This is a genomic window from Bradyrhizobium lablabi, assembly GCF_018129385.1.
GTDB lineage: Bacteria > Pseudomonadota > Alphaproteobacteria > Rhizobiales > Xanthobacteraceae > Bradyrhizobium > Bradyrhizobium lablabi_C.
The window spans coordinates 390,140-501,625 of sequence record NZ_JAFCLN010000003.1; the positions used below are offsets into that span (position 1 = coordinate 390,140).

Below are 111,486 nucleotides of genomic sequence, written 5' to 3' on the forward strand. Positions count from 1 at the left end.
ACCGATGTCGCTCTGGGATACGATGCAGCGGGTCGGCCTGCGTTCGCATCTCGTCGCAAGCCGGCTGGCGGTTCCGCTCATGCTGCCGCAGGGACGAGGGCTGATCGTCAACACCTCTTCGGGCGGCGGCATCCGCTACACCTTCAACGTTGCCTTTGGCGTGCAAAAGGCCGGCGTCGACAGAATGGCGCGCGACATGGCGCACGAATTGCGGGGATACGGCATCGCCGCGGTTTCGATCTGGCCGGGATACATCAGAAGCGAAAAGCTCGCGGCGCAGCCCGATCGCGTGCCGCCGGCGCTGGCAAAACTGATCGCCGAGCGAGGCGAAACGCCCCAGTTCGCCGGACGCGCCGTTGCCGCGCTCGCCGCCGACCCTGACGTCATGAACAAGACGGGCCAGATCCTGCTGGCCTCCGAGCTCGCCCTTGAATACGGGTTCACCGATATCGACGGAAAAATCCCGCCACCGCCAAGCCGCGATCCTGCGCCGCTTTCTGTTTTCAACCCTGCCACGTCAAACCAGGCGTAAAGCCCCGCACAACAGGAGGTATCGATGAACATCGCATTGGGAAGAAGTCCCGCGCTGAACCACGACTGGCGTCAGCTCGCGCTGGCTGCCGCCGCCGGACTGATGTGCGCGCTGGCCATCGCCAGGACATTGCCGTTGACGGTCAACGCGGCCATCGCCGTTACCGACACGCTTTGTTCCGACAGCCGTGCGGCGGGTTCGCCGCTCGACAAGGTCGAGCTGATTTCGTCTCACGCCTTGCCGAACGTAGCGGGCAAGCGCGTGACCATCGTGCGGGTGACGTACGGACCGGGCGGCTTCACCCGGCCGCATCGTCACGCGGGCTCGGTAACCGCCTATATCACCAAGGGCCAGGTACGTTCCCAGCTTGCCGGCGGCCCGGTCGAAACCTTCGCCGTGGGGCAGTCGTTCTTCGAGCCGCCGGGCGCCGTCCACCTCGTTTCGGCCAATGCCAGCACCACCGAGATGGCGGAGATGATCGCCGTTTTCGTCGCCGACGAGGGTGCGCAGCTCACCACGTTCATTGATTGATCGGACGCCCTGCGCCGGCGGCGTCAGCCCGCCGCCCGGCGCGGCATCTCGTTCGATGTGCCATCGGCCACCGCCGGCGCCGGAACGTGCATCAGAATGGTCTGGCCGGCGGAAGCGATCTCGATGCCGCATTCCTGAAAGCGCCGCTTCATGCGGCGGTTGAATTCGCGCTGCACCGGCCAGCGCCCGTTGTCGGTGCAGCGGATCTGGCCGACGATCGTCGCCATGGCGCCATCGACCTTGTCGACGCCCCACAGTTCGAGATCGCCGCGGATCGACATCCGGTACTCCGCTTCCTTGCGCATCTCCGCGACGATGTCCTTGAGGATCTGGCCGGCGCGGTCGGTGTCTTCCTTGTAGGCGATACTGACGCTGACGGCGGCATTGCCGGCGCCTCGGCTCGCATTGGTGACGGTCGTCACCGCGCTGAAGGGAATGATGTGCACCGAGCCGTCGCCGGCGCGCAGGCGAATGGTGCGGATCGACACGTTCTCGACCGTGCCCGTCAGGCCCGCGACGCTGACATTGTCGCCGACCTGGACGCCGTTCTCGAGCAGCAGGAACAGTCCGGTGATCAGGTCCTGCACCAGCTTCTGCGAACCGAAGCCGATCGCGATGCCGACGATGCCGGCGCCGGCCAGCAACGGCGCGACATTGACGCCGATCTCACTGAGCGCGGTTAGGCCGACCACGGCGACGATCAGGCACAGCAGCGCCGTGCGGAGCATGGGCTGGAACGTGCGCAGCCGCGCAGCGCGCGCATAATGCCCGTCGCGCGACAGTGCGTTGATCTGGCGATCCATCAGCGCGTTGCTGATCTCCCAGATTGCGGCGGCAACCAGTGCGGCAATCGCAACGGTGGCGAGCGCGGACAACAGGCGGCTGCCGATCTGGCCGCCATAGAACCAGACAACGGCGTCGACGCCCCAGACCTCGAGCACCGCCACGAAGCCGATGAAGCCGATGATCGATGCGACGATCCTGCGCAGCAGCGGCAGATAGCGGTTGGCGCGGGTCTCCAGCCCGGGGAAGCGTTGCAAAATCTCGGGGCGGATCGAGAAGCCGCGGTCGATCAGGCTCAACACCACGATGGTGGCAAGGCGCGCGATCAGGACGACGGCCACGGTGCCGACGAAATATTGCAGCATCAGTGAATAGCCGTTGCGGATATTGAGCGCCCAGACGGCCCAGAGCGCGATATCGAGCGTGATGGCGAGATAATGCCACACCGCCGCGAGACCGTTGCGCGCCCTCGCCGCAACGCCTTCGCGGCCATCGGGGGCGCGGATAAGATCGGCCACCGGCTTACGGCATTGCAGGATGATAACGACGATGAAGAGATGCACGACCAGCATCACCAACCGCAACAGCCCGGCATAGCCGCCGCGATGCAGGCCGAGCAGCAGCGCCACGTTTGCGAACGCGATGCCCGAAACGGCGACGGCGACGATGCGCCGGGCCCAGATCTCGATATAGGCGGCGGTTTCGGCGGGCACGCGCAGCAGCCCGAATGGCCCAACCAGCGCCCGCACGGCGCAGATCAAGGCGCGCGACAGCGCATAGGCGTTCACCACAGCAAGGATCACGAGCCGCACGGTCGGCATGGCGCCGATCTCGGTGCCGACCAGCATGGCGGCCATGCCGACGAACACGGCCACGGGCAGCAATTCGAGCAGCAGGCGTGCGAGCACGAACGGCAACCGGAGCACTGACTGCCACGCGCGCGCCAGGCTGAGACGGCGCCGCTGCGGCGCGGGCGCCACCAGATCGGCAGCTGACGACGGCGGATCGGCGATCGGAAGCGGCGCACTTGCGGCCTGCGGAATGCGCGCTTCGAGCAGCGCCACCGGCCGCTTGATCAGGCGGAACACCAGCCATTCGGCAGCGAAGGCGCAGCAGAACACCAGCGCCAATTTCCAGGCGATGTCGAGCAACAGGCCGTAGGCGTTGGGATCGTTGGCGGTGCGAACGAACCACCAGTAGAACGCCTTGTAGCGCGTGAGCGAGCGCGCGACATCGGCGATCTGGCGCGAAATCTCGCCGATCTGGTCGGAAACCGTTTCCAGCAGTTGCGCACCGAGGCTGTCTGCGGTGAGCGGGATCGCGGACTGCTTTTCCGGCGCTGGCGGCGCCGCCTGCGGCGAAGCGCCGGCAATCGCCCGCAGCGTCTCGATGACCTGCGCGCGCTTCTGGTCGTCCTGGAGCGTGTCGAGGGCGCGCCGCGCCTGATCCGGCGTCAGCACGTCGGGCTTGTTCGCGGCAGGCGCAGGCGCATCATGGGCCGGCGGCGCGCCGCCCTGGGCGAAGGCCGGCATGGTGAGGAGCGCAAAGGCGAGCAGGATCGCGGAGAGGGTTTTTTGCGGCACGAAGACCCCTTCGAATGTGTTGCGCGCAAGCCGGAAGCGGAATTGCGCGTGCGCGTCACGTCGAAGGGTGCCGTTCTCCGCCATCATGTGTCGGAAATTTGCCGACGTAACGGCTTTGTTTTGGCATTTGCCGACACCCGCTATCGAAGCAGGCGGGGTGGTTGGAACCAACTTACTGAATTGTGAAACGATCGAGGTAATCGCGCCTTCGTGATCATCTTTCCGCAATCCAACGCGGACATCCATCGATGTCCGCGTTCTTGTTCCTTAACGCTGGCCGATTGCCTAGCGGACGAAATCCGCCTAGCCCGCCGCCCGCTTGCCGCCGCGGACGTTCCACTCGAAGCCGTTGGGCACCTCGATGTCGACCTCCAGCGTCGAGACGTTCTTGCCACGGTCGAGCTTGACCGTGACCTTGTCCGGGTCGAGCTGGACGTGGCGCGACACCACGGCAAGGATCTCCTCGCGAAGCGTGACGAGGAGGTCCGGCTGGCCGAGCAGGCCGCGCTCATGTGCCAGCAGGATCTGCAGCCGCTCCCGTGCGACCGGTGCGGTCGCGGGCGCGTCAGCAGGGCGGCTGCGGAACAGCCGCAGCAGGTTCATGCTCATGCCGCCCTCCGTCCGAGCAGCCGGTTCATAAAGCCCTTGCGCACGGCCGGGACGGTCATTTCGACTTCCTCTCCCTTGAGGCGGCGCATCGCATCGAAATAGGCGCGGGCCGGCGCGCTGCTTGCGTCGTTGAGGGTCACGGGCGAGCCAACATTGGAGGCGCGCAGCACATCCTGGCTCTCCGGGATGATGCCGATCAGCGGCGTGGCGAGGATTTCCAGGATATCGTCGATGCCGAGCATCTCGCCGCGCGCTGCGCGCGCCGGATCGTAACGGGTGATCAGCACGTGCTTTTCGACCCGCTCGCCCTTCTCGGCCTTGACGGTCTTGGAATCCAGCATGCCGATGATGCGGTCGGAGTCGCGCACGGAAGAAACTTCGGGATTGGTGACGATCACGGCCTCGTCCGCATAGCGCATCGCGAGCGTGGCGCCGCGCTCGATGCCGGCCGGGCTGTCGCACAACACCCAGTCGAATTTTTCGCGCAGTTCGCCGATAACCTTGCCGACACCTTCTTCGGTGAGCGCGTCCTTGTCGCGGGTTTGCGAGGCCGGCAGCAGCCACAGGCTCTCCAGCCGCTTGTCGCGGATCAGCGCCTGCGGCAGTTTTGCGACGCCCTGCACGACATTGATCAGGTCGAACACCACGCGTCGTTCGGCGCCCATCACGAGGTCGAGGTTGCGCAGGCCGACATCAAAGTCGACGACGACCACGCTTTCTCCGGAATGCGCGAGCGCGGCGCCGAGCGCCGCCGTGGACGTGGTTTTGCCAACACCACCCTTGCCTGACGTCACGACCAGGACCTTGGCCATCGTAATATCTCCTTAGCCGGTTAATTCAGCGGGGTAATCTTCATGACGCCGCCCTCGAGCCAGGCCTGGGCCGGGCGGTTGCGAAGCGAGGCATCGATTTCTTCTGCCGTCTGGTAATAGCCATCGATGGCGAGCAGCTCCGCCTCGATCTTCTGGCAATAGATCCGCGCGGACGAATTGCCGTTGACGCCGGCCATCGCCCGTCCGCGCAGCGTTCCGTAGATGTGGATCGAGCCGCCGGCGACGATCTCGGCGCCGGATCCGACCGAACCCAGCACGGTGACGTCGCCGTCGGGGAAGATGATCGACTGGCCCGAGCGCACCGGGCTGTCGAGCAGAAGCGAGGTGGACTTCGGCTTTGTCTCACGCTTGGGCTGCGTATCGGTGCGCGTGATCACGCAGGGACGTCCGCCGGTGAGCATCGGCGGCATGCTCGATGTCAGGCGATCGGCCGCCACGCCCTCGATGCCGAGGACGCGGATGTTGCGCTGTTCGAGGCTGGTGACGAGATGGGCGATCGCGCCCTGGCTGAGATCGACGCCGGACAGATCGAGCACGACGGGCTTGCCGACAAAGAAGCCCGGCGAAGACGCCAGCGTCGCGTCGATCTCGGCGAGCCATTCCACGATCGGCACGACCGGGGCGAACACGTATGCGACGTAGGAGCGGCCGCGGAGCCGCACCTGTTGACGGGTGGCATCCGCCCTGCTGTCCGCTCTGCCGTGCATGATGTTCGACTCGCTTTCTTATCGAATAGTTAAAAATCAACGGACTTGGTTAACGGATGATTAACGTTCGTTCGGTTTCGCCGCGTCTGTGCACAGGCTGTCGCGAGCGAATCAGACGCGGTGCCGTTAACCAAACATGTCAGTGATTTTGTTCACCTGATGGCCGCGCGTCATCGACGCGTCACAGTCCCGGGCGGCTTGGCTGGCGCCATCAAGGGCTTACGCGGCTTGCGGACAAGTTGTTCCTTGCCAAAAACACAACGAGGTTTGGACATGTTTTCGGCCTAATAATGTCCGTTCGCTGTTCCATCACGTACCGGTGACGTGCCGGCTTGGGCGCCGGGGGTCGCTTCCGCAAAGCAGCTTGCGGACACTTGCCGAAGGGGATGAGGCAATGGGGATGGGATGGAGCGGAGCGGTTGCGGGATGCGTCCCGCAGGCCGGTGCGGTGTGCCGCACGCTGCCGATTCTGTCTCCACTTGGATTCAAACTTTCCGATCAAGCTTTGCAACTTTTTTGGGCGGGCCGCGCATTGTGCGCGACACGGCGCATCGGGTTGCGGCCCTGGTCATCCTCGTTTCGGAACAACCTGCCACAATCAGAAAAGCCGTGAGGAGTAGGCGTATGAGTAGCGTTAGCGAGCAAGACCATCTCGATCCCAAGGATCCCCTGTCCTACGCGCCGCGCTGGTTGCGGGAAAAGCGCGAGGCAGCTCCGACGCTTTCGCCGGAGCCCATCGATACGCAGCTCGAAAAGGCCGTGTCCAACGCGCTGCGCCACCCGCTCGATCCGCAAGTGATCGAGGAGCCGGAAGAGCTGACGCGCGAGTTGCGTCGGATGGCCATCCTCGGCGTTGCCGGCCGCTTCGCCGCCGCCGTCGGCGTATCAGCGCTGGTAGCGTTGTTTTTCGTGGTGATGATCCCCGCGTCGCGGTCGCCAGAAGGCATCAACCTGTCCGCCTCCGCCGTCATCGATCAGATCAAGACCGCGCTGGCTTCGCAGCCGGCGCCGGAAAATGCCGGCGCGCCGCCGGCGTCTTCCGAATTGCAGACCCTTCTTGCCACCACCCCCCCTTCTTCAGAGCCTGTAACGCGCGAGCAGTCCGAGCAGTTGCTGAACCAGTTCGTTCAATGGCAACACAAGCCCGCGCCGAACCAGGCATCTCAACCCTGATTGCCTAGGAGATTGACGATGTCCGACCACAGAGTTGGCAAGGCCCGGACCCTCGAGGTCTTGCGGCGCATAACGCATCGCCCGCGCTGGACGATGATCCTGCTTGGCACGCTGATCGCGAGCGCCGCCACGGCGGCGCCCAGCAATGTGGATGTCGTTCGCGACCTCGCCACGCGCGTCGGACCGATCATCGGCTCGGCGCTGGCGTGCACGGACATCGCCCGCCCGCGCATCCAGACGGTTGTCGACAAGTTCGTGGCCGTCATCCGCGAGACCGCGCCCAACGAAGCCATCCGCGTCGACCTCACGCAGGTGCTCGACCGCAGCGTCGCCGACGGCCGCGCAGCCATCTCGTCGGGACGGGCCGATTGCAGGAGCACCGACCGGCAGCTCGCCGAACTTGAACGCTCGATCGCTGCGCCCGCACCGAGTTTGTCGGGCATGATCGGACCGTCGGCGGCGGTGGCGGCCACCACCCCGACGGCACAGGTCAACACTGCGCCCCCGGTGCGCGGCATGACCGACCGCGAAATCCGCTTCGGCATCGCAGCCCCCTTCTCCGGCCCCAACAAGGAGCTCGGGCGCCAGATGAAGCTCGGAATCGATGCCGCCTTCAACCGCATCAACGACGCCGGCGGCGTCGACGGCCGAATGCTCCGGCTGGTTGCGGCCGATGACGGCTACGAGCCGACGCGCACCGTCGAGGCGATGCGCCAGCTCTATGAAAAGGACCAGGTGTTCGGCATTGTCGGCAATGTCGGCACGCCGACCGCCGCCGTTGCCGTGCCGTTCGCACTGGAGCGCAGAATGCTGTTCTTCGGGGCATTCACCGGCTCGGGCATTTTGCGCCGCGATCCCCCGGATCGCTACGTTTTCAACTATCGGGCCAGCTATGCCGAGGAAACCGACGCAACGGTACGCTATCTCGTGAAAATCAGGCGGCTGAAGCCGCAGCAGATCGCGGTGTTCGCGCAGCAGGATTCGTATGGCGATTCCGGATTCCAGGGCGTGGCGAAAGCGTTCCGCGCGATGGGCGTCAACGACAACACCATCGTTCGCCTCAACTATCAGCGTAATACCGTCGACGTCGACGACGCCATCAACCAGCTCAAGCTTCAGAAGAACATCAAGGCCATCGTCATGGTCCCGGGCTACCGGGCCGCGGCGAAGTTCATCGAAAAGACGAAGGATCTATTCCCGGGCCTGATCTACACGAGCGTGTCGTTCGTCGGCTCCACGGCGCTTGCGGAAGAACTGAAACTGCTCGGGCCGCGCTACGCCAACGGCGTGATCGTAACCCAGGTGGTTCCGGCCGTCTCCGGCTATTCGTCGATCGTGCTCGAATACAAGAACGCGCTCGCCAAGTATTTCCCGGGTGAGGCATCGGACTACGTTTCGCTCGAGGGCTATGTGGCGGCCAATGTGCTGATCCAGGGCATCAAGCGGGCTGGACCGCAGTTCGACACCGAAAAGCTGATCGACGTGCTGGAAAATACCCGCAACTTCGACCTCGGCCTCGGTGCCCAGCTCAGTTTTGGCCGCGCCGAACATCAGGCGTCGCACAAGGTCTGGGGCACGGCGATGGACGAGACCGGCACGTATCAGCCGATCGAGCTGGAATGATCGAGCTGCGTTTTATGCGCTAGCGTGGCAGGAAGAATTCCGGCCACAGCGCGCGCTATTTGGCGCCCGGCGCATGATAGTCCTTCGGCGTGGTGTCGTGGCACTCGGCGCCGGCAGCGGGCATGATCCAGCCCTGCGCGCTTCGCGTGAACATGTGCGCGACCGGGATTAGCCAGTTTGTGTCATCGAGCGATCCGGCGCGGGCATTGATCGAATCCGGTCAGTTGATGTCCGCTTTGCTACTAAAGCAGCGCGGTTGCTGCGTGGCAGCGAAATGACGCGATGACCAATAGACGAACTGGGACGCCCGCGAATTGGGGCCCTTGTCGGTACAGACTGGTTCGCCTATCTACCCCATAGTGATGGGGATGGGGTTCCCCCGAGAACCGCCGTTTTGGCTGATGACTCCTACTGAGCGCGAGAGCGCAGGTAGGAGCATGTGTAAATGGCCCCTCAATTCATTCTTGCTGTAGCCGCCGGTGGCGCACTCGGATCGGTCGCGCGATATTTGGTCGGCGTCGGATCGGGAAGGCTCTTCGGAACCGACTTTCCTTGGGGCACGCTCATGATTAATGTGACCGGCTCATTTCTGATTGGTGCATTCGTCGGCCTTTTCGCAGCCAAATGGGATTTGTCGCAGGCAATGCGGATATTCCTGACGGTTGGCATTTGTGGCGGCTTCACGACATTCTCCACATTCTCTCTGGACGCCTACTACTTGATTGAACGTGGACAGACGTTGGCATCATGGGCCTACATGATGGCTTCGGTAGCGCTGTCCGTTGGTGCCTTGATCACGGCGCTGCAGCTTGTTCGGGCAGCCCTATGAAGAATCTTTTTCTGTCCTGGGTACCGTGGGCGGTGCTCTCTGCCGGATTCGCAGCTTTAACTGCAATCTTTGCAAAGGTCGGTATCGAGAACATCAATTCGGACTTTGCAACGTTTATTCGCACCGTCGTCATCTTGTTGGTGGCTGGAATGATCGCTTACGCCTCCGGCAACTGGCAGGGGCCGTCCAGCGTGTCCGCGAAGACGTGGCTGTTCCTCATCCTATCGGGCGCGGCGACCGGCGCCTCTTGGATTTGCTACTTCCGCGCTTTGAAGCTGGGAGATGCCGCGCGCGTTGCTCCGGTGGATAAGCTCAGCGTCGTCTTCGTGTCGCTTTTTGCGGTACTCTTCTTGGGCGAGCGGCTTTCGCTGCCGAATTGGCTTGGCGTGATACTGATCGCTTGCGGTGCTGTTCTCGTTGCCTACCGAGCGTAAGAAACGCGCACCCGATCAGCACGAACGGTTGCCCAAAACCCAACGACCGCCATCAAGCTCTGGATATTGTCTTCATCGGCTTTTTGGACACGAGCTTTCGCAGATCACGTAGCAAGTCGTCGGCCAATTCCGAAAGGCAGTTGATTTCCTTTTGCGCGTCAATAGCGTGCTGTTTGCACAACTCCCTCGATTCGTTTTTCGTCGATGCGAGCGCATGGAGGTGCCCGGCAAGGCCACCGGCACGCGTGAAAAAATAAGCGATCTTTCGCTGAAGCGCAGCGTCGAAAAAGTCGAGTCGATCCGCATTGGATTCATAAACGGAGAACTTTGGCAATGTGAAAGCGGTGAGTTCGTCAAGATGCTCCTCGGCCTCGAACTCCATATCCTCAAGCTTCCGAACTTCTTCAAAGCCCTCCATGCTATCTATAACAGCTGCTATTTCTCCAATGAGCGCTGACGAAAGGCCTCGTCTGGCGCGGCAACGTCCAAAATGCAGCATGGCCTCCTCCCGGTTATTCGACGACCGGATCGTGCGCGAGAACAAGCCTGAAGGTATCTTACAGCAGACTGCGGGTTGATGCCATTAACCCACGGCGTCAGGCGGCGTCACCCCAAGACGGCTTGTTTCAACCGCTGCCCTGGATGGGGAAGCCATACTTACACATGAAGCGGCAGCCTGCGCCAAATGTCCGTTTAGGACCGCAGAGCAGCCGCCGGGCAGGGGAAGCGCGGGCCGCGCACCGATCATCAATAGCTCCGAATCGAAACGCGCGTCAGCCCACCGGAAAACTGCGGCCGCCTCCACGTCGCAAGAAAGCGCTTCAGCGCTTTTCGATCACGAGGCTCTGGATCGCGCGGCCGAAATAACCTCTCACGTCGGCGAGCCTTGCCATCGCAAGCCCCGCGCCATCGGGCCCGATCCAGGATTCGGCGTCGAGCAAGATCCATTCGCCGACCGGCTGGCGCGCCATGCTGACGGTGAGATCGGCATTGAGAAAGGTCCATTGCCGGAAATCCAGCACGGCCGAGGTGCCGTTGCAGAAATCGGCGGCGACCACCGCGCGCATCGCCTGCGATATCGCAAAACCTTCGACCAGCGGCCGGTCGGCGCGATACCAGATCGCGCCGGGGCCGGGCACGCCGAAGCTGCCGCGCGCGGCGCGCAGCGACATGCCGGTCAGGAAAGGGCTGGAGGAAAACTCTGCGTCCTCGATGCGCGATTGATCGGGGCCAGGCAGCTCGAGCGCGGGCTCGGCCGCTTCAGGCGGCAATTGATGGACCTGCGACTTGATCTTCAGCACAGTGGCGCCAACGGTCAGCACGCCGTCGGCGAGCAGCCGGACCGCGCAGAGCTGGATCTTGCGTCCCTCGCGCAGGACTTCCGTCTCCAGCGTCAACGGCGCCACCGGCACCGGGCGCATCAGGTCGATGGTGACGCGCGCGACCTGCATCGGCACCGGCGTTGCGATCCGCTCGGCCGCCCACACCACCAGCGAAGCCGGCGCGGAGCCGTGCTGCATCCCGGGGTCCCAGGGACCGGCGGCGTGCGGGCTGGTCGTGACGCGATTGCCGTCGACGCGGAAGATGGCGTCCATTGGTCGATTCTCTTGCGACGTTCCCCGGATGCTGCGCAGCGCGAAGCGGTGCGCTGCTGATCCGGGGTCCATGGATGGTGGCTGGCATGGGTTCCGGCTCTGCGGAGCAGCGTTGCACGCTGCACCGCGTCCGGGACACGAATTCAGGCAAGCGCGGGATCGACGGCTTCGGCGTATTCCTTTTTGAAGCGCGCGATCAGCTCTGCGGCGGGGACGATCTTGCCGACGCTGCCGACGCCCTGGCCGCTGCCCCAGATTTCCTTCCAGGCTTTTGGCTTGGCGCGTTCTCCTGACGCATCCGTGCCAAAGCTCATCTTGGAGGGATCGGAGGTCGGCAGGTTGTCGGGGTCCATGCCGGCCGCAACGATCGAGGGCTTGAGGTAATTGCCGTGCACGCCGGTGAACAAATTGGAATAGACGATGTCCTCGGCCGATGAGGTCGTGATCATCTGCTTGTAGCCTTCGACCGCATTGGCTTCCGCGGTGGCGATGAAGGCCGAGCCGATATAGGCGAAATCAGCGCCCAGCATGCGCGCGGCACGGATGGCGCGGCCGTTGCCCATCGCGCCCGACAGCGCGATCGGGCCGTCGAACCACGCACGCGTCTCCGCCACGAAGGCAAAGGGCGAAATCTCGCCGGCATGGCCGCCGGCGCCGGCGGCGACCAGGATCAGCCCGTCGGCGCCCTTCTCGATCGCCTTGTGCGCGAATTTCTGGTTGATCACGTCGTGGAAGACGATGCCGCCCCACTGGTGCGCGGCCTGGTTCAACTCCTCGCGCGCGCCGAGCGAGGTGATCATCATCGGCACCTTGTGCTTCTCGCAGACCGCAAGGTCCTGCTCGAGCCGGTTGTTGGACTTGTGCACGATCTGGTTCACCGCGAACGGCGCCGACAAGCGGTCGGGGTGCGCCTTGTCATGCGCGGCCAGCTCTTCCTTGATCCGCGCGATCCATTCGTCGAGCAACGCCGCCGGGCGGGCGTTGAGCGCCGGAAACGATCCGACCACGCCCGCCTTGCACTGGGCGATCACCAGATCGGGCACGGAGATGATGAACAGCGGCGCCCCGATCACGGGTATCGACAGACGGCCCTTGAACAGAGCAGGCATGGACATGCGAATGATCCTTACGTTTTCTTGCCTTGCGTTTCTTTCGGCGATCCAAGAGATGGCGGCCGTCATACCAACAGCGCCATCTTTCCAGTGTCAAGTATTGCGTTTTGGCGCTGGCGCGGCGTGATCTACTGGCACAACGCCTTGATCACGTAATTTTCCGTCTTGCAGTCGCCCGGCTGGCGCTTCCTGCCCGGAATGAACACTTTCGGAGAACATTTTTCCGCGGCGTCGATGTCGAGGCTCTTGCCTTCCTTGTAGCCCTTGGTCTGGCACAGGCGGTCGGCGCCGGCCTTGCAGTCCGGCGCGCCATTGGGCCCCGCCACGCAGGCCATGCGGCCGCTCACCATGGTCGAGGGCTTCGCCATGTTGGTCAGGCTTTCGCTCGCGCCCTTGATGTCGTCGAGCGTCTCTGACGGGCCCTTGATCCTGGGCAACTTGTCCCAGAGCTTGCCGATTTCGTTGAACAGGCCGGGATTCTCTTCCTGCGCCGGCGGCGACGGAGGCGGCGGTGCGGCTTGCTGGGGGGCCACCGGCTGCTGCGGCGGAGATTGCAGGCCAAGCGATGGGGGCGCGGCTTGCGGCCAGCCGGCGGTTGCGCCGATCAACAGCATCGACAATGCCGCGCCGGCGGTGGCGGCGCGCATCCCGAGTCGCTGGTCCATTCCATCAAGCATGCGGCGAGCGTAACCCCTGGCCGAAGCCGCGGCAAAGGCCAATGGTGCTAGACCAGCTTCACCGCGATGTAGAATCCCAGCACGAGGACGACGGCACCGATCACCACCCAGAGCGTAAGGTTCTTCTCGAGCTGGACGCGGATGAAATCGCCATAGCGGTTGAGCAGGACGGCCAGGAAGAAGAAACGGCCGCCGCGCGCCACGATCGAGCACAGAATGAACAGCCAGATATCGTAGCCCGCAAACCCTGACGTGATGGTCACGAGCTTGTAGGGGATTGGCGTCAATCCTTTCAGCAAGATGATGACGGCGCCCCACTCCGCATAGGACTGGCGGAAGGTCTCGACCTTGTCGGTGAGATTGTAGATGTGCATCAGCCACTGCCCGATCGAGTCGTAGAGCAGCGCGCCGATGGCATAGCCGACGACGCCGCCGGCAACAGAAGCAACGGTGCAGACCCCGGCGAAGAACCATGCCCGCTTCGGCCGCGCCAGCGACATCGGCAGCAGCATCACGTCGGGCGGGATCGGAAAGAACGAGCTTTCCGCGAACGACACCGCCGCCATGATCCACAGAGCGTACGGTTTGTCGGCGGCGGCGATGCACCAGTCGTAGATACGTTTCAGCATGGCCGCGATGAACCATCATGGCGCGGAAATGTCCATGCCGGGAAATGCAGGATTTGGGGGTGTTTTTCAGCGCCTTTTGCGCAGGCGGCCTTCCAGCGCGACAATTCGCCGCCGCACCTCGGGCGTTGCCGGAATCTTCGGCATTTTGACCGGCGTTTTCGGCAGCTTCTCGGCGATCCCGAGCAGACGCTCGCGCCGCTCCATCTCGCGCCAGACATCCTCGGGGCGGACGCCGGCCGCAGCCCAGAGCACGGTGAGATTGTAGAGCAGGTCGGCGCTCTCGCGGACAACGGCCGGAGCATCGCCATTGACGGCGTCGATCACGACCTCGATGGCTTCCTCGGCAAGCTTCTTGGCCATCTTGGAAGGGCCGCGTTGAAACAGCCGTGCGGTTCGCGACGTGGCCGGATCGAGATCCCTGGCCGCGATGACAGCCTGATACAGCCGCTCGAGCGAATCACTCATAGCCCGAACTTAGTCCAAAGCGGTCGACAGCGCGTTAACATATGGTGCGGCAACGAAAAATTCCGCCGGCCAGATCGGCCGGCGGAATCGTAACTTGCAGTTGTGGTTACCAGCTTGCGAGCGGATGGCCCTGATAATAGGGCGTTCCGGAACGGTAATAGCCGCCGCCGTAGTACGGACCGCCGCCATAGCCGCCATAATAGGCCGGGCCACCGTAATAGACCGGACCACCGCCATAGTAGCCGTAATTGTCGTAGTAGTAGTCCCGACGGCTGTTGGCCGCGGCGATCGCAATGCCGGTGCCGACGATGCCGGCGAAGGCCGCGGCGGCAGCAGCGCCACCACCGCCACGATAGTACCGGCGGCGGGCGCTGAAATCGGTGGCGTCGCTCGTGCCGGAGGCAGCCGTCAGTCCCTGCTTCTTCGCAGGCCCGGCGACAGCCAGCGACGGCTCTACGGCCGTCAGCGCCAGCGCCGCCACCGTCGCCAGCGCGGTGGTACGGCCGATCGATGAAAACAAACCCTTTCGCGCGAACATGTTCGCTATCCTCCGTGGAAGCCGGCCTGACTGCAGGCCTGCGATAGCTAACCACTGAGCCGATATTGGGTTCCCCAACCCGAATGCAAGCTGAATGACCGGTGTCAAAATAATGGCGGTCATCCTGCATTCAGACTAAACCGGGCAGAATACCGTTAACGCCGCGGTGTCATGATTTCATCATGGCGCCGGCGGCAACATCGGCGCCAACAGCTCTCGGTCTGTCTTCATGTGCGTAACCAGGACCAGCGCCATCCGTTTCATCCTGGCCTTGCTGATCGGCCTCGCGGGAGTGGTGTGTCCTGGCGCGGCGCGGGCGCAGTCCATCGGAATCCAGTTCTCGCTCGACCGCCCGATCGATGCCGTGGCCGCGCCGTTTGTGATGGCCGCGAGCAACGGGCTGTTCGGCGCGGAGGGCCTGAACGTCACCATCAACATCGCCAGCGGATCGCCCGATGCGATCGCAAAGGTCGCTGCCGGGACCAGCGACTTTGCGCTGGTCGATATCAACGCGCTGATCCGCTATCGCGGCGGAAAGGACAAGGCCGACCCGGCGCCCATCAAGGCGGTGTTCGTGCTGTTCAACAAGGCGCCCTACGCCATCATCGCCCGCAAGAGCCGCGGCATCAGCGCGCTGCCCGACCTCCAGGGCAAATTGCTTGGTGTCGCCGACGGCGACCTGTCGGCGAGGCTCTGGCCGGCAGTCGCCAGGCTGAACGGCATCAAGCTTTCGAGCGTCAAGCAGAGCCAGCTCAGCGCCGCCGTGCGCGAGCCGATGCTGTCGGCCGGGCAGGTCGATGCCGTCACCGGCTTCTCCTATCTGTCGGCGATCAATCTCAGGGATCGCGGCGTGCCGGCCGACGATCTCGTCGTGCTGAAATTCTCCGACTATGGCTGCGAGTCCTATGGTTTTGCCGTCATCGTCAATCCGGCTTTCGCCGCGGCCAAGCCTGAGGCGGTACGAGGGTTTGTCCGCGCGGTGATCGGCGGCACCCATCTGGCCATCAAGGAGCCGGCCAAGGCGGTGGACCAGGTGGTCAGCCGGATGGACGGCGGATCGCGCGACCTCGAGCTTGAACGGCTGCGCGCCGTGATCGACGACAACATCCTGACCGGCGAAGTCAGGCGCCACGGCCTCGGCGGCATCGATGGCGCCCGCTTCGAGCGGTCGATCGATCAGGTCGCCGAGGATTTCAAGTTCCGCAAGCGGCCGTCGGCCACGGATGTCTTCGACGACAGTTTTCTGCCGCCGATCAACGGGCGGTTGATCAATTGAACGAAGCTCCTCTCTCCTCATGGTGAGGAGGCGCGCAAGCGCGCCGATGCCGGACGATGCTTCGCATCGCCGGGAGAACCACGAGGCCCGCGGCCCATCCTTCGAGACGCGCGCGATGCGCGCTCCTCAGGATGAGGTTATAGTGTTGCGCGAAATTGGGTGGTCCTCTCTCCGAATCCCTGCTTAGAATAGCCTGCCGAAACGCCGCTGCGAGTCGCCTCCCGCATGTCCATGCTTCGCCTTTACGCCCGCGTGCTTGAATTGCTCGGCAAGGAGGCGCGGCTGGGCTGGATCCTCGCCATCGCGAACCTGGCTCTGGCCGCCGCGCAATTCGCCGAGCCCGTGCTGTTCGGCAAGATCGTCGACGTGATGTCCGGAAAGCCCGTCACCGGGCTGTTGGCGACGTCCTCGCCCTGGCCGCTGCTCGGCGCCTGGGTCGCGTTCGGCCTGTTCACGATCGTCTGCGGCGCCACGGTCGCATTGCATGCCGACCGGCTGGCGCACCGGCAGCGGCAGGCGGTGCTGACCGATTATTTCGAGCACATCATGCAGCTCCCGCTGACCTTCCACACCGGCACGCATTCCGGCACGCTGATGAAGATCATGCTCAACGGCACGGACGCGCTGTGGCGGCTGTGGCTCGGCTTCTTCCGCGAGCACTTTGCCGCGATCATGTCTGTCGTGGTGCTGCTGCCGCTGTCGCTCTACATCAACTGGCAGCTCGCGACCCTCTTGTTCGCGCTCTGCATTGTCTTCACCGTCCTGACCACGCTGGTGGTGCGCAAGACCTACGGCATGCAGAGCGAGGTCGAGGAGCACTATAACGACCTCTCCGCGCGCGCCTCCGATGCGCTCGGCAATGTCGCGCTGGTGCAGAGCTTTGTGCGCATCGATTCCGAAGTGCAAGGGCTGCGTTTTGTCGCAAGCAAGCTGTTGGCGGCGCAGATGCCCGTGCTGTCCTGGTGGGCGCTCGTCACGGTCATTACGCGGGCTTCCACCACCATCACGGTGCTGGCGATCTTCACGGTCGGTATCGCGCTGAACCAGCGCGGGCTGACCACGGTCGGCGAGATCGTGATGTTCGTGACGTTCGCGACCATGCTGATCCAGAAGCTCGAGCAGGTGGTGAGCTTCATCAACAACGTGTTCATGGAAGCCCCTCGCCTGAAGCAATTCTTCGACGTGCTCGACGCCGTGCCGGCGGTGCGCGATCGGCCCGGCGCGATGGAAGTCGGCCGGCTCTCCGGCCTCGTCGAATTCCACGATGTCTCGTTCTCCTATGACGGCAAGCGGCCGGCGATCGAGGACCTCTCGTTCACCGCGCTGCCGGGACAGACCATTGCGCTGGTCGGATCGACCGGCGCGGGCAAATCGACCGCGATCGCGCTGCTGCATCGCGCCTTCGATCCGCAGTCCGGCATCATCAAGATCGACGGCATGGACATCCGCGGGCTGAAGCTGACGGCACTGCGCCGGAACATCGGCGTGGTGTTCCAGGAAGCGCTGCTGTTCAACCGCTCGATTTCGGACAATCTGCGCGTCGGCAAGCCGGATGCCACGGAAGAGGAAATGCGCGCCGCCGCGGCGCGGGCGCAGGCGCTGGACTTCATCGAGCGCAGCGAGAAGAAATTCGAGACCCATGCCGGCGAACGCGGCCGCATGCTGTCGGGTGGCGAGCGCCAGCGCCTGTCGATCGCCCGCGCGCTGCTGAAGGACCCTCCGATCCTGATCCTGGATGAGGCCACCAGCGCGCTCGATGCGGTCACCGAGGCCAAGGTCAATGCCGCATTGGACGAGGTGATGAAGGGACGCACCACCTTTGTGATCGCGCACCGGCTCTCCACTATCCGTCACGCCACCCGCATCCTGCTGTTCGACCGGGGGCGCGTGATCGAAAGCGGAACTTTCGATGAACTGGTGGCCAAAGGCGGCCGTTTTGCGGAACTCGCGCGGGCCCAGTTCATGGTGCAGGAGCAGGCACGCCCGCCCAAGGAGAAATCAGAGCCCGATCCGAGCACGATCACCTAAGTTTGAGCACGATCTCGCCCGAAAGTCAGTGCCCACTTTTCGGGATCGTGCTCGGGACATCGTCGAAATTGTGCCTATTTCGTCCACGATTTAGCACGGCTAGCCTCTGTTCTGAGAACCCGACCCGGTATAGGTTGGCATGCGCCGCAAGCGACGGCACCGGACACGCTTGAAACCCGTACGTCACATTCAAGACCTCCTCCCGATGAGGCGGGTCTCAAAGGACCGGAAACCGGACTGTGCCATTCATTCGCCCGTTGCTTCGTCATCCCCATTTGAAACAAGCCGCGCTTGTTGCGGCTCTTGCTCTCGCCACAACTCATTTCGCCAAGGCCGAAGCGCTGCTGGTGGTCGAGGCCGACACCGGAAAGGTGCTCCAGGCCGACAACGCCACGATGCCCTGGTATCCGGCGTCCGTCACCAAGATCATGACGGCCTATGTAACGCTCAAGGCGGTCAAGGACGGCAAGCTCACGCTGGAGACGCCACTCACGGTATCGCCGGTGGCCGCCTCGCAGGCGCCGTCGAAGATGGGCTTCAAGCCGGGCACCATCGTCACCGTCGAGAACGCGCTCGCCATGATGATGGTGAAGTCGGCCAACGACATGGCCGCCGTGCTGGCCGAAGGCGTCGGCGGCTCGATCGACGGCTTTTCCGGGATGATGAACCAGACCGCGCAACGCCTCGGCATGACGCAGACGTCCTACGTCAATCCGAACGGGCTGCCGGCTGACGGCCAGATCACCTCCGCACGCGACCTTGCGATCCTCGCGCGCGCCTTCATTCGCGACCTGCCGGAATACGAATATTTCGTGCACATCCCCGCGATCCGCTTCGGGCGCCGGGTGACCAACAATTTCAACAAGCTGATGGGCCGCTATCCCGGCGCCGACGGTTTCAAGACCGGTTTCATCTGCGCCTCCGGCTATAATCTCGTGGCATCCGCCACGCGCAACGGCAAGCGGCTGATCGCGGTCGTGCTCGGCTCGACCTCGGGACAGGCCCGCGCGGTCAAAGCCGCGCAACTGCTCGAGCGCGGCTTTGCCAACAACAGCCTGGCGTGGCTGAGGCCTTCGATGGGTTCGGTGGAGGCCCTCGCGCCGATCGACGCCTCGCCGCCGAACCTGCGCGACGAAATGTGCGGCGGCAAGCGCAAGCGTCCGGCAACCGACGAAGACGAAGCCTCCATGACCGTTGCCAGCGGCAGCGCTTCCAGCGGCGAGAGCGCCGTGACCTTCTTCACCGCAGGCCTGCAAGCTCCGATGGCAAAGCCTTCCGAATTGCTGCTGGAGAGCACCGGCCCGGTGGAGCCGATGGTGGTCTATACCGGGCCGAAGAAGACCGGCGCGGCGCTGATCGCGGCCGTTGCGACCGACGCCGACAAGCAGACGGAGCGGCGCGGAAAGAAATCGCGCGCACATAAGCCGGCCGCTGCCGTGGCGGAAGCAAAGCCCGACGCCAAACCGGCAGCCAAGCCCGAGGCGAAGCAGGCGGCCAAGCCGGCCGCTGCCAAGCCGGTGCGGCACGCCACCGCGAAACCGGAAGCTGCGGTCAAACCGGAAGCTGCCGCCAAGCCTGCCACTGCCAAGCCCGTCGCCGCCAAGCCGGCGGCCGCGAAGCCTGCGGCCGCCGCCACGGCGGCACCCGCGCCGAAGCCGGCGAAGCCGAAGGCTGCAGCGCCGAAGAACGAGGCCAAGCCTGCCAGCTAGCGGCTAGCGCGTGCCGCCGATCTGAGCCGTCCTTGCGGCGGTTAACTGCATTTTCGTGATCATTGCCGATGCGTCCATAACGCGCAGCCGCTTGCCATCTTGGGCTGCATTGCCAATACTGACGAAAACAAGGCGGTCCCGGCCCAGGATGCGGGAAGCAACCAATAGATAATAGAAGATATAGAGGGGAAGACCATGGAGCGGATCTGGCTCAAGCAATACCCGGCCGGCGTGCCGTCCGATATCGACGTGACGCAATACTCTTCGCTCGTCGAACTGCTGGAAGAGAGCTTCAAGAAATTCGCCGATCGCAAGGCGTTCATCTGCATGGACAAGTCGATCAGCTACCGCGACCTCGACGAGATGTCGACGGCACTCGGCGCCTACCTGCAAAGCAAGGGTCTGCAAAAGGGCGCGCGCGTCGCGCTGATGATGCCGAACGTGCTGCAATATCCGGTCTCGACCGCGGCCGTGCTGCGCGCCGGCTTCACCGTGGTCAACGTCAACCCGCTCTACACCCCGCGCGAGCTCGAGCATCAGCTCAAGGATTCCGGCGCCGAAGCCATCATCGTGCTGGAGAACTTTGCCACCACGGTGCAGCAGGTGATCGCGAAGACCTCGGTCAAGCACGTGATCGTCGGCAGCATGGGCGACCTGCTCGGCTTCAAGGGCGTGATCGTCAATCTGGTGGTGCGGCGCGTGAAGAAGATGGTGCCGGCCTGGTCGATCCCCGGCGCGGTCGCCTTCAACGATGCGGTTTCCGCAGGGCGCGGTAAGAAGCTGAACAAGCCGCAGCTCACCCTGAACGACGTCGCCTTCCTGCAATATACCGGCGGCACCACCGGCGTCTCCAAGGGCGCGACGCTGCTCCACCGCAACATCCTCGCCAACGTCTTGCAGAACGACGCCTGGCTCCAGCCGGCGCTGAAGAAGCCGCCGCATGTCGAGCAGCTCTTCATCGTCTGCGCGCTGCCGCTCTATCACATCTTCGCACTGACCGCCTGCTTCCTGCTGGCGGTGCGCGCGGGCGGCGTCAATCTGCTGATCCCGAACCCGCGCGACATGCCGGGCTTCATCAAGGAATTGATGAAGTATCAGGTCAACAGCTTCCCTGCGGTCAACACGCTGTACAACGGGCTGTTGAACTCGCCCGGCTTCGACAAGGTCGACTTCTCCAAGCTGAAGACCTCGTTCGGCGGCGGCATGGCGACACAAAAGGCAGTCGCCGAGAAATGGCTGAAGGTGACCGGCTGCGCGCTGTCGGAAGGCTATGGCCTCTCCGAAACCTCGCCGACGCTGACCTGCAACCCCGCGGACACCGACCAGTTCTCCGGCTCGATCGGCATCCCGGTGCCCTCGACCTACATTTCGATCCGCGACGACGACGGCAACGAAGTGCCGCTCGGCGAGCGTGGCGAAATCTGCGCCAAGGGTCCGCAGGTGATGTCGGGTTACTGGAATCGGCCGGAGGAGACCGCCGCCGTGATGACAGCGGACGGCTTCTTCCGCACCGGCGACATCGGCGTGATGGATGAGCGCGGCTACACCAAGATCGTGGACCGCAAGAAGGACATGATCCTGGTCTCCGGCTTCAACGTCTTCCCGAACGAGATCGAGGACGTGATCGCGACCCATCCGGGCGTGCTGGAAGTTGCCGTGATCGGCGTGGAAGATTCCAAGTCCGGCGAGGCGGTAAAGGCCTTCATCGTCAAGAAGGACCAGAACCTCACCGCCGACGACGTCATCAAATATTGCGGCACTCAGCTGACCGCCTACAAGGTGCCCAAGCAGATCGAGTTCAGGACCGATCTTCCCAAGACCAATGTCGGAAAAATCCTGCGCCGCGAGCTGCGTGACGAGAAGAAGAAGGCGGCGGCCTGAGGGCCGCGCCGACGCCCGACAATGGTTACGTCAACCGTCGCGCCGGCCGATATTCTGGCGTTCTGGCGCGACGCCGGCCCCGACCGCTGGTACACGCCCGATGCCGCGTTCGACGCGGAAGTGCGCCGGCGCTTCCTCGACCTGTGGCAGCAGGCCGCGGCAGGCGAATTGCCTTCAGAATTGCCCTGGCAAGAGAGCGATGACGGGCTGCTTGCGCTCGTCCTCGTGCTCGACCAGTTTCCCCGCAACATGTTCCGCGGCGATGCGCAGACCTATGCCAGCGATGCGCGGGCGCGCGAGGCGGCGCGCCGCGCGATCGAGGCCGGCGTGGACGGCCGGATCGATCCGGCGCTTCGTGAATTCCTCTATCTGCCTTTAATGCATTCCGAACGGCTGGAAGACCAGCTCCGCTGTATCGAGCTGTCGCAAGCGGCCGGTCTTGCCGAGAGCGCCAAATGGGCCGCGCACCATGCCGAAATCATCCGCCGCTTCGGCCGCTTTCCCCACCGCAACCGCCTGCTGGGCCGCGCCACCACGGCCGAGGAGCAGGCATGGCTCGACGAAGGCGGCTTTTCGGGGCTGATGACAGAACGGTGAAGCCACCGGCCATTGCCGTTTTTGGCTTGCCCAATTTCCCTTGCTCAATATTGTGCCCGCCACCTGCCCGGTCTAAGACACAATCCGCATTTCAGGGAGAAACGAACGATGGCGATCCAAGTTGGCGACAAGCTGCCGGAAGCGAAATTCCGCGTCATGACCGCGGAAGGTCCGCAGGTCAAAACCACCGACGACATTTTCAAGGGCAAGAAGGTGGCGCTGTTCGCGGTGCCCGGCGCCTATACCGGCACCTGCCACAAGATGCATCTGCCAAGCATTTTCCTCAACGCCTATGCCATCAAGGACAAGGGCGTGAACACCATCGCGATCGTCTCGGTCAACGACGCCTTCGTCATGAACGCCTGGAAGCGCGACACCGACCAGCGCGATGAAGCCACCTTCCTCGCCGACGGCAATGCCGACTTTACCAAGGCGATCGGCATGGAGCTGGACGCCTCCGGCAACGGCCTCGGCATCCGCTCCAAGCGCTACTCCATGCTGGTGGAAGACGGCGTGGTGAAGAAGCTCAACCTCGAGCCGGCGCCCGGCAAGGTCGAAGTGTCAGGCGGCGACACGCTGCTGGGGCAGTTGTAAACCGCGGTCGCTTTCTTCCTTCTCCCCTTGTGGGAGAAGGTGGCGCGCGCAGCGCGCCGGATGAGGGGTTCTATCCGCGCGGAAAGAACGCCTCATGAGAGGTCTGCGTCGCGGAGACAGACCCCTCACCCGTCCGCGATGCTTTGCATCGCGTCCACCCTCTCCCACAAGGGGAGAGGGGAAGAAGTCAGCCCTTCAACCGCGCCATGGCCACGCCCTCGCGCGCCAATTGATCGGCGCGCTCGTTTTCGGCGTGGCCGGCGTGGCCCTTGATCCAGTGCCAGCGCACCTCGTGCGGCTTCAGCGCGGCATCGAGGCGTTGCCAGAGCTCGGCGTTCTTCACCGGCTTCTTGTCCGCGGTGCGCCAGCCGTTCTTTTTCCAGCCGTGAATCCAGCCCGTGATGCCCTGGCGGACATACTGGCTGTCGGTGGTCAGATCCACGACGCACGATTTTTTCAGCGCCTCCAGCGCCGAGATCGCCGCCATCAGCTCCATGCGGTTGTTGGTGGTGTGGGCCTCGCCGCCCTTCAATTCCTTCTCGACATCGCCAAAGCACAGGACCGCGCCCCAGCCGCCCGGTCCGGGATTTCCGGAGCAGGCGCCGTCGGTGAAGATCGTAACATGCGGCTTGCCGCTCACGCCGCGCATCCCGCCGGCGTCACGCCGTAGTCGCGCAGGCTTTGCACGCTCTGCTGGAAGCGCAGCTTGCGGACGTATTCCAGCGGATCCTTTGGCTTCACCAGCGCGCCCGGGGGTACGTTGAGGAAATCGACGAGACGCGTGAGCAAAAAGCGCAGCGCCGCGCCGCGCGCCAATAGCGGCATCGCCTCTTCCTCGGCGGCGGAAAGCGCGCGCCCGCGGCCATAGGCGCTCAGCAGCGCGCGCGCCTTGGTGACGTTGAAGGAGTGATCCGACTCAAAGCACCAGGCGTTGAGGCAGATCGCGACGTCATAGGCGAGGATGTCGTTGCAGGAGAACGGAAAGTCGATCAGCCCGGACAGCTTGTCGCCGAGAAAGAACACGTTGTCCGGAAACAGGTCGGCATGGATGACACCGACCGGCAAATCGATCGGCCAGCGCGTCTCGAGATAGTCGAGCTCGGCCGCGATGAAGTTGCGAAGGCCCGCCTGCACGCTGTCGGCGCGATCGGCGGCGCGCTCAACGAGCTGCCGCCAGCCGCCGACCGACAATGGATTCTTGCGGAACATCGGAAAGTCGCGGCCCGCGACATGCATCTTCGCGAGCGCTTCGCCGACGCCGCTGCAATGCGCGACATTCGGCCGGCGCGGCCACATGCCTTCGAGAAAATTGATGATCGCCGCGGGGCGGCCGGCCAGTTCGCTGTAGACCGCGCCGCTGCGGTTCCTTGCCGGCTGCGGACAGCTCACGCCTCGCTCGGCCAGATGCGCCATCAGCGACAGGAAGTACGGCAGGTCGTCGGCCGCCACGCGCTTCTCGTAGAGCGTGAGGATGTAGGCGCCCGTCGAGGTGTGCATCAGAAAATTGGAATTCTCGACGCCCTCGGCGATGCCCTTGTAGGAGAGCAATTCGCCGATGTCGTAACCTTTCAAAAATTCCGCAAGCTCTTCGGCGGCGACGTCGGTGTAGACCGCCATGGCTACGCCTATGCTGCGTCGGGGCGCACCGAGCGCGGCAGCGGGAAGAACTCGTTCTCTTCCGCGGCCGAGACCGTCTCCACATGCAGCTCGTAGCGCTCGGCAAAGGCGCCCATGATCTCCTCGACGATCACTTCCGGCGCGGAGGCGCCTGCCGTGATGCCGAGGCTCTTGATGCCTTCAAAGCGCTTCCAGTCGATGTCGCTGGCGCGCTGCGCCAGCACCGAAATCTTGCAGCCCTCGCGTTCGGCTACTTCGCGCAGCCGCTGCGAGTTCGAAGAATTCGGCGCGCCGACCACGATCAGCGCATCCACCACGGGGGCCACCTTCTTCACCGCGAGCTGGCGGTTGGTGGTGGCGTAGCAGATGTCTTCCTTGTGCGGACCGGAGATGTTCGGAAAACGCTCCTTCAGCATCGCGACGATCTCGGCGGTGTCGTCGATCGACAGCGTCGTCTGGGTGACGAAGGCGAGGTTGTCAGGGTTTTTCGGCGTGAAGGTCTTGGCGTCATCGGCGGTCTCGATCAGCGTCACCGCGCCCTGCGGCAACTGGCCGAGCGTGCCGACCACTTCCGGATGATGGGAATGCCCGATCAGCAGGATTTCGCGGCCGCGCTTGAAATGGATCGCCGCCTCGCGGTGCACTTTCGTGACCAGCGGGCAGGTCGCATCCAGCGAGAAGAAGTTGCGCGCCTTGGCCTCGGCCGGAACCGATTTCGGCACGCCATGGGCGGAGAACACCACGGGGGCGTTGGTATTGTCGGGGATCTCTTCCAGCTCCTCGACAAAGATCGCGCCCTTGGTCTTCAGGCTGTCGACCACATAGCGATTGTGGACGATCTCGTGGCGGACGTAGACCGGGGCGCCATAGATGGCGAGCGCCCGTTCCACGGTGTCGATGGCCCGCACCACCCCGGCGCAGAAGCCGCGAGGGGAACAAAGCACGATTCTGAGGTCTGGTTTGGCGTTCATGGTCGCTGACATGGGGCCATTTTGGGACCGAATCACCCCTCGCCGGCGGGCGGGGAACGGCCAGTTCGGGTAAGGACTTGGGACTCGTTGGGCGCGGTGTCAAGGCACTTTTGCTGGGCCATTGCGCGATTGGTGCCCCAGGGTCTATATACGGTTCAAATTCCGTCATCGCTGATGACTACCGGCTTCGCCTCCCAGAGATGGGCGAAGCGCAAAGGAGATTTGCCATGAGCAACGCCCCGCTGATGCCAAAGGCAACTGCCGTGTGGCTGTTGGATAATACCGCCCTCACCTTCGACCAGGTGGCGGATTTCACCAAAATGCACCCGCTGGAGATCCGCGCCATTGCCGACGGCGACGCCGCCCAGGGCATCAAGGGCATGGACCCGATCTCCAACGGGCAATTGACCCGCCAGGAGATCGAAAAGGGCGAAAACGACCCGGAGTACCGCCTCAAGCTTGAGCAGAGCAAGGTGGTGCTGCCGCCGGCCGCCAAGAAGAAGGGCCCGCGCTACACCCCGGTGTCGCGCCGCCATGAGCGGCCGAGCGCGATCCTCTGGCTGGTGCGCAACCATCCCGAACTGAAGGACGCGCAGATCATGCGCCTGGTCGGCACCACCAAGACCACGATCGCCAGCGTGCGCGACCGCACCCACTGGAACGCCTCGACCCTGACCCCGATGGACCCGGTGACGCTCGGCCTGTGCTCCCAGATCGAACTCGATTTCGAGGTGCAGCGCGCCGCCAAGGAAAAGCCGGTGCCGGCCAATTACGGCGGCGCCACCCTGCTGCCGGCCTCCGAGACCACGCGCAAGGAGGAAGAGGTCGAGCACGCGGAGAAGAGCAGCGACGATCTCAATGTCGATGCCGTGTTTGCGAAGTTGAAGAATATCGGCGGGAAGCGGAGCGAGGAGGAGTAAGGACTCCTTCGGATGCGATTTGAATTTTGAAAAGCGCGGTAGGGAAACCTGCTGCGCTTTTTTGTTGGAGACATTAGCCGTGCACTTGCCGTCATGCCCGCGAAGGCGGGCATCCAGTACGCCGCGGCCCCTCGGTTCGATCGCTGACGTCTCTGGAATACTGGGTCACCCGCCTGCGCGGGTGACGACAGCGAGGCTTAACCCAATTCGATCTCGCCCGCGATCTCGTGCGTGAGACTCACGCCGCCGATGGTCAGCACCATCTTGGCCGGCAGTGTTTCGTTGCCCTTGAGCTTGCCGGCTTCGATCGCGGTGCGGATAGCCTTTTCGATTTCGCGCTGAGAGGTGATGCCGACTTTCTTCAGGAAGCCGCGCAGGCTGGTGTTGAAAACGTCTTCGTTCATCAATGCCTCCTCAAAAATCCTCAAGGCCTCGTCGGGTTGTTCAGCATCTGCTCGGCGAGGTTTCGCTGGGCGCGATCGGCGCGGGCGTTGGCATTGCCGCGCTGGACGTCGCGGTTCTTGCGGCAGTTGACGTAGTCGTTCGAGCCCACCGCCGCATTGGAGCGGCAATAGGCGTCGTCATCGGCCGACGAGTCGACCATGACCGGCTGGCCGCGTTCGAGGCAGCCGGCGAGCAGGGGAGCTACGAGTACAAGTGCCAGATGGAAGCGCATTTTGAGCCGCCCTTTCGAGTTCGTCATTGCCGGGCTTGACCCGGCAATCCATCGAAATCAAGGCATTTTTGGAAGATTGATGGGTGCCCGAACCATGAGATAGGCCGTCATTCCGGGGCGTGCGCAGCACGAGCCCGGAATCCATACTCCCGATAGTGGTTATGGATTCCGGGCTCGCGACTTCGTCGCGCCCCGGAATGACGCGGGCGGAATAACGCTACACCCTGCCCTTCAGCGCGTCGCCGATCTCGTCCAGCACCTTCGGGTCCTCGATCGTCGCCGGCATGGTCCAGGGATCGCCGTCGGCGATCTTCTTGATGGTTCCGCGCAAAATCTTGCCGGAACGCGTCTTCGGCAGTCGGCCGACCGTGATCGCGAGCTTGAAGGCGGCGACCGGGCCGAGCTTTTCGCGCACCAGCGCGACGACTTCCTTCTCCACCTCGGCCGGGTCCTTGTTCACGCCGGCCTTCAACACCAGGAAGCCGCAGGGCACCTCGCCCTTGATCGCATCGTTGATGCCGAGCACCGCGCATTCGGCGACATCCGGATGCGAGGCCAAAATTTCTTCCATGCCGCCGGTGGAGAGGCGGTGGCCGGCGACATTGATGATGTCGTCGGTGCGGCCCATCACCCAGACGTAGCCGTCCGCATCCCGATAGCCGGCATCCGAGGTCTTGTAGTAGCCGGGGAATTCGGTGAGGTAGGCCTCCTTGAAGCGCGCATCCTGCTGCCACAGCGTCGGCAGGCAGCCCGGCGGCATCGGCAGCTTGATCACGATCGAGCCCATGGTGCCGGCGGGCAAAGGCTTTGCGGCTTCATCGACGACATCGACCTGATAGCCCGGCATCGGCACCGTGGGCGAGCCGTGTTTCACCGGCAGCATGCCAAGACCGATCGGATTGCCGGCGATGCACCAGCCGGTTTCGGTCTGCCACCAGTGATCGATCACGGGCACCTTCAAGTGCTGCTCCGCCCATTCCACCGTCGGCGGATCGGCGCGCTCGCCGGCCAGGAACAGCGTGCGGAATGCGGACAGATCATATTGCCGGATGAACTTCCCGTCCGGGTCTTCCTTCTTGATGGCGCGGAACGCGGTCGGCGCGGTGAAGAAGGCCACCGCCTTGTGCTCGCTGATCACGCGCCAGAACGCGCCGGCATCGGGCGTGCCGACCGGCTTGCCCTCATACATGATCGAGGTCGCGCCATGGATCAGCGGCCCGTAGACGATGTAGCTGTGCCCGACCACCCAGCCGATGTCGGAGCCGCACCACCAGATCTCGCCGGGCTTGACGCCATAGAGGTTGAACATCGACCATTTGACCGCAACCAGATGGCCGCCATTGTCGCGCACCACGCCCTTGGGAATGCCTGTCGTGCCCGAGGTGTAGAGGATGTAGAGCGGATCGGTGGCCTCGACCGCGACGCAATCGGCGGATTTTTTTGCCGCGATTGCGTTCGCCCGAAGCGCCGCCCAGTCATGATCGCGGCCGGAGACGAGTTCGCAGGTCTGCTGCGGCCGTTGCAGGATGATGCAGGCATCGGGTTTCGCGGTGGAAAGCTTGATCGCTTCATCGAGCAGCGGCTTGTACTGCACGATGCGGCCGGGCTCGAGCCCGCAGCTTGCCGAGAAGATCAGCTTTGGTTTGGCATCCTCGATGCGGGTGGCGAGCTCCTTGGCGGCGAAGCCACCGAACACCACAGAGTGCACCGCGCCGATGCGTGCGCAGGCGAGCATCGCGACCACCGCTTCCGGCACCATCGGCATATAGAGGATGACGCGGTCGCCTTTGGCGACGCCGAAATCCTGCATGATGGCGGCGAGCGACTTCACCTCATGCAGCAGTTCGGCATAGGTAAACTTTGTGACCCTGCCCTGGAGCGGCGAGTCGTGGATCAGCGCGAGCTGGTCGGCGCGGCCGCCGGCAACATGGCGATCGAGCGCGTTGTAGCAGGTGTTGACCTTGGCACCCGAAAACCAGCGGCCATAGAGGCCAAGGGCAGGATCAAAAACCTTCTTCGCCGGCTCGATCCAGTCGATCTCGCGCGCGGCCTCGGCCCAAAAGCCCTCGGGATCGGCGAGCGAGCGGGCATGGACGTCGCGATAGCGGCTTTTCTCGTGAATGTTCATGGCGTTCCTCCCGCGCCAGTGGCGCGTCTTTACGCCATTGTCACGGGAAGCGGAGAGAGATCAAGCCGGAACAGGCTCGATCATTTGGCCAAATCTACCTTTGGGCGATGGTATTGAGCGCAGCGAGCCGCTGCTCCATCGCCTGCCGCAGATCGTAGCCGCTGCGGCCGAACGAGGCGTTGCGCTGGCTGATGAACTCGCGCTGCTCCTTGGTCAGCGCCAGCGCCGTGCGCTGGCTGTCGGCTTGCGCACTTGCGACTGCCTTCAGGAACACGTCGTTGATGTTGCGGTCGAGCTGGGCGAGGCCGGGATCGGCACAGATCGCCTTCTCCACCGACCGCTTCGCAGTGGCACAATTGAAGCTCGCCAGGTTCTGATAGGCCAGCGCGCCAAGCCGTTCGTTCTCGAGCGCCAGCTCCCGATGGTTGGAGGCGGCGTTCTTGTCCGAGGGATCGAGCCTGACAGCCTCGGCATAATCCTGCAAGGCGCGGATGCGGTCGCCCTTCCTGCGCCAGGCGGTACCGCGGTTGTTGTATGCGCGCTGGAATTTCGAATCCAGCTTCAACGCCGCGTCGTAGTCGGCAATGGCGCGGTCGTAGTCCTTCAGCGCCTGCCAGGAATCGCCGCGATTGGTGAGGAATTTCGGTTCGGGATGAAGCTTGATCGCCTCGTCATAGTCGGCGATCGCGCTCTTGTAGTCGCCGTTGGCCGCCAGATGCAGTCCGCGATTGTCGAAGAATTCCGGCTGGCTCGGGTCGATCCGGATCGCCGCCGTGTCGTCGTCGAGCGCCTTCTGGGTGCGCCCGAGCTTGCGGTACGCCGCGCCGCGGTTGGTGTAGGTCCGCGCCCGGTCCGGATCGAGGCGGATCGCCTCATCGAAATCGGCGATAGCCTTCTGGTACTCGCCCTTGAAATACCAGGCCGCACCACGATCGGAAAAGACCTGCGCGAAATCGGGCTTGAGCCGGAGCGCTTCGTTGTAGTCTTCGATCGCTCGATCGTACTTGCCGGCATTGTTGAAGGCATTGGCGCGGTTGGCGTAGCCGTTGGCATTGTCGGGATCCAGCCGAATGGCCTGGTTCAGCGCTTCGAGCGCGGCTTCGATCTTGCCGCTGGTGCGAAAGATTTCGCCGCGGGCGCGGAAGGCGCGGGCACGGTTGGGATCCCGGGCCACGACCGCATCGATCTCGGCCAGCGCCTTGGCGGTTTGGCCATTGCCATGCAGCGCCGCGGCACGGGTGATCATCGCATCCAGACGATCAGTCTCCGACGTTGCCGGGTTGTCGATCACCATGTTGCAGCTTTCGAGCAGCGCTGCCGGTGCGGCAACCGTCAGCGGCGCGCAAACCGGCAGATCGAGGGTGGGTTGGGCGCTGGCCGGGAGGAAACAAAGCATGGTGCCGGCAAACACCGCAGTTGCGGCAACCGCTGAAACAAAGGATCGCATGATCGGCTCTTGAAATTGATGGGCGGACGGAGCGGCAATGCCGCGTTCGGACGGTTTGTCGCAGGAGCCCCCTCCAAGGTTCGAGAGCCGGGCTGTTCTTTCTATCGGATCAGGCCCTAATACCCGTCCACGCCGTTGATCTTCTGGAGCCGTTCCCGCATGGCCTTTTGCAGGTCATAGCCGGGTTTGCCGAATTGCGCGTTGCGGCGGGCGATGAACTCGTCCTGTTCGCGCTGCACGGCGCGGGCTTCGCGCGGGTCGCGGGCTTCGCGAACCACCCGGACGAAGGAGCCGTAAATCTCGCGATCGAGATCAGCCAGCTCCGGGTTGGCACAGATCGCCTTCTCGACCGCGCGCCGGGCGGTGGCACAATTGAAGCTCGGCTTGCCCTTGACCGCGATCAGCGCCCCGGCCCGTTCCAGCTCCTGTGCCAGCGCCTTGTGGTTGGCCCTGGCGGCGGCGTGATCCGGATTGAGTTTCAGCGCGGCACTGAAATCCGACAACGCCTTGCGCTGGTCGCCCTTCCTGCGCCAGAGCTCACCGCGGGTATTGAGCACGTCGGCCTGCGCGGCGTCGAGCATCAACGCAGCATCGTAATCGGCGATGGCGCTGTCGACGCTGTCCTTGCGCTGATAGGCGGCCGCGCGCGCGAGCAGCGCCTTGAGACGATCGATCTTCTCGGTCTTCGCATTGGCGATCAGCGGACCGCAGACGGCGATGATCTTGTCGTCGTCACTGGCCGCGGCCGCCGCAAGGCATGGCGCAGTATCGACCTTCAAATCCTTCTCGGGCTCCGCGCTGGTCGCGAACGTCGCTTGCGCGGCGGCCGATAGCGCCGACGCGACCAGGACCCTTGCCGTTATTCTGCACGCCATCGACATGAACCGACCGTAGCAACCAGAGCTGCATACCGACAGAAGAGTTTCCGGCAGAAGCATAACACGGGGATTACGAGGAGACTGCGGCGCGCAGCTCGTCGAACAACCAGGCAAGACCGGCATCCATCAGCGCCGCCTTCGGCACCACCGCGCGGATCGAGAATTTTCGTACCCGCAGCGGCACTTCGCGGGCAACCACGGCAAAGCGCGCCGCATGCATCGCGACGAAGCGTCGCGGCATGGCGACGATCAAGTCAGTGTCGGCTGCGGTCGCCAATGCAGAGCCGAAATCCGGAACCGTGAGCGCGACATCGCGCGTTGCATTGTGCTTCGCCAGTTCCTTGTCGAGAAAGCCGCGCGGATCGGCGGTCATGGAGACCACGATGTGCCTCGCCTCGCAGAATCGCTGCAATGTCGGCTTGACGGCGAACGGATGGCGCCTGCGCGCGACCACCACGAAGTCTTCCTCGTAAAGCACACGGGTGACGAAGCGCGGCGGCGCGCCATCGATCGGCGCCACCGCGACGTCCATTGCGCCCCGCTCGAGCTCCGACAGCGCCGGCGTCCATGCCTGCTCGACCGACTGGCCTCCGCTTGGCGGCAGCAACTGCCGGATCCCGATGTCGATGCCGGGGGCGCGGCGATCCAGCCTTGCCAGCAGCGGCGCGAGGAAGACCGGAGAAATTCCGTCCGGCGCGCCGATGATGAAGCGGCGCTTCGACGTCATGGGATCGAACGGCTCGGCGGTCGCCAGCACATTGCGCGTGCGCGCCAGCACGTCGGCGATCGGCTCGGCCAGCGCCAGGGCGCGCGCGGTCGGCATCACCCCCTTCGGCACGCGCAGGAACAACGGATCGTTGAGCAGGCGCCGCAGCCGCGACAGCCCGTGGCTGACGGCGGACGGCGTCAGGTTCAGCCGCGCCGCCGCGCGGCCGAGATGGCGCTCGCCGAGGATCACCTCGAACAAGGCCAGCAGATTGAGGTCGGCGCGCGCCAGGTTAATTTCATTCATCATATCAGATAAATCATATCATTGGATTCATCCAAATCCAACTGCCAGTCTTCCGGGCAACGCACCGACAGGCGTACCGATCAAAGGAGACCAGGATGCAGTGCTGGACGATCAGCGGCGGCGCCGCGACCCGCGAGGGATATCTGGAGCAGCAGTTTCATTCCGGCAGTATTGCCGCGAGCAGTGTTCCCGCGAGCGTTCCCATCCGCCCTTCTGGTATCATCGCCTTCTGGAGCGAAGCCGGCCCTTCGCTCTGGTTCGCCAAGGATGACGCGTTCGATCGCCGCTTCCGCGAGACGTTTATGGAGGCTCATGAGGCAGCCTGTCGCGGAGACCTCGATCACTGGCAGCGGACACCCGGCGGCGCGCTGGCGCTGATCCTTCTGCTCGACCAGTTTCCGCGCAACGCGTTTCGCGGCACGCCGCGGATGTATGCCAGCGATGCGAAGGCGCTTGCAGCCGCCGACGCCGCCATTGCCGCCGGCCGCGACCGGCATTTTGATGCCGATCTGCGCCTCTTCTTCTATCTGCCGTTCGCGCACTCCGAAGCGCTCGCGGACCAGGAGCGTTCGGTCGCGCTCTGCCGTGCACTCGATGAGAAAAGCCTCGCCCATGCCGAGGGCCATCGCGACATCGTCAAGCGGTTCGGACGCTTTCCTCACCGCAATTTGATTCTCGGACGCATGATGACCGAAGAGGAGCAGCGCTTCCTCGATGCGGGCGGATACTCCGGTTAGTGATCCAGATCACTCGAGCAGGCTGCACAATACGCTAACCATCGGCAAACGTGTTCCACGTTCGAGAGACCAGATCCCCATGACAATCCTGATCGAAGACCGCCGCGTAAGCGGAGCAGTGGCGTCGCCTGCGCGGTACTTTTACTTCAACATGGCGCTGGCCTGCGCGGCCGTCGCTTTCATCGGCTTTGCCCCAACCTATTTCGTGCCGCTGGCATCCGGAAAATTTTCGGCGCCGGCGATCATTCACCTGCACGGCATGGTGTTCTTTGCCTGGTCGATCTTTTTCGTGTTCCAGGCGTGGCTTGCATCGTCCGGACAAGTCATGCGTCACCGCTCGGTCGGCCTGATCGGCGTTTCGCTGGCAACGACGATGACGATCTTTGGCGTTCTCGCCGCCATCGCTTCGATGAAGCGTGCCGCCGCGATCGGCCAGGCCGATGCCGGCATCGCCTTCTCGATTGTGCCGCTGACCGGCATTGCGGCTTTTGCCGTCATCTTCGCGCTCGGCGTCGCGGCGGTGCGCGATCCCGAAGCGCACAAGCGGCTGATGCTGCTGGCCGGCATCTCGGTGCTGGACGCGGCAGTCGCGCGCTGGTTCCTGACCTTCCTCGCGCCTCCCGGACCGGCCGGCCCGCCACCGGTCGTGGTGACGATCCCGCCCGCGTTCGTCGCGTATCTCCTGCTGGTGGTCGCGATGGTGCATGACTGGCGCACCCGCGGCCGCCCGCACCCGGTCTATGTGATCGGCGGCATCGCGCTGATCGCGGTAAAACTGCTCAACCTGCCGATCAGCGAGACGCAGGCGTGGCACGCATTTGCCGGCGGCCTGCTGGCGATGGCGCAATGAGCCGTCACTCGCCTATCGTGCAGCACATATGACGCTGTGCTAAACACCCTGCCGGCGGCATTCTCCGCCGGCAGGGAATTTGGGTTTGCATACATTCGAATGGATCATCGGGTTGTTGCTCGGTGCGGTGGCATTGTCCGCATTGGCGCGGCGCATCAACGTGCCCTACCCTACCTTGCTCGCCATCTGCGGTGCGCTGATTCCCTTCATCCCGCACGGGCCTTCATGGGCGCTCGAACCCGATCTGGCGCTGGCGCTGTTCGTCGCACCGGTGCTGATGGATGCCGCCTACGACACCTCGCTGCGCGACCTTCGTAATAATTGGGTGCCGGTTTCGGCGCTGGTGTTTGCCGCGGTCGGCGTCACCACCGCCGCGGTCGCCGTGCTGGCGCATACGCTGCGGCCCGACATGCCGTGGTCGGCGGCAATCGCACTCGGCGCGATCGTGGCGCCGCCGGACGCCGCGGCGGCGACCGCCATCCTGCGACAGGTCAACCTGCCGCACCGCATCCTGAAGGTCCTCGAGGGCGAGAGCCTGCTCAACGACGCCAGCGCGCTGCTGATCTATCGCGTCGCCGTTGGAGCTGCAGCCGTCAATCACTTCACATGGACCGCGTTTGCACCCCCCGTGCTGCTTGCGCTTGTCGGAAGCCTGATCGCCGGATATTTGCTGGCGCGGATATGGACGCGGGTCATGGTCCGCATCACCGAGGCACCAAGCGCCATCATCACGCAATTCGCCGGCGCGTTCACGGTGTGGATACTGGCCGAGCGGCTCGGCCTCTCCGGCATCCTCACCGTCGTCGTGTTCGCCATCACCATTGCGCGCACCGCGCCCGCGAGAACACCCGCCCGCCTTCGCGTTCCGGCCTATGCGGTGTGGGACACCGCCGTGTTCGTGCTCAACGTGCTCGCCTTCATGCTGATCGGGATGCAATTGCGGCCGATCTGGGAGCGGCTCGACGAGTTCGTGCGGCTGGAATATTGCGGCTTTGCCGCGCTGATCGTCGTTGCGGTGATCCTCGCCCGCATCGCCTGGGTCATGCTGTATGGCGTCACGTTCCGCGCGCTGATCAGATCGGGCCTGGTTCGTCCTCCCACCACTTTCCCTGTCCCGACCCTCCAGAGCGGCATCGTCGTATCCTGGTGCGGAATGCGCGGCATCGTCACGCTGGCGGCGGCCTTTGCGTTGCCCGAAGCCTTTCCCGCGCGGGACATCATCCTGTTCACCGCCTTTGCGGTGGTGCTGGGAACGCTCGTTGTCCAGGGGCTGACGCTGCGGCCGTTGATCCTGGCGCTGGGTTTGAAGGATGAAGACCCCGTCGCAGCCGAAGCGTCGCACGCCCGCGCCGTCGGCTATCGCGCGGCGCTGGAGGAAATCGACGGCGATTCCTCTGATGTCGCCGAAATTTTGCGACTGGAGTACCGGACGATGCTGTTGCGCATCGAGAGTGATCCGGCCGGCGGGATCGCGCTGGCCGGGCTGCCCGCCGATCCCTTGCGCCGCCGTGCGATTGCCGCGGCGCGCCGCGCGGTCCTGCAACTACGCTTCGCCGAGGAGATCGGCGATGACGCATTCCACCTGCTGGAGGAAGAGCTCGACCGCGCCGAGCTGAGCGCGCACGGTTAGGACCCGGCCTTCACCGTGATCCCGCCGTCGACAACGAGCTCGATACCCGTCACGTATTTCGATTCATCGGAAGCCAGGAACAGCGCGGCATTCGCGACGTCCCAGGCATCGCCCATGTGGCCCATCGGCACCTGCGCATCGCGGGCGCGCCACATCGCTTCGACATTGCCGCCGGAATAGCTGGCCGCCAATCCCGCCGAATGCTCGACCATCGGCGTCTTCATCAGCCCGGGCAGGATCGTATTCACCCGCACATGGTCGCGCGCGAATTGCACCGCCGTGGTCTTGGTCATCTGGTTCATCGCGGCCTTCGAGGTGCCGTAGCTGACATAGGAAATGCCGAGATGGCGGATCGAGGCGATGGAGGAGATGTTGATGATCGAGCCGCCGCCCTGCTCCTGCATCACGGGAATGACATGCTTCATGGCGAGGAACGCGCTCTTCAGGTTGACCGCGAACACCCGGTCCCATTCGCTTTCGGCTACTTCAACCACATTGCCCATCTCGGCGATGCCGACATTGTTGTCGAGCACGTCGATGCGTCCATAGGCCTTCAGGCAGGCGGCGACCATCGCCTCGACATCGCCGGCGCGCGAGACATCGGCGGTGAAGGCGGTAGCCTTGTTGCCCTCGGATCTGATGATGTTGACCGTCTCTTCCGCGGCCGCTGCATTGCGGTCGACACAAAATACCTGCGCGCCCTCGCGCGCGAAGGTCACGGCGGTGGCCTTGCCGTTGCCCCAGCCCGGCCCGACCGAGCCCGCGCCCACCACCATCGCCACCTTGCCCTTGAGCCGGTCCATTTAGTTCTCCCTTGCCGTTTCTTTATTGATCGCAAACGCGCATGGCCGTGACATTGGCCCCGACCGGATGGCCGAGAATAGCCGAGAGTGTCCGGCATTGACCATCCGCGCACAGGCGCCATTCGCCGGCGGCGCCGGAATTGCCGAGCACCACTTCCGGCATGGGCGGCCGCTTTGGCTTCCAGACGAACCAGCCGTCGATCAGCCGCGCTTCCGGCGGCGGCTCCATACCCGCGCCAGTACCTTTGACGCGTGCCTGCGCTAGTTCGAGGCCGGCCGGCGTGACGTGCCAGTCCTCCTGCCAGTCGACCTTTTCGATGGAATGGGTCCACACCAGCGTGAACGCCGCTAGCGACAGCGCCTTGACGGCGCCGGCCGAGGCAAGGCACAGGCTCAAGCCGCCGCCACCTTGTTCTGTACGCGCTGCCGCCATTGCCACAGCACGACCGCAGCCGCGAGCGTGAAGCCGACGGTGTCGCTGAAGCGGAAGTCACCGAGCAGGCACAGCGAGGCAATGAGGGCGACCACCAGTTCCACCAGCGTCAGGCGCGTGAACAGGAAACCGATGGCGACGATGCCGAACAGGGCGATGGCCACCAGCGCCTTGAAGGTCGCGAGCGCGACCGCGCCATAGAAACCGAGCTGGGCTTCCATGGGATCGCCGGATTGCAACATCAGTGCCGGCGAATAGACGAAGATGAAGGGAATGACGTAACCGGCGAGTGCGATGCGCATCGCCTCCCAGCCGATTTTATCAGGGTTTTCCTTCGCGATCGGTGCAGCCGCCAGCGCGGCCAGCGCCACCGGCGGCGATAGGTCGGCCATAATGCCGTAGTAGAACGCGAACATGTGGCTCGCGATCAAGGGCACACCGAGCTTTGCCAGCGCCGGCGCGGCCAGCGCGGCGGTGATGATGTAGGTCGGAATCGTGGGAATGCCGGTGCCGAGCAGGATCGACAGCAGCATGGTCATGACCAGCGCCAGGAACAGGCTCTTGGCGCCGAGGCCGATGATCCAGCTGCCAAAGATGGTGCCGACGCCGGTCTGCGTCATCATGCCGATGATGGTGCCGACGATGGCGCAGGCCATGCCGACAGTCAGCGCCGATTTTGCACTGTCGGCCAGCGAGTCGCGGCAGGCGGCGAGCGTGGCGCGGCCGCCGCGCGAAATCGCCGCGATCAGGATCAGGCCGCCGACGACGGAAGCCACCGGCACGATCTCGAGTCCGTGGCGCGAGACGGCGCCGACGACGAGCGCCAGCCCGATCCAGAAGATGTAGCGGACGACGGCGCTGGAGACGCCAAGCGTGATGCTGGCGCCGAGGATCAGCGCGACGGTGAGCGCGAGCCCCATGCTGCCGGCATAGAGCGGCGTAAAGCCCTCGAACAGCATGTAGACCAGCGCCGCCAGCGGCAGCACGAGATACCAGCGCTCGACCAGCGCCTTCCAGGCGCTCGGAATTTCCGACTTCTTCATGCCCTCGAGGCCGTGCTTGCCGGCCTCTAGATGCACCATCCAGAACGCGGAGGCGAAATAGAGGACCGCAGGGATCACCGCGGCCTTGACGATCTCGGAATATTGCACGCCGAGCGTCTCGGCCATGATGAAGGCGACCGCGCCCATCACCGGCGGCATGATCTGTCCGCCCATCGAGGCGGTGGCCTCGACGCCGGCGGCAAAGGCGCGGCGGTAGCCGAACTTGATCATCAAGGGAATCGTGAACTGGCCGACGGTGACGACATTGGCGACGCCGGAGCCGGAGATGGTGCCCATCAGGCCCGAGGCGAACACCGCGACCTTGGCGGGGCCGCTGCGGGTGCGGCCGAACAGGCCGAGCGAGACGTCGGTGAAAAGCTGGATCATGCCGGCGCGTTCGAGGAACGAGCCGAACAGGATGAAGAGGAAGATGTAGGTCGCCGAGACATAGATCGGCACGCCGTAAAAGCCTTCGGTGCCGAAGGAGAGATGGCTGATGATCTGATCGAAATCATAGCCGCGATGGTTGAGCGGCGACGGCAGATACTGGCCGAAGAACCAATAGAGCAAACAGACGCCGCACATCAGCGGCAGCGCGAGCCCCATCAGCCGCCGCGTGCCCTCGAAGATCAGCACCGCCAGCAGTGTGCCGACGGCTAGATCGACACGGGTCGGATCGCCGTCGCGCGCGATCAGGTCGGCATAGAAGATCCATTGGTAGAGGCCGCAGGCAAAGCCGAGCGCTCCGATGATCCAGCCGAGCGCGCGGCCGAAATCGCTTTTGGCGGTGAAGTTGCCGATCAGGCCGAAGGTGAGCAGCAGCAGGAAGCCGACATGGACACCGCGCACCACCTGGCTCGGCAGGTAATTGAACGCGGCGACGTAGAGCTGGAACACCGCAAAGGCGAGGCCGATGGCATAGGCGAGGTAGGCCCACCCACCCGGCCCGAAGCCCGGCGGAAAGCCGTGCTCAAAGTTGTCGAATTCGACCTTGATGGGCTCCGGTGTGCCCTCGGCGAGTTGCATCTTAAGTCGTCCCCTGCCCTGCGAGGCTTATAGCTGAGTCGCTCGCTCCTGGATGGAACGCGGCGCCTCGAAAACCGCTGTCCCCGTCATTGCGAGCGAAGCGAAGCAATCCATCGGGCCACACCCAAAAAAAGCTGGATTGCTTCGTCGCTTCGCTCCTCGCAATGACGGCAGAGGCAGCGCGGTGCTCCCTACTTCAGTAGTCCCTTTTCCTTGTAATAGCGGATCGCGCCGGGATGCAGCGGGACGGGGCTGCCGCCGGCAGCCGTCTCCAGCTTGATCTCCTTGCCGGCGGCATGGGCGTTGGCAAGCTCCGGCAGCGACTCGAAGATCAGCTTTGTCATCTGGTAGGCGAGATCGTCCGACACCGCGGAGCTTGTGACCAGATAGTTCACGACGGCCGCGGTCGGGACATCCTTGTCCTGGCCCGTATAGGTGTTGGCCGGGATCGTCACGGCGACGAAGGGCGGGCCGATCTTGTCGACGATCTCCTTCGGCACCGAAACCACATTGATCTCGGTCGAGGTGGAAAGATCCTTCAGCGAGGCAACGCCGAGGCCCGCCGATTGCAAGGTCGCGTTGAGCTGGCGGTTCTTCATCAGGTCGACCGATTCCGCGAACGGCAGGTACTCGACCTTCTTCATGTCCTTGTAGCTCATGCCGGCGGCGGCAAGGATGGCGCGCGAGTTCAGCTCGGTGCCGGATTTCGGCGCGCCGACCGACAGGCTCTTGCCCTTCAGATCGGCCAGCGTCTTCACACCGCTGTCAGCGGTGGCGACGATCTGGATGTAGTTCGGATAGATCGCACCGATGGTGCGCAGCTTGTCGAGCTTGTTCTTGAAGCCGGCTTCCTCGTCGCCTTCCCAGGCGGCTTTCAAGGAGTCGCCGAGCGTGAATGCGATCTCGCCGCGGCCCTGCTGGAGCAGGATCAGGTTCTCGACCGAAGCCTTGGTGGCCTGCACCTGGGTTTTGACGTTCGGAATTTTTTCGCCGTAGATTTTGCTGATGGCGACGCCGAGCGGGTAATAGACGCCGGACGTGCCGCCGGTAAGGACGTTAATGAATTGCTGGGCCATGGCGGATGGAGCCGAAAGGACCATAGCCGAAGCGACCGCGAATGCGGTCAGTCGCGAATGAACTGGCATTAGTTTCCCCATTAAAGCGCGCCGGAAATTGGCCGGATGACCCTTCATGGTCAACGCCGCCGGGGGAAGGGCTGGCAGGCTTATTTGCAATGCACCCTGGTTCCGCCTCATCCGAAAGTCGGTGGCCCGCAGCCTCTTGCCACGCTTGCCCAAAGTAGGGTCAATGCGCCCAACAAGAGCCGGCCGAGGCTGGCGGGCAGGAGGAAGCATGACGGCAGACCAGAGATCACCGGGCAAGGACAAGGCGCCCGCCAATGACGAGGTCGTTGCCGTCTCCGACGAGGCGCTGCAAAAGGCGGAGGCCTTCATCGAGGCCGAGGAAGGCGCCACCAACCGGCTGATGGGCTGGGCGGGGAAGATCTCGACCGCGATCGCGGTCGCGATGAGCCTGTTTCATCTCTATGCAGCCTACGCGATCGTACCGACCCAGGAGCTGCGCTACACCCACGTCGCCTTTACGCTGATCCTCAGTTTCCTGCTGTTTCCGCTGGCGACGCGATTCCGCAACCGGGTGCGCTGGTGGGACGTGGTGCCCGGCATTGTCGCGGTCGCCACCATCGTCTACGCGCTGTGGGGCGGCGAGGATTTCACTGACCGCGCCACCACGCCGCTGCGGCTCGACGTCATCGTCGGCATCGTCTTCATCGTGCTGCTTCTGGAAGCAACGCGCCGCACCACCGGGCCGATCATGCCCGTGGTGTCGCTGTTCTTCATCGCCTACGCGATGCTGGGGCCGCATCTGCCGGCGCCGTGGACCCACCGCGGCTATGACGTCTCGCGTCTGGTCGGCCATCTCTTCATCACGCTGGAAGGCATTTTCGGCGTCGCGGTCGACGTCTCAGCCACGCTGATCATCCTGTTCACGATCTATGGCGCATTCCTACAGCATTCCGGCGCCGGAAAATTCTTCATCGATTTTTCGCTGGCGCTGATGGGCGGCAAGCCGAACAGCGCAGGACGCACGGTGGTGCTGTCGTCATTCCTGCTCGGCGGCCCCTCCGGCTCCGGCGTCGCGACGACAGTGATGATCGGCACGGTCGCCTATCCGATGATGGCAAAGGCGGGCTTCGAAAAGAACGCCGCCGGCGGCCTGCTCGCGGCCGGCGGCCTCGGCGCGATCCTGTCGCCGCCGGTGCTGGGCGCCGCGGCGTTCCTGATCGCCGAGTTCCTGAAGATCAGCTATCTCGACGTGATCTGGATGGCGACGATCCCGACCTGTCTCTACTACCTGTCGCTGCTGATTATGGTCGAGCTGGACGCGAAAAAGTTTCATGCACGGGATGTATCATTCAGGCCGGATCTGACGCTCGGCCAGATGACGATGCGCTACGGTTTCCACTTCATCTCGCTGCTGGCCGTGGTCTTCTTCATGATCATCGGCTACTCGGCGTCGCTGTCGGTGTTCTACGCCATCTGCGTCACCTTCGCGCTGAGCTTCCTGCGCAAGGACACCGCGCTGGTGCCGAAAAAGCTGGTCAGGGCGCTGGCCGACGGCTCGATCGGCGCGCTCAACGCCGCAACCACCTGCGCCTGCGCCGGCATCGTGGTCGGCATCGTCACGCTGACCGGGCTTGGACTGAAGTTCTCCTCGATTGTGATCAGCTATGCCGGCGGCAGCCTGCTGCTGACGGCAATCTACACCTCGCTGATCGTCTGGATCATCGGCCTCGCCGTGCCTGTCACCGCGTCCTACATCATCTGCGCGGTCATCGCCGCGCCCGCGCTGATCAAACTGGGCGTGCCTGATTACGCCGCGCACATGTTCATCTTCTACTATGCGGTGCTCTCGGAAGTGTCGCCGCCGACCGCGCTCTCTCCTTTTGCGGCTGCCGCGATCACCGGCGGCGATCCCTACCGGACCACGCTGCAATCCTGGAAATATACCCTGCCCGCCTTCCTGGTGCCGTTCGTGTTCGTGCTCGACCCGCAAGGCGTCGGCCTGTTGCTTTCGATCCCCAAGGGCGGCTCGTGGGTCGATATCGTCGAGATAACCATCAAGACGACTTTTGGCCTGTTGGCGCTGGCGGCGGTTGCCCAGAACTGGGCACTGCGACAAAATACGCCGATCGAGCGCGGCCTGCTTCTGCTATCGGGGCTGCTGCTGGTATTTCCGAGCCTGATCGAGGCGATCGTCGAATGGTTGATCGGGCGCGACATCAGCTACACCTACCTGCCTGGGCTCATCATCGGCCTCGGCGTGCTGGTGTGGCAGCTAAGAACGCGGACGCCGCCGCAAGCGGCGCCGGCAAACTGAGGGAGTAGACGACCATGAGAACAAGAATAAAAACCGCAGCGATTTTTGCGTTCGCGCTTTCCGCCGGACTGGCGCTGGCCGGCATCGCGCATGCCCAGCAGAAGGTCTATTCGATCGGCACCGGCGGCACCGGCGGCGTGTACTATCCGCTTGGCGGCGCCGTCGCGAACGTGCTGTCCAAGTCGCTGCCGAACGTGCAGGCCACCGCTGAAGTGACCGGCGGCTCGGTCGACAATCTCAAGCTGATCGGCACGGGCCAGAGCGAACTCGGCTTCACCATGGCGGACGCTGCGCTCGACGCGCTGAAGGGCCAGGACAAGTTCAAGAACAACAAGGTCGGCCTACAGGCGCTGCTGGTGGTCTACCCGAACCGCATGCATGTGGTGACGGTGGAAGGCACCGGCATCAACACCATGGCGGACCTGAAGGGCAAGCGCGTCTCGACCGGCTCTCCCGGCAGCGCCACCGAGGTGATGGCGTTCCGCGTCATCGAGGGCTCGGGCCTCGACAAGGACAAGGACATGACCCGCGAACGGCTCGGCGTCGCCGAATCCGTCAATGCCATCAAGGACCGCAAGATCGACGCCTTCTTCTGGGTCGGCGGCATCCCGACCGCCGCGGTGACCGACCTTGCCGCCACGCCCGGCCTGAAGATGAAGCTGATCGACCATTCCGACGCGGTCGAGAAGATGAACGCCAAATACGGCAAACTCTACTCGCCGAGCGTGATCAAGGCCGGCTCCTATCCCGGCTACGACAAGGACAACAAGATCGCCGAAGTGTGGAACCTGATCGTCACCGGCGACAAGATGAGCAACGACGACGCCTATACCATCGTCAAGACGCTGGTGGAGAAGAAGGCCGACATCGTCGCTGTGCACAAGGAAGCCGAAAGCTTCAACCTCGACAACCAGGTGCAGGACCGCTCGCCGATCCCGTTCCATTCCGGCGCACTGAAATACTTCAAGGAAAAGGGCGTCGGCGGCTAGCTGGACGCCGGAACTCAACAGGGACCGCCGTGCCGATGCGCCGCGGTCTTTTCTTTTGGGGGGCACGGACCGCCACGTGGTCAGCGCGGGAATAGCCTTTTTCCGGACGCAGCGCGGCGCCCGTTTCGGCGGTATATGCAGAGCCCAAATCAAAATATCGAAAACAACCCCATGCACAGTAGGCCGTGCCGCTGACCGGCGGCCGCTATTCTGTGGCGCTGACTTGCACTATCTGTTTGTATAAGCATGATCTTTTCGAGAATCAGCATCCGCTTCCCGTGCGCGAGCGACATTCAGCTTCCGTGCAAGGAACCCGGTTCAATCGGGGGCCACTTACCTTGAGCAAACCGGGGCGATTGGATTGGCGAGCATCGACAAATCCGGCCTCGGGCGCTCACTGGACGCCCTCAACTTCTTCCTCGCCGATGTCCGGGACGGCCTCGGCCCGTATCTCGCGATCTATCTGCTCACCGAGCAGAAATGGGATGAAGCCTCCATCGGCCTTGTGATGTCGATGGCCGCCATCGCCGGCATCGTCGCACAAACGCCGGCCGGCGCCCTGATCGACCGCAGCACCGCCAAGCGTGCCCTGATGGTGGCGGCCGCCATCGCCGTCACCATGGGATGCCTCGCTCTGCCCCTGACGTCGCGGTTCGAACTGATCGCCGCGACACAGGCCATCGCAGCCGCGGCGAGTGCCATCTTCGCCCCGGTCATCGCCGCGGTGACGCTCGGCATTGTCGGGCCACAAGCCTTCGCCCGGCGTACCGGCCGCAACGAAGCGTTCAACCATGCCGGCAATGCCGTGGCAGCGGCGATCGCTGGCGGTACAGCTTATTTCTTCGGAACCGTCGTCGTGTTCTGGCTGCTGGCGGCGATGGCACTGGCCAGCATATTCGCGACGCTCTCAATTCCCGCCGGCGCTATCGACAACGAGGTAGCACGCGGGCTCGACAGCGCGACGCAAACGGAAGCCGGCGTGCATCACCAGCCCTCCGGCTTCCAGGTGCTGCTGACCTGCAAGCCCCTCCTGATCTTCGCGGCCGCCACGGTAGTGTTTCATTTTGCCAACGCGGCGATGCTGCCGCTGGTCGGGCAAAAGCTCGCGCTGGTCAACCGCGAACTCGGCACCACGCTGATGTCGGCCTGCATCGTCGCGGCGCAGGTCGTGATGGTGCCGGTCGCGGCGCTGGTTGGGCACAAAGCCGATGTCTGGGGGCGCAAGCCGATCTTCGCCGTGGCGCTCGGCGTGCTGGCCGTCCGCGGCGCGCTATATCCACTCTCGGAGAATCCATATTGGCTGGTGGGCGTGCAATTGCTTGACGGCGTCGGCGCCGGAATCTTCGGCGCGCTGTTTCCGCTCGTCGTCGCCGACCTCACGCATGGCACCGGACATTTCAACGTCAGCCAGGGCGCGATCGCAACCGCCGCAGGACTCGGCGGCGCACTGAGCGCGGCGGTCTCGGGCTTCATCATCGTCAAGGCCGGGTACAGCGCGGCCTTCCTGTTCCTGGCCGCGGTAGCAGCCGCCGGGCTGATCGCGTTCTGCATTTTGATGCCGGAAACACTGCGAAATCGCGCTGGTGGTCCAGGGCGTTAGCGCATACGGTCCGGCCGAAAAAACAAGGACCTCGACATTCCATGCGTACTACCAGGAATTCTACTCGTCTCTCGCTTCCGACCCGCCGCTCCGTCCTGATCGGAGGCGCCGCGCTCGGCGCCATGCCGCTGTTGTCGCGCGGCGCCCGCGCCGACAACTGGCCGTCGCGTCCCGTGAAGATGGTCGTCCCTTTCGCGGCCGGTGGCACCACCGACATTCTGGCCCGTGTCGTTGCCCAGAAGGTATCGGAAGAATTCGGCCAGCAGTTCATCGTGGAGAACAAGACCGGCGCCGGCGGCAACATCGCCGCCGATTTCGTCGCCAAGGCGGAACCGGACGGCTACACTTTCCTGGTCGGCACGCCGGGCACGCACTCGATCAATCCGCTGGTGTTCAAGAACATGCCGTTCGATCCGGTCAAGGATCTGGCGCCGGTCATCATCATCGCTCGTGTACCGAACCTGTGTTCCGTCACCAATTCACTGCCGGTCAAATCGGTCTCGGAGCTGATCGCCTACATCAAGTCCAAGCCCGGTGAAATCTTCTACGGCACGCCGGGCCTGGGCAGCACCGCCCACGTCTCCACCGAGTTGTTCAAGTCGATGACCGGCGTGGAGATGACCCACGTGCCCTTCCGCGGCAGCGCACCGGCGCTGACCGACCTGATCGCGGGCCGCGTCCAGTTGATGATCGACAATCTGCCGGCCGCGCAGCCGTTCGCCGAAGCGAGCCAGATCCGTCCGCTGGCGGTTTCCGGCGCCACGCGCTGGCCGCTGCTGCCTGATTTGCCGACCATCGCGGAAGCCGGCGTGCCCGGCTATGAAGCCTCGTCCTGGTTCACCATCGCCGCGCCCGCCAAAACCTCCAGGGAAATCATCGCCCGCTTCAACACCAGCGTCGACAAGTTCCTCAAGACCGATGACGGCACCGCGCGCCTGCGCAAGCTCGGCGCCGAACCGGCCGGCGGCTCTCCCGACGACATGCAGCGCTACATCCTCGCTGAAATCGACAAGTGGGGTAAGGTCGCCAAATTCGCAGGCATCAAGCCGGAGTGAAGGTGAAGGCCGGGACGCGCTCCCGGCCCTTTTGCCGGGGCGTGTGCGGGCCTGTGAGCGCGGCTTAACGCGCGTGCGCTATCTGGCGCATTGCGGCCGCAAACGGGAGAAGCGGAAGTTTCAGCATCATCTCTTTGGCATGGTCGCAGAAGGCAATTGCGGACTTGAAGTTGCTCCGCAACTAGCCCCTGAAGACTGATCGACCAACACGTGCACCCTGCCGCTGTCGGACTCGACCCGCGACACACCCGTCGTCATGTCCACCTTCAAGCGGTCGCCGCGCATCACATTGCTGCACTGGGTCAGTACCACGCCGCCCTGCATGGTCATCAGGTTGGCCCTGGTATCGAAGATCGCGGTCTCGCCGGTCACGACCTGGTCCTTTTGCGTCACGACGACGTTGCCGCGCGCCTCCAGCCGCTTGATCGACGAACTGCCGCCCGGCCCGGGCTGGGCGGCCTGCATCGGCGCGCCGGGCGGGCTCTTGGCCCCGGTCTTCTGCTTAGGGGCTCCGGGCGATGCCGGCGGGGCGGCCTTTTCTTCGTAGAATACCACCAGCGTTTTCGACTGCATGGTGGTGTCGCCCTGCGTGACCTTCACGTTGCCGGCGAAGGTCGCCTCCTTGGATTTGTCGCGCACCTCCAGCGAAGCCGCCTCAATCTGAATTGGCTGGTCCCGATTCTGCGAGAATCCCTGCATCGCATTGGGGACGCTGCGGGCGGGACTCTGCGCATGCGATCCCTGAGTAACGAGAACGAGGACAATGATGATCGCTATGTGATCTGCTCGGGCGAACCTCGACATTGCTGGAAATATCCGCAAATGCTTTGACATGCGTCCATTCTTACAAGAATCGAGCTATAATCAAATGGGTTTCAGATCATCCGCTCTGAGTCATTTGCAGACATCGGACCGAGCCGAAATTCGGTCCCGTAGGGCTATGAGGCGACCATACGGCCAACCTGACCATATGCTCCCAACGCAATATCGGCAAAAACCCAAGTCGGGAAAGCGACGGACAAATGGAGCGAACAGGATCGTCAGGCCACGCTACGACTCGTTGGACCAACGGCTATACGGAATCAGAACTCGACAGGGCGCAACGTCGGTTTGGCTTGGTCTTTCCGCCCGATCTGATTGCGCTCCTGAGGCGAAGGCGGCCGGTGGAGGGATATGATTGGACGGATGACCGAGCGATAAAACGAGCGCTTGAATGGCCTTTTGAAAGTTTGCGCCTGTCTGTCGAAGATGGACGAATGTGGTGGTCGGAATGGGGAAAGTGGCCGTCTAGTGCACGAGATCGGGAAGAGAAGCTTCGAGAAGTCATTTCTCGGGCGCCGAAACTGATCCCGCTGATTGCTCACCGGTATTTGCCAGAGCAGCCGCACGAGGCGGGAAACCCCGTCTTTTCCATCTATGGCATCGATGCAATCTACTATGGTGCTAACCTGAACGACTATTTCGAAAGAGAGTTCGCCGGCTGGAACAGCAAACCGTGGCCCGCGCAAATCAAATATGTTCCGTTTTGGTCTGAGCTTGTCGAGCGATTTGCGCAGGACAGAAACAACTCATGATTCCATCAGTGCCGATATGGTTTGCCAACCCGCCTGCTTTGGATCATTCGCGTCGCGCTTAACTTATGTTCGCTGCTGCAGCATATTCGCTGTCCGGCTCATCCAAGACCTGAATTCGACGTTGCGGACATAACGATAGGCGTCTTTCGGTCCCAGGCCGCGGCCTCGTATCATGCCATACGGACTTTGAGTGACTGGTCGTTTCGAAACAGCAAAGCATCTACAATTTTATGCTTTTGCCACGCGCTTTAACCCTAACGAACTAATTACGGCCTCGTCTCAAAAACTCCATGATTTCGCACGCGCGGAGGCTGTACGAATTGATGGGGTTGCGCGGAGAGGGCAGGCATGATTCAGACCGTTCAGGGGGAGAACGTCCGATCCAAATGGTTCGGTCAACGAAGACTGACGCCTCGCGCCTGCGTCGCGGATCGCAAGAAGCACGTTCGCACCTTCATCGCCGAAGCCCTAGAGGATTTCGGCTTCATCACCGGCGAATGCGCGCAAGCCCGCGAACTCGACGACGCGCTGGATGATCAACGTCCCGACCTCGTCGTGTTCGGGGTGACGGTCGACGGGATCGAAGTCGGCAAGATCATCGAAACGCTGGCCAGAAAAGATTTCGCCGGCAAGGTTCTCGTCGTCGGGCCACCGGATTCGATCATGATGAAGGCCGTCCGGCAAATTTGCGATGAGCACGGCATCGCCATGCTGCCGCCGCTGCCGACCCCATTCGACGCCGGATCATTGCGCGCCTGCGTGGCTGCGCTCCTGCCTGCCGAGCCGTTGCCGAGCCCCCCGGTCGACGTAGCCGAGGCGTTGAAGGCCGACTGGCTTGAATTATGGTACCAGCAGAAGGTCAACCTCCGCACTCTCGCTGCCAGCGGCGCGGAGGCGCTGGTGCGGCTGCGGCATCCGGCGTGGGGCGTGGTACTCCCGGCCTATTTTATTCCGGACGAACGGGATCCGAATTTCAATGCCCTGTCCGAATTCGTGATCGGTCGCGCCACCGAGGACTGGCACTACATGCTGGAACGGAAGGGCCCCGTCGATCTGTCGATCAACCTGCCGGTTTCATTCCTCAGGGATAGCGAGACGGTGCACGAGATGTGCCGCCGGATGCCGAACCACCCGGCATTCGGGGGACTGCTGATCGAGCTCGACAGCCGTGAAGTCGTCGACAATCTCGATCTGGTGATCGACCTCGCTCACGAGGTGCGCCTGCGCAACATTGCGATATCGGTCGACAATGTCGGCGTGGAGTGGCCGTCGCTGATGGGGCTGCGAAGCTTTCCGTTCGCCGAGCTGAAAGTGGACCAGCAATTCGTCACCGGCTGCACTGACGATCGGCTGAAGCAGACCGTTTGCCGTCACATCATCGAGTTTGCGCATGAGCAAGGTGCACGCGTGCTGGCGCAGGGCATCGAGACCCGCCCCGACTTTCTCGCCGCGCATGCCCTGGGTTTCGACCTCGTGCAGGGCTTTCTGTTCGGCAAGCCGGCCGCCGTCAGGAAGTTTGCCCGGTCCAGGCTGTCGCCGGCATCGACTGCCGGCAGCGTTGCGTGAAGCTGCGAGGCGGCTCGCTCACTGGAATGTCATGTCGAGGCATTTCGAGACGTCCGAGCCAAGGCCGGAGGCGATGGTGATGCAGCCGCGCAACTTGCGTTCATTGGTGGCGCTGGCCCATACGGCAAAGCCGCCCGGACCGAAGAACGAATTGGTATTCGGCGGCTCGGTTTCCATGGCATCGAACATGTAGTCGCCGTCGGACTCGAAGATGCGCGGCCGCTTGGTGCAGCCGCCGTCAGCCTGCACGTTGATGACTTCCTTGTTGTCGCGCGTCATGACCAGCGTCATCTGGCAGCGGAAGAATTCCGACGTCTTGGTGTTGAAGAGATAGGCGTAGGTCTTGCATGTCGCGGTGTTGAGCTTGCCCGGGGAGAGACCGCGGCCGCAGGCGATCCGCTGGTTGCTGACGAGCTTGTAGTCGTCGGCCGTCGCCGCCACGGGGACCAGCGTCATGAGCGACAATGCGACGCCTAAACAAGATTTCATGACGTTGTTCATCCGAATCATCCCTATGAGGTGTTGGGCAATAAAAACTCTTGTAGACGACGGCGAACATAGTCGTGAAGTCCGGAGCGGGAAATCACAAACTCGCTGGGAGCGTGTGAGGCGGGTGCGCCCGCTGGTCGTATTGACGGAATAACGGCGTTCGTGATTTGTTCAAAAGAAATGGCGGCGCTGCAAGCAGGAGGACGACGGGACATGACGATGACGCGAATTTCGACGAAAGGTTTCTTGATCGCGGCGGCCGCGCTGGCGGCACTTTCGACCTACGCCTTTGCGCAAGAGGCGACGCCCTGGGAGCTGAAGCCCGACATGGGTTACGCTTACGGCAAGGACGGCAAAACCTTCGCCTACAAGATGGGCACCAGCAATGCCGGCACGCTCCTGAAGGGCGCCAAGAAGGTGCCGAAGGGGACGCTGTTCTTCATCGGCCAGAACGGCCAGCTCTACATGCGCACCGGCCCCTATCTCGAGGGCGACAAGTTCATGTTCGGGACGAATTGAGGCTCTTCCCTTCTCCCCTTGTGGGAGAAGGTGGCGCGCGTCAGCGCGCCGGATGAGGGGTTCTATCCGCGGGACAGAGTGCCTCGATCGGATCTCGGCGCCAGCCGAGAGAGACCCCTCACCCGTCCGCGATGCTCTGCATCGCGTCCACCCTCTCCCACAAGGGGAGAGGGGAAGCGAAGCATCCTAAAACGCCGCCGCCAGTTCCTGAGCGCCGGGCTTTGCGCTGTTCACATCCATCCGCTCGTCGGTGATCGCAAGCAGCTTTGCCACCGTGTTATTGCGGCTGGCGACCGGGTTGCGCTCGTAGCCGCCGCGCTGGAAGAAGTTCGAGGTCGGGACCTTTTCCCGCATCGCCTGCGGCATCGTCACCATGTCGAGCCCGGTGCCGTCGCCGGTCAGGTTCATCATCTCGAGTTCGGCCGCGGTCAGCGGCTTGGTGTAGCCCTTGGCGCGCGCAAAATGCACCGAGGTCAGCAGCTTGTGGGTCTGCAAATGCGGGCCGACGTCGATGTCGAGCACCATGGCATGCAGCGCCCAACCCTGCGGCGTATCGGCGAGCCGTTCGTGGTCCGACCAGGTATCCGGCACCGTGCGCGAGAAGGCGTACATCTTTTTGAGGACCGCGATCTTGTGCTCCAGCGCCTTGCGCGGCGCGCCCGAAAGCGTCGCCGCCTTCGCGGTCAGCGCCTTGATGATCTCGTGGCCCTGCTCGGCGATCAGCTCGACGCTGTTGGTGGTCAGGAGCTGATTGTAGCCGATCGCGGTCGAGATCGGACGCGTGCCCGGGCCACGATAACCCGACTGCATGTCGTAATTGCCGTTGCCGCCGGTCTCGAACGAGTAGACCCGCACCGCCTGCTCGCGCGTCAGCCCGGCGGCTGCGGCTACGCGCGCATACGCACGCTTGAACTCGGCTTCGGTCGCCGGCTTCTGCGGCGTGAACTGAAAATGCTCGACCGCTGCCTGGATGAGATCGGGAACCATCGGGAGCGCCTTGCGCGGCGGCCGCTCGGGCGCCGACGGATCGGCCGGCTTTTTGGGCCCGGTATAAACCGGCGGCTGTGTCAGCACGTAGTCGTCGAGCGTGATCTGCTGTCCGGCGCGCCGCTTGGCATTGCGGCCACGCCGCTTCTCGGCGATCGAATTCCAGTAAGCCATGACTGGCGCGATCGCTTCCTCGTATTCCTGCAGCTTGCGGCGGTATTCCGCCATCGCCTCCGGCGTGGCCTGCGCCATCGCGTCCGCCACCGACGGCGGCAGCGAGGATGCATCCATGGCAAAGCAAGCGCCCGCAGGAACGGCGAGCGCAAGACCGATCAGAAAAACCCGAATCAATGGCCGACGCATGAACCCGTTGTAGCAAGCGTCGCCCTTAAGTCAGCCCCGAAACATTGCGGCGGTGTGCCGCCTTTACTCCTGCTCGGCGCCGCTGGCCTTGACGAGCCCGGCCCATTTCTTCTCGTCCCTGTCGATTAAAACGGCGTAATCTTCGGGCGTGCCCGGCGTGATGTCGGTGCCGTCATTGCCAAGCTGCTTCTTTACTTCGTCGGAGGCAAGCGCATCGCGCAGCGCCTTGTTGAGCTTGTCGATGATCGGCTTTGGCGTGCCGGCCGGCGCGACCAGGCCGTAATAAAGCGAGGCATCGAAGCCGGCGAGACCGGACTCGGCGATGGTCGGCACGTCAGGCATCAGCCCCGAGCGCGAAGAACTCGTCACCGCCAGCGCACGCAGCTTGCCGCCGGTGACCTGGGCGTGCGAGGCCGGCACCGGCGCGAATGCCATCGGGATGTGGCCGCCGAGCAGATCGGTCAGCGCGGGACCGGTGCCCTTGTAGGGGATGTGCACCAGCTTGATGCCGGCGGCGCTGGCAAAATATTCGCCGGTGATGTGGCTCGCGGTGCCCGCGCCCGCCGAGCCGAAATTGACCTTGCCGGGATTGGCCTTGGCATAGGCGATCAGCTCCGCGACGGTCTTTGCCGGAAACGACGGATGGACCACCAAAGAATTCGGCGCATTGCCGATCATGCCGATCGGCGCAAAATCCTTGCGCGGATCGTAGCCGGGATTCTTGTAGAGCGAAGGCCCGATCGCGAGCGTGCCGGTGTAGCCGAGCAGCAAGGTGTAGCCGTCCGGCTCGCTCTTCGCCACGGCCTTGGTGCCGACCGTGCCGCCGGCGCCGGGGCGATTGTCGACCACAAGCTTTTCACCCAGCAATTCGCCCATCTTGTCAGCAACGCCGCGCCCGACAACCGATGTGCTGCCGCCCGGAGCGAATGGGATCACCAGCGTGATCGGCCGGCTCGGGTAGTTTTGCGCGTGGGCGAAGCTCGCGGTGAGGACAAGCGCGGCGGCAGCGCAAAGCAACTGTTTCAATGTGGGCATGATGGGCAGGCTCCCGAACTATTCTTGTTATTAGGCGCATCGTCGCTGAAATGAAAAATATCCGCAACCCGGCTTTCGGTTAAGTCGTCATTGCGAGCGAAGCGAAGCAATCCATCTCGCCAATAGGGAAGAATGGATTGCTTCGTCGCTGCGCTCCTCGCAATGACGGCTGAGACCGGCGCGCCGTCTTATTTCCACGCAAACACCGGCTGCTCCAGCTCGGCGACGCGGGTGTCACGCCCTGCCAGCATCTCGCGAAACTGATAGATCAACGCTGCCGTCGGCGCATGGATGTGCTGGCCGGCCAAGCGAAAGCGGATCACACGCCGCGCGCTCTCGGGGATGGTCGTGAAGCTGAAGGCATCTTCCGCCTCGACGTGATCGAGCGCGATGCGGTGCACGGAAGCAACCTCGTCGGGGTTCGGCACAACAGGCGCGCGCGATGAAAGCCACACCACGACCGGCGTGATCAGATAGCCGGAACGGGTGGGATAGTCGTCGAGCATTCCGAGCACGTCGCAGGCCTCGGCGCGAAGTCCGAGCTCTTCATGCAGCTCGCGCAGCGCGGCCTCGGCTTGCGTTTCGCCGGCATCGCAGCGGCCGCCCGGCAGGGCCCATTGCGCGCGATGGGCACGCAGGCTCGCGGCGCGCCGGGTCAGCAGGAACGCGGTGCCCTCGCCTGCCTCGTCCTCGGTGAGTGCGATGGCGACCGCGGCGCGCTTGAGCACCGGCATCGGCTCGCGCGGATCCTCGCGCACAAATGCGTTGCAGAGCTCTGCGATATTCCGCCGGGTGGTATCGTCGAATGCGCGGGCCATGCCGCTTGACTACAACAGGTCGGCGTTCGATGAAATGCGCCTGACAACATGACCTTATGCAAGGACCGGAATGGACGCGATGCCCGACAAGGCCGCCACAAAGCTCAGGAATGACGGCTGGAGCATCGTCGAAACCACCGGTTTTCTGCATCTGATCGGGCCGCTGTGGCAACGGCTCGTCGACGGCGAATATGAATACGCGCTTGCTACCGAGGATAAGCATCACAACCGCCGGGGTCTCGTGCAGGGCGGCGTGCTGATGACCTTTGCCGACCGGACCTGCGGCATGACCGCCCGCTATGTGTCGGGCAAGCCGACGCTTGCGACCGTGCAGCTCGATACGCATTTCGTCGAGGCCGGCAAGATCGGCGAGGTGCTGATTTCGAAGCCGCGCGTGGTACGCTCGACGCGAAGCCTGATCTTCATCACCACGGAAGTGACGGTGGAAAAGCGCGTCATTGCCATGGCGAACGGCGTGTTCAAGATTTTGAAGAGCGAGACGTGATGCATCGGCCGTCATTGCGAGGAGCGTAGCGACGAAGCAATCCATACTTTCTTTGGCGCACGATGGATTGCTTCGCTTCGCTCGCAATGACGGGCAAACCTGGAGGACCCTATGCAATACCGCAACCTCGGCCGCAGTGGACTAAAGATTTCACCGATCTGCCTCGGCACCATGATGTTCGGCGGGCCGACGGATGAAGCGACGTCGTCGCGCATCGTGGCGAAGGCGCGCGAGGCCGGGATCAATTTCATCGACTCGGCCGACGCCTATAATGGCGGCAAGTCCGAGCAGGTGGTCGGCCGCGCGATTTCGAACAACCGGCAGAACTGGATCCTCGCCACAAAGCTTGCCAACCAGATCGGCGACGATCCCAACCATGGCGGGCTGTCGCGGCGCTGGGTGTTGCAGGCGGCGGAAGACAGCCTGAAGCGGCTCGGCACCGACTACATCGACATCTATTACCTGCACAAGGAAGACCATTCGACGCCGCTGGAGGAGACCGTGCGGGCGATGGGCGACCTGATCCGGCAGGGCAAGGTGCGCTATTTCGGCGTCTCGAACTACCGCGCCTGGCGCGTCGCCGAGATCTGCAACATCTGCGACAACAACGGCATCGACCGCCCGGTGGTCAGCCAGCCCTATTACAACGCGATGAACCGCATGCCCGAAGTCGAGCATTTTCCCGCCTGCAATTATTACGGCCTCGGCATCGTGCCCTACAGCCCGCTCGCGCGCGGCGTGCTCACCGGCAAGTACAAACCGGACGCAGCCCCCGACAAGGACACCCGCGCCGGCCGCGCCGACAAGCGCATGATGCAGACCGAGTGGCGGCCGGAGTCTTTGAGGCTTGCGCAGGAGATCAAGCAGCACGCCGAGGCGCGCGGCATCACCGCCGGCCAGTTCGCGGTGTCCTGGGTGCTCAATTCGTCCTTTGTCAGCGCGGTGATCGCGGGCCCCCGCACCGAGCAGCAATGGGACGACTACATGAGGGCGCTCGACTATCGCTTCACCGCGGAGGACGAAGCCCTGATCGACCGTCTCGTCGTCAGCGGCCATCCCTCCACGCCCGGCTTCAACGACCCGGCCTATCCGATCGAAGGCCGGCGGGCGCGGACGGGGTGAATTCAACCCGCCAGGGGTGAGAGCCTGGCGAGCTTCTCGAGCTGGGCAACCAGCGATCCCTCCATCCAGCCAAGGTCGTTGTCGCTGACGCCGGCCTTCTTCCGGCGCTCGCGCTCCTCGGTTACGATCCTCGACTGCAAGGCGGCCGCTTCGTCCTTGCGGCCGAGCCCAAGCAGCGCCTCGACCTTGGTAGCGCCGATCCAGAAAATCTCCTCGCCGACGGGAGCCGGGGTCGCCTCCAGCCGTTGATCGCAAATGGCCAGGACTTCGCGGCGTCGCCGGCGCGCGAGCACGCGATCCGTCAACGCCTCCTCGCCTGAGGTCTCGGCTGCGCGGACATCGAGGATGAAGGCGTAGTTGATGCCGGTATAGTAGTCCTTCCTGATGTAGTAGCCCCGCGCATAGGCCATCACCGATTCATCGAGATCGGCAGGCGTCTTCAATTCCTCCCACAGCCGTTTGTGGATCGCGCCCCATATACCGACCGTCTCCGCATCGCTTGAGGTCTGTGGCGCGAGCTCGCCGAGGATGATCTTGGCCTGTATCAGCGCGACCTTCCTGTCCGGCTGCTCGTGCTTGTACGTCGCCAGCGCCAGTTGCTGAAGGATGTAGGGATCGGTGGGCTGCATCGTCTTCAGGCGACCCAGCAGGTTCAGCGGCTCCTTCCAGTCGGCCGGCTTCCTTGCCTTGTCCCTGGCGGCACGAAACGCCTCCAGCAGATGGGCAAAACTGTTTGAATCGGTCGGTTCGGCAGAAGGTGCAGGCGGAGGCGCCGCAGCGATCGCGGCCGGGCTTGCCGCGGGAAGGCTGGCCGGCTTCAGCGTCGGAATGAAAAGATAGACCGGGCTGTCCGGCTCGGGGCTGCCCATCAGCGCGGTGATCTTGTCCACGAGAACACCGCGGACGCGCATCACCTCATCGAAGCCGATTTCCTTGCCCAGATGCTCGTATTTCAGGATGCTGAGATGATTGAGATCGAACGGAAAGCTGAAGCTGTTTTCCGCCATCACGATCGTGCGATGCGGCCGCAGCGCATGACGGACGCCAAGTTCATAGACGGCGTTGACATTCGCAGTGGAAAGATCGGCGATCACGAGGTCCGCGCTCAGCAGATTGTCGTACATCGGCTTGTCGATGACGGTGGAATGGATGATCTCGTCCGCGCGCACGCAATCGTGGCCCGCCTGGATAACGGCCGGCTTGATGATGTTGGCGTAGGTCTTGTTCAGATTCAGAACGCGCTGCGGATTCGACTGGAAATCGGTCTTTTCGCCAAAACCCATAATGACAAAGCAAGTTCCCATGCGCGTTCCCCCTCGCAAGGCCTTGAGTCACGGTGCAGACAATCAGGGGTTGCTGATAGCACGATGACGGTATTGCGGCCAGATCGCGCGCTGCGCGGCGGACACTTTTAATGCCGGCTCGACCGATAGTAGGATCGGATGCAGCGGACGGCTGCGAGGCATCCATGGTTCATCAGGATCGTTACGGACTTGGCTTATCAACGGTTTCGGCTGAGGCCGCCGACGCCTATCGCGAAGGCGTCGATCTGCTGCTGGCGGGATGGCCGGGCGGGGCGGAGGCCTTTGAGCGGGCGGTTGCGGCCGATCCGGATTTTGCGCTCGCCCACATCGCGCGCGGGCGCATCCATACCTTCTATCAGCAGGGCGAGGCCGCGCGGAAAAAGGCGGCGCTGGCGCGCCAGCTCGTCGCGAAGAACGGCAGCGAGCGCGAGCGCACGCATGTCGAGACGCTCGCGCTCGCCATCGAAGGCCAGATTCCGGCGGCGCTCGCTTGCGCGCTGGGACATCTGGAAGCGCATCCGCGCGATGCGATGGTGATGTCGCTGCCGATGGGCGCATTCGGGCTATTCGCCTTTTCCGGCATGGCCGACCACGACCAGGCCCGTGTCGATCTGTGCGGGCGCCACGCGCACGCTTACGGCGACGACTGGTGGTTCCTCACCATGCACGGCTGGGCGCTGACCGAGAACGGCGACGTCAAGCGCGGCCGCCCCATGACGCAGCGCGGTTTCGACCAGCGCCGGGCCAATGCGCACGCGGCGCACGCGCTGCTGCATGCGATGTTCGAGGACGGCTCGGTCGCCGATGCCGACGCGCTGGTGACCGGGTGGATCCCGAGCTATGACCGCTCCGGCATCTTGCATGGCCATATCCTCTGGCATCAGGCGCTCGGCGCGCTCGAGCATGGCGATGCGGCCCGCGCGCTCGCGATCTACGCCGACGTGCTGACGCCTTCCGCGACCAAGGCGCCGCCGCTGAACGCGGTGACCGACGGCGCTTCGCTGCTGTGGCGACTTTCGGCCTATGGGCATGCGGTGCCGGACAATCTCTGGGCCGAGGCGGATGCCTTCGCGCAAGCCGCGTTTCCGAAATCGAGCATCCCGTTCGCCGACGTGCACATGGCGCTGTTTGCTGCCGCGACGCGCAACCAGGCGGCGCTGGAAGAGCGGCTCGCCGTGGTCGAAAAGCGCCTCGCGGACGGCAAGCTGCCGGCCGGACCGGTGGTGCCGCGCATCTTCCGCGCGATGACGGCGTTTGCGGAAGGGCGCCATGACGCCTGCGTCGGCGCGCTCGAGCCGGTGCTCGGCGAGGTCGTTCGCATCGGCGGCAGCCATGCGCAGCGCGAGCTGATCGAGGACACCTTTATCGTCGCGCTGATGAAGAGCGGCGATCTTGCCCGGGCCCGCGCGATGCTGGACGCCCGCCTGCACCGTCGGCCTTCGGCCCGGGACACGCGCTGGCTGGCGTCTGCCGCAACGCACACGTCGGCCTGACCGCCAGGACAGCCTTTCGATTTTTTTTCGGTGCGCGCGGAATAAATCGCGCTCGCGGTGATTGATGTCTCAACCATCACAGCTGCGTCGAACGGTCGCATTAGAGCGAAGTCTAGTTGCCAAAGCCCCGTACAAGCCTTTGTGTTGCCGCCAATAATTAAAGGCCGCTCAATCGGGTTGGCCGCATCACGGGAGAGGAAAACCAATGACCAAGACAACCAAGGACAAACGGGCAACGCGCCGCGCCTTTTTGAAGACGGCAGCGGTGGGTGCCGCCGCGGGAGTTGCCGCACCGGCCGCACTCGCCCAGACCGGCCCGATCAACATGCGCTGGCAGAGCACCTGGCCGTCGAAGGACATCTTCCACGAATTCGCGCTCGACTACGCCAAGAAGGTCAACGACATGACCGGCGGCGACCTCAAGATCGAGGTGTTGCCCGCGGGCGCCGTGGTGCCGGCGTTCGGCCTGCTCGATGCGGTGTCGAAGGGCGTGCTCGACGGCGGCCACGGCGTGCTGGTCTATCACTACGGCAAGCAGACCGCGCTCGCGCTGTGGGGCTCGGGCCCGGGCTTTGCCATGGACGCCAACATGCTGATGGCCTGGCACAAATACGGCGGCGGCAAGGAGCTGCTGGCCAAGCTCTATAGCTCGATCGGCGCCAATGTCGTGTCGTTCCCCTACGGGCCGATGCCGACCCAGCCGCTCGGCTGGTTCAAGAAGCCGGTTGCGAAGGTCGACGATCTCAAGGGCCTGAAATTCCGCACCGTCGGCATCTCGATCGACGTGTTCACGGCGATGGGCGCGGCGGTCAACGCGCTGCCCGGCGGTGAAATCGTGGCGGCCATGGACCGCGGCCTGCTCGATGCGGCCGAATTCAACAACGCCACCTCGGACCGCGTGCTCGGCTTCCCGGACGTCTCCAAGGTCTGCATGCTGCAAAGCTATCACCAGAACGCCGAGCAGTTCGAGATCATGTTCAACAAGGACAAGTTCAACGCGCTGCCGGACAAGCTGAAGGCGATCATCGCCGGCGCGGTGGACGCGGCTTCGGCGGAAATGTCCTGGAAGGCGATCGATCGCTATTCCAAGGACTATACGGAGATGCAGAGCAAGGACAACGTCAAGTTCTACAAGACGCCCGACGCGATACTGAAGCGGCAGCTCGAGGTCTATGACGAGGTGGTGAAGAAGAAGGCGGCGGAAAACCCGCTGTTCAAGGAAATCCTGCAATCGCAGCTCGACTTCGCCAAGCGCGCGACGCAGTGGGAGCAGGATACGGTGGTCGGTCGCCGCATGGCCTACGACCATTACTTCGGCGCGAACGGCGCGGCCAAGAAGCTCTGACGCCTAAATAAAAACGGGCAAGGCACCGTCCGAGGACTATTCGGGCGGTGCCTTGTGTTATAGGGGGCAGATAAAGTCTCCGGGGACCGGATTTATTCTTCCGAACCACATCACATGAACGTCCAGAGTTTACTGCACACCATCGACGGCATCTCGACCTGGGTCGGCAAGGCCGCCGCGTGGCTGATGATGGCGCTGATGACCGTCGTCTGCGTCGAAGTGTTCAAGCGCTACATCATGAACATGCCGACGTCGTGGATCTTCGACTTCAGCAACATGCTGTACGGCACGCTGTTCATGATGTGCGGCGCCTACGCGCTCGCACAGAACGCGCATGTCCGCGGCGACTTCCTGTATTCGTCGATGCGCCCGCGCACGCAGGCCGCGCTCGACCTCATCCTCTATTTCGTGTTCTTCATTCCGGGCATCGCGGCGCTGATCTATGCCGGCTACGATTTCGCCGGGGACTCCTGGCGCATCAACGAGCACTCCAACGTCACAGCGGACGGACCGCCGGTCTATCATTTCAAGACCATCATCCCGATCGCGGGCGCGATGATCATGCTCCAGGGGATCGGCGAGATCATCCGCTGCATCGTCTGCCTGAAGACCGGCGAATGGCCGAGCCGGCTGCACGACGTCGCCGAGATCGACGTGATCGAGGAGCAGCTCGCGCACAGCGAATATGTCGATGAAGAATCGCGCAAGATGGCGATCGAGGGCGCGGCGCGCATCGATGAAATGGCCCGGCAGCGCGGCATGGGCGGGGATGTGAACACATGAGCGATCCGGCACTCGGCCTCCTGATGCTGGCGCTTATCGTCGTCGTCATCATGATGGGCTTTGCCACGGCCTTCACCCTGATGGGCCTTGGCATGTTCTTCGGCTTCATCGCCTTCTACGACCCGTCGCACCACTGGACGCAGAACAAGGTGTTCGACCTGATGGTCCAGCGCACCTATGGCGCGATGACCAACGACGTCCTGATCTCGATCCCGCTGTTCGTGCTGATGGGATATGTGATGGAGCGCGGCGCGTTGGTCGACAAGATGTTCTATTCGATCCAGCTTGCGTTCCGCCGCCTGCCCGCCTCGCTCGCGGTCGCAACCCTGATCGTCTGCACGTTCTGGGGCATCGCCTCGGGCCTGGTCGGCGCGGTGGTGGTTCTGATGGGCGTGATCGCCTTCAATCCGATGCTGCGCGCCGGCTATGACACGCGGCTTGCTTCCGGCGTCATCACCGCCGGCGGCACGCTCGGCATCCTGATCCCGCCCTCGGTGATGATCATCGTCTACGCCGCGGTCGCGGGCCAGTCGGTGGTCAAGCTCTACGCGGCGGCGATGTTACCCGGCTTCTTCCTCGCCTTCCTCTATCTCGTCTATGTCGTCGGCTGGGCGATGATCAATCCGAAGGTTGCACCGCCGCTGCCGGAGGAGCAGACACGCGTCCCCGTGCCGGCCTGGATCCGGCAATTCGAGGCGCAGTATTCGCCGAACATGTTCGTCGGGCTACTGAAGGCAGTGTTCTCGCCCGGCACGGCGAGCAAGTTCGAGGTAGACGGCAAGCCGATGCGCTATCGCGCGATCTTGCAAAACTTCGTCATTTCGCTGGTGCCTTTCCTGCTCTCGGCGATCACGCTCGGCACGATCTGGTGGTACGTCGTGATCCACCAGCAGGCCGGCGCGGCGGAAGCGGTCGAAGGCCTGCAACAGCTCGGCAGCGCGGCTGCAACGCCCGAACCAAGCGAAGCCAAGGGTCCGTCCACCAATTTCTATATCGGGTTCGCCGTCACCGCCCTGCTCCTGCTGGCCTGGAGCCTGCGCTCCTATCTGCGGATGAACGGCGAGCAGTTCGAGATCCTGCGGCTGCTGACGTCCTCGGTGATGCCGCTCGGCATCCTCACCGTGGTGGTGCTCGCAGTCATCCTGTTCGGCATCACGACCGCGACCGAATCCGCCGCGGTCGGCGCGGCCGGCGCCTTCATACTTGCCTTCCATGCCCGCACGCTCGACTGGAAGCGCACCAAGGAAGCCGTGTTCCTCACCGCAAAGACCACCGCGATGGTGTGCTGGCTGTTCGTGGGATCGGCGTTGTTCTCGGCGGTGTTCGCCATCCTCGGCGGTCAGGCGCTGCTGGAGAGCTGGGTGCTCTCGATGAACCTGACGCCGCTACAGTTCATGATCCTGTCGCAGGCAATCATCTTCGTCCTCGGCTGGCCGCTGGAATGGACTGAGATCATCATCATCTTCGTGCCGATCTTCCTGCCGATGCTCAAGCATTTCGGCATCGATCCGATTCTGTGGGGCACGCTGGTGTTCGTGAATTTGCAGGCCGCCTTCCTGTCGCCACCGGTGGCGATGTCGGCGTTCTACCTCAAAGGCGTCGCACCCAAGCATGTCACGCTCAACCAGATCTTCGCGGGCATGATGCCCTACATGCTGATCGTGATCCTCTGCATGGTGATCATGTATGTGTGGCCCGGCATGACGCTGTGGCTGCCGAATTACCTCTATGGCGGCTAGCGGGTACTACCCGCCCGCCGGCTGCGGCGCGCTCAGGTCTTCCGGCTCCTGGGCCGCCTCCAGGCGGCTCATCGTCTCGATGTCCGTTTCGGGGGCGCGCATCGCAGGGGCGATCGCGATTTCCCTGGCGATCCGCGTGTAGTCCGACCACATCAGGTACAGCATCAGCGGCGGCTTTTGCCGCTCGGCCAACATCTGGGCGCACCGCTGCACGGCGCCTTCGGTCTCCCACCATTGCTGGGCGAGACGGACCACCTTGCGAAAGCTGGTGAGGGTGCGCGCGACCTTCTCGCGCGGCACACCGGCGAGCGAGGCACAGTGATTGAGCCAGTTGAAGCCGGCGATGACCGCGGTGCCGACATCTTCGGCCGCAACGCCGGAGAAATCGATCACGGTGTTTTCGTGCGGCTGCTGGCGCAGGAAGGCCGAGACCATCTCGCCCTGGCGCGAAGGCGCGATGAGCAATTCGCTGTCGCGCCCGGGCACCGACACCAGATAGCGAAAGGCCTCGATCCTTGTATGCTCCCAGACCGGGCGGACGCCGCCGTGCGCATCGTCAGGGGTTCGCTTGCACGCGGGATAGACCAGTTCGTGCCGATCGATGCTGTCGAGGTATTTTGGGACGGTCTGGTCGAGCCTGCGCAGAACGGCGGATGGATCGAACATATCGCCGGTGGCCGTATCGAGCTGCGCGCCCTCGGCCGCCTTCCCCTTCTCCGCCCCCCAACCGAACAAGGCCATTCGACCTCCCCCGCCATCGGTGAAGGCAGACTAGACCGAGCTTGAAGCGAAGGGCAACGTCAGGATCGCCGCGCGCCGACCGCATCCAGGATCAGCCGCAGACCGAGCAGGCCCATCAACGTGCCCGCCAGCCGGTCCGCCCAGGGCTTTGCGCGCAGGTAGAGTTTTCGCGGATAAGGCGCCGAAAGGCTCAAGGCGACGATCGCATACCACCCGGCCTCGACCGCAAAGACCAGCGGCGGCAGTGCGATCAGGAGCGAGGCGGGCGGCGAGGCCGGAAGCATCGCCGCGAAGACGCTGGCATAAAATACCGCGGTCTTGGGATTGCTGAGCTGGGTCAGTAATCCGAACACGACCGAGCGCAGCAGCGTGCCGTCCTGCGCGGAAGCGGCATCGACCGACGGCAGCGGCTCGGTCGCTCCCTGCCAGATACGAATGCCGAGCCAAATCAGATAGAGGCCGCCGGCAAGCTTCAGGATCGAGTCAAGCCATGCGATCTGGCTGAGCAAGGCGGCAAGCCCGAGCAGCGCGAGGCCAGCGAACACGGTTCCGCCAAGGCCCATGCCGACCGCGGCAGCAAGACCATGAGCCCGGGACTGCGCGACCGAGATGCGCGACACCAGCAGGAAGCTGGGACCTGGACTGACAACGCCGACCAGGAGCGTTGCGATGATGGCGAGCAGAACTGCCGGTGTCGACATGCGGCTTCCTTTTCACATGGCCAGGCGAACATGATGGCCCCGGCATTGAAATGCAACGGACCGGCGAGAGTTGCACCCAGCCGCCGCAAATTCATGTGCGCCGGGTGCATTTTTGGTGCACGCTTATGCAGTGAAAAGGCCTGCCCATCCTGCGGCGGGGAGGAGGCTTCGGCGAGTTCACCCACATTGCCTCACGCGAATTGCGCAAGGCCGTGGCCGACCGACCAGTTCTCCTTCGCGGACTCCAGAATGTTCACGAAAACATCCTCCGGCCGGATGCCGGGGTTTTGGCCGAGCAGTTCTGCGGTCCGCCGGAACAGCGCCTTCTTCTGTTCGGCGGTGCGGGTGTTGAACACGGTGATCTGGATGTAAACGACATCCTCACTCCGATTGACGCCATAACCCGCGCCATAGCGGAAGTTCGCCGCGTCGTGCTCCGTGATGGTCATGAACTGGTCGTCCTCGGGCACGTTCAGCGCATCGCGCATGGCGCGGTAAAGGCTGTCAAAGATCGCCTGCCGGTAGGCGTTTGGCTTGCCCGCGCGCATCGAGACGTGAATGAGCGGCATCGCAAAATCCCTTCTGAAACGATCGCGCCTGCGCGCGCCCGGCCGGCGTCTGCCCCACCTCATTGACGAAATGGACCACCGGCCTTAGTTTTTGACACGATGTCCAGAAATCATGCCCATGTTCTTGACGCGATGTCAAATACTTTTCCGCTCGCATTGAAGGGCCGAGTCGCACCTGATCCCTGCGTAGGAGGAGAAACATGAGGCCGCGCGAGTTTGAACACGACGAAGTTCTGCGCATCGCCTTCGAGCAATTCTGGCGCAAGGGCGTGCGCGGCACGTCGCTGTCAGACATCGCGCGCGATGCCGGCGTCCAGCGCGGCAGTCTCTACAACGCGTTCGGCAGCAAAGAAGCGCTGTTCCTGACCGCCTATGAGCGCTACGCGAGCGAGTATCTCACCTCTGTTCAGACGGCGCTCGCCTCCGGCACGTTGCGCGCGCGCCTCACGGCCTTCTTCGATCTGGTCATCACAAACTTCCGCGCCGGCTCCCCGCCCCGCGGCTGCCCGACCACGCGTGGACTGATGGAACTGGCGCTGGGCGAAGGCGAAGGTCTGGATGACGACGCGCGAAAGGCTTTCGCGGATCTGGTGGCGCGGATCACCGCGCTGCTTCAGGAGGCATTGGCAGAAGGCGCGAAGCGAGGCGAGTTCACCGGAGACCCGGAAGCCGCAGCATTGCACATTGCCACCGTCACGCGCGGCCTGGCCGTGCTCGAACGCGCCTTTGGCGATGAGGCCCAGCTTCGGAAGATCGCCGCCCACGCGGTCGATCTCGTGCTCGGCAAGGACGAACGCCGGAGCGGTCATACGGCTGGGGTCGGGTAACTTCCGCTCCAGACGCCGATGCAAGCCTACGAGTGCCCCATCACCATTTCTCGATCCACGGCCGCAGCACCACTTCGAACGCCCATGTCGACCGATGCTGGCGGTGCAATTGAAGATAGGTCACGGCGATATGGTCGGGGTCGGCCATGTTGTCGTCGACTGTTGTTCCCGCCCGCCGGTGCGCGCGGATACCATCCTCCTGCGTCCAGCCGATCGCAGCGTCGATCGGCTCGTTCGCCACATGGATGCCCTGCGGCATCAGCTCGCGGGCCATGCTCTGCGCAAGTCCGGACTTCGCATGACAGGCCATGGCGAAGGCGCCGCTCGACGGGAAGCCCTTGAGCGCAGCGCTGGCGTTGGTGAAGATGATCGTTCCTCTCGCACCGTTGGCGCTGGGTTCGTTTCCAAGCATCAGCCGCGCGGCCTGCTGACCGACCAGAAATGCGCTGAACGCCGCGTTTCGGATGGTTTCGAACACCATGCCCGGCTCCGCTTCGACGATGGTCTTGCGGAAAATGCCGGCAACCCGGCCATCGATATTATGCACGACAAGGCGCGGCGTCCCGATGTCGCGAACGACGTTATCGAACAACTGCGCGACGAGAACGGGATCGCTGGCATCGCAGGCATACCGGCGCACGCCATGCATCTTCTCAAGGGATTCGAGCACCGCCTTGTCGGGATTCCTGGCTGCCACAGCCACGCGCATGCCGCTTTCCGCAAACAGCCTGGCGCAACTCGCACTGATGCCAGGACCGCCACCGACGATAAGTGCAACGTCTTCGACTAAAGGCTTTTTGCCGCGCTCGCCGGATTGAGTCATGCGCCTTGCCCTGATGATGACCGTGACTATTGTGTTAGATGATGATCGTCATTATAAGAAGTCAAGACCCACCGCCACGAAGACGCCGAACGGTTGATCGCGCAGATGCGACCGGATGCGGCCACCTTGACTTCAATGCCGAGGCCTCCGTTCCGGAAAACCTGAGGAGACCGCAATGGCCGAACCGGTGTGTGTCATAAGCGGCGTTGGTCCCGGAACGGGAACGGCGCTCGTGCGCCGTTTCGCTGCGGGCGGCTATCGCATTGCCATGCTGGCACGAAACGCCGGGCGGCTGAGCGATCTCGCGAAACAAGTGCCCTCGGCGAAGGCCTATGTCTGTGACGTGGCGGATCAGTCCCAGGTCGATGCGGCGATGGATCTGGTGGAGCGCGAGATGGGCGCCCCGAACGCCTTGATCCATAATGCCGTGGGCGGCGGCTGGGGAACGTTCATGGAAATCGACCCGGCCATGCTCAACCGCAACTTCCAGGTCAACACCATGGGCCTGCTCTATCTCGCACGCCGTGTGGCGCCGGCGATGGTCGGCGCCGGGCAAGGCGCTATCATCGTCACGGGTAACACATCGGCGCAGCGCGGCCGTGCGAACTTCGCCGGCTTCGCCCCGACAAAGGCCGCGCAGCGCATCCTCGCGGAGGCGATGGCGCGCGATCTCGGACCGAAGGGCGTGCATGTCGCCTATATCGTCATTGATGCCGTGATCGACGTGCCGTGGGCACGGGAGCGATTCAAGCAAAAGCCCGACGACTTCTTCATCACGCCTGCCGCCATCGCCGACGAAGCATGGCACGTCGCCAGCCAGCCCCGTTCGGCATGGTCATTCAATGTCGAGATCAGGCCATACGCCGAGACGTGGTAGCGCGGGCGTCAACAGCAGCAGCGCGCTGTGAATGTGCGCTGAGCGGCATCAACCACCGACGAGACGGCCATCCTCGGATGGCGTCGTTCAAAACTTCGCCTCCGCCGTGGCCGGTATTCGAATGGCGGCCGTGGACTGCGGTTTGGACAAGTGCCGCTTCAGCCGGGAAATCTTTTGCTCGGACCAGTCGCGGACATCAGTCACCTCTATCCATGCATCAATGTAGTGCGCCGGGGCGTAGACATGGCCGTGGCCGATCGGTGCTTCCAGCGCCATGAACATGTCCAGCGCCAGTTGAAGGAAGGTGACGACGGGATACCACCGCAATTGCGGCGACACATCCGGGCCGCGCGGGGGCAGCATCCAGTCCGGTTCACGGTAGAAGCTGCGATGGTCGAAAAAGGTCACCGGATCGCTTGCATATTGCAGGTAGACGATCCGGATCGGTCCCCATGCGGCATTCAGAACCGGGGCGGCAGCGTCACCGTGCTGATTCATGAACCGTACAAAAGATCCGTCCCGGAAGCGGGGGAGCCAGGCGGGCGATCCGGGAGTCCGGTTGTCGGTGAGAAAGCGCCAGAGCCTGCTCGAGTGAGGCGGCCCGCTCCAGAGCACGCCGGCGAATGGGTCGCCAAGCACTTCGATCAGGTCCGTCGACATTTCGGAGTATTTCGCGCCAAGGCTGAGGCCGTGCAAATAGAGTTTCGGCCGGCCGGCTCTGGGAAGAGTGGTCCAGTATGCGTAGATCTCCTTGAAGAGGGCCCGCGCGGCGTCCGCGCCGTAGTCCGCTCCCACCAGCAGGTACAGCCAACTCCCGAGATAGGAATACTGTAGCGCCACGCTCGCGACGTTGCCGTGGTGCAGATATTCGAGGCTATTCAGTGCTGCCGGGTCGACCCACCCGGTGCCGGTTGGTGTGATCACGACAAGCACGGGGCGTTCGAACCCTCCGGTCCGCTTCAATTCTTCCAGCGCGAGCCTGGCGCGCGCTTCCACCGTGTCTTCGGATCGCAGCCCGACATAGACGCGAACAGGCTCGAACGACGCCTGGCCCGAAAACGCGCCGATATCCTCGCGGGTCGGTCCCGAGGAGATGAACTCCCGCCCCGCCCGGCCGAGCTCTTGCCAAGCCAGCAGGGAAGCGCCGCTGCCGGTCTTCAGAGGATCCGAAGGCGGCGGCGTCTCCGGTTCGATCAGCTCGTCCAATTGCTGGTAGGACGCGTCCGCGATGCGCAGCACGACCCGAAAGAGGACGCCATCGATGATCGACCAGAACAGCGCAACCGCCGCGACGACGCCGACGACGTTGGACACCCGCCTTGGCAGAAACCGGCTAACTCTCATCCCCACGAAGCGCAGCGTCAGCTCGAACAGCCGCGCGAGCGCCACCGCGATGGCGAAAATCGCCAATGCGATCATCGTGACCCGAAGCGGGTATGCCGTGTCCACGGCCTCGAGTTGCATCAGTTCCCGGATCGAATTCTGCCATGGCGCCGCCGACCATAAGGAAACGACCGCGACGAGCGCGCAGCCCGCCGCGGCAGCAAGCCTGGCGACGTGCAGTATGCGGCCACTGGGCTGCGGCAGCTCCATATAGGTCCAGATCCACTGGCCGAAGACGCCGATGCCGTATCCGGCCGCGATCGCACATCCCGAGACCACGCCTTGCGTGAGATAGGTCCGCGGCAACAGCGTTGGTGTCAGGGAGGCGGCATAAAACAGCGCCCCAAGCAAAAGGCCGCCGATCGAGAATGAACGCCACAGCTCTTTGCGCATATGTCCGCACCCGGATGAGCGGCCTGGTCCGGCCAGCTTATCGTGCTGCTCGACCGGCGGAACCGGGAGCGACCGGGCACGAGATCATGACTGTCATCGGCCCAAACGTCAAAAAGGAGTCACGCGCTCCGCCCGCGCCGCGCGATCGACAGTAGGTGGCTTCGTAAAAAACGCGGGATCGACGGCCAAGTAACTGAAAGTGAAGGATGCGGAAGTGGTGCCCAGGTGCGGGATCGAACCACCGACACTGCGATTTTCAGTCGCACGCTCTACCAACCGAGCTACCTCGGCATGCCGCTGCCTGCTACGTTAGCTTGCGGCAAATACTGGCAAGTTTTTCACTGAAAGCGAATTAACATGAACCATCGCCGTCAGATTCTCGCTGCGCTCGGTGCAACAGCGGCTCTGCTTCCTTTTCGGACGTTCGCCCAAACTCCTGCGAAGGTCACACGCTTCGGAATCCTGATGTTCAACTCGCCGCAACTCGACCCGGTCAAACCTTTACTCGAAGGTCTGCAAGAATTTGGCTATGTCGACGGCAAGAACATGGCTGTTGAATACCGCTATGCCGAAGGAAAGCCCGAACGGCTTCCTGCCCTTGCTGCGGAGTTGGCACAACTCAATCCGGACGTCATCTTTGCTTTCGGCGGCGACGTGGCGCCGCACATGAAAAGAGCCACTTCTTCGATTCCGATTGTGGTCCTGGTCAGCAACGATCCGGTGCAGGCCGGCCTGGTCGCAAGTGTTGCACGCCCTGGCGGGAACGTTACCGGAATTACGCTGATCTATGACGAGCTCGCGGGCAAAGTAGTCGAGCTGGTCAAGGAAGCCGCACCAGGCATCTCGCGCGTCGCAGTGCTGTGGAATCCGGATCACGCCGATCCCGAATACCGCGAAACCCAGCGCGCCGCGACGGCGCTTGGGATTAAGCTGCAATCGCTGGCGGTGCGCCAGCCCGGCGACTTTGACGCTGCATTCGAGGCTGCGATCAGCGAACGTGCGGAAGCGCTCATCACGGTTTCAAGCCGGCTGCTGTTGCAGCGAAGGAAAATGATTGCCGAGTTTGGAACAAAAAACCGGATCCTCATGGCAGGCAGTTGGGGAGACTGGGAGGGAATGGCGCTGACCTACGGCCCTAACCAGGCGGTCGCTGCGCGTCGTCTCGCCTATTACGTCGACAAAATCCTGAAAGGCGCCCGCCCCGCCGACCTGCCCATGGAGCGGCCAACGCGATTCGAACTGGTTCTCAACCAGAAGGTGGCCGCTGCCCTCGGTATCAAATTCCCGCCTTCGCTCCTGGCGCGGGCAGATGAAATAATCGGCTAGTCCAGAGCAGCGTCTGCAACCGCGTCTGCTGGTGCGCAGCAAAGGATGCAAATGGTGCCCAGGGGCGGGATCGAACCACCGACACTGCGATTTTCAGTCGCATGCTCTACCAACTGAGCTACCTGGGCATGCCGCGAGCCCAAAGGCAGACGCGAGCGGGCGGTTTATAGTGAGGTCGGATCGTCCTGTCTACCCATCCCGCAAACCTTCGGAAGCCGCGAAACGCCGCAGAATCAGTAAGTTGGGGATGGCGCAGGCAGGCGGGCCGCAAAAATCGCGCCGTCCCGCGAAAACTTTGGGCCGGCCTCAATTCTCCAGCTTGATCCTGGCCTCTGATATCACCGGGCCCCATTTGGCGATCTCGGACTGGAGGAACGCGGCGAGCTCCGCAGGGGTCGAGCCTTTTGGCACGGCGCCGAGCTCCTCGAAGCGCGATTTCACCGCCGGGAAAACCAGCGCGGCATTGGTGTCGGCATTGAGCTTGGCAATCACCTCCGGCGGCGTCTTGACCGGCACGAAGAAGCCGAACCAGGAGAACACGTCGAAGCCGGGAACCGTCTCGGCGATCGTCGGCATGTCGGGCACGATGGCAACCCGCTCCGTGGTGGAGACGGCGAGCCCGCGCAGATGATTGGCGCGCACATGCGCGATGATCGAGGGCACGTTGTCGAAGATGACGTCGACACGGCCGGGAATCAGGTCGTTGATCGCGGGCGCGCCGCCGCGATAGGGCACGTGTGTCATCTCCACCCTGGCCAGCCGCTTGAACAGCTCGCCGGACAGATGCAGCGTGGTGCCGTTGCCGGATGAGGCATATGTCACCTTGCCCCGGTTCGCGTTGCAGAAGGCGATGAACTCCTTCACCGATTTTGCCGGCGAGGTGTTCGGCACGCACATCATGTTGGGCTGGGTGATCAGCCGCGTCACCGGCGCAAAATCGCCGACGGGATCGTAGGTCAGCGAGGGATAGAGGAACTTGTTGGTCGCCATGCCCGGGCCGACGATGAAAATCGTGTATCCGTCGGGATCGGATTTGGCGACGAGGTCGGCCGCGATATTGCCGCCGGCGCCGCCCTTGTTCTCCACTACGACGGTCTGGCCCCAGACGTCCTGAAGGCGGTTGCCGATCAGGCGCGCGGTGATGTCGGTCGAGCCGCCGGGCGTGAACGGCACGACGATCCGCACCGGCTTTGCCGGCCAGTCCACGCCGGCGGCGCGGGCGGCGCGAACGAAAGGGGCGGCGATGGCAGTCGCACCGAGGCCAACGAAGCGGCGGCGATTGAGCATGGACGCACTCCTCCTGAAGCGACCGCCCGATTGCTGCGGGTCTTGTTGTTGTGCGCAAGCGTGGCGAAGGAGTGCGGCAAATCAATGCCGCGCAGCCCTACCTGTCGTCACTCGCCAACGGTCGCGCGAATGCGCGCCCGCTGACAGGCTCCGGCGGGTGACCCAGTATTCCAGAGACGTCAGTGATCGAACCGAGAAGCCTCGGCGTACTGGATGCCCCGCCTTCGCGGGGCATGACGGCTGGTGGCTACTCCTCGTCTTCGTCCGTCTGGTTACGGCCGGGGATGGCGTAGGAGCCGGAGAGCCAGCGGTTGAGGTCGACGTCGCGGCAGCGCTCGGAGCAGAACGGCTTTGAAGCTTCAACCGCCGGCTTGCCGCAGATCGGGCAAGACTTCGCCTTCGAGGCCTTGCCCTTCGAGGCGCCGTTCGCTTTCGGCTCAGCCGGCATTCAACCAGCCGAAGCGCACGGGAAAACCTTCGCCCCCGAGCAGCGTGATCGATTCATAGAGCGGCAGGCCGACGATGTTGCTGTAGGAGCCGACCATCTTCACCACGAAGGAGCCGGCGATGCCCTGCACCGCATAGCCGCCGGCCTTGCCGCGCCATTCGCCGGAGCCGATATAGGCCTGGATGTCGTCCTCGCTGAGCCGCTTGAAGCGCACACGCGTTTCGATCAGGCGCTGGCGAAACGCTTCCTTCGGGGTCACGAGGCAAATCGCTGTGTAGACGCGGTGGTTGCGGCCCGACAGCAATCGCAGGCATTGCGCGGCTTCATCGACCAGGTTGGCCTTGGGCAGAATGCGGCGGCCGACCGCCACCACGGTGTCGGCGGCGAGGATGAAGGAGCCGCGCAGTTCGTCGTCGAGCTGCACCGATTTGAGCGCCGCGTCGGCCTTGGCGCGCGCCAGCCGATTGGCGCAGGCGCGCGGCAGCTCGCCCCGCCGCGGGGTTTCGTCGACGTCGGCCGGGCGCAGCGCATCGGGCTCGATGCCGGCCTGGTTGAGCAGCGCCAGTCGCCGGGGCGAGCCGGAAGCAAGAACGAATTTGGGACGGCCAAGCATGCAGGATTTGTCGCAGCGGGAATCGGCGGGGTGAATGCGCGCGGAAACTATCGGATGGGCCCCTCTTTCACAACCGGGGAACAAGCCTTTGTGGCTACACGGATAAATCTTTCCGTCGCCCCTGCGGAAGCAGGGGCCCATAACCACCGGCTTGTTGTCATGGAAATGAAACACGTCAACTCGTACCGCCTCAAATCGATGAGCCGCGGCGTATGGGTCCCTGCTTTCGCAGGGACGACAGGCTAACCGCTCGCGGCGCCGGCTTTGGCAAATCGCCGGCGGATGCGCATCAAGAGGCCGTCACAGACCTCGCGATAGGCGGCCAGTTTCTGCTCGCGGCTGCCTTCGGTACCGGTGGGATCGGGCGTCGGCCAATACTCGACATCGGCGGCCAGCGTGCGCGTCAGCTCCAGCGCCTTGTGATGCGCCTCCGGCGACAGCGTGATGATGAGATCGAAATTCAGCCCCTCCCAATCGTCGAGCTCCTCGAACGTGGTCGGCTTGTGGCTGGAAATGTCCTGGCCGAGCTCCGCCATCGCGGCGACCGCAAACGGATCGAGCTCGCCTTTCTTGACGCCGGCGGACTTCACATAAAGCGCCTGCGGAAACATCTGCTTCAACAGACTTTCGGCCATCGGCGAGCGCACGCTGTTCTGCCCGCAGGCAAACAACACCGCCTGCGGATTTTTCGCGCGCGCTGGCGCGACCACCTTGGCCTATCCTTTCCAGTGAAGAACGCAGATCAGCGTGAAGAGCCGACGCGCGGTTTCGAAATCGACCCGCACCTTGCCCTTCAGCCGTTCCTGCAACGTGCGCGACCCTTCGTCATGGATGCCGCGGCGGCCCATGTCGATCGCCTCGATCTTGTCCGGCGTCGCTGTCCGGATCGCCTGATAGTAGCTGTCGCAGATCATGAAATAGTCCTTCACGATCCGCCGGAACGGCGTCAGCGACAGCAGATGCGCGACCACGGGCGTGCCGTCCTCGCGGCGGATGTCGAACATCAGCCGGTTGCCGGTGATGGCAATGTGCAGCGTGAACGGCCCTTGCTGTGCGCCCTCCGGCGCAAACAGATTCTGCTCGATCAAATCGTAGATCGCGATCGCGCGCTCGTGCTCGATATCGGGCCCGGAACGGCCAATCGATTCCTCGTCGAGCGTCACCGCGACGATGCGATTGCTGGGATCCTCGTCGGCGGGCTTGCTGGTCATGGCAGATTGAGCCGCATCCCGACGGAACGTGAATGGGCTTCCAGCCCCTCGGCCTTGCCCAGCGTCATCGCCGCAGGCCCCAGCGCGCGCAATTGGTCGGGACCGCATTTCAGGATCGAAGTGCGCTTCATGAAATCGAGCACGCCAAGCCCGGATGAGAACCGCGCCGAGCGCGCGGTCGGCAGCACGTGGTTGGAGCCGCCGACATAATCGCCGATCGCTTCCGGCGTATGCGCGCCGAGGAAGATTGCGCCGGCGTTGCGGACCTTCGCTGAGACAGTTTCGGCATCGGCAGTCATGATTTCCAGATGCTCGGCGGCAATCGCGTTCGCAAGCTCCGCTGCCTGGTCGAGATTTTTCACCATGATGATGGCGCCGAAATCATTCCACGAGGCACGCGCGATCTCCGCGCGCGGCAGGGTCGCAAGCTGCGACTCCACGGCACGCTCGACCTCGGCGGCCAGACGCGCGCTGTCGGTGATCAGGATCGATTGAGCGCTCGCATCGTGCTCGGCCTGCGCCAGTAGATCGGCGGCGATCCAGCCGGCATTGCCGGTGTCGTCAGCGATCACCAGCACCTCCGAAGGCCCCGCGATCATGTCGATGCCGACCTTGCCGAACACCAGCCGCTTGGCAGCGGCGACATAGGCGTTGCCGGGCCCGACGATCTTTGCGACCGGCGCGATGGTCGCGGTGCCGTAAGCAAGTGCCGCGACTGCCTGCGCGCCGCCGACGCGATAGATTTCGGAGACGCCGCCGAGATGGGCGGCCGCCAGCACCAGCGGATTGAGCTTTCCGTCCGGTGACGGCACCACCATCACCACGCGCGGCACGCCCGCGACCTTGGCCGGCACCGCGTTCATCAGCACCGAGGACGGATAGGCTGCGGTGCCGCCGGGCACATAGAGGCCGACGGCATCGATCGCGCTCCAGCGCCAGCCGAGCTCGACACCGAGCGGGTCGGTGAAGCGCTCGTCCTTCGGCATCTGCTTGACATGAAAGCTCTCGATCCGGTCACGCGCAAAGGTCAGCGCCTCGACGGTTTTGGTATCGCACGCCTTGACTGCCGCATCGATCTCGGCCGCAGTCACACGCAGGCCTTTGGCGTCGATGTCGAGCCGGTCGAATTTCCTGGTCGCCTCGATCAGCGCGGCATCGCCGCGCGCGGCTACGTCGTCGACGATGGCGCGGGTCGCCCTCTCGACATCGGCCGACACCTCACGCTTGGCGGCCAGGAAGGCGGCGAATCGCTGGTCAAAATCGGCGCTGCTGCGGTCGAGGCGAATGGGCATTGGCGGCTTTACTTGCGGGATTTTCTCTACTGCTCAATGGCGCGCCGGGGGTGCCGCCGTCAACCCTTGCAAGGAGCAAATGACCTGTCGTCCCTGCGAAAGCAGGACCCGTAACCACCGGATTTGGTTGGTTTAGGAGGTATCGGCCACCGCCCGAAATCGATACATCACGCGGTATGGGTCCCTGCGAACGCATGCGTTCGCAGGGACGACGAAAGGGGGTCACCCCGCCGGCGCCGTCCCGAAATCATCCGGCCCGAGGTCGGTCAGCTCGCATTCCAGGCATTCCACGTCCAGCCGCAGCGCCGCGCCTTGGTTGAACAGCAGAAGCGCGCTGCCGCCGGGCGGATCGCCCGGATGAAACTCGATCCCGATCAGGTCCAGCGCGGCCTGCGGCGCCTCGAGATCGATGTTGCGCGACTTGCAGGCCAGCACCCGGTCGAAGCGGAGAGCAGCGACCAGCCGCCGCGGCGAGGTCTCACCGGCCAGCGTCTGTTCCCAGTCCAGCCGATTCATGCCGATCACCAGCCGCTTCTCGTCCTGCCGCCAGATGATATCCGCGGCCTGCACGTGAGCGTCCTGCACATGCGTCGAGATCACAGCGAGATCGTCGGCATCGAGCGCGATCAGTTTGAGCGGCGAATTCATGGCGGAGCAGCTTACCTTGCGCATGCTCCAATCGCAAAAGCCGCCATAGGTTCCGGCTATGTGACCATGCTGGTCGCGATTTGATGGGTCAGGATGCGCGATTTATGGTTACATTCCGTCACAAGCGACCAGGGGCCGGCGAAGAGAGGATGCGGCTGTCATGCTAAATCGCCGGCTGGCCGTCACGGCCTTATTGATGAGCGTATCCACGATGTCAGCGAACGCGGCGGACGCCGTTCTCCTCCATGCGGCGGGCAGCCTGCGCGGCGCGCTCACCGAAGTCGGCGACGCCTTCGAGAAATCCGCCGGCCTCAAGGTGCAGGCCAAATTCGGTCCTTCAGGATTGCTGAAGGATGAGATTGCCACGGGCGGCAAGGCCGAAATATTTGCCTCCGCCAACATGGAGCACCCGCAGGCGCTCGCGAAGACCGGCAGAAGCGCACCTGTGGTTCTCTTTGCGCGCAACAAGCTCTGCGCGCTGGTTCGTCCCGGGCTCGCCGTGACCAGCGAGAATTTGCTGGAGCGCATGCTCGATCCCGACGTCAAATTGGCAACGTCGACGCCGAAGGCCGATCCGTCCGGCGATTACGCGTTCGAGACGTTTCGCAAGACAGAGGGCATTCGGCCGAACGCGCGCGCAACGCTGGAGACGAAGGCGCTACAGCTCACCGGCGGCGCGACCAGCGCGGCGCCTCCCACCGGACGCAATCCCTATGGCTGGCATATCGCCGAAGGCCGCGCCGACATTTTCCTCGCTTATTGCACCGCTGCGCGCGACGCGCGGAAGGAAAATCCGGAGCTGCAAACCGTCGCGTTGCCGGAGGCGCTGGCAGTCAGCGCGGATTACGGGCTTACCGTCACAAAAGATGCATCACCTGGCGCTTACCAATTCGCATTGTTCATGCTGTCGTCCGAGGGGCAGCGTGTGCTGGCAAGCCACGGATTCTCGGCACCCAATCTGCCGGACTAGCAACAAGGAGCACCGCATGAAGATCAGCGCACGCAACCAGCTCAAGGGCACCATCACCGAAGTTGCCAAGGGCGCGACCACCTCGCATGTCCGGATCGATATCGGCGGCGGCGTCATCGTCACCGCCTCGATCACCAATGAGGCCGTCGAGGACTTGAAGCTGGCCAAGGGCAAGGCGGCCGTCGCCGTGATCAAGGCGAGCGACGTGATGGTGGGCGTCGATTGATTGATCGCCGCACCCTGATCGCGGCCCTGGCGGCGGCGCTGCTCGCGCCGGCTGCCGCCTGGGCCGAGACCGTCACCGATTCTGCGGGACGCAACGTTGCGATTCCGGCGAAGGTGACGCGCGTGTTTCCGGCCGGGCCGCCAGCGGCGATCCTGCTCTACACGCTGGCGCCGGATCTCCTGATCGGCTGGCCGCGTGCCAACCGCGCCGAGGAATGCGCCTATCTGCTGCCGGAGATTTGCGCGCGGCCGGAAGTCGGCCGCATCACCGGGCGCGGCAACACCGCCAATCTCGAAACCGTGCTCGCGCAAAAGCCGGACCTCATCCTCGACGTCGGCTCCACCAGCGCGACCTATGTCTCGCTGGCCGATCGTGTGCAGGAGCAGACCAATATTCCCTATGCCCTGCTCGACGGCCGCTTTGCCAGCATCGCGAAAGCCTACCGCACGCTGGGCATGCTGACCGGCCGGAGCGATGACGCCGAAAAACTGGCGCGCTATGCCGAGGATACGCTGAAGACGGTCCTGGGCCGCATCGAAACAATTCCAGCCGGCGAACGGCCAAAAGTCTATTACGCCCGCGCGCCGCGCGGCCTTTCGACCGGCCTTGGCGGCTCGATCAATGTCGAGACCATCGAGATGCTCGCGCGCAATGTCGCGGGCGAGACGCAAGGCGGGCTTGCCAATGTCTCGATCGAGCAGGTGCTGGTGTGGAATCCCGATGTGATCGTCACCATCGACCAGGAGTTCGCATCGACCGTGCGCAACGATCCGGCCTGGGCTTCGGTGAAGGCGGTGCGCGACAACCGCGTTCATTTGTCGCCCAAAATGCCGTTCGGCTGGGTGGATTTTCCGCCGTCGGTCAACCGCCTGATCGGGTTGTGGTGGCTTGCCAAAATCCTTTATCCGGAAAAATTCCCGGAAGACCTGCACACCCTGACGCAGGATTTCTATACCCGTTTCTATCACGTGACGCCGACACCGGCGCAAATCGACCATGTACTTGCGGGCCGGGATTGATAGCCTGCGGGACATGAGCCGCCGCACATGAAGCCTTCCCGATCCACCCTGCCCGGTTTTTCGCTCGCGATCGCGGTGCTGATCGCGGGCCTGCTGCTGGCTTTGACCGTCGGCCGCTATCCGGTCGGACTCGGCGATCTCTTCAGCGTTCTCGCCGCCAAGCTCGGAGGTCATCGCGCCGACGTTCCGCCCGCGGTTGAAAGCGTCATCCTGCAAGTGCGCGGACCGCGCGTGCTGGCGGCGATGCTGGTGGGCGCGGCGCTGGCGGTGGCCGGCACCGCGTTCCAGGGCCTGTTCCGCAATCCGCTGGTCTCTCCCGACATACTGGGAGCATCATCGGGCGCGGCGCTTGGCGCCGTGATCGGCATCTATCTTTCGCTCAGCGTGTTCGCGATCCAGGCGGTCGCCTTCTTCGGCGGGCTGATCGCGGTCGCCGCCGTCTACATCATCGGCGCGTCGGTGCGCTCACGCGATCCGATCCTGGTGCTGGTGCTGACCGGCGTCGTGGTGGGGGGGCTGTTCGGTGCCGGCGTCGGGCTCGTGAAGTATCTCGCCGATCCCTACAATCAGTTGCCGGCCATGACGTTCTGGCTGCTCGGCAGCCTGTCGTCGACGACCGTGCCCGATCTGCTGCCGCTGTTCGGACCGGTCGCGCTCGGCACCGCAGTGCTGGTGGCGCTGCGCTGGCGCATGAACGTGATGTCGCTGCCGGAGGAAGAGGCGCGCGCGCTTGGCGTGGCCACCGGGCCGTTGCGCGTTGCGATCGTCGCCGCTGCGACGCTGGTCACTTCTGCAAGCGTGGCGACCGCCGGGATCATCGGCTGGGTCGGACTGGTCGTGCCGCATCTGGCGCGCTCACTGGTCGGCCCCGATTTTGCAAAGCTGCTGCCGGCCGCCGCGATCCTCGGCGGCGGCTATCTTCTCGTGATCGACACGCTCGCCCGCACCCTGGCGCAGGTGGAAATCCCGCTCGGCATCCTCACCGCCGTGATCGGCACGCCCTTCTTCATCTGGCTGCTCGCCAGCATGCAAAAGACGTGGTCGTGAAAGACCTGGTCATGATCCTCGAGGGCCAAAAACTAACCATCGGCTATCCCGACCGCGTCGTCGGCAGCGGGCTCGATGTGCGCCTGGAGAACGGCGAGGTGCTGGCTCTGCTCGGACCGAATGGCGGCGGCAAGACCACGCTGCTCAAGACACTGCTCGGCCTGCTCCGCCCGAAGGCCGGCGAGGTGCGGCTCGGCGGCGCGGCGCTTTCCTTGCGCGGCATCCGCCAGCGCGCGCAACTGATCGCCTATGTGCCGCAGACCCATATTGCGACGTTCGCCTTCCCGGTTGAAACCGTGGTGTTGATGGGCCGTACCGCGCATGGTGGCCTGTTCGCGCGCCCGACCGCGAAAGACCGCATGGTCGCGATGTCCGCGCTCGAGCGCCTCGGCATCGCACAGCTTGCGCCGCGGCCCTACACCATGATCTCGGGCGGCGAGCGGCAACTGGTGCTGCTGGCGCGCGCGCTGGCGCAGGAGCCGCAATTCATCGTACTGGACGAGCCGACCGCCAATCTCGACTTCGGCAATCAGGGCAAGGTAATGCGCGAGATCCGCGCACTGGCGGCCTCCGGCCTGGGGGTGCTCTTCACCACCCACGATCCCAATCACGCGCTGCGCGCCGCCGACCGCGCGTGCCTGCTGCGCGGCGGCGAGATCGTCGCCGAGGGCCGGGTGAGAGACATCCTGACCCAAGCGCAATTAGAGGCACTCTACGACGCTCCGGTGCAGATGATATCCGGGGCCGACGGCACGGCGTTTGTGCCGGGCTAACGGTGTCATTCCGGGATGGTGCGAAGCACCAGACCCGGAATCTCGAGATTCCGGGTCCACGCTTCGCGTGTCCCGGAATGACCGCGAACTAGATGCGGTTGATGTCCTCGCTCTCCAGTATCTGCTTCGGATAGCCGTCACGCGCGACCTTGATCATGGCGCGGCCAAGTTGCTCGCTGGTCGTCATGTATTGTGGCATGGCACGGTGGAAGTAGCTCAGTATTGGCGCGCAGATAACGTAGACGGCGTTGATCCAGCCGACCTTGGAGCGGACACCGTGCAGCGGCTGGATGCCGGCCGGGCGGAACATGTAGGCCGCCTTGAACGGCAGCTTGAGCAGGTCGTTCTCGGTCTTGCCCTTCACCCGCGCCCACATCAGCGAGCCCTGTTCGGTGGAGTCGGTGCCGCGGCCGGTGACATAGGTGAACACCATGCCGGGGTTGAGCTTTGCAAGCGTCGTCGCCGCCGCCATGGTGATATCGTAGGTCAGGTGCCGATAGCGTTCCGCATCCATGCCGATCGAACTGACGCCGAGACAGAAGAAGCAGGCGTCGTAGCCGGCGAGCTGAGACTCGATCGCGGAAAAATCCGTGAAGTTATCGTGCCGCAGGTCGCGCAGCTTCGGATGGCTCTGTCCGGTCGGGCTGCGCCCGACCGCGAGCACGGCCTCGATGCCGGCATCGACCAAGCATTCGAGCAGGACGCCCTGCCCGACCATGCCGGTGGCGCCGAAGATGATGACTTTCATCCCTTGATGAACGCCAAAAGGTCGGCGTTGATCGTCGCGGCTTCCGTCGTCGGCATGCCGTGCGGAAAACCCTTGTAGGTCTTCAGCGCGCCGTTCTTCAACAGCTTTGCCGACAGTGGCCCGGAATCGGCATAGGGAACGATCTGATCGTCGTCGCCATGCATCACCAGCACCGGCACCGTGATCTTCTTCAAATCCTCGGTGAAGTCGGTCTGCGAAAAGGCGACGATGCCATCGTAATGCGCCTTCGCGCCGCCCATCATGCCCTGCCGCCACCAGTTCTGAATGACAGCCTCTGAAGGTTTGGCGCCCGGCCGGTTGTAGCCATAGAACGGCCCTGACGGCAGCGCGCGATAGAATTCCGAGCGATTGGCGGCGAGCTGCGCCTGCAAGTCGTCGAAGACGGATTTCGGCAAGCCGCCGGGATTGGCTGGCGTCTGCACCATCAGCGGGGGCACCGCGCTGAGGATCGCCGCCTTCGCCACCCGGCTCTCGCCGTGGCGGGCGATGTAATGCACGACCTCGCCGCCGCCGGTGGAATGGCCGACGTGCACGGCGTTCTTCAGGTCGAGGTGCGACGTCAGCGCCGCGAGGTCATCGGCATAATGATCCATGTCGTGACCGTCGGCGCCCTGGCTGGATCGGCCATGACCGCGGCGATCGTGCGCAATCACTCGAAAGCCGTGATGAAGGAAGAACAGCATCTGCGTATCCCAATCATCCGACGACAGCGGCCAGCCATGGCTGAACACGATCGGCTGTCCCTTGCCCCAGTCCTTGTAGAAGATGTCGACGCCGTCCTTGGTCTTGATGGTGGGCATGGCGAACTCCAATGCAATGAGCAATCAACGCGCCGCCGGCGCGCTGGTCACCCGGGAAAAAGATGATCTGTTTGCCGGCTCAGGCCGGATGATAGCGCCTGATCACGCGGAAGATCATGAAGGCGAAGAACGCCAGCACCATGAGCTGCACCACGCCGAACGCCGGCCCCGACGGCGGAGCACCGGGAGCGAGCGCGCTCAGCGCCGGTATTCTCAGGAACAACTGGATCACCAGCACGAATGTATTGAGGTACAGCGAGATCAGCGCGGTGAGCACGTACACCCAGCGCCACTTGCCGGCGAGGTTCTGGCTGTACAGCGCAAAACAGGCGATCGCGAGCAGCACCAGCGAAAGGATGGCGATCGCTTGCGACGGCAGAAATTTGTCGAACAGCAAGGGCGGGATGATCAAGCCGGAGGCATTGGTGAGGATCGTGGTCCACAGGAAGGTATTGGTCATGCTTGGCATGCGCCTGGAATCGAGCATTCCAGACATCACGATAAAGCCCGTAATGATCGCAATCAGGCTGATCGCCACATGAATAAGAATCACCACGTTCATGTGGCTTGCTCCTCTTTGAGACCCATGTCTCACGCTACGATGTGCCGGAACAAATTTCCACATCTTCCCACGAGTGGATCGTGGGATTTTGCAATCGCCGACGAAAGTATCAGAACGGCGAGCTCGCGCAGTCGGCTTCAGTAGTAGCGCGGTATCGGGCCATTATGCGGTGTCTTGCGCTTCGACAGATCGAACAGGACCTTGTCGACATAGCACCAGCCCCATCCTTCCGGCGGATCGTAGCCTTCGATGACGGGATGGCCGGTGGCCTCGAAATGCGCGGTCGCGTGCTTGCCCGGCGAATCGTCGCAGCAGCCGACATGGCCGCAGGTTCGGCAGATGCGCAAATGCAGCCAGCGGCTGCCGCTCTTCAGGCATTCTTCGCAGCCGAGCGCGCTCGGCGTCACGTCTTGAATATCGGCGATGTGGCTACAGCCTTTAGCGCTCATTCAAGCCACGCTTCCCGCCGGTTTCTCCGCGTCGGCAAGAAAACCGTGCAACGCCGCCACCACCTGCGCACCCTCGCCGATCGCGCCGCCGACCCGCTTGACCGATCCGGAGCGCACGTCGCCGACCGCGAACACGCCGGGGACGGTCGTCTCCAGTGGCCCGACCGGCCGGCTGTTTCCGCCGACCGGCATGCCGGTCAGCACAAAGCCCCCGCGATCGACCTGGACGCCGCAGCCCTCCAGCCAGGTCGTGGCGGGATCGGCGCCGACGAACAGAAACAGGTTGCGGATGTCCATGGTCATCACTTCCGGCGACAGACGGCTGCGCCAGCGCACGCGCTCCAGCGTTGCTTCTTCGCTGCCTTCGAGGCCAACCACCTCGGCGTTGAAGATCAGCTCGATGTTCGGCGTTGCCTCGATGCGCTCGATCAGGTAGCGCGACATGCTGGCCCCCAGGCCGCCGCCGCGGATGACCATGTGGACTTTTCGCGCATGGCCGGACAGGAAGACTGCCGCTTGCCCGGCCGAGTTGCCGCCGCCGACGAGGACCACATCCTGGTCGGCGCATAGCTTGGCCTCGGTGGGCGAGGCCCAGTACCAGACGCCGCGGCCCTCGAATTTTGCGAGATTCTCGATCTCCGGCCGCCGGTAGCGTGCCCCGCTTGCGACCACGATCGATCTGGCGCGCAGGAAGTGCCCGCATTCGGTGGCGAGCTGGAAGGCCCCGCCGCTCTTCGAGCAATCGAGCGACTTCACCGAAACCGGGATCAGGATTTCCGCACCGAATTTTTGCGCCTGGCTGTAAGCTCGGCCGGCCAGCGCCTGGCCGGAGATGCCGGTCGGAAAGCCCAGATAATTCTCGATTCTCATGCTGGCGCCGGCCTGGCCGCCATAGGCCCGCGAGTCGAATACGGCGACCGACAATCCTTCGGAGGCCGCGTAGACGGCGGTGGCAAGGCCGGCCGGACCGCTGCCGACGACTGCCACGTCGTAAAGCTTCTCGGGGCCGTGCGCGGCAATCATGCCGATCGCCATCGCCAGCGCGCTTTCCGACGGGTTGCGCAACACGGTGCCGTTCGGACAAACGACCAGCGGCAGATCGGCGCGCGAGGCCGCATAGCGCGCCACGAGATCGGTGGCATCCTTGTCGTCGGCGGGATCGAGCAGATGATAGGGCTGGCCGTTGCGGGCGAGGAAATTTTGCAGCCGCGCCAGGTCGCCGAGCGTCGGCGGACTGATGAGCACCGGACCGCCCTTGCCTTCCTGGATCAGGTTGACCCGGCGCAGGATCAGCGCGCGCATGATGCGCTCGCCGAGATCGGCCTCGGCAACCAGCAGCGCGCGCAATCGCTCCGGCGGGATCAGCAGCGTTTCGACGGCGCCGTCGGCATGCCCGTCGACCAGCGCCATGCGGCCGGAGAGCTGGCCGATCTCGGCCAAAAACTGTCCCTGCCCCTGATCGATGATCGGCGTCACGCGCCCAAGGCCGTCGCGCTGGGTGATCACGACATTGCCTGACAACACCACGAACATGCCGGGACCGGGCTGGCCGATCTCGAACAATGTGTCGCCGTCCTCGTAGCGGCGAATCTCGCCGAACCGGCGCATGCGCTCGATTTCCTGCGGCGTCAGGGTCGGAAAGGTCTGCTCATGCCGGGGAAACGTAATGGCCGCTCCTCGCGGCGGGTCTACGATCGTGACGTCTGCCGCCATTGCCCCACTCTCTCGCTACCGGTCCTGTTTTCCGCGTGGGTCATCTAGGGAGGCCTCCGTCGATTCGGAAGGTGCGCCCGCCACATCACCGCGCCCGCGCGCCTGCGACTTTCGCCGCTTGAGATTTTCGCGCAACGCCAGCTTAAGCCGGTCTTGCCGCGATTTCTTTTCTGAAGCCACGACTTTCCGGCCGCGACCGTCGTTCTCTTGCGTCATTGCGGGTCCATTACAGCGATTGCGCGACGGGAGAATAACCGACGGCATCCCTCCGCCGCCATCTCGTGATTCGTGCAATACGGCTTCTGGCGGGGTACTGCCGCGACAGCGGAACCGGCGTGAGCCTGGCCTGGACGGGCTGAGGCGATACCTGCCCCGTTTTTGCGGCCTTTCCGCCCCTTAGCATGCTTGCGCCAGCGGGGGGCTTGTGGCAAGAACCGGCCGCCTGTAGGGGCTTTTGTGCCGATTCCTATATCCCGGGCATATGCTGCCGTAGCTCAGTGGTAGAGCACTCCATTGGTAATGGAGAGGTCGACAGTTCAATCCTGTCTGGCAGCACCATCCTCTTTGTCGGCGCTCTTCACCACGCTCGGCTCATTTGGAATTGAATCCCGCCAGATGCGGGACGAGCGAGCGCGTGTGACTCGCAGGCTGCGCCTTGCCGGTCGCCACAGTCGTGCCTGCTTCATGCGCGAGATTCGCGGACGTTTGATGATTGATGAACAGGCCGGCCGCAGCTGCCATTACCAACACGTAGAATGCAAACATACCGCCGATCCATTTCCATGAAATCGGGCGCTTGCCGGGAGCCAGACTTTCGATCAGTCGACGCATCGCTGCCTCCTCTTGGGATACATGCGCGCGGTATATCTTGCACCTCATTCGCGGCGTGTGATCTGCTTCACACAACACGAGGCGTTGAAACCCGGTGACCGGACCCGAACTCAAGCAACTGCGGAAGGATCTTGGCGAAGCGATCGGCCGGCCGCTGTCGGCCGCCGACATGGCAAAACTATGCGGCCTGCCGCCGGCGGACGGCGTCGACATCGTCCGTCGCTGGGAAGTCACCGGGCCCATCGGGCCGGTCGCCGAACGGCTGCGCATCCTCGCAATGGCGAGCGACCGCTATCCGATCCTGGAAAAGTTCGACATTTTCGACCGCTTCGATATCGCCGAAAAGGAGCGGCCCGCGCGGCGCGCGGAGTTCCGCCGCAAGATACGCGAAGAAGTGCTCGAGCGGCTCGACTGAGGCGCTCGCTCCGCCCTTTAACGTTTCATTAAGCAAAGAACGGGTTCCGGCGTTCAATTCGTCCGGGCATCGGCCGGCGCCGCCTGCGAGTGACGGCATTTTAGTCAAATGCAAATTTATTGGATCCCAACGATGACGCCTGCGGCGTCTTGCAAACGATCTGTCGGGGATTCCAATGAAAAAGATCCTGCTCGCCACATCCGCCCTTGCCGCCCTCGCCGCTCCAGCGCTCGCCGCCGATCTCGGCCCGCGCGGCTACGCCAGGGAGCCGATCTTAGCCGCTCCGATCTACAACTGGACCGGCTTCTATCTCGGCGGCCATCTCGGCGGCGCCTTCAGCGGCAGCAATACCTTCAACGGCCTCGTGCTGAGCGACTATGAGGCGCGCTTTCTCGGCGGCGTGCAGGTCGGCGCGGACTGGCAGTTCGCTACGAACTGGGTGATTGGCACCGAAGGGCAATATAGCTGGCTCGGCAAGAACAACATCAACGCGATCTTCCCCGGCGGCTTCGTCTATGGCAACGACCAGCGCGGGCTCGGCTCGATCACCGGCCGCGTCGGCTATGCCGCGGGTCCAGCGCTGTTCTACGTCAAGGGCGGCTACGCCTATTCGGACAATCGCGAGACGCTGACCTTTGCCGGCGCGCCGGTCGCCTTCCTGCTCGACAGCAACCACACGAACGGCTGGACCATCGGCGGCGGCGTCGAATACATGTTCTTCGCGCCGAACTGGACGGCGAAAGCGGAATATCAGTACTACGATTTCGGCGACGCCCGCTTCATCGCGCCGGCTGCGCTGGTGCCGTTCGGCAGCTTCAGCAACGACGTGCACACGCTCAAGATCGGCGTGAATTATCGCTTCAACTTCGCGAACCCGGTGGCCGCGCGGTACTGATTCGAAGAGCGATCAAGAATTCTTGAACGCGGCGATACACAAAGTTTCGCCGCGTGCGGAATCGCTGCGCATTTCTTGCGTAACGGGTCCCGAATTAAGGCTTCTTTCAGACATTGTTAGGACTCCATTAGGCAGTCACGCGCGCGTGTTCCCTGCGCGGTCGGTTGTCGTCATGTGTGTCGGATGAGTGACAGCAATTTAGGCAAAAGCATTTTATCAGCGCGTCTCTGAATTGGCGTCAGCACGTCGTCGGCGTCACTGAATTGATCTGTTGGAGACCAAGAAAAATGAAGAAGCTTCTGCTCGCTACTGTGGCGCTCGTCGCCCTCGGTGCGCCGGCGCTCGCAGCCGACCTCGCTGCCCGCCCCTACACCAAGGCGCCCCCGATCGCCGCCGCGCCGATCTATAACTGGACCGGCTTCTATATCGGCGGCCACATCGGCGCTGCGTTCAACAACGACAACACCTTCAATGGCGTTGTCACCGGCGGCAACGATGACGCGCGCTTCCTCGGCGGTGTGCAGGCCGGTTTCGACTTCCAAGTCGCCCCGAACTGGGTGCTCGGTGCCGAAGCCCAGTACTCCTGGCTTGCGAACAACAACGGCGCCTGGCTCTTCCCGGGTGGCTACGCCTACACCAACGACCAGCGTGGCATCGGCTCGGTGACCGGCCGCATCGGCTACACCTGGGGCCCGGCGCTGCTCTACGTGAAGGGCGGTTATGCCTTCGCCGACAACCGCGAAACCCTGCTGCTCGCCGGCGTTCCGACCGCCTTCACCCTCGACGGCGACCACAAGGATGGTTGGACCGTTGGTGCCGGTCTGGAATACATGTTCGCCCAGAACTGGTCGGCCAAGGCTGAATATCAGTACTACGACTTCGACCGTTCGACCTTCGTGACCCCGGTCGCGCTGGCGCCGTTCGGCAGCTTCCGCAACGACGTGCACACCGTGAAGGTGGGCATCAACTACCGCTTCAACTTCGGCGGTGGCCCGGTTGTTGCCAAGTACTGATCTTAAGTACTGATAAACTCTCGACGGAAAGGCCGGCTTAGCGCCGGCCTTTTTGTTTGCCGGATAAAAGCAGACAGTCCCTCTGCCCTCTTTCCCGACTTGTTAACCGGGTATCGCGATACTGCCGCCGGCTTTCATCTGGGGTTGGGGCAGGCAATGGCGTTTCGGTCCGGCATCGGCAAATTCAGGCTCAAGGGCTTTGGCTTCCCGAAATGGGGCGTGAGGGGCAGCCTGTTTGCCGCCTTCGCGGTCATCGCCGGCATGGCGATTCTGATCAGCGCCGGCGCCGGCTGGGTGCTGAACCACCTCGGCGAGAGCATGACCAATCTGAGCGGCCGCGACATTCCGCGTCTCGCCGCCAGCCTGCAATTGCAGGCGCAGAGCGCCAGCCTGGCAAGCCAGGGCCCGGCGCTGCTCGCCTCGCGCGATGAGGCGACTCTGAAAGAGCGCGCCGCCAAGGTGAAGGAGACCCAGGCCGGCGTGATGGCGAAGCTCGGCGAGATCGCCAGGCTGGGCGCCGACAAGGAAATCGTCGCCAATCTCACCGAGACGGTGAAGAGCATCGACGACATGATCAACAGCCTCGGCTCGGCGGCGCGCGAACGGCTGGAGGCGGGCGCGCAGCACGAGAAGCAGTATGAGGCGCTGCGCAAGGCGCAGGCGGAATTCGTCGCTGCCTCCGTGCCCGAGATGGTGGATGCCCAGAGCCGGCTCTATGCCGTACTGACCGCCGTCGATCTGTCGGCCGACGATGCCAGCCAGGCCGCGCGCGTGGTCGAGCAGCTCGGCAACGTGATCGCCAGCGGCAACCTGCTGGCGTCCAACATGGCGGCCGCGCTCTCGGCCACCAACAGCGACACGCTGGAAGCGATCGAAAAGGAATTCAAGGACGCGGTCGAGCGCATCAAGTCCAATCTGGAGATGCTGCCGAAAAACGCCGGCGGCAAGACCATGGGCGAGGCGGCGGCGAAGCTCCAGGCGCTCGGCCAGGGCAAGGAGCGCATCTTCAAGATCCGCCAGAAGGAGCTCGACTCCGACGATTACGGCCAGACCATTCTGGAGGAAACCCGCAAGCTCAATGTCGGGCTCGGCATCAGCGTGCAGCAGCTCGTCGACGGCGTGCGCAAGGAAACCGACGCCGCCACCGCGCAGGCGCAGCAGGAAATCTCCTGGGCGACGCTGGTCATGCTGGCGCTGGGCGCGGCGACCCTGATCGGATCGGTGCTGTTCGTCTGGCTCTATGTCGGCGGCAGCATCCTGCGCCGCCTGCGCGCCCTGCAAAGCTCGATGAAGATCCTGTCGAACGGCGATCTGGACTCGGAGATCTACCGTTCCGGCCAGAGCGACGAGATCGCCGAAATGTCGGAAGCATTGCAGGTGTTCCGCGAAAGCATGATCACGGCGCGCGCAATGTCCGCCGAGCAGGACAAGGACCGCATTGCCAAGGCGGAACGCGCCACCCGGATGGAAGAGCGCATCGCCGAATTCGAATCCACCGTCCGCGCCGCGCTGGACAATCTCCAGGCCTCGGCCAATTCGATGCAGGCGACCGCGCAGAGCATGTCGGCGACCGCCGATCAGTCGAGCGCACTGGTGAGCGCGGTGGCCTCCGCCGCGGAAGAGACCTCCGTCAATGTGCAAACCGTGTCGTCCGGCACCGAGGAGCTGTCCTCGTCGATCGCCGAGATCGGACGCCAGGTCGTGACTTCCTCGGAAATCGCCCGCAAGGCGGTCGATGAAGCCGGCGCCACCGACACCACCATGCAGGGCCTCGCCGACAACGCCGCCCGCATCAGCGTCGTGGTCGACCTGATCCAGACCATCGCCTCGCAGACCAACCTGCTGGCGCTCAACGCCACCATCGAGGCGGCGCGCGCGGGCGAAGCCGGCCGCGGCTTTGCGGTGGTGGCTTCCGAAGTGAAGAACCTCGCCAGCCAGACCGCCAAGGCGACCGACGAGATCCGCCAGCAGATCGTCAACATGCAGACGGTGACCAATTCGGCCGTCGGCGCCATCAGGAACATCTCGAACACCATCACCGAGATCAACGAGGTCACCTCCGCGATCGCCGCGGCCGTCGAGGAACAGGGCGCGGCGACCCGCGAGATCGCCCGCAACATCCAGCATGCGGCCGGCGGCACCAGCGAGGTCTCCAGCAACATTATCGGCGTCAGCAACGCCTCGAACGAGGCCGGCACCGCCGCCGGCGAGGTGCTGACCGCCTCGGACGCGCTGCGGCGCGAGGCCGACATGCTGCGCGGGGAAATCGACGCGTTCCTGCAAAATATCCGGGCGGCGTAAGTCACGGGGATCTGCTGTCCCGGACCGGGTCGGCGCCGCCGCCTCGGCCCGGCCGACAAAAATGCGAAAACAACCCCATGCACAGTAGCGGATTACCCCCGGGGTGCGCTGCCCAGCAGCGGGACACGTAGCACCGGTGCCGTGCGGCCAGCGCGGTGAGGCCGAAGTGCTGCGTGCGGGAATCGACGCATTCCTGTCGAATATCGGGGCGGTGTAGACCTACGTCTTCGACACTGAATATCGCTGGATTTCGCCAGCGAGTGTCACATTTCTTCGGCCGCCGACGCATTCCAATTTTGAGCCAGGTCGGCATCACGCTCGCCGGGCTTTTTGCGCCACCACCACTAGCAGCGGCGGCAGCATTCCGAGAAGCACTTCGCAATCTGATGGAGGGCTTCCCTCATAGACAATAGCGAAAGCGGCAGCCGCCACGTAGTGAAGTTACTTTGTGTCGAAGGAGTAGTCGTGCTGACAGAGCGGGAGAAGCAGCTTCTCAGGCGCTTGGCCGAGGGAAAGACAGACAGGCAGATTGCTGTTGAGATGGGCGGCAAGCGGGAGCAGATCGCCGCGCAACGTGAGCGCCTGTTAAGCAAGCTCGGCGTTTCTTCGGAGGATGAAATCAAAGAGGCCGCGAAATCGTTAGCCCGATGGCCATATCGTCAAGCCGGTTCGAAGACCGAATGAATTCTGGCTGCCCGTCAGACTGTGGGATGCCGGAATTGCTCGCCGAAGGTCTGCCCATGAGTGGCAGCCTGGGACTCGACCTCGGTTATCGGGTCGGCAAGGGCTTTATTTCGGAAGGCACTCCACGCTGTAGGCAATGATGATCTGCGCTGGATCGGCCTTGCCGAGGCTCCTCAAGTCCTCCATGCCGCTTTTGAGTTTGGCTCCAGCTTCCTTCAAACTGCCTTCAAGCGCCAACTTGGCGGCCTTGCATCGCTCCTCGTTTGAGAACTCCTGAAACACCACGGTCGGAAGGAGCCTCCACTCCGCCCTGTCGTTGGTGGCGGCCGGGCTGACTGAGTATGAGAAGACATACATCAGGACCCACATCCGTAGGCTCCATGTAGCGCGCCACAACTCCACCGTGGATTTTCCGAACGGCCACGCCCAATTAATTTGCCATCCGGCAGTCACTGGAAACGTTGATTTGCATCAAGCCCGGTACCGAAGAGCATTTCAGACTGGCCCGCCTAAAAATCTCATAGGGAGGAACGCGCCATGCTCCGGTGTATTCTCGCTGCCCTTGCAGCATTTGTTCTGCTCACTGTCACTCTGATCCCCGATGATGCATATGCGCGGCGCGGCGGAGGCGGCGGCTTTCGTGGCGGCGGCGGGTTTCACGGCGGAGCCGCTATGGGCGGTGGTGGCTTCCGTGGGGGTGCCATTCATGCGGGACGGATACACGGAGGACATCGCTTCGCAGGAGGCCCCCGGCCAGTGCACCCGATAGCAGGCCGCCCGATCCGCCCCGGCGGGCCGATTGCGGGCCGCCCCGGTCGTCCTATTGCCGGCTATCCGGGATACGGCGGCGGTTACTATCGACCCGGTTGGGGCTACGGCGCGGCGGCGGCGGCGGGCGCAGCCGCTGCTTACGGTGCCTATAGCTATTACGGCAACAACTGCTACTACGACAACTACGGCCAATATATTTGTCCGCAGCAATATCCGTATCAGTACCAATATCAGTACTGACGGCCTCCGTGTCGAGGGAGGCGGGCTTTTGCGCGCCTCCCTCTCCAGTCGCCTTCTTGGCAGGCCAAGCGGTCAGTTCACTGACGGTTGCGCGAAGTTGTGCGTCGGACCGAATGTGCAACTTCGCGACCAAGGCCTCCGGGATGTCCTTTGGGACAATAGTCGCTGGTCAGGGGTTTCCCCTACCTAAATGTGCCGCGTGCGGCTCTCCGGCTCTGCGCGGTTCGCGCTCCGGCGGGATGGCTATGGCTCAACCCCTTGACGCCGGCCTCTCGTTGGAGCGCCGAGGTCTACGACTGAAAGGACATCGTGCAAGGTCTTGCCCCTCGACATGCGGTTGGAAATCGGCATGCAGGAATTTGAGGGAGATGATCTGGAGCCCGGCCAGCGGGTGCGCCTCACTCCATTAGGAATACAGCGGTGCCCGAGATTTAAGAGCTATACCGGGGTCATCGTGGGTGTAGCAAAACGCGGCAGAGCCTATCGCGTAAAGCTCGACGGACGGTCCAGGCCGACGATGCTCCATGAAAGCTACATTGAACCCGAATAGGCGCACGCGGCGATGGCCGCCCTCGGAACCCTGCTGCTTAGCCCGAGAACAGACCCGCCGCGACCAGCCCAACTGGAAGCAGGCCAAGAACGATTATAGCAATGCGGTAAGCGATCTCACCCATGTCGCTCAGTCTAAGGCGGGAAAACTCGGCAAGAAAGTGCAGTTTGTGCCAAACACAATCAAAGATTGATCACTTCCGCGAGCGACACCATGGGTCACCTCCTTTACCGGCGCTGGTAAAGATACCCTAATCAGGACTTCCCCCTTCACAACCGGTGTCGCGTCTCGAACGCCTGCGGCGCGCCAAGCGCATCGGGCTCGCGCTTGCTCAAGCCGACGTCGAACATTTTGGCGAAGTGGCGCGAGGTTCTGCCGCACGTAAGCCGGATCGCCACGGCGCTCGGAGGCTAGCATCGGCGGGTCCATGCCTTTTTGTCCGCGCGGGCTCCGCTTTTTCGGCTGGCGCTGCGCCGCTTGTGCCGCTAAGCCGATAGTATGCATTCGAAGACCGACAGCATTCAGTCCATCGCGGAGACCCTGCGATACCCCTGGGAAAGCCACCCCGGCCACGATCAGGTCGTCGAGGTGATGCCCGGCGTGCTCTGGGCGCGGCTAAAGCTGCCGTTCCGCCTCAACCATGTGAACATCTACCTGCTCGCCGACGGCGATGGCTGGGCGATGATCGATTCCGGTTTCGGCAACGAGGAGTCGATTGCGGCCTGGACCGCGCTGTTCGAGGGACCGCTGAGGGGCGTGAAGGTCACGCGCCTGATCGTGACCCATTCGCACCCGGACCATGTCGGTCTCGCGGGCTGGATCACCGAGCGCTTCGACTGCCCGCTCTACATGTCGCAGGTGGAATATCTACAATCGGTCTATCACCAGAACCGCGGCACCGAGGAACGGCGCAACGCCCAGCGCCTGTTCTTCCTCCGTCACGGCATGGACGAGAGCCTGACCGACATGCTGCTCGGCCGCGGCCAGGATTATCTCAAGCGCGTCTCCGTGCTGCCGGCGTCCTACCGCCGCATCTCGCATGGCGAGGAGATCGTGATCGGCACGCGCCGCTTCAAGGTGATCACCGGCGGCGGCCACGCGCTCGACCAGGTGATGCTGTATTGCGCGGCGGACAAGCTGTTCCTCTCAGCCGATCAGGTGCTGAGCAAGATCTCGCCCAATGTCAGCGTCTGGGCGGTCGAGCCCGAGCAGAACTCGCTCGGCGAATATCTGTTCTCGCTCGCCAGCCTCACCACCACGCTGCCCTATGACGTGATGGTGCTGCCCGGCCATGGCGTGCCGTTCCACGGGCTGAAGACCCGCATCAAGCAGCTCGCCGACCATCACGAGGAGCGCTGCCGGCTGATCGCGGAAGCCTGCCGGGAGATACCGCAGACATCCAAGGAACTGGTGCCCGTCGTATTCCACAAGCACACCCTCGACCCGCATCAGATGGGTTTTGCCGCGGGCGAGCTGATCGCCCATGTCAATTACATGCTGGTGGAGGGGCGGCTGACGTCCGAGCTGGCGGACGGAGTCTTGCGGTTTCGCACGACGTGATTTCCGGAAAGCGATGGCTGCAAAGGCGGCCTAGCGCGTTGATCCACATCAAGTTTTGTTGTGCGCTTTTGCAGGTCCGCCCCGCGCGGCGGGGCCTGATTTCGGCTCGACATTAAAGCTGGAAAAGCTCTAAAAAGACTCGCCAATCCGGCCAGTTCCGCCTCCGCCTTCAGGTTTTGCGATGGATTACAGCCAATTTTTCCAGAACGCCCTCAATCGCTTGCATGACGAGCGCCGCTATCGCGTGTTTGCCGATCTCGAGCGTATCGCCGGCCGGTTCCCGCATGCGGTCTGGCACTCGCCGCAGGGCAAGCGCAACGTCGTGATCTGGTGCTCCAACGACTATCTCGGCATGGGCCAACACCCGAAGGTGGTCGGCGCCATGGTCGAGACCGCAACGCGCGTCGGCACCGGCGCGGGCGGCACCCGCAACATCGCCGGCACCCATCATCCGCTGGTGCAGCTCGAGGAAGAGCTCGCCGATCTGCACGGCAAGGAAGCTTCGCTGCTGTTCACCTCGGGCTACGTCTCGAACCACACCGGCATCTCGACGATTGCCAAGCTGATCCCGAACGTCCTCATTCTTTCGGATGCGCTCAACCACAATTCGATGATCGAGGGCGTGCGCGAAGCGCGCTGCGATCGCCAGATTTTCCGCCACAACGATGTGGCGCATCTGGAAGAGCTGTTGATCGCGGCCGGCGACCGGCCGAAGCTGATCGTCTGCGAAAGCCTCTATTCCATGGACGGCGACGTCGCACCGCTGGCAAAGATCTGCGACCTCGCCGAGCAATACGGCGCCATGACCTATGTCGATGAAGTGCACGCGGTCGGCATGTACGGCCCGCGCGGCGGCGGCATCGCCGAGCGCGACGGCGTCATGCACCGCATCGACGTGCTGGAGGGCACGCTCGCCAAGGCGTTCGGCTGCCTCGGCGGTTATATCGCGGGCAAGGCCGAAGTCATCGACGCCGTGCGCTCCTATGCGGCGGGCTTCATCTTCACCACCGCGCTGCCTCCGGCGATCTGCTCGGCTGCAACGGCTGCGATCCGTCACCTGAAAACCTCGAACTGGGAACGCGAGCGCCACCAGGAACGCGCGGCGCGCGTCAAGGCGATCCTCAATGCCGAGGGTCTGCCCGTGATGTCGAGCGACACCCATATCGTGCCGCTGTTCGTCGGCAACCCCGAGAAGTGCAAGCAGGCTTCCGACATGCTGCTCGAAGAGCACGGCATCTATATCCAGCCGATCAACTATCCGACGGTCGCCAAGGGAACCGAGCGGCTGCGCATCACGCCCTCGCCCTATCACGAGGACGCCCTGATCGATCATCTGGCCGAAGCGCTGCTCCAGGTCTGGGAGCGCCTCGATCTGCCGCTGAACCGGAAATCGCTGGCGGCCGAATAAACCTTAACGTCGCCGAATTCCCCTAAATCGGGCCGGTAACGCCATGCGTTGCCGGCCCGATCCGTCTATACTCCCTCCTTCGCGATGGCTGCCGCTGCGGCGTCATCGGCCTAAGGGAGATCCTTCGCGATGTTGCACGATTGGGGCGTGATCGCAGCCGCCTTCGGCTACATCGGACTGCTGTTCCTGGTTGCCAGCCATGGCGACCGGCTGTCGCCGGCACAACGCGGCCGCGCCAGCGGGCTGATCTATCCGCTGTCGCTGGCGATCTATTGCACGTCCTGGACGTTCTTCGGCTCGGTCGGTTTTGCCAGCCGCACCAGCGTCGACTTCCTGGCCATCTATGTCGGCCCGATCCTGATGGTCGGACTGTGCACGCCGCTGCTGCGCCGCGTGATCCAGCTCGCCAAGGCCCAGAACATCACCTCGATCGCCGACTTCATCGCCGCGCGCTACGGCAAGAGCCAGGCGGTCGCCGCCACCGTCGCGACCATCGCGATCGTCGGGTCGGTGCCCTATATCGCGCTACAGCTCAAGGCGATGGCTTCCTCGCTGGAGACCATCCTGAGCGAGGACAAGCTGTTTTCCACCATCCCGATCATCGGCGATATCGCGCTGATCGTGATGCTGGCAATGGCGGTGTTCGCGGTGCTGTTCGGCACCAGGCAGGCCGACGCCACCGAGCACCAGCACGGCCTGATGCTGGCCATCGCCACCGAATCCATCGTCAAGCTGTTCGCGTTCCTGGCCGCCGGCCTGTTCGTGACCTTCTGGATGTTCACGCCGCATGAGCTGATCGAGCGCGCGATGAAGACGCCGGAAGCGGTGCGCGCGGTCTCCTATGTGCCGTCGATCGGCAATTTCCTGACCATGACGCTGCTGTCGTTCTGCGCGATCATGCTGCTGCCGCGCCAGTTCCACGTCAGCGTGGTCGAGAACTCGACCGATGCCGAGGTCGGCCGCGCCCGCTGGCTGTTTCCGCTCTATCTGGTCCTGATCAATCTGTTCGTGATCCCGATCGCGATCGCCGGCCTCGTCACCTTCCCGTTCGGCGCCGTCGACGCCGACATGTACGTGCTCGCGCTGCCGATGGAGGCGAATTCCGGCCTGCTCAGCGTCATCGTGTTCGTCGGCGGACTTTCGGCGGCGACCGCGATGGTGATCGTGGAATGCGTCGCACTGTCGATCATGGTCTCCAACGATATCGTGCTGCCGCTGGTGCTGCCGCGCAGCGAGCAGGCGCGCGCCGGCGGCAAGGATTTCAGCGACTTCCTGCTGCGCGTGCGCCGCTTTGCGATCTTCGCCATCATGGTGATGGCCTATTGCTATTACCGTGCGCTCGGCAACACCCAGCTCGCGGCCATCGGCCTCTTGTCATTCGCCGCGATCGCCCAGCTCGCACCGGCCTTCTTCGGCGGCCTGTTCTGGCGCCAGGCCACCGCACAGGGCGCGATGGGCGGCATGCTGGTCGGCGTCGCGGTGTGGATGTACACGCTGTTCGTGCCGAGCTTCCTCGAGAGCTCTACGGCCGGCCTCATGTTCCTACAGCAGGGCCCGTTCGGCATCGTGGCGCTCCGCCCGCAGGCCCTGTTCGGCGCGGACCTGCCGCCGCTGCTGCACGGCGTTCTCTGGAGCCTCTCGCTCAATATCTTCACGTACATCGTGCTGTCGGTGTCGCGCGCTCCGTCCGCGATCGAACGGCTTCAGGCCGATGTGTTCGTGCCGCAGACGCTGGCGCCGATCGCGCCGACGTTCCGGCGCTGGCGCACCACGGTCACGGTGCAGGACATCCAGAGCACGGTCGCGCAATATCTCGGTCCCGAACGGGCGCGACAGGCTTTCGAGACCTTCGCGCTCAGCCATTCCGTCAATCTCGATCCATCGGCGCCCGCCGATTTCGAGCTGTTGCAGCATGCCGAGCATCTGATCGCCTCCTCGATCGGCGCTGCCTCCTCGCGCCTGGTGATGTCGCTGCTGCTGCGCAAGCGCACCGTCTCCGCCAAGGCTGCGCTGAAACTGCTCGACGATGCGCATGCGGCGGCGCATTTCAATCGCGAGATATTGCAGACCGCGCTCAACCATGTGCGGCAGGGCATCGCCGTGTTCGACGCGGATCTGGTGCTGATCTGCTCGAACCGGACATTCGGCGAGATCCTGGCGCTGCCGCCGCACCTGATGCAGCTCGGAATCCCCTTGCAGGAAATCCTGGAGTACATGGGCGCGATCAATCCCGCCGGCGCAGGCAACAGCGATGCCCTGCTGGAGAAGCGGCTGGCCGCCTACACCACCGAGGGCGAGCCTTATCTGGAGCGCCTGGCCGACCGCCACATGGTGATCGAGGTGCGCTCCAACCGGATGCCCGGCGGCGGGCTGGTCATCACCTTCTCCGACGTCACGCCGAGCTTCGAGGCGGCCGAGGCGCTGGAGCGGGCCAACGCCACGCTGGAGAAGCGCGTGCGCGACCGCACCGAAGAACTGACGCGGCTGAACTCCGAACTGGCGCAGGCGAAAAGCACCGCGGAAGACGCCAACAATTCCAAGACGCGCTTCCTGGCCGCCGCCAGCCACGACATCCTACAGCCGCTGAACGCGGCGCGGCTCTATGTCACGAGCCTGGTCGAACGCCAGGACGGTGGCGAGGATTCGCGCCTCGTGGAAAACATCGACGACTCGCTGGAAGCGATCGAGGAAATCCTCGGCGCGCTGCTCGACATCTCGCGGCTGGATGCCGGCGCGATGACGCCATCCATCACCCGCTTCAGGATGGGCGACCTGATGCGTTCGCTCGAGATCGAGTTTGCGCCGATCGCCCGCGCCAAGGGACTGAAGCTGACCTTCGTGCCCTGCTCGCTGCCGGTGGCATCCGACCGCACGCTGCTGCGGCGGCTGCTACAGAACTTCATCTCCAACGCGATCAAGTACACCCCGCGCGGCCGCGTGCTGGTGGGCTGCCGCCGTCACGGCGAAAGCCTGCAGATCGGCGTCTATGACACCGGCGTCGGCATTCCCCAGCAAAAGCGCGGCGAGATCTTCAAGGAATTCCATCGCCTCGAACAGGGCGCCCGGATCGCACGCGGCCTCGGCCTCGGGCTGTCGATCGTCGAGCGTCTGGCGCGCGTGCTCAACCACGGCATCGCGCTCGATGCCACCGCCCGCGGCGGCTCGGTGTTTTCGGTAACGGTGCCGGTCGCAAAAGGCGTCAACTACACCGCGGCCGTCACCGTGGCGACGCCGCTCTCGACCCCGGTGCGCGGCGCGCTGGTTGCCTGCATCGAGAACGACCCGGCGATCCTCGACGGCATGAGAACGCTGCTCACCGCCTGGGACGCCGAGGTGATCGCAGTTACCGATCCCGACGCCGCGATCGAGGCGATCGAGGCCGCCGGCCGGCCGGTGACCGGCCTTCTTGTCGACTATCACCTCGACCGCGGCAACGGCCTTGCCGCCATCCGCGAAATTCGCCGCCGCTTCGGCGACAATTTGCCGGCGATCCTGATCACCGCCGACCGCAGCCCGCAAGTGCGCGCGGCCGCCCGCGAGGAAAACATCGTGGTGCTCAACAAGCCGGTCAAACCGGCTTCGCTGCGCGCCCTGCTCGGGCAGTGGCGGACGCAGCAGATGGTGGCGGCGGAGTAGGCCGACTCCCTCGCCCCGCTCTTGCGGGGAGAGGGTTGGGGTGAGGGGCTGTCTCAACACTGGGACTCGCGGAGAATCCCCCTCACCCGAAATTCGCTTACAGCGAATTTCGACCTCTCCCCGCAAGCGGCAGGGCTATCGCATATGGCCCATTGAGCGTGTGAGCGAGCCCGGCCTTCATGGTTCGAGACGCGCCGCAGGCGGCGCTCCTCACCATGAGGGTTCTAGGATTTTGCCACGAAACAAGACCTCATCCTGAGGAGCCCGCCAAAGGCGGGCGTCTCGAAGGATGGCCACAACGAAGTCGCCTCATCGAGTCCTCGCTCATATGCGATAGCCCTGCCGCAAGCGGGGCGAGGTTAAGAGCGGACGGCTTCGGACTATTACGTCACGCCGTCGGCGTGCCTTGGCGCCACTGGCCGCCGGAAATTTTTGCAGCCGCGATCACCGCCTGCGTGCGGCTCTCGACGCCGAGCTTTTGCAGGATCGCCGAGACGTGCGCCTTGATGGTCGCCTCGGAGACGCCGAGCTCGTAGGCGATCTGCTTGTTAAGCAGTCCCTCCGACAGCATCATCAGCACCCGCACCTGCTGCGGGGTCAGCGTCACCAGCCGGTCACGGAGCCGCGCCATGTCGGGGTCGGCGGCCGCGTTGAGGTCGGTGTCCGGCGGCACCCAGACGTCGCCGTCCATCACCTTCATGATCGCATCGCGCAGCGTCTCCACCCCAAAACGTTTCGGGATGAAGCCGGACGCGCCGAAATCCAGCGAGCGTCTGATAGTGCCGACATCGTCGCTGGCCGATACGACCACGACCGGGATCGCCGGATATTGCGCACGCAGGTAGATCAGGCCGGAGAAGCCGGAGATTCCAGGCATGGTCAGGTCGAGCAGGATCAGGTCGACCTCGGAATCCTGTTCCAGAAGCGTAGTCAATTCGTCGAATGATCCGGCCTCGTCGACCTTTGCCGTATGCAGGACGCTCGCGACCGCCTGCCGCAGCGCGTCTCGAAACAGCGGATGGTCGTCAGCAACGACGAGGCGGGTGTGGGTAGCGGCAGTCATTGATTTCTCTCAAGAAGTCGCTCTGGATGGTTGTCCTCCTACCAGCAATCTGGCGCAAGCGCTCAATTATACCACGCTTCAAAGCAGTTAATGCTGCGCTTGTGCGCCGCAGCATGATTGCGGTCGCTTCTGACGGGGCGACACTCGTGCAACCTTCGCCGTGCAAACGGCCGAAAGTCGTATTGGGACGAGTTTCACGGCGATGTTACCTTGAAATGAAGCCCACAGCTCAATCCGGCCAAGTTCGGCGCGTGGGGCGGCCTTTCATCAATCAATTGGGGAGCGAATTAGATGTCGACTATGACTGCTACATCTACCAAGCAGACGGGGATGACGAAGGACGAACGTTTCGTCATTCTCGCTTCCTCGCTCGGCACCGTCTTCGAATGGTACGACTTCTATCTCTACGGCTCGCTCGCCAGCATCATCGGCGTGCAATTTTTCTCGGACTATCCGCCGGCAACCCGTGACATCTTCGCGCTGCTGGCATTCGCCGCCGGCTTCCTGGTGCGCCCGTTCGGCGCCATCGTGTTCGGACGCGTCGGCGACATCGTCGGCCGCAAATACACCTTCCTCGTCACCATTCTGATCATGGGCCTGTCGACCTTCATCGTCGGCCTGCTGCCCAACGCAGCCACCATCGGTATCGCGGCGCCGATCATCCTGATCGCACTGCGCCTGCTGCAGGGCCTTGCGCTCGGCGGCGAGTATGGCGGCGCGGCGACCTACGTCGCCGAACATGCGCCGATGGGCAAGCGCGGCTACTACACCTCATTCATCCAGACCACCGCGACGCTCGGCCTGTTCCTGTCACTGCTGGTGATCCTGTTCACCCGTACCGCGCTCGGCGAACCTGAATTCGCCAAGTGGGGTTGGCGCATTCCGTTCCTCCTCTCGGTGTTCCTGCTCGGCATCTCGGTCTGGATCCGCTTGCGGTTGAACGAATCGCCCGTGTTCCAGAAGATGAAGGACGAAGGCAAGGCATCGAAGGCCCCGCTGACCGAGGCGTTCGCGAACTGGAGCAACGCCAAGATCGTCATCCTGGCGCTGGTCGGCGGCGTGATGGGTCAGGGCGTTGTCTGGTATACTGGCCAGTTCTACGCGCTGTTCTTCCTGCAATCGATCCTCAAGGTCGACGGTTACACCGCCAACCTCTTGATCGCCTGGTCGCTGCTGCTCGGCACCGCTTTCTTCATCGTGTTCGGCGCTCTCTCGGACAAGATCGGCCGCAAGCCGATCATCCTGTCGGGCTGCCTGATCGCGGCGCTGACCTTCTTCCCGATCTTCCGCATGATCACGACCAACGCCAACCCGGCGCTGGAAAAGGCCATCGAGAGCACCAAGGTCGAGGTCGTCGCCGATCCGAAGGCCTGCGGCGACCTGTTCAACCCGGTCGGCACGCGCGTGTTCACCGCGCCGTGCGACACCGCCCGCGCCTACCTGGCCCAGCAGTCAGTGAAGTATTCGACCACCTATACGGCCGGCTCGCCGGTCAAGGTCGTCGTCAACGGCAAGGATGTGGCCTACACCGACGCCAAGACCTCGAATCCGCAAGTGCTGGCGGCGGTCCAGGCGGCCGGCTATCCGAAGGCGGGCGACGCCGGCATCGTAAAGATGTCGAACCCGTTCGACATCTTCCGTCCGCAGGTCGCGGCCATCATCGGATTGCTCTTCATCCTGGTGATCTACGTCACCATGGTGTACGGGCCGATCGCGGCGATGCTGGTCGAACTGTTCCCGACCCGTATCCGCTACACCTCGATGTCGCTGCCCTACCATATCGGCAACGGCTGGTTCGGCGGCTTGCTGCCCGCGACCGCATTCGCGATCGTCGCCTCGACCGGCGACATCTATGCCGGTCTCTGGTACCCGATCATCTTCGCATCGATCACCGCGGTCGTCGGCTTCTTCTTCCTGCCGGAAACCAAGGACGTCGACATCACGAAGTGAGCCGGCCGCGCCGGGTACTCACAAGACAACAAGCCGGCCGCGGAGCGATCCGCGGCCGGTTTTTCTTTCAGGCGATCGAGCCGATGAATTGCAGGACGATCTCGCGCCGGTGCGGACGCGCGCGGTGCTCGATCAGATAGACCGCCTGCCAGGTGCCGAGCGCGAGCTCGCCGCCGAGCACGGGAATCTGGAGCGAGGTTGCGGTCAGCATCGTCTTCACATGCGCCGGCATGTCGTCGGGGCCTTCGGTGTCGTGAACCCATCCGGCGTTTTCGGGCGCAAGGCGGTTCAGCACCGTGGTCAGGTCGCGCAGCACCGACGGATCGGCGTTTTCCTGAATGGTGAGGGACGCCGAGGTATGGCGGATGAACACGGTCAAGGCGCCTTCACGAGCGCCGGCTTCGCGCAAAAATTTTGCGACCTCGGTGGTGAGATCGGTGAAGCCGGCGCCTGACGTCTGCACCGTCAACCGCGAAAAGACGATGCTGGTTGCGGCGACGGTCGAAGGCTTCGATTGCGATATCGATCTGGATGAACTCACGGCAAATCTCTCCACAGGTCGTCCCGGCGAACGCCGCCCCCCCAGATTCAGTTGCTTGCGAAAGGTATCAACCACCGCCCGAAATCGAGAGGCCGCGGCGTATGGGTCCGGCGCGCCGGGACGACATGCGTCTAGATCTTTCCCGACACGTCCTTCTGCACGCGGCCCGCCATCTCGATCAGCCGCCGCCAGGCTTTTTCCAGAAAGGTCATCATGCGATCGAGGTCGCGGTCGCTCGGCAGCGGGATTTCGATCTTGCGCTCGCCCTCGGCAACCTTCGGCTCCGGCGGCTTCAGCGAGTCCGATTTCGGCAGCGCGTCCTCGACCTTGCCGGTGACCGTTCCGTCGCGCGCGGCGAGCTGCGCGCGGAGTTTTTCATTTTCAGCCTGCAACCGGCCGATTTCGGTATCGAACGCCGCGCGCTCATCGGGCACCGCATAGCAGGCCCATCCCGCGCCGGAATTGTTGCAGGTGGAGACCGCGCCCGTCCTGGTGTCGAGCCGGAGCACGCCGTCGGCGATCGGCGACAACGCGTAGCGCCCGTTTTCGGTATCCGGCTTCGATTGCGCGAGCGCGGTGCCCGCGCCGGCGAGGAAAACTGCAAACGCAACGGATGCGGACAATTTCGAAGGCGATGGCGCTCGGCTCATGGCATGCTCCGCCTCAGAGAATGAATCCTATACCCGAGAACTATAGGCGTCGCGGCCCGACTTCAACGCATCCGCCAGCAATTCGATCCGGTCCTGTCCCCAAAACACTTCACCCGACAGCACGTAGGCGGGCGAGCCGAACACGTCGGCTGCGAGCGCATCCTGCCGGTTCTGCTCATAGGTCGCGCCGATCTCGTCCGAGCCTGAACGCTCGACCAGTTTTCTGCCCGGCAGCCCCGCCTCGTCCGCTATCGTTGCGACCGTGCCGGGATCGGCGAGATTGAGCTGGTCTTCCCAGATGGCGGCGAAGGCACGGCGCAGGTAGCGATCGGGATCGAGACCCGCCTCGAGCGCGGCGATCACCACGCCGTCGGCCAGACGTGCGTTGAGCGGCCAGTGCGCCGGCTCCAGATGGAATTTCAGCCCGCGCTTGTCGCGCCAGCGCTGGAGCTCCACCATCCGGTAGCGCTGCCGCACCGGATGGCGCTTGAGCAGCGGCATTCCGCCGGTCTCCGAGAACAGGTCGACCAGCACCACGGGCTTGTGGTTTACCCTGAGATCGTAAGTACTTACGAGATCGCGAAACGGCTTGTGCCCGATATAGGCCCAGGGCGATTGCAGCGAGAAATAATAGTCGACCTGACGCGGCATGCCGGCTCCGGAACGGGGCTGTGACGAGCTCTTGGACGAGCTCTTGGCTGATCCGAGCAGAGCCGTCCGGCATGAGCAAGGCGCATCCCCCTGAGACAAGGTGTTGCAGTGCGGCGACTGCTCCACAGGCGCGGCGGCCGGATCCGAATAAAGCGAGATAAATCAATATGCTAACTGGTTGCCACGTAATCTTGACTTGATTAAACGCGGTAAGTATGGTCCGCGCGGCTTCTTGGGGGTGACGGCGTAATTTCCATCGATTGCAGCATCGTTTAGTGTCGCGGCATGGCTGAAGACACAAACAGCGGCGGAAGTGGGAATCGCGATCAATCGTCCTCCGACGAAGCTGCGCTTTCCGCAAGGCTCGGAAATCTCGATCAGCGGTTGTCCAAAATTCGGGACAGCCGAAAGGTCGGGACTGACCAGTCAGGAAACGAGCAGGACACTCAGGCCCGGGCTTCTGCCATGGCCATGGGCTTTCGCCTCTCCTCCGAACTGGTTGCGGGTGTACTTGCCGGAGCGGCTCTCGGCTGGGGTTTCGATCGCTTGCTGTCGACTTCGCCCTGGGGCCTCATCGTATTCTTGCTGCTCGGCTTCACCGCCGGCGTAATCAATGTGATGCGGGCGGCAGGTGTGATGGCAAAGCAGTCCAACAGACTCTGACGGGTGCCTCGCCAGCGCAACCGAACGACTTGATCCGCGAGCAATTCGCGAAAACGACAGACTGAGAGACGGAATGGCCGCCGATCCAATTCATCAGTTCGAGATTCACAAGCTCTTCACCATCGGCCATATTGGCGGACAGGAAATCGCGTTCACCAATTCGTCGGCCTACATGTTCGCCACGGTGGCGGTGATCTCGCTGCTGATGCTGGCGACCGGCCGCCAGCTCGTTCCGGGCCGCATGCAGTCGGTGGCCGAAATCTCCTACGAATTCGTCGCGAGCATGCTGCGAAGTAGTGCCGGCTCGGCCGGCATGAAGTTCTTCCCGCTCGTGTTTACGCTGTTCATGTTCATCTGCGTCTCGAACCTGATCGGCATCATTCCCTACACGTTCACCGTCTCGAGCCACCTGATCGTCACGGTGGCGCTGGCGCTGCTGGTTTTCTTCATCGTGCTGTTCTACGGCCTCTACAAGAACGGGCTGAAGTTCTTCAAGCTGTTCGTTCCGTCGGGCGTGCCGATCTACATCCTGCCGCTGGTGGTGTTCATCGAGGTCATCTCGTTCTTCCTGAAGCCGGTGTCGCATTCGGTGCGTCTGTTCGCCAACATGCTGGCGGGCCACATCGCGCTGAAGGTGTTCGCAAGCTTCGTCGGCATGCTGGGCGCGCTCGGCTTCGTCGGCTGGCTCGGCGCCGTGTTGCCGCTCGGCCTGACCATCGCGCTGACCGCGCTCGAACTGCTGGTCGCGTTCCTACAGGCTTACGTCTTCGCCATCCTCACCTGCATCTATCTCAACGATGCCATCCATCCTGGCCACTGACGGCCAGTATCTCTAAACCCGAGAATCTTCCAACCCAACTAAGGAGTTCGTTAAATGGATCCGATTGCCGCGAAGTACATTGGCGCTGGTATTGCCTGCATTGGCATGGGTGGCGCCGGCGCGGGCGTGGGCATCATCTTCGGCAACTATCTTGCCGCTGCGGTGCGCAACCCCTCGGCCGCTCAGGGCCAGTTCGGCAACCTGATCTTCGGCTTCGCCGTGACCGAAGCGCTCGGCATCTTCTCGCTGCTGATTGCGCTGCTGCTGCTGTTCGCTCTCTGATCCTGTCACCGGTCCGGCCGATGAGGTCCTTCGAACGGACCTCGTTCGGCCACAGAGGAGAAGCCCGTGGCTGAAAGTCATGGCAACAAGGGCGCGGCCCACACATCGGCGGGCGACGGCCACAAGGCCCCGTTCCCGCCGTTCCAGAAGGAGACCTTTGCCTCGCAACTGGTCTCCCTGGCGATCGCGTTCGTCGCGCTTTACCTGATCGTCTCGCGCATCGCCTTGCCGAAGGTCGGCAAGACGATCGACGACCGTCAGGCCAGGATCGAGGGCGACCTCGCCGAGGCGCAGAAGCTGAAGGACGAGTCCGACGCTGCGTTGAAGGCCTATGAGGCCGATCTCGCCGCAGCGCGTTCCCGCGCCCAAGCCATCGGCAACGAGACCCGCGAGAAGCTCAGCGCGGCCTCGGAAGCCGAGCGCAAGACGCTGGAAGACAAGCTCTCGGCCAAGCTGGCGGATGCGGAAAAGACCATCGCCGCCACCCGTGAAGCGGCGATGAGCAACGTGCGCGGCATCGCTTCCGACGCAGCGGCCGCGATCGTGCAGCGGCTGACCGGCGTGGCGCCCGACGCCAAGGCCGTGAATTCCGCCGTCGATGCTTCGTTGAAGGGATAACGCGATGTTCTACGAAGCCGAAACCTGGGTTGCGATAGCCTTCGTCATCCTGATGGCGGTGTTCCTCTATGTCGGCGTCCACCGCACGCTGCTGACCGCGCTCGACCACCGCGCCGAGCGCATCAAGGGCGAGCTCGACGACGCGCGGCGCCTGAAGGACGAAGCGGCCAAGGTGCTGGCGGAATACAAGGCTCGCCGCGCCGCCGCCGAGCGTGAGGCCGAGGAGATCGTCTCCTCCGCCAGGGCCGAGGCCGAGCGCATTGCGGCTGATGCCAAGACCAAGATGGAAGATTTTGTCGTCCGGCGCACCAAGACCGCCGAGAGCAAGATCGCCCTCGCCGAGGCCCAGGCTCTCGCCGACGTCCGCGCCGCGGCGGCCAACGCCGCAGTCGCCGCCGCCTCCACCATCCTCTCGCAGTCGGTCAGGGGCTCCGTCGCCGACGACCTGCTTGCCAAGGGCATCGCCGAGGTGAAGGCCAAGCTGAACTAGAGCGTGATCTTTCCGGAAAACCGGTACCCACTTTTCCGAATCATGCTCTGAGGCGGTTCACCATTTCAAATAAAGAACCGGCGCGAGACGATCGCGCCGGTTTTTTCATGTGCAATGGCTACTGCTTCTTCTTCGGCCTCGCCTTGGGCTCGGGCTTCAGCGCCTGCGGATCGAAGCCGATATAGAACACGTAACTGTCGGCGACCGTGCCCGAAGGGGCCGGATAGACCAGTTCGTCCGCCACGATGGAAAACGGCACGCTCGTATCCTCCGACATCGATACGGTGGTCGTGTAGGCCTTTGTTGCGATCACCTTCTCGCCGACTCCGGCCTGCACCACCGCGACGCGCAGCGGAACCTGCACCGAGGACGGGGCACCGGCGGGGCCGGCGATGACGCGGCCCTGAATGCCGATCCGGGCGGTGATCTGGCCGGCCTTGATGGTGCATTCGCGCGCCGTCTTGCCGATCGTCGCCTGATAGCTCAGGTCGTTGCCGGCCGCCTGCTTGCCGGGCGCTCCGACCGCAAAGGTGGAAGCGCCGGCGCGGACCGCGACCGGCGGACAGGTCAGGTCAGGATCGCCGCCCTCATCCGTTATCGACCGTTCGGCGGGCGCAGCGGGCGCGGCGGCCGGCTCTTCAGACTTGCCGCCGAACAGGCTCTTGAAGCGATCGGTGATGGATTGCGAGGCCGCCGGGGCGGCGAACAGGCTGCAACCGATTGCAATCGACAACGCGGCAGCAGCCGCGCTTCTGATCACAGGTCTGTCACCCATGGATAGTCCCTTGAATCACGTCGTATCTCCCCCGGGGCGCCTTATAACAAGGCAATGGCGGCGAGCCCAAGGCACCAAAAGTTTGAGGAGCGGGCCGAGACCCCGCCTGAAACTACCCCCGAAAATCCTCGTGCAGCAGGCCGAACAACAGATGGTCCTGCCAGACCCCGTTGATGCAGAGATAGCGCCGCGCCAGCCCCTCGCGGGAAAAGCCGCATTTCTCCAGCACCCGGATCGAGGCCGCGTTGGAGGGAATGCAGGCGGCCTCGATGCGGTGCAAATTGAGTTCGCCGAACAGCGACGGCAGCAGCACCCGCAACGCCGTCGTCATATAGCCGCGATGGGCATGCGGCTGGCCGACCCAATAGCCGATGGTGCCGGCTTGCACGATGCCGCGCCGGACATTGGCCAGCGTGACGCCGCCGATCATGACACCGTCCGCTTCGCGGAAGATGATGAAGGGATAGGAGCGGTCGGCCGCAATGTCCTCGGCATAGCGCCGCAGGCGCCGGCGGAAACCGGCACGGGTCAGATCGTCGGATGGCCAGATCGGCTCCCAAGGCGTGAGGTAGGCGCGGCTGTGCTCGCGCAACTGCGCCCATTGCGGGAAATCCGACATTTGCGGCGCGCGCAGCAACAGGCCGTGACCGCGCGGCACCAGCGCAGCGGGTCCGTTGGTTGGCAAACGAAACAGGGCCATAGCCCAAAACTCCCCTGCCTTCTCCCTCGCCCCGCTCTTGCGGGGAGAGGGTTGGGGTGAGGGGTCTCTCGACAGCGGGACTCGCGGAGAGGCCCCCTCACCCGAAGCCTTCGGCTTCGACCTCTCCCCGCATCCGCCTTCGCCCGAAGGCGGACTTCGGCGAGACGGGCGCGGGGCGAGGTGATCTGAACGCGCTCGCGCGCCGTTCAGCCTAAACCATACCGCCGCTAGTGTAACAGCGTCTTGGCCTTCGACCGCGTCAATCCTTCCGCAAAAGACACCGCCGTGTCCAGACCCCTGCCGCTGCCGAGCGCGACCACCGCCGGCCGGCTGCGCGAGAGCAGCGCCCGGGCAGCGTTGCGGGTGGTGTCCACACTCACCGCGTCGATCCGGTTGACGAGTTCCTCGACCGTCAGTGGCCGCCCGTAGGCCAGAACATGGCGCGCCAGTTGCTCGGCGCGGGAGGAGCAGCTCTCCAGCGCCATCAACAGCCCCGCCTTCATCTGCGCCTTGGCGCGCGCGATTTCGGCCTCGGTCAGGGTTTCGACCGATTCATTGATCACGTCGACGATCACTTCCATCATTTCGGGCGCGTCGGCCGGATCGGTGCCGGTGTAGAGCCCGAAAAAGCCGGTGTCGGTATAGGGCGCGTGGAACGAGTAGATCGAGTAGCACAGCCCGCGCTTTTCCCGCACCTCCTGGAACAGCCGCGACGACATCCCGCCGCCGAGGATGTTGGTGAAGACCTGTAGCGAGAACAGCGAGAGGTCGGCCTGCGGCACGCCTTCCAGCGCCAGCGTCAGATGCGCCTGCTCGAGGTCGCGGTGCACCACGCGCGAGCCACCCTTGCCGAACATCGCCGCCTGCGGCTTTGGCGCCGGCGTGCGGTCAAAGCCTGCAAATTTTTGCGCGACATCCTCGACGATCCGCTTGTGGTCGACGGCGCCTGCCGCCGCCACCACCATGTCGGGTCCGCGATAATGGGTGGCGAGATAGCCGCGCAGCATGTCGCGATCGAGCTTTTTCAGCGTCTTGGTGGTGCCCAGCAGCGAACGTCCCATCGGCTGGTCCGGATAGCAGAGCTCGTTGAGATGCTCGAATACGACATCGTCGGGCGTGTCCTGCGCCGCGCCGATCTCCTGCGCGATCACGCTTTTTTCGCGTTCGAGCTCGTCGGCCACAAACGAAGGATTCGACAGGATGTCGGAGAGCACATCGAGCGCGAGCGGCACGTCGGCCTTCATCACCCGCGCATAATAGGCCGTGGTCTCGGTGGAGGTGCCGGCATTGAGATCGCCGCCGACCGCCTCGATTTCCTCCACGATCTCGCGCGAGCTGCGCCGCGTCGTTCCCTTGAACGCCATGTGCTCCAGGAGATGCGATATGCCGTGCTCGTCCGGCTTCTCGTCGCGCCCGCCAACACCGGCCCACACGCCCAGCGCCGCCGTCTCCAGATGCGGCATGGTGTCGGTGACGACGGTAAGACCGGTCGGCAGTTTTGTAACCTCGACGCTCATCCGGCAACTCCCTGCTTGGCGGCGCGGCTGACCGACAGCACGAAGCGCTCGACTTCCGAAGAATCGTTCTTCATTACCGTGACCTGTTCGGGCTTTGTCATGAGGCCATCGAGCCAGGCCGGTAGCTGCGGCCGCACCCCGCAGGCAGCTTCCACCGCGTCGGGGAATTTTGCGGCATGCGCAGTCGACAGCACGATGTTGGGCACGCTCGAATCCGAGGTATCGCGGTCGGCGACGGCGAGCGCCACCGCGGTGTGGGGATCGACGAGATCACCCGCCTCGCGCCAGGCGGTGCGGATCGCAGCCGCGGTCTCGGTTTCATTGGCACGCCCGGCGTCGAACTCTTCGCGGATCGCCGCCAGCATCGCATCCGGCAGCACGAAACGGCCTGATTGCTTCAGCGATTCCATCAGGCGCCGCACACCGGCGGCATCGCGGCGGCTTGCCTCGAACAACAGCCGTTCGAAATTCGAGGAGATCTGAATATCCATCGAGGGCGATGTGGTGGCGTGGACGTCGCGCACCTCGTAGATGCCGGTCTTCAGCGTCCGCGGCAGGATGTCGTTGACGTTGGCGGCGATGCGCAGCCAGCGCACCGGCAGGCCCATGCGCTTGGCGGCGTAGCCTGCAAAAATGTCGCCGAAATTGCCGGTCGGCACGGTGAAATCGACGGTGCGTGCGGGTGCACCGAGCGCGACCGCCGAGGTGAAGTAGTAGACGATCTGCGCGACGATGCGGGCCCAGTTGATCGAGTTGACGCCCGACAGCGAGACCGCGTCGCGAAACCGGTGATGGTTGAACATCGCCTTCACGATCGCCTGGCAATCGTCGAAGGTGCCTTCGATCGCCAGCGCATGCACATTGGATGCACCTGATGTCGTCATCATCCGCCGCTGCACATCGGAGATGCGGCCGTTCGGGAACAACACGATCAGGTCGACATTGTCGAGGCCGGCAAAGGCATCGACGGCGGCGCCGCCGGTGTCGCCGGAGGTTGCTACCGCAATCGTGGTTCGCTGCGCGCGCCTGGCGAGCACATGATCCATCAGCCGCGAGATCAACTGCATCGCCACGTCCTTGAACGCGAGCGTCGGGCCGTGGAACAGTTCCAGCAGGAATTGATTGGGGCCGATCTGGTCCAGCGGAACCACCGCCGGGTGGCGGAAGGTGGCGTAGGCCTCATTCGCCATGCGGCCGAGGTCGGCGTCCGATATCTCGCCGCCGACAAACGGCTTCATCACGTCGACGGCGACTTCCCAATACGGTTTTCCGAAAAAGCCTGCGACGGTCTCGGGCGAAAGCGTTGGCCAGACCTCGGGCACGTAGAGGCCACCGTCGCGGGCAAGCCCGGTCAGCATCACGTCGCAAAAGCCCAGCGTGGGGGCCTCCCCCCGCGTCGAAATATACCGCGTCAAACTGACCTCCAAAGGCTTAAGACCCTGTTAAGCCTTTGATATTGATGGATTTTAGCTTTGCTACTCGATGCAAAACCGTCGGGCACCATAATGTGTTTTCGCTAGATGGGAAATGCCGGCATGACGGAAAAGATCTAGTCCGCCGACCTTGCGAACGCCTGAACCCTCCACGCAACGACATCATTCTCCGGGGATCCAGCACGCCGCGGCTTCCCGGTTCAATCAGTGTGGGCACAGGCTGCCGCGTCCACCGCGTCTCATCCCAACGCTCGATGAAGATGGCCAACGCCCCTCCCAGGCGAAGAGATGGGCCAACTGGCGCCACCGATTTGCCCGACATATTGAGCGAATATTTTGCGCGGCGATCCGGACAGCCCAGATCACATTGATCTGACTGTGGAAAATCAATTTGATACGCATCGGCTTCGGGAACAAAAATCTACCAAATCCGGTTGATATCCACGCGTCGGAAACCCGGAGGCTTCCATGAAAATTGCGAAGATCACCTTGGCGGGTGTCGCGATGCTCGCCGTCATGAGTTCGGCCGCGCTGGCCGAGCAGACGACCAACGCAACAGGCCTGATCACGAAGATCGACCGGACCACCGGCATCATCGCGATCAAGCGCATCCAGGACGGCACGGTCGGAGCAAGCACGGCCGGCGCGGAAGAGTTCAAGCTGCAAAGCGGCTCGCTCGAGGCCTGGCATGCCGGCGATCGGGTCTCGTTCACCGCCACCGAGAGTGGCGGGACCAAGACGATCACCAAGATCGAGAAGCAGTCGTCGGCCTCGAGATAACGGGCGCGGCGAGGGCGAAGGCGACAGACTGTCGGAAATGAAAAAGGCCGCGGCAAAGCCCGCGGCCTTTCCACTGGAAGGGGCCTGCTGATTTTCTGGATCTGGTTGTTGATGCCAACCTTCATGGTCTCATATCGCGTGCGGCATAGAACTCGGCAGCCACGCTCCGCGTGAGGGCCGACGCAGCAACGGGCCAGCGCGCCGACCATCCAGATTTTCTTCAACTCTTCCTCTCCGATTCGTGATGAGAAGCAATTGCGCGGAAGGAACCGAACGTTCCGGTTTTTCCCGAAATCGATCATGCACCCTAAAGTGGATATCGCCGATATATTCTATTCGCTCCATTCGTGGGCGCCGCGGGCAGATCGCCACTTTTTCCCGATCCTTGGCCGGGCGGATTCGAAATCGGCGTGGCGAGTCGAAAGATGAAGGAATCAGGAACCATTAGCATGTTGTCCCGTTTGGTCCGCTGCCTGTGGGGGCGGGCGACGAGATCGGTTTGGCCAATGCCTGTTGCGCGATATTTTCTCTACACAGGCGGCGTGCTGCTGGCGCTGCTGTTCCTGCTCGACTGGTATTTGCCGCCGCCGGCTGTGGAAGCGGCCCGCGCCGACATCGACCGTTCGACCATCCGCCTTCAATCCGCGCACAAATGGCCGAGTGCGGTGGTGTTCGATACCAATCAGCCGACCATTGTTCCGCCCGCGGCGGTGGCGGCTGTCGCCCCCGCGCCCCCGCCGCCTAAATCGCCGGCGAAGCCGCCGCTCGACGCCCTCGCGATGGCGCAACCGAAAGAACCCGCGGCCGTCCATGCCGCACCGCCGGCCGCCCGCAAACGCGTCGCGCGGCGTACGACGCGGGTTGCCCGCACACCCGCCCCTGCCGCGCCGCGCGTGGCCAGCTACGACATGTTCGGTTTCGGGACTCCGTTTCGGATGGGTTGGTGAGGCGATCGGCGGCTCAGCCGAGGCCCATCTCCACCGCGATGCGGATGAGGTCTGAATGGTTTTTCGCCCCCAGCTTCTGCTTCAGCAGCGAAGTGGTATTGGCGACCGTCTTGTAGGAAATGCCGAGCGCCTCGGCGACCTCGACGATCTTGTCGCCGCGGCCCAGCAGCCGCAGGATTTCCAGCTCACGCGCGGTCATCTGCGAGGCAGGGTTGGCCTTGATCGCCGCACCTGAAAAGGT

General features: G+C 63.7%; 112 protein-coding genes, 3 tRNA genes and 1 riboswitch (2 of these 116 only partly in view). Of the genes, 55 read left to right on the top strand and 60 right to left on the bottom strand.

Translation table 11 applies throughout. The features are described from left to right. A protein-coding gene (locus JQ628_RS08555; RefSeq protein WP_212221849.1) for an SDR family NAD(P)-dependent oxidoreductase crosses the window boundary here: on the top strand, positions 1–532 show its 3' portion. It extends 350 nt beyond the left edge of the window; the window shows 532 of its 882 coding nt (coding positions 351–882); its start codon lies beyond the left edge, outside the window; its stop codon occupies positions 530–532. Between the two features lie 24 nt (positions 533–556). Then, the gene (locus tag JQ628_RS08560; RefSeq protein ID WP_212221851.1) at positions 557–1,063 is read left to right on the top strand and encodes a cupin domain-containing protein; all 507 of its coding nucleotides are present in this window, start codon (positions 557–559) and stop codon (positions 1,061–1,063) included. 23 nt (positions 1,064–1,086) lie between these two features. On the opposite strand, the gene JQ628_RS08565 is transcribed toward JQ628_RS08560, so the two are convergent. The 4 genes from JQ628_RS08565 to minC all read right to left on the bottom strand — a co-directional run bounded on the left by JQ628_RS08565 (position 1,087) and on the right by minC (position 5,578). Further along, the gene (locus JQ628_RS08565) at positions 1,087–3,378 is read right to left on the bottom strand and encodes a mechanosensitive ion channel domain-containing protein (RefSeq protein WP_212222232.1); all 2,292 of its coding nucleotides are present in this window, start codon (positions 3,376–3,378) and stop codon (positions 1,087–1,089) included. A gap of 354 nt (positions 3,379–3,732) precedes the next feature. Next, complete coding sequence (minE, locus tag JQ628_RS08570; protein ID WP_212221853.1) at positions 3,733–4,038, bottom strand: cell division topological specificity factor MinE; 306 nt, start codon at positions 4,036–4,038, stop codon at positions 3,733–3,735. Next, positions 4,035–4,850, bottom strand: a complete 816-nt coding sequence (gene minD, locus JQ628_RS08575; protein WP_212221855.1) for a septum site-determining protein MinD — start codon at positions 4,848–4,850, stop codon at positions 4,035–4,037. Before minD ends, minE begins: the two co-directional genes overlap by 4 nt. Positions 4,851–4,870: 20 nt before the next feature. Then, complete coding sequence (minC, locus tag JQ628_RS08580) at positions 4,871–5,578, bottom strand: septum site-determining protein MinC (RefSeq protein ID WP_212221857.1); 708 nt, start codon at positions 5,576–5,578, stop codon at positions 4,871–4,873. A gap of 426 nt (positions 5,579–6,004) precedes the next feature. Here minC and JQ628_RS08585 point away from each other — a divergent pair, with 426 nt between their 5' ends. From JQ628_RS08585 to JQ628_RS08600, 4 genes are all read left to right on the top strand, one after another. Continuing rightward, complete coding sequence (locus tag JQ628_RS08585) at positions 6,005–6,751, top strand: hypothetical protein (protein WP_249127620.1); 747 nt, start codon at positions 6,005–6,007, stop codon at positions 6,749–6,751. A gap of 93 nt (positions 6,752–6,844) precedes the next feature. Further along, entirely contained in the window at positions 6,845–8,374 is a 1,530-nt protein-coding gene (locus tag JQ628_RS08590) for an ABC transporter substrate-binding protein (RefSeq protein ID WP_212222236.1), read from the top strand. Between the two features lie 355 nt (positions 8,375–8,729). Next, positions 8,730–8,792: riboswitch (Fluoride riboswitch) on the top strand. Between the two features lie 27 nt (positions 8,793–8,819). Next, positions 8,820–9,203, top strand: a complete 384-nt coding sequence (gene crcB / locus JQ628_RS08595; protein ID WP_212221859.1) for a fluoride efflux transporter CrcB — start codon at positions 8,820–8,822, stop codon at positions 9,201–9,203. Beyond that, positions 9,200–9,637: an EamA family transporter gene (locus JQ628_RS08600; protein WP_212221861.1), complete on the top strand. Its 438-nt coding sequence runs from the start codon at positions 9,200–9,202 to the stop codon at positions 9,635–9,637. Before crcB ends, JQ628_RS08600 begins: the two co-directional genes overlap by 4 nt. Before the next feature lie 52 nt (positions 9,638–9,689). Here the strand turns inward: JQ628_RS08600 and JQ628_RS08605 are convergent, their stop codons facing one another. The 7 genes from JQ628_RS08605 to JQ628_RS08635 all read right to left on the bottom strand — a co-directional run bounded on the left by JQ628_RS08605 (position 9,690) and on the right by JQ628_RS08635 (position 14,653). After that, entirely contained in the window at positions 9,690–10,136 is a 447-nt protein-coding gene (locus JQ628_RS08605; protein WP_212221863.1) for a hypothetical protein, read from the bottom strand. A 322-nt stretch (positions 10,137–10,458) separates the two neighbouring features. After that, entirely contained in the window at positions 10,459–11,232 is a 774-nt protein-coding gene (locus JQ628_RS08610) for a thioesterase family protein (protein ID WP_212221865.1), read from the bottom strand. A gap of 143 nt (positions 11,233–11,375) precedes the next feature. Next, positions 11,376–12,347 carry an NAD(P)H-dependent flavin oxidoreductase gene (locus JQ628_RS08615; protein ID WP_212221866.1) on the bottom strand — a complete coding sequence of 324 codons (972 nt, stop codon included), beginning with the start codon at positions 12,345–12,347 and terminating at the stop codon, positions 11,376–11,378. Between the two features lie 125 nt (positions 12,348–12,472). Beyond that, entirely contained in the window at positions 12,473–13,009 is a 537-nt protein-coding gene (locus JQ628_RS08620; protein ID WP_249127622.1) for a hypothetical protein, read from the bottom strand. Between the two features lie 59 nt (positions 13,010–13,068). Further along, positions 13,069–13,650, bottom strand: coding sequence for a YqaA family protein (locus tag JQ628_RS08625; RefSeq protein WP_212221868.1), 582 nt, complete (start codon positions 13,648–13,650; stop codon positions 13,069–13,071). 66 nt (positions 13,651–13,716) lie between these two features. Continuing rightward, positions 13,717–14,115, bottom strand: a complete 399-nt coding sequence (gene hisE / locus JQ628_RS08630) for a phosphoribosyl-ATP diphosphatase (protein ID WP_212221870.1) — start codon at positions 14,113–14,115, stop codon at positions 13,717–13,719. A 106-nt stretch (positions 14,116–14,221) separates the two neighbouring features. Then, entirely contained in the window at positions 14,222–14,653 is a 432-nt protein-coding gene (locus tag JQ628_RS08635) for a hypothetical protein (RefSeq protein WP_212221872.1), read from the bottom strand. A 229-nt stretch (positions 14,654–14,882) separates the two neighbouring features. Between JQ628_RS08635 and JQ628_RS08640 the strand changes: the two genes are divergently transcribed. From JQ628_RS08640 to JQ628_RS08665, 6 genes are all read left to right on the top strand, one after another. Next, a complete protein-coding gene (locus tag JQ628_RS08640; RefSeq protein ID WP_212221880.1) occupies positions 14,883–15,929 on the top strand; it encodes an ABC transporter substrate-binding protein in 1,047 nt (348 codons plus the stop codon). A 225-nt stretch (positions 15,930–16,154) separates the two neighbouring features. Then, a complete protein-coding gene (locus tag JQ628_RS08645; protein WP_212221882.1) occupies positions 16,155–17,957 on the top strand; it encodes a glucan ABC transporter ATP-binding protein/ permease in 1,803 nt (600 codons plus the stop codon). A 239-nt stretch (positions 17,958–18,196) separates the two neighbouring features. Next, complete coding sequence (locus JQ628_RS08650) at positions 18,197–19,666, top strand: D-alanyl-D-alanine carboxypeptidase family protein (protein ID WP_212221884.1); 1,470 nt, start codon at positions 18,197–18,199, stop codon at positions 19,664–19,666. Between the two features lie 195 nt (positions 19,667–19,861). After that, positions 19,862–21,547: a long-chain fatty acid--CoA ligase gene (locus tag JQ628_RS08655; protein ID WP_212221885.1), complete on the top strand. Its 1,686-nt coding sequence runs from the start codon at positions 19,862–19,864 to the stop codon at positions 21,545–21,547. 21 nt (positions 21,548–21,568) lie between these two features. After that, the gene (locus JQ628_RS08660) at positions 21,569–22,144 is read left to right on the top strand and encodes a DUF924 family protein (protein ID WP_212221886.1); all 576 of its coding nucleotides are present in this window, start codon (positions 21,569–21,571) and stop codon (positions 22,142–22,144) included. Positions 22,145–22,252: 108 nt separating this feature from the next. Further along, positions 22,253–22,738, top strand: a complete 486-nt coding sequence (locus JQ628_RS08665; protein ID WP_212221888.1) for a peroxiredoxin — start codon at positions 22,253–22,255, stop codon at positions 22,736–22,738. A gap of 187 nt (positions 22,739–22,925) precedes the next feature. Here the strand turns inward: JQ628_RS08665 and rnhA are convergent, their stop codons facing one another. From rnhA to ispH, 3 genes are read right to left on the bottom strand one after another with little or no spacing between them, the layout of a single operon-like run. Then, positions 22,926–23,387 (bottom strand): ribonuclease HI, encoded by a 462-nt coding sequence (gene rnhA, locus JQ628_RS08670; RefSeq protein ID WP_212221889.1) that lies wholly within the window; start codon positions 23,385–23,387, stop codon positions 22,926–22,928. Continuing rightward, entirely contained in the window at positions 23,375–24,355 is a 981-nt protein-coding gene (locus JQ628_RS08675; RefSeq protein WP_212221890.1) for a homoserine kinase, read from the bottom strand. The genes rnhA and JQ628_RS08675 overlap by 13 nt, the downstream gene beginning before the upstream one ends. An 8-nt stretch (positions 24,356–24,363) precedes the next feature. Next, positions 24,364–25,326: a 4-hydroxy-3-methylbut-2-enyl diphosphate reductase gene (gene ispH, locus JQ628_RS08680; protein ID WP_212221892.1), complete on the bottom strand. Its 963-nt coding sequence runs from the start codon at positions 25,324–25,326 to the stop codon at positions 24,364–24,366. A gap of 227 nt (positions 25,327–25,553) precedes the next feature. Between ispH and JQ628_RS08685 the strand changes: the two genes are divergently transcribed. Beyond that, positions 25,554–26,246, top strand: a complete 693-nt coding sequence (locus JQ628_RS08685; protein ID WP_212221894.1) for a DUF1013 domain-containing protein — start codon at positions 25,554–25,556, stop codon at positions 26,244–26,246. Between the two features lie 197 nt (positions 26,247–26,443). Here the strand turns inward: JQ628_RS08685 and JQ628_RS08690 are convergent, their stop codons facing one another. From JQ628_RS08690 to JQ628_RS08715, 6 genes are all read right to left on the bottom strand, one after another. Further along, the gene (locus JQ628_RS08690; protein WP_212221896.1) at positions 26,444–26,650 is read right to left on the bottom strand and encodes a DUF6494 family protein; all 207 of its coding nucleotides are present in this window, start codon (positions 26,648–26,650) and stop codon (positions 26,444–26,446) included. A gap of 20 nt (positions 26,651–26,670) precedes the next feature. Then, positions 26,671–26,922 carry a hypothetical protein gene (locus JQ628_RS08695; protein ID WP_212221900.1) on the bottom strand — a complete coding sequence of 84 codons (252 nt, stop codon included), beginning with the start codon at positions 26,920–26,922 and terminating at the stop codon, positions 26,671–26,673. A gap of 217 nt (positions 26,923–27,139) precedes the next feature. Further along, entirely contained in the window at positions 27,140–29,050 is a 1,911-nt protein-coding gene (locus JQ628_RS08700; RefSeq protein ID WP_212221902.1) for a propionyl-CoA synthetase, read from the bottom strand. A gap of 94 nt (positions 29,051–29,144) precedes the next feature. Beyond that, on the bottom strand, positions 29,145–30,497 hold the full coding sequence (locus tag JQ628_RS08705; protein ID WP_212221903.1) for a tetratricopeptide repeat protein: 1,353 nt from the start codon (positions 30,495–30,497) through the stop codon (positions 29,145–29,147). A 116-nt stretch (positions 30,498–30,613) separates the two neighbouring features. After that, entirely contained in the window at positions 30,614–31,372 is a 759-nt protein-coding gene (locus JQ628_RS08710; RefSeq protein ID WP_249127623.1) for a tetratricopeptide repeat protein, read from the bottom strand. 73 nt (positions 31,373–31,445) lie between these two features. After that, on the bottom strand, positions 31,446–32,390 hold the full coding sequence (locus JQ628_RS08715) for a LysR family transcriptional regulator (RefSeq protein WP_212221907.1): 945 nt from the start codon (positions 32,388–32,390) through the stop codon (positions 31,446–31,448). 92 nt (positions 32,391–32,482) lie between these two features. Here JQ628_RS08715 and JQ628_RS08720 point away from each other — a divergent pair, with 92 nt between their 5' ends. The 3 genes from JQ628_RS08720 to JQ628_RS08730 all read left to right on the top strand — a co-directional run bounded on the left by JQ628_RS08720 (position 32,483) and on the right by JQ628_RS08730 (position 35,604). Continuing rightward, positions 32,483–33,124 carry a DUF924 family protein gene (locus tag JQ628_RS08720; RefSeq protein WP_212221909.1) on the top strand — a complete coding sequence of 214 codons (642 nt, stop codon included), beginning with the start codon at positions 32,483–32,485 and terminating at the stop codon, positions 33,122–33,124. 79 nt (positions 33,125–33,203) lie between these two features. Then, complete coding sequence (locus JQ628_RS08725; RefSeq protein WP_212221911.1) at positions 33,204–33,974, top strand: hypothetical protein; 771 nt, start codon at positions 33,204–33,206, stop codon at positions 33,972–33,974. A gap of 85 nt (positions 33,975–34,059) precedes the next feature. Then, the gene (locus JQ628_RS08730; RefSeq protein WP_212221912.1) at positions 34,060–35,604 is read left to right on the top strand and encodes a cation:proton antiporter; all 1,545 of its coding nucleotides are present in this window, start codon (positions 34,060–34,062) and stop codon (positions 35,602–35,604) included. Here JQ628_RS08730 and JQ628_RS08735 read toward each other — a convergent pair. The 4 genes from JQ628_RS08735 to JQ628_RS08750 form a co-directional block, all read right to left on the bottom strand. Beyond that, on the bottom strand, positions 35,601–36,407 hold the full coding sequence (locus JQ628_RS08735) for an SDR family NAD(P)-dependent oxidoreductase (RefSeq protein WP_212221913.1): 807 nt from the start codon (positions 36,405–36,407) through the stop codon (positions 35,601–35,603). The two genes, JQ628_RS08730 and JQ628_RS08735, sit on opposite strands and share 4 nt — an antisense overlap. Positions 36,408–36,429: 22 nt before the next feature. Next, positions 36,430–36,840, bottom strand: a complete 411-nt coding sequence (locus tag JQ628_RS08740) for a DUF1850 domain-containing protein (RefSeq protein WP_212221914.1) — start codon at positions 36,838–36,840, stop codon at positions 36,430–36,432. Next, on the bottom strand, positions 36,801–38,909 hold the full coding sequence (locus tag JQ628_RS08745; RefSeq protein ID WP_212221915.1) for a TRAP transporter permease: 2,109 nt from the start codon (positions 38,907–38,909) through the stop codon (positions 36,801–36,803). Before JQ628_RS08745 ends, JQ628_RS08740 begins: the two co-directional genes overlap by 40 nt. A gap of 191 nt (positions 38,910–39,100) precedes the next feature. Beyond that, entirely contained in the window at positions 39,101–40,054 is a 954-nt protein-coding gene (locus JQ628_RS08750) for a TAXI family TRAP transporter solute-binding subunit (protein WP_212221916.1), read from the bottom strand. Between the two features lie 208 nt (positions 40,055–40,262). On the opposite strand from JQ628_RS08750, the gene JQ628_RS08755 reads away from it, so the two are divergent. The 4 genes from JQ628_RS08755 to JQ628_RS08770 all read left to right on the top strand — a co-directional run bounded on the left by JQ628_RS08755 (position 40,263) and on the right by JQ628_RS08770 (position 45,952). Further along, a complete protein-coding gene (locus JQ628_RS08755) occupies positions 40,263–42,308 on the top strand; it encodes a TRAP transporter permease (protein ID WP_212221917.1) in 2,046 nt (681 codons plus the stop codon). 14 nt (positions 42,309–42,322) lie between these two features. After that, on the top strand, positions 42,323–43,297 hold the full coding sequence (locus tag JQ628_RS08760) for a TAXI family TRAP transporter solute-binding subunit (RefSeq protein ID WP_212221922.1): 975 nt from the start codon (positions 42,323–42,325) through the stop codon (positions 43,295–43,297). A gap of 361 nt (positions 43,298–43,658) precedes the next feature. After that, positions 43,659–44,897 (top strand): MFS transporter, encoded by a 1,239-nt coding sequence (locus JQ628_RS08765; protein ID WP_212221923.1) that lies wholly within the window; start codon positions 43,659–43,661, stop codon positions 44,895–44,897. 41 nt (positions 44,898–44,938) lie between these two features. Beyond that, the gene (locus JQ628_RS08770) at positions 44,939–45,952 is read left to right on the top strand and encodes a Bug family tripartite tricarboxylate transporter substrate binding protein (RefSeq protein ID WP_212221924.1); all 1,014 of its coding nucleotides are present in this window, start codon (positions 44,939–44,941) and stop codon (positions 45,950–45,952) included. Positions 45,953–46,078: 126 nt separating this feature from the next. Here JQ628_RS08770 and JQ628_RS08775 read toward each other — a convergent pair whose 3' ends face one another. Then, positions 46,079–46,756 (bottom strand): LptA/OstA family protein, encoded by a 678-nt coding sequence (locus tag JQ628_RS08775; protein WP_433996118.1) that lies wholly within the window; start codon positions 46,754–46,756, stop codon positions 46,079–46,081. A gap of 218 nt (positions 46,757–46,974) precedes the next feature. Here JQ628_RS08775 and JQ628_RS08780 point away from each other — a divergent pair, with 218 nt between their 5' ends. Continuing rightward, positions 46,975–47,526, top strand: coding sequence for a hypothetical protein (locus JQ628_RS08780; protein WP_212221926.1), 552 nt, complete (start codon positions 46,975–46,977; stop codon positions 47,524–47,526). A 348-nt stretch (positions 47,527–47,874) separates the two neighbouring features. Further along, a complete protein-coding gene (locus JQ628_RS08785; protein WP_212221927.1) occupies positions 47,875–49,092 on the top strand; it encodes an EAL domain-containing response regulator in 1,218 nt (405 codons plus the stop codon). Between the two features lie 18 nt (positions 49,093–49,110). On the opposite strand, the gene JQ628_RS08790 is transcribed toward JQ628_RS08785, so the two are convergent. Beyond that, positions 49,111–49,593: a hypothetical protein gene (locus tag JQ628_RS08790; RefSeq protein ID WP_212221928.1), complete on the bottom strand. Its 483-nt coding sequence runs from the start codon at positions 49,591–49,593 to the stop codon at positions 49,111–49,113. A gap of 207 nt (positions 49,594–49,800) precedes the next feature. Here JQ628_RS08790 and JQ628_RS08795 point away from each other — a divergent pair, with 207 nt between their 5' ends. After that, positions 49,801–50,100, top strand: a complete 300-nt coding sequence (locus JQ628_RS08795) for a hypothetical protein (RefSeq protein ID WP_212222240.1) — start codon at positions 49,801–49,803, stop codon at positions 50,098–50,100. A 186-nt stretch (positions 50,101–50,286) separates the two neighbouring features. On the opposite strand, the gene JQ628_RS08800 is transcribed toward JQ628_RS08795, so the two are convergent. The 3 genes from JQ628_RS08800 to JQ628_RS08810 all read right to left on the bottom strand — a co-directional run bounded on the left by JQ628_RS08800 (position 50,287) and on the right by JQ628_RS08810 (position 53,303). After that, positions 50,287–51,450 carry a hypothetical protein gene (locus JQ628_RS08800; RefSeq protein WP_212221929.1) on the bottom strand — a complete coding sequence of 388 codons (1,164 nt, stop codon included), beginning with the start codon at positions 51,448–51,450 and terminating at the stop codon, positions 50,287–50,289. Between the two features lie 63 nt (positions 51,451–51,513). Then, positions 51,514–52,485 (bottom strand): Bug family tripartite tricarboxylate transporter substrate binding protein, encoded by a 972-nt coding sequence (locus JQ628_RS08805; RefSeq protein WP_212221930.1) that lies wholly within the window; start codon positions 52,483–52,485, stop codon positions 51,514–51,516. 188 nt (positions 52,486–52,673) lie between these two features. Further along, positions 52,674–53,303, bottom strand: coding sequence for an NUDIX hydrolase (locus JQ628_RS08810; protein ID WP_212221931.1), 630 nt, complete (start codon positions 53,301–53,303; stop codon positions 52,674–52,676). A 79-nt stretch (positions 53,304–53,382) separates the two neighbouring features. On the opposite strand from JQ628_RS08810, the gene JQ628_RS08815 reads away from it, so the two are divergent. Next, a complete protein-coding gene (locus tag JQ628_RS08815) occupies positions 53,383–53,808 on the top strand; it encodes a PaaI family thioesterase (RefSeq protein WP_212221932.1) in 426 nt (141 codons plus the stop codon). Positions 53,809–53,919: 111 nt separating this feature from the next. Beyond that, the gene (locus tag JQ628_RS08820; protein WP_212221934.1) at positions 53,920–54,930 is read left to right on the top strand and encodes an aldo/keto reductase; all 1,011 of its coding nucleotides are present in this window, start codon (positions 53,920–53,922) and stop codon (positions 54,928–54,930) included. Positions 54,931–54,932: 2 nt separating this feature from the next. Here the strand turns inward: JQ628_RS08820 and JQ628_RS08825 are convergent, their stop codons facing one another. Further along, on the bottom strand, positions 54,933–56,234 hold the full coding sequence (locus tag JQ628_RS08825; protein WP_212221935.1) for a tetratricopeptide repeat-containing protein: 1,302 nt from the start codon (positions 56,232–56,234) through the stop codon (positions 54,933–54,935). Positions 56,235–56,398: 164 nt separating this feature from the next. On the opposite strand from JQ628_RS08825, the gene JQ628_RS08830 reads away from it, so the two are divergent. The 4 genes from JQ628_RS08830 to JQ628_RS08845 all read left to right on the top strand — a co-directional run bounded on the left by JQ628_RS08830 (position 56,399) and on the right by JQ628_RS08845 (position 61,594). Then, on the top strand, positions 56,399–57,727 hold the full coding sequence (locus JQ628_RS08830; RefSeq protein WP_212221937.1) for a tetratricopeptide repeat protein: 1,329 nt from the start codon (positions 56,399–56,401) through the stop codon (positions 57,725–57,727). Between the two features lie 205 nt (positions 57,728–57,932). Beyond that, positions 57,933–59,072 (top strand): TRAP transporter substrate-binding protein, encoded by a 1,140-nt coding sequence (locus JQ628_RS08835; RefSeq protein ID WP_212221939.1) that lies wholly within the window; start codon positions 57,933–57,935, stop codon positions 59,070–59,072. A 114-nt stretch (positions 59,073–59,186) separates the two neighbouring features. Then, positions 59,187–59,855, top strand: coding sequence for a TRAP transporter small permease subunit (locus JQ628_RS08840; RefSeq protein WP_212221941.1), 669 nt, complete (start codon positions 59,187–59,189; stop codon positions 59,853–59,855). Beyond that, a complete protein-coding gene (locus tag JQ628_RS08845) occupies positions 59,852–61,594 on the top strand; it encodes a TRAP transporter large permease (RefSeq protein ID WP_212221943.1) in 1,743 nt (580 codons plus the stop codon). The genes JQ628_RS08840 and JQ628_RS08845 overlap by 4 nt, the downstream gene beginning before the upstream one ends. Positions 61,595–61,600: 6 nt before the next feature. Here JQ628_RS08845 and JQ628_RS08850 read toward each other — a convergent pair whose 3' ends face one another. The 3 genes from JQ628_RS08850 to JQ628_RS08860 form a co-directional block, all read right to left on the bottom strand. Further along, positions 61,601–62,335, bottom strand: coding sequence for a hypothetical protein (locus JQ628_RS08850; RefSeq protein WP_212221945.1), 735 nt, complete (start codon positions 62,333–62,335; stop codon positions 61,601–61,603). A gap of 59 nt (positions 62,336–62,394) precedes the next feature. Beyond that, positions 62,395–63,036, bottom strand: coding sequence for a LysE family translocator (locus JQ628_RS08855; protein WP_212221946.1), 642 nt, complete (start codon positions 63,034–63,036; stop codon positions 62,395–62,397). Between the two features lie 191 nt (positions 63,037–63,227). Continuing rightward, positions 63,228–63,605, bottom strand: a complete 378-nt coding sequence (locus tag JQ628_RS08860; protein WP_212221948.1) for a tautomerase family protein — start codon at positions 63,603–63,605, stop codon at positions 63,228–63,230. Positions 63,606–63,805: 200 nt separating this feature from the next. Here JQ628_RS08860 and JQ628_RS08865 point away from each other — a divergent pair, with 200 nt between their 5' ends. Next, entirely contained in the window at positions 63,806–64,432 is a 627-nt protein-coding gene (locus JQ628_RS08865; RefSeq protein ID WP_212221950.1) for a TetR/AcrR family transcriptional regulator, read from the top strand. A 40-nt stretch (positions 64,433–64,472) separates the two neighbouring features. Here the strand turns inward: JQ628_RS08865 and JQ628_RS08870 are convergent, their stop codons facing one another. Next, a complete protein-coding gene (locus tag JQ628_RS08870) occupies positions 64,473–65,255 on the bottom strand; it encodes an SDR family oxidoreductase (RefSeq protein WP_212221952.1) in 783 nt (260 codons plus the stop codon). A 175-nt stretch (positions 65,256–65,430) separates the two neighbouring features. Between JQ628_RS08870 and JQ628_RS08875 the strand changes: the two genes are divergently transcribed. Continuing rightward, on the top strand, positions 65,431–66,132 hold the full coding sequence (locus tag JQ628_RS08875) for an SDR family NAD(P)-dependent oxidoreductase (protein ID WP_212221954.1): 702 nt from the start codon (positions 65,431–65,433) through the stop codon (positions 66,130–66,132). An 87-nt stretch (positions 66,133–66,219) separates the two neighbouring features. Here JQ628_RS08875 and JQ628_RS08880 read toward each other — a convergent pair whose 3' ends face one another. After that, entirely contained in the window at positions 66,220–67,908 is a 1,689-nt protein-coding gene (locus JQ628_RS08880; protein ID WP_212221956.1) for an alpha/beta hydrolase, read from the bottom strand. Between the two features lie 215 nt (positions 67,909–68,123). Next, positions 68,124–68,199 (bottom strand) — tRNA-Phe (locus JQ628_RS08885). A gap of 66 nt (positions 68,200–68,265) precedes the next feature. Here JQ628_RS08885 and JQ628_RS08890 point away from each other — a divergent pair. Beyond that, positions 68,266–69,234, top strand: coding sequence for an ABC transporter substrate-binding protein (locus JQ628_RS08890; protein WP_212221958.1), 969 nt, complete (start codon positions 68,266–68,268; stop codon positions 69,232–69,234). A 52-nt stretch (positions 69,235–69,286) separates the two neighbouring features. On the opposite strand, the gene JQ628_RS08895 is transcribed toward JQ628_RS08890, so the two are convergent. From JQ628_RS08895 to JQ628_RS08930, 8 genes are all read right to left on the bottom strand, one after another. Further along, positions 69,287–69,362: transfer RNA gene (locus JQ628_RS08895), tRNA-Phe, on the bottom strand. Positions 69,363–69,540: 178 nt separating this feature from the next. Next, positions 69,541–70,521: a Bug family tripartite tricarboxylate transporter substrate binding protein gene (locus tag JQ628_RS08900; protein ID WP_212221960.1), complete on the bottom strand. Its 981-nt coding sequence runs from the start codon at positions 70,519–70,521 to the stop codon at positions 69,541–69,543. Between the two features lie 247 nt (positions 70,522–70,768). Further along, entirely contained in the window at positions 70,769–70,969 is a 201-nt protein-coding gene (gene yacG / locus JQ628_RS08905) for a DNA gyrase inhibitor YacG (RefSeq protein ID WP_212221962.1), read from the bottom strand. Continuing rightward, entirely contained in the window at positions 70,959–71,582 is a 624-nt protein-coding gene (locus JQ628_RS08910) for a Maf-like protein (protein ID WP_212221964.1), read from the bottom strand. Before JQ628_RS08910 ends, yacG begins: the two co-directional genes overlap by 11 nt. A 242-nt stretch (positions 71,583–71,824) precedes the next feature. Further along, on the bottom strand, positions 71,825–72,292 hold the full coding sequence (locus tag JQ628_RS08915; RefSeq protein WP_212221966.1) for a low molecular weight phosphatase family protein: 468 nt from the start codon (positions 72,290–72,292) through the stop codon (positions 71,825–71,827). A gap of 6 nt (positions 72,293–72,298) precedes the next feature. Next, a complete protein-coding gene (locus tag JQ628_RS08920; protein ID WP_212221968.1) occupies positions 72,299–72,793 on the bottom strand; it encodes a UPF0262 family protein in 495 nt (164 codons plus the stop codon). After that, positions 72,790–74,085 carry a histidinol dehydrogenase gene (hisD, locus tag JQ628_RS08925; protein WP_212221970.1) on the bottom strand — a complete coding sequence of 432 codons (1,296 nt, stop codon included), beginning with the start codon at positions 74,083–74,085 and terminating at the stop codon, positions 72,790–72,792. Before hisD ends, JQ628_RS08920 begins: the two co-directional genes overlap by 4 nt. A gap of 222 nt (positions 74,086–74,307) precedes the next feature. Beyond that, on the bottom strand, positions 74,308–74,733 hold the full coding sequence (locus JQ628_RS08930; RefSeq protein ID WP_212222242.1) for a DUF2948 family protein: 426 nt from the start codon (positions 74,731–74,733) through the stop codon (positions 74,308–74,310). A gap of 196 nt (positions 74,734–74,929) precedes the next feature. Between JQ628_RS08930 and JQ628_RS08935 the strand changes: the two genes are divergently transcribed. From JQ628_RS08935 to JQ628_RS08955, 5 genes are read left to right on the top strand one after another with little or no spacing between them, the layout of a single operon-like run. Continuing rightward, on the top strand, positions 74,930–75,703 hold the full coding sequence (locus JQ628_RS08935) for a molybdate ABC transporter substrate-binding protein (protein ID WP_283815776.1): 774 nt from the start codon (positions 74,930–74,932) through the stop codon (positions 75,701–75,703). Between the two features lie 16 nt (positions 75,704–75,719). Next, positions 75,720–75,929, top strand: coding sequence for a TOBE domain-containing protein (locus JQ628_RS08940; protein ID WP_212221974.1), 210 nt, complete (start codon positions 75,720–75,722; stop codon positions 75,927–75,929). Further along, positions 75,926–76,948, top strand: coding sequence for an iron ABC transporter substrate-binding protein (locus JQ628_RS08945; protein WP_212221976.1), 1,023 nt, complete (start codon positions 75,926–75,928; stop codon positions 76,946–76,948). The genes JQ628_RS08940 and JQ628_RS08945 overlap by 4 nt, the downstream gene beginning before the upstream one ends. Positions 76,949–76,975: 27 nt before the next feature. Continuing rightward, on the top strand, positions 76,976–77,995 hold the full coding sequence (locus tag JQ628_RS08950) for a FecCD family ABC transporter permease (RefSeq protein ID WP_212221978.1): 1,020 nt from the start codon (positions 76,976–76,978) through the stop codon (positions 77,993–77,995). An 11-nt stretch (positions 77,996–78,006) separates the two neighbouring features. Next, positions 78,007–78,768 (top strand): ABC transporter ATP-binding protein, encoded by a 762-nt coding sequence (locus tag JQ628_RS08955; protein WP_212222244.1) that lies wholly within the window; start codon positions 78,007–78,009, stop codon positions 78,766–78,768. A gap of 88 nt (positions 78,769–78,856) precedes the next feature. On the opposite strand, the gene JQ628_RS08960 is transcribed toward JQ628_RS08955, so the two are convergent. From JQ628_RS08960 to JQ628_RS08980, 5 genes are all read right to left on the bottom strand, one after another. After that, positions 78,857–79,516, bottom strand: a complete 660-nt coding sequence (locus JQ628_RS08960) for an epimerase (protein ID WP_212221980.1) — start codon at positions 79,514–79,516, stop codon at positions 78,857–78,859. Then, the gene (locus JQ628_RS08965; RefSeq protein ID WP_212221982.1) at positions 79,513–80,337 is read right to left on the bottom strand and encodes an alpha/beta fold hydrolase; all 825 of its coding nucleotides are present in this window, start codon (positions 80,335–80,337) and stop codon (positions 79,513–79,515) included. Before JQ628_RS08965 ends, JQ628_RS08960 begins: the two co-directional genes overlap by 4 nt. 79 nt (positions 80,338–80,416) lie before the next feature. After that, entirely contained in the window at positions 80,417–80,899 is a 483-nt protein-coding gene (locus tag JQ628_RS08970) for a hypothetical protein (protein WP_212221984.1), read from the bottom strand. Between the two features lie 137 nt (positions 80,900–81,036). Continuing rightward, positions 81,037–81,348 (bottom strand): UBP-type zinc finger domain-containing protein, encoded by a 312-nt coding sequence (locus JQ628_RS08975; RefSeq protein WP_212221986.1) that lies wholly within the window; start codon positions 81,346–81,348, stop codon positions 81,037–81,039. Then, positions 81,349–83,061, bottom strand: coding sequence for an FAD-dependent oxidoreductase (locus JQ628_RS08980; protein WP_212221988.1), 1,713 nt, complete (start codon positions 83,059–83,061; stop codon positions 81,349–81,351). Between the two features lie 483 nt (positions 83,062–83,544). Between JQ628_RS08980 and JQ628_RS08985 the strand changes: the two genes are divergently transcribed. Continuing rightward, a tRNA-Thr gene (locus tag JQ628_RS08985) sits at positions 83,545–83,619 on the top strand. Positions 83,620–83,652: 33 nt separating this feature from the next. On the opposite strand, the gene JQ628_RS08990 is transcribed toward JQ628_RS08985, so the two are convergent. Further along, on the bottom strand, positions 83,653–83,892 hold the full coding sequence (locus tag JQ628_RS08990; protein WP_212221990.1) for a hypothetical protein: 240 nt from the start codon (positions 83,890–83,892) through the stop codon (positions 83,653–83,655). A 94-nt stretch (positions 83,893–83,986) separates the two neighbouring features. On the opposite strand from JQ628_RS08990, the gene JQ628_RS08995 reads away from it, so the two are divergent. The 5 genes from JQ628_RS08995 to JQ628_RS09015 all read left to right on the top strand — a co-directional run bounded on the left by JQ628_RS08995 (position 83,987) and on the right by JQ628_RS09015 (position 89,200). Beyond that, positions 83,987–84,307: a hypothetical protein gene (locus JQ628_RS08995; protein WP_212221992.1), complete on the top strand. Its 321-nt coding sequence runs from the start codon at positions 83,987–83,989 to the stop codon at positions 84,305–84,307. A 175-nt stretch (positions 84,308–84,482) separates the two neighbouring features. Next, entirely contained in the window at positions 84,483–85,202 is a 720-nt protein-coding gene (locus JQ628_RS09000) for an outer membrane protein (RefSeq protein WP_212221994.1), read from the top strand. 287 nt (positions 85,203–85,489) lie between these two features. Further along, positions 85,490–86,215 (top strand): outer membrane protein, encoded by a 726-nt coding sequence (locus JQ628_RS09005; protein WP_212221996.1) that lies wholly within the window; start codon positions 85,490–85,492, stop codon positions 86,213–86,215. Positions 86,216–86,371: 156 nt separating this feature from the next. Continuing rightward, a complete protein-coding gene (locus JQ628_RS09010; RefSeq protein WP_212221998.1) occupies positions 86,372–88,516 on the top strand; it encodes a methyl-accepting chemotaxis protein in 2,145 nt (714 codons plus the stop codon). A 465-nt stretch (positions 88,517–88,981) separates the two neighbouring features. Beyond that, positions 88,982–89,200: a LuxR C-terminal-related transcriptional regulator gene (locus JQ628_RS09015; protein ID WP_212222000.1), complete on the top strand. Its 219-nt coding sequence runs from the start codon at positions 88,982–88,984 to the stop codon at positions 89,198–89,200. Positions 89,201–89,305: 105 nt separating this feature from the next. On the opposite strand, the gene JQ628_RS09020 is transcribed toward JQ628_RS09015, so the two are convergent. Next, on the bottom strand, positions 89,306–89,569 hold the full coding sequence (locus tag JQ628_RS09020; RefSeq protein ID WP_212222002.1) for a hypothetical protein: 264 nt from the start codon (positions 89,567–89,569) through the stop codon (positions 89,306–89,308). 387 nt (positions 89,570–89,956) lie between these two features. Between JQ628_RS09020 and JQ628_RS34830 the strand changes: the two genes are divergently transcribed. From JQ628_RS34830 to JQ628_RS09040, 4 genes are all read left to right on the top strand, one after another. Beyond that, complete coding sequence (locus JQ628_RS34830; RefSeq protein ID WP_349628036.1) at positions 89,957–90,211, top strand: hypothetical protein; 255 nt, start codon at positions 89,957–89,959, stop codon at positions 90,209–90,211. A gap of 1,048 nt (positions 90,212–91,259) precedes the next feature. Then, complete coding sequence (locus JQ628_RS09030; protein WP_212222006.1) at positions 91,260–92,321, top strand: MBL fold metallo-hydrolase; 1,062 nt, start codon at positions 91,260–91,262, stop codon at positions 92,319–92,321. A 181-nt stretch (positions 92,322–92,502) separates the two neighbouring features. Next, complete coding sequence (gene hemA, locus JQ628_RS09035; protein ID WP_212222008.1) at positions 92,503–93,729, top strand: 5-aminolevulinate synthase; 1,227 nt, start codon at positions 92,503–92,505, stop codon at positions 93,727–93,729. Positions 93,730–93,858: 129 nt separating this feature from the next. Continuing rightward, positions 93,859–97,365: a hybrid sensor histidine kinase/response regulator gene (locus JQ628_RS09040; RefSeq protein WP_212222010.1), complete on the top strand. Its 3,507-nt coding sequence runs from the start codon at positions 93,859–93,861 to the stop codon at positions 97,363–97,365. A 388-nt stretch (positions 97,366–97,753) separates the two neighbouring features. Here JQ628_RS09040 and JQ628_RS09045 read toward each other — a convergent pair whose 3' ends face one another. Then, a complete protein-coding gene (locus tag JQ628_RS09045; protein WP_212222012.1) occupies positions 97,754–98,428 on the bottom strand; it encodes a response regulator transcription factor in 675 nt (224 codons plus the stop codon). A gap of 330 nt (positions 98,429–98,758) precedes the next feature. On the opposite strand from JQ628_RS09045, the gene JQ628_RS09050 reads away from it, so the two are divergent. After that, the gene (locus JQ628_RS09050; protein WP_212222014.1) at positions 98,759–100,378 is read left to right on the top strand and encodes an MFS transporter; all 1,620 of its coding nucleotides are present in this window, start codon (positions 98,759–98,761) and stop codon (positions 100,376–100,378) included. 67 nt (positions 100,379–100,445) lie between these two features. On the opposite strand, the gene JQ628_RS09055 is transcribed toward JQ628_RS09050, so the two are convergent. The 3 genes from JQ628_RS09055 to JQ628_RS09065 all read right to left on the bottom strand — a co-directional run bounded on the left by JQ628_RS09055 (position 100,446) and on the right by JQ628_RS09065 (position 102,220). Next, entirely contained in the window at positions 100,446–100,919 is a 474-nt protein-coding gene (locus JQ628_RS09055; RefSeq protein ID WP_212222015.1) for a secondary thiamine-phosphate synthase enzyme YjbQ, read from the bottom strand. Positions 100,920–101,050: 131 nt separating this feature from the next. After that, positions 101,051–101,569 carry a hypothetical protein gene (locus tag JQ628_RS09060; protein WP_212222017.1) on the bottom strand — a complete coding sequence of 173 codons (519 nt, stop codon included), beginning with the start codon at positions 101,567–101,569 and terminating at the stop codon, positions 101,051–101,053. Between the two features lie 27 nt (positions 101,570–101,596). Beyond that, positions 101,597–102,220 (bottom strand): 2-hydroxychromene-2-carboxylate isomerase, encoded by a 624-nt coding sequence (locus tag JQ628_RS09065; RefSeq protein ID WP_212222019.1) that lies wholly within the window; start codon positions 102,218–102,220, stop codon positions 101,597–101,599. Between the two features lie 285 nt (positions 102,221–102,505). Between JQ628_RS09065 and JQ628_RS09070 the strand changes: the two genes are divergently transcribed. From JQ628_RS09070 to JQ628_RS09090, 5 genes are all read left to right on the top strand, one after another. Then, entirely contained in the window at positions 102,506–102,883 is a 378-nt protein-coding gene (locus JQ628_RS09070; protein ID WP_212222021.1) for an AtpZ/AtpI family protein, read from the top strand. Positions 102,884–102,956: 73 nt separating this feature from the next. Beyond that, on the top strand, positions 102,957–103,703 hold the full coding sequence (locus JQ628_RS09075; RefSeq protein WP_212222023.1) for a F0F1 ATP synthase subunit A: 747 nt from the start codon (positions 102,957–102,959) through the stop codon (positions 103,701–103,703). 54 nt (positions 103,704–103,757) lie between these two features. Next, entirely contained in the window at positions 103,758–103,985 is a 228-nt protein-coding gene (locus tag JQ628_RS09080; protein WP_009796340.1) for a F0F1 ATP synthase subunit C, read from the top strand. 66 nt (positions 103,986–104,051) lie between these two features. Beyond that, a complete protein-coding gene (locus tag JQ628_RS09085; protein WP_212222025.1) occupies positions 104,052–104,603 on the top strand; it encodes a F0F1 ATP synthase subunit B' in 552 nt (183 codons plus the stop codon). Between the two features lie 4 nt (positions 104,604–104,607). Further along, a complete protein-coding gene (locus JQ628_RS09090) occupies positions 104,608–105,093 on the top strand; it encodes an ATP F0F1 synthase subunit B (protein ID WP_212222027.1) in 486 nt (161 codons plus the stop codon). Positions 105,094–105,211: 118 nt separating this feature from the next. Here the strand turns inward: JQ628_RS09090 and JQ628_RS09095 are convergent, their stop codons facing one another. The 4 genes from JQ628_RS09095 to thrC all read right to left on the bottom strand — a co-directional run bounded on the left by JQ628_RS09095 (position 105,212) and on the right by thrC (position 109,500). After that, entirely contained in the window at positions 105,212–105,868 is a 657-nt protein-coding gene (locus tag JQ628_RS09095) for a hypothetical protein (RefSeq protein ID WP_212222029.1), read from the bottom strand. A gap of 112 nt (positions 105,869–105,980) precedes the next feature. Then, entirely contained in the window at positions 105,981–106,568 is a 588-nt protein-coding gene (locus JQ628_RS09100) for a GNAT family N-acetyltransferase (RefSeq protein ID WP_212222031.1), read from the bottom strand. A 227-nt stretch (positions 106,569–106,795) separates the two neighbouring features. Further along, positions 106,796–108,085 (bottom strand): M16 family metallopeptidase, encoded by a 1,290-nt coding sequence (locus JQ628_RS09105; protein ID WP_212222033.1) that lies wholly within the window; start codon positions 108,083–108,085, stop codon positions 106,796–106,798. Then, entirely contained in the window at positions 108,082–109,500 is a 1,419-nt protein-coding gene (thrC, locus tag JQ628_RS09110) for a threonine synthase (RefSeq protein ID WP_212222035.1), read from the bottom strand. The genes JQ628_RS09105 and thrC overlap by 4 nt, the downstream gene beginning before the upstream one ends. A 486-nt stretch (positions 109,501–109,986) precedes the next feature. Between thrC and JQ628_RS09115 the strand changes: the two genes are divergently transcribed. Next, on the top strand, positions 109,987–110,298 hold the full coding sequence (locus JQ628_RS09115; protein ID WP_212222036.1) for a copper-binding protein: 312 nt from the start codon (positions 109,987–109,989) through the stop codon (positions 110,296–110,298). A 506-nt stretch (positions 110,299–110,804) separates the two neighbouring features. Continuing rightward, positions 110,805–111,245, top strand: coding sequence for a hypothetical protein (locus tag JQ628_RS09120; protein ID WP_212222038.1), 441 nt, complete (start codon positions 110,805–110,807; stop codon positions 111,243–111,245). Between the two features lie 13 nt (positions 111,246–111,258). On the opposite strand, the gene JQ628_RS09125 is transcribed toward JQ628_RS09120, so the two are convergent. Beyond that, positions 111,259–111,486, bottom strand: the 3' portion of a protein-coding gene (locus JQ628_RS09125; RefSeq protein ID WP_212222246.1) for a response regulator transcription factor. It continues 417 nt past the right edge of the window; 228 of the gene's 645 nt are visible here — the last part of the coding sequence; its start codon lies beyond the right edge, outside the window; the stop codon is at positions 111,259–111,261.

Coding starts and splice junctions, on each gene's coding strand:
- JQ628_RS09100 (WP_212222031.1), bottom strand. CDS start 106,568: ATGGCCCTGTTTCGTTTGCCAACCAACGGACCCGCTGCGCTGGTGCCG.
- JQ628_RS08910 (WP_212221964.1), bottom strand. CDS start 71,582: ATGCTTGGCCGTCCCAAATTCGTTCTTGCTTCCGGCTCGCCCCGGCGA.
- JQ628_RS08690 (WP_212221896.1), bottom strand. CDS start 26,650: ATGAACGAAGACGTTTTCAACACCAGCCTGCGCGGCTTCCTGAAGAAA.
- JQ628_RS08955 (WP_212222244.1), top strand. CDS start 78,007: ATGATCCTCGAGGGCCAAAAACTAACCATCGGCTATCCCGACCGCGTC.
- JQ628_RS08735 (WP_212221913.1), bottom strand. CDS start 36,407: ATGGACCGGCTCAAGGGCAAGGTGGCGATGGTGGTGGGCGCGGGCTCG.
- JQ628_RS08965 (WP_212221982.1), bottom strand. CDS start 80,337: ATGCCCACCATCAAGACCAAGGACGGCGTCGACATCTTCTACAAGGAC.
- JQ628_RS08665 (WP_212221888.1), top strand. CDS start 22,253: ATGGCGATCCAAGTTGGCGACAAGCTGCCGGAAGCGAAATTCCGCGTC.
- JQ628_RS09030 (WP_212222006.1), top strand. CDS start 91,260: ATGCATTCGAAGACCGACAGCATTCAGTCCATCGCGGAGACCCTGCGA.
- JQ628_RS08660 (WP_212221886.1), top strand. CDS start 21,569: ATGGTTACGTCAACCGTCGCGCCGGCCGATATTCTGGCGTTCTGGCGC.
- JQ628_RS08805 (WP_212221930.1), bottom strand. CDS start 52,485: ATGCCCACATTGAAACAGTTGCTTTGCGCTGCCGCCGCGCTTGTCCTC.
- JQ628_RS08600 (WP_212221861.1), top strand. CDS start 9,200: ATGAAGAATCTTTTTCTGTCCTGGGTACCGTGGGCGGTGCTCTCTGCC.
- JQ628_RS08875 (WP_212221954.1), top strand. CDS start 65,431: ATGGCCGAACCGGTGTGTGTCATAAGCGGCGTTGGTCCCGGAACGGGA.
- JQ628_RS08705 (WP_212221903.1), bottom strand. CDS start 30,497: ATGCGATCCTTTGTTTCAGCGGTTGCCGCAACTGCGGTGTTTGCCGGC.
- hisD (WP_212221970.1), bottom strand. CDS start 74,085: ATGCCCATTCGCCTCGACCGCAGCAGCGCCGATTTTGACCAGCGATTC.
- JQ628_RS08990 (WP_212221990.1), bottom strand. CDS start 83,892: ATGCGTCGACTGATCGAAAGTCTGGCTCCCGGCAAGCGCCCGATTTCA.
- JQ628_RS08860 (WP_212221948.1), bottom strand. CDS start 63,605: ATGCCGCTCATTCACGTCTCGATGCGCGCGGGCAAGCCAAACGCCTAC.
- JQ628_RS08810 (WP_212221931.1), bottom strand. CDS start 53,303: ATGGCCCGCGCATTCGACGATACCACCCGGCGGAATATCGCAGAGCTC.
- JQ628_RS08975 (WP_212221986.1), bottom strand. CDS start 81,348: ATGAGCGCTAAAGGCTGTAGCCACATCGCCGATATTCAAGACGTGACG.
- hemA (WP_212222008.1), top strand. CDS start 92,503: ATGGATTACAGCCAATTTTTCCAGAACGCCCTCAATCGCTTGCATGAC.
- JQ628_RS08770 (WP_212221924.1), top strand. CDS start 44,939: ATGCGTACTACCAGGAATTCTACTCGTCTCTCGCTTCCGACCCGCCGC.
- JQ628_RS08700 (WP_212221902.1), bottom strand. CDS start 29,050: ATGAACATTCACGAGAAAAGCCGCTATCGCGACGTCCATGCCCGCTCG.
- JQ628_RS08560 (WP_212221851.1), top strand. CDS start 557: ATGAACATCGCATTGGGAAGAAGTCCCGCGCTGAACCACGACTGGCGT.
- JQ628_RS09075 (WP_212222023.1), top strand. CDS start 102,957: ATGGCCGCCGATCCAATTCATCAGTTCGAGATTCACAAGCTCTTCACC.
- ispH (WP_212221892.1), bottom strand. CDS start 25,326: ATGAACGCCAAACCAGACCTCAGAATCGTGCTTTGTTCCCCTCGCGGC.
- JQ628_RS08880 (WP_212221956.1), bottom strand. CDS start 67,908: ATGCGCAAAGAGCTGTGGCGTTCATTCTCGATCGGCGGCCTTTTGCTT.
- JQ628_RS08830 (WP_212221937.1), top strand. CDS start 56,399: ATGGTTCATCAGGATCGTTACGGACTTGGCTTATCAACGGTTTCGGCT.
- JQ628_RS08855 (WP_212221946.1), bottom strand. CDS start 63,036: ATGTCGACACCGGCAGTTCTGCTCGCCATCATCGCAACGCTCCTGGTC.
- JQ628_RS08655 (WP_212221885.1), top strand. CDS start 19,862: ATGGAGCGGATCTGGCTCAAGCAATACCCGGCCGGCGTGCCGTCCGAT.
- JQ628_RS09095 (WP_212222029.1), bottom strand. CDS start 105,868: ATGGGTGACAGACCTGTGATCAGAAGCGCGGCTGCTGCCGCGTTGTCG.
- JQ628_RS08980 (WP_212221988.1), bottom strand. CDS start 83,061: ATGGCGGCAGACGTCACGATCGTAGACCCGCCGCGAGGAGCGGCCATT.
- JQ628_RS08960 (WP_212221980.1), bottom strand. CDS start 79,516: ATGAAAGTCATCATCTTCGGCGCCACCGGCATGGTCGGGCAGGGCGTC.
- JQ628_RS08740 (WP_212221914.1), bottom strand. CDS start 36,840: ATGGCGGCAGCGCGTACAGAACAAGGTGGCGGCGGCTTGAGCCTGTGC.
- JQ628_RS08795 (WP_212222240.1), top strand. CDS start 49,801: ATGACGCGAATTTCGACGAAAGGTTTCTTGATCGCGGCGGCCGCGCTG.
- JQ628_RS08715 (WP_212221907.1), bottom strand. CDS start 32,390: ATGATGAATGAAATTAACCTGGCGCGCGCCGACCTCAATCTGCTGGCC.
- JQ628_RS09060 (WP_212222017.1), bottom strand. CDS start 101,569: ATGAGCCGAGCGCCATCGCCTTCGAAATTGTCCGCATCCGTTGCGTTT.
- JQ628_RS09115 (WP_212222036.1), top strand. CDS start 109,987: ATGAAAATTGCGAAGATCACCTTGGCGGGTGTCGCGATGCTCGCCGTC.
- minE (WP_212221853.1), bottom strand. CDS start 4,038: ATGAGCATGAACCTGCTGCGGCTGTTCCGCAGCCGCCCTGCTGACGCG.
- JQ628_RS09000 (WP_212221994.1), top strand. CDS start 84,483: ATGAAAAAGATCCTGCTCGCCACATCCGCCCTTGCCGCCCTCGCCGCT.
- JQ628_RS09045 (WP_212222012.1), bottom strand. CDS start 98,428: ATGACTGCCGCTACCCACACCCGCCTCGTCGTTGCTGACGACCATCCG.
- JQ628_RS08800 (WP_212221929.1), bottom strand. CDS start 51,450: ATGCGTCGGCCATTGATTCGGGTTTTTCTGATCGGTCTTGCGCTCGCC.
- minD (WP_212221855.1), bottom strand. CDS start 4,850: ATGGCCAAGGTCCTGGTCGTGACGTCAGGCAAGGGTGGTGTTGGCAAA.
- JQ628_RS08695 (WP_212221900.1), bottom strand. CDS start 26,922: ATGCGCTTCCATCTGGCACTTGTACTCGTAGCTCCCCTGCTCGCCGGC.
- JQ628_RS08940 (WP_212221974.1), top strand. CDS start 75,720: ATGAAGATCAGCGCACGCAACCAGCTCAAGGGCACCATCACCGAAGTT.
- JQ628_RS09005 (WP_212221996.1), top strand. CDS start 85,490: ATGAAGAAGCTTCTGCTCGCTACTGTGGCGCTCGTCGCCCTCGGTGCG.
- JQ628_RS08675 (WP_212221890.1), bottom strand. CDS start 24,355: ATGGCGGTCTACACCGACGTCGCCGCCGAAGAGCTTGCGGAATTTTTG.
- JQ628_RS08615 (WP_212221866.1), bottom strand. CDS start 12,347: ATGTCCATGCCTGCTCTGTTCAAGGGCCGTCTGTCGATACCCGTGATC.
- JQ628_RS08565 (WP_212222232.1), bottom strand. CDS start 3,378: ATGCCGGCCTTCGCCCAGGGCGGCGCGCCGCCGGCCCATGATGCGCCT.
- JQ628_RS08755 (WP_212221917.1), top strand. CDS start 40,263: ATGACGGCAGACCAGAGATCACCGGGCAAGGACAAGGCGCCCGCCAAT.
- JQ628_RS08970 (WP_212221984.1), bottom strand. CDS start 80,899: ATGAACGTGGTGATTCTTATTCATGTGGCGATCAGCCTGATTGCGATC.
- JQ628_RS09010 (WP_212221998.1), top strand. CDS start 86,372: ATGGCGTTTCGGTCCGGCATCGGCAAATTCAGGCTCAAGGGCTTTGGC.
- JQ628_RS09020 (WP_212222002.1), bottom strand. CDS start 89,569: ATGTGGGTCCTGATGTATGTCTTCTCATACTCAGTCAGCCCGGCCGCC.
- JQ628_RS08720 (WP_212221909.1), top strand. CDS start 32,483: ATGCAGTGCTGGACGATCAGCGGCGGCGCCGCGACCCGCGAGGGATAT.
- yacG (WP_212221962.1), bottom strand. CDS start 70,969: ATGCCGGCTGAGCCGAAAGCGAACGGCGCCTCGAAGGGCAAGGCCTCG.
- JQ628_RS08845 (WP_212221943.1), top strand. CDS start 59,852: ATGAGCGATCCGGCACTCGGCCTCCTGATGCTGGCGCTTATCGTCGTC.
- JQ628_RS08710 (WP_249127623.1), bottom strand. CDS start 31,372: ATGGCGTGCAGAATAACGGCAAGGGTCCTGGTCGCGTCGGCGCTATCG.
- JQ628_RS08590 (WP_212222236.1), top strand. CDS start 6,845: ATGATCCTGCTTGGCACGCTGATCGCGAGCGCCGCCACGGCGGCGCCC.
- JQ628_RS08610 (WP_212221865.1), bottom strand. CDS start 11,232: ATGGACGCCATCTTCCGCGTCGACGGCAATCGCGTCACGACCAGCCCG.
- crcB (WP_212221859.1), top strand. CDS start 8,820: ATGGCCCCTCAATTCATTCTTGCTGTAGCCGCCGGTGGCGCACTCGGA.
- JQ628_RS08745 (WP_212221915.1), bottom strand. CDS start 38,909: ATGCAACTCGCCGAGGGCACACCGGAGCCCATCAAGGTCGAATTCGAC.
- JQ628_RS09080 (WP_009796340.1), top strand. CDS start 103,758: ATGGATCCGATTGCCGCGAAGTACATTGGCGCTGGTATTGCCTGCATT.
- JQ628_RS08825 (WP_212221935.1), bottom strand. CDS start 56,234: ATGGGAACTTGCTTTGTCATTATGGGTTTTGGCGAAAAGACCGATTTC.
- JQ628_RS08815 (WP_212221932.1), top strand. CDS start 53,383: ATGCCCGACAAGGCCGCCACAAAGCTCAGGAATGACGGCTGGAGCATC.
- JQ628_RS08585 (WP_249127620.1), top strand. CDS start 6,005: ATGCGTCCCGCAGGCCGGTGCGGTGTGCCGCACGCTGCCGATTCTGTC.
- JQ628_RS08775 (WP_433996118.1), bottom strand. CDS start 46,756: ATGTCGAGGTTCGCCCGAGCAGATCACATAGCGATCATCATTGTCCTC.
- JQ628_RS08785 (WP_212221927.1), top strand. CDS start 47,875: ATGATTCAGACCGTTCAGGGGGAGAACGTCCGATCCAAATGGTTCGGT.
- JQ628_RS08635 (WP_212221872.1), bottom strand. CDS start 14,653: ATGTTCGCGCGAAAGGGTTTGTTTTCATCGATCGGCCGTACCACCGCG.
- JQ628_RS08870 (WP_212221952.1), bottom strand. CDS start 65,255: ATGACTCAATCCGGCGAGCGCGGCAAAAAGCCTTTAGTCGAAGACGTT.
- JQ628_RS09050 (WP_212222014.1), top strand. CDS start 98,759: ATGACGAAGGACGAACGTTTCGTCATTCTCGCTTCCTCGCTCGGCACC.
- JQ628_RS08790 (WP_212221928.1), bottom strand. CDS start 49,593: ATGAACAACGTCATGAAATCTTGTTTAGGCGTCGCATTGTCGCTCATG.
- JQ628_RS08840 (WP_212221941.1), top strand. CDS start 59,187: ATGAACGTCCAGAGTTTACTGCACACCATCGACGGCATCTCGACCTGG.
- JQ628_RS09070 (WP_212222021.1), top strand. CDS start 102,506: ATGGCTGAAGACACAAACAGCGGCGGAAGTGGGAATCGCGATCAATCG.
- JQ628_RS08935 (WP_283815776.1), top strand. CDS start 74,930: ATGAGCGTATCCACGATGTCAGCGAACGCGGCGGACGCCGTTCTCCTC.
- JQ628_RS08605 (WP_212221863.1), bottom strand. CDS start 10,136: ATGCTGCATTTTGGACGTTGCCGCGCCAGACGAGGCCTTTCGTCAGCG.
- JQ628_RS08865 (WP_212221950.1), top strand. CDS start 63,806: ATGAGGCCGCGCGAGTTTGAACACGACGAAGTTCTGCGCATCGCCTTC.
- JQ628_RS08890 (WP_212221958.1), top strand. CDS start 68,266: ATGAACCATCGCCGTCAGATTCTCGCTGCGCTCGGTGCAACAGCGGCT.
- JQ628_RS08625 (WP_212221868.1), bottom strand. CDS start 13,650: ATGCTGAAACGTATCTACGACTGGTGCATCGCCGCCGCCGACAAACCG.
- JQ628_RS08920 (WP_212221968.1), bottom strand. CDS start 72,793: ATGACCAGCAAGCCCGCCGACGAGGATCCCAGCAATCGCATCGTCGCG.
- JQ628_RS08640 (WP_212221880.1), top strand. CDS start 14,883: ATGTGCGTAACCAGGACCAGCGCCATCCGTTTCATCCTGGCCTTGCTG.
- JQ628_RS09090 (WP_212222027.1), top strand. CDS start 104,608: ATGTTCTACGAAGCCGAAACCTGGGTTGCGATAGCCTTCGTCATCCTG.
- JQ628_RS08835 (WP_212221939.1), top strand. CDS start 57,933: ATGACCAAGACAACCAAGGACAAACGGGCAACGCGCCGCGCCTTTTTG.
- rnhA (WP_212221889.1), bottom strand. CDS start 23,387: ATGCGCGGCGTGAGCGGCAAGCCGCATGTTACGATCTTCACCGACGGC.
- JQ628_RS08760 (WP_212221922.1), top strand. CDS start 42,323: ATGAGAACAAGAATAAAAACCGCAGCGATTTTTGCGTTCGCGCTTTCC.
- JQ628_RS08750 (WP_212221916.1), bottom strand. CDS start 40,054: ATGCCAGTTCATTCGCGACTGACCGCATTCGCGGTCGCTTCGGCTATG.
- minC (WP_212221857.1), bottom strand. CDS start 5,578: ATGCACGGCAGAGCGGACAGCAGGGCGGATGCCACCCGTCAACAGGTG.
- JQ628_RS08930 (WP_212222242.1), bottom strand. CDS start 74,733: ATGAATTCGCCGCTCAAACTGATCGCGCTCGATGCCGACGATCTCGCT.
- JQ628_RS09065 (WP_212222019.1), bottom strand. CDS start 102,220: ATGCCGCGTCAGGTCGACTATTATTTCTCGCTGCAATCGCCCTGGGCC.
- JQ628_RS09120 (WP_212222038.1), top strand. CDS start 110,805: ATGCCTGTTGCGCGATATTTTCTCTACACAGGCGGCGTGCTGCTGGCG.
- JQ628_RS08645 (WP_212221882.1), top strand. CDS start 16,155: ATGTCCATGCTTCGCCTTTACGCCCGCGTGCTTGAATTGCTCGGCAAG.
- JQ628_RS08780 (WP_212221926.1), top strand. CDS start 46,975: ATGGAGCGAACAGGATCGTCAGGCCACGCTACGACTCGTTGGACCAAC.
- JQ628_RS08725 (WP_212221911.1), top strand. CDS start 33,204: ATGACAATCCTGATCGAAGACCGCCGCGTAAGCGGAGCAGTGGCGTCG.
- JQ628_RS09040 (WP_212222010.1), top strand. CDS start 93,859: ATGTTGCACGATTGGGGCGTGATCGCAGCCGCCTTCGGCTACATCGGA.
- JQ628_RS08685 (WP_212221894.1), top strand. CDS start 25,554: ATGAGCAACGCCCCGCTGATGCCAAAGGCAACTGCCGTGTGGCTGTTG.
- JQ628_RS09105 (WP_212222033.1), bottom strand. CDS start 108,085: ATGAGCGTCGAGGTTACAAAACTGCCGACCGGTCTTACCGTCGTCACC.
- JQ628_RS08850 (WP_212221945.1), bottom strand. CDS start 62,335: ATGGCCTTGTTCGGTTGGGGGGCGGAGAAGGGGAAGGCGGCCGAGGGC.
- hisE (WP_212221870.1), bottom strand. CDS start 14,115: ATGAGTGATTCGCTCGAGCGGCTGTATCAGGCTGTCATCGCGGCCAGG.
- JQ628_RS08820 (WP_212221934.1), top strand. CDS start 53,920: ATGCAATACCGCAACCTCGGCCGCAGTGGACTAAAGATTTCACCGATC.
- JQ628_RS08950 (WP_212221978.1), top strand. CDS start 76,976: ATGAAGCCTTCCCGATCCACCCTGCCCGGTTTTTCGCTCGCGATCGCG.
- JQ628_RS08900 (WP_212221960.1), bottom strand. CDS start 70,521: ATGCTCAATCGCCGCCGCTTCGTTGGCCTCGGTGCGACTGCCATCGCC.
- JQ628_RS08620 (WP_249127622.1), bottom strand. CDS start 13,009: ATGGACCAGCGACTCGGGATGCGCGCCGCCACCGCCGGCGCGGCATTG.